Origin of the sequence: Flavobacterium plantiphilum (genome assembly GCF_046000495.1) — a bacterium.
In the GTDB taxonomy this organism is placed as follows: Bacteria; Bacteroidota; Bacteroidia; order Flavobacteriales; family Flavobacteriaceae; genus Flavobacterium; species Flavobacterium plantiphilum.
In genome coordinates, this window is record NZ_JBELQA010000002.1 from 519,041 (window position 1) to 634,383 (window position 115,343).

General features: G+C 34.8%; 86 protein-coding genes, 1 tRNA gene and 1 pseudogene (2 of these 88 running past the window's edge). 49 read left to right on the top strand and 39 right to left on the bottom strand.

Annotation, left to right across the window (positions count from 1 at the left end):
- The 5 genes from ABS764_RS04920 to ABS764_RS04940 all read right to left on the bottom strand — a co-directional run.
- A protein-coding gene (locus ABS764_RS04920) for a TonB-dependent receptor (RefSeq protein ID WP_408080566.1) crosses the window boundary here: on the bottom strand, positions 1-1,017 show its 5' portion. It extends 1,239 nt beyond the left edge of the window; only the first 1,017 of its 2,256 coding nucleotides appear in the window; the start codon lies at positions 1,015-1,017; its stop codon lies beyond the left edge, outside the window.
- Between the two features lie 180 nt (positions 1,018-1,197).
- Entirely contained in the window at positions 1,198-2,412 is a 1,215-nt protein-coding gene (locus tag ABS764_RS04925) for a hypothetical protein (protein WP_408080568.1), read from the bottom strand.
- Between the two features lie 26 nt (positions 2,413-2,438).
- Complete coding sequence (locus ABS764_RS04930) at positions 2,439-3,038, bottom strand: type 1 periplasmic binding fold superfamily protein (protein ID WP_408080570.1); 600 nt, start codon at positions 3,036-3,038, stop codon at positions 2,439-2,441.
- A gap of 30 nt (positions 3,039-3,068) precedes the next feature.
- Complete coding sequence (locus tag ABS764_RS04935; RefSeq protein WP_408080572.1) at positions 3,069-5,450, bottom strand: TonB-dependent receptor; 2,382 nt, start codon at positions 5,448-5,450, stop codon at positions 3,069-3,071.
- 62 nt (positions 5,451-5,512) lie between these two features.
- Positions 5,513-5,857 carry a hypothetical protein gene (locus ABS764_RS04940; RefSeq protein ID WP_408080574.1) on the bottom strand — a complete coding sequence of 115 codons (345 nt, stop codon included), beginning with the start codon at positions 5,855-5,857 and terminating at the stop codon, positions 5,513-5,515.
- A 146-nt stretch (positions 5,858-6,003) separates the two neighbouring features.
- Here ABS764_RS04940 and ABS764_RS04945 point away from each other — a divergent pair, with 146 nt between their 5' ends.
- Positions 6,004-6,402 carry a Fur family transcriptional regulator gene (locus ABS764_RS04945; protein WP_408080576.1) on the top strand — a complete coding sequence of 133 codons (399 nt, stop codon included), beginning with the start codon at positions 6,004-6,006 and terminating at the stop codon, positions 6,400-6,402.
- On the opposite strand, the gene ABS764_RS04950 is transcribed toward ABS764_RS04945, so the two are convergent.
- Positions 6,392-7,306, bottom strand: a complete 915-nt coding sequence (locus ABS764_RS04950) for an NAD(P)/FAD-dependent oxidoreductase (protein WP_408080578.1) — start codon at positions 7,304-7,306, stop codon at positions 6,392-6,394. The genes ABS764_RS04945 and ABS764_RS04950 overlap by 11 nt on opposite strands.
- A 170-nt stretch (positions 7,307-7,476) precedes the next feature.
- Between ABS764_RS04950 and ABS764_RS04955 the strand changes: the two genes are divergently transcribed.
- Together ABS764_RS04955 and ABS764_RS04960 are read left to right on the top strand one after the other, a co-directional pair.
- Positions 7,477-9,345 carry an Nramp family divalent metal transporter gene (locus tag ABS764_RS04955; RefSeq protein ID WP_408080580.1) on the top strand — a complete coding sequence of 623 codons (1,869 nt, stop codon included), beginning with the start codon at positions 7,477-7,479 and terminating at the stop codon, positions 9,343-9,345.
- Between the two features lie 88 nt (positions 9,346-9,433).
- On the top strand, positions 9,434-10,087 hold the full coding sequence (locus ABS764_RS04960; RefSeq protein WP_408080582.1) for a metal-dependent transcriptional regulator: 654 nt from the start codon (positions 9,434-9,436) through the stop codon (positions 10,085-10,087).
- A 240-nt stretch (positions 10,088-10,327) separates the two neighbouring features.
- On the opposite strand, the gene feoB is transcribed toward ABS764_RS04960, so the two are convergent.
- The 12 genes from feoB to ABS764_RS05020 all read right to left on the bottom strand — a co-directional run bounded on the left by feoB (position 10,328) and on the right by ABS764_RS05020 (position 22,298).
- Complete coding sequence (feoB, locus tag ABS764_RS04965) at positions 10,328-12,427, bottom strand: ferrous iron transport protein B (protein WP_408080584.1); 2,100 nt, start codon at positions 12,425-12,427, stop codon at positions 10,328-10,330.
- Positions 12,427-12,666 (bottom strand): FeoA family protein, encoded by a 240-nt coding sequence (locus ABS764_RS04970; RefSeq protein WP_408080586.1) that lies wholly within the window; start codon positions 12,664-12,666, stop codon positions 12,427-12,429. The genes feoB and ABS764_RS04970 overlap by 1 nt, the downstream gene beginning before the upstream one ends.
- 136 nt (positions 12,667-12,802) lie before the next feature.
- Entirely contained in the window at positions 12,803-13,468 is a 666-nt protein-coding gene (locus ABS764_RS04975; RefSeq protein ID WP_408080588.1) for an SCO family protein, read from the bottom strand.
- Positions 13,469-13,516: 48 nt separating this feature from the next.
- Entirely contained in the window at positions 13,517-14,461 is a 945-nt protein-coding gene (locus ABS764_RS04980) for a DMT family transporter (RefSeq protein ID WP_408080589.1), read from the bottom strand.
- Positions 14,461-15,285, bottom strand: a complete 825-nt coding sequence (locus ABS764_RS04985) for an NAD-dependent epimerase/dehydratase family protein (RefSeq protein ID WP_408080590.1) — start codon at positions 15,283-15,285, stop codon at positions 14,461-14,463. The genes ABS764_RS04980 and ABS764_RS04985 overlap by 1 nt, the downstream gene beginning before the upstream one ends.
- A 165-nt stretch (positions 15,286-15,450) precedes the next feature.
- The gene (locus ABS764_RS04990; protein ID WP_408080592.1) at positions 15,451-15,816 is read right to left on the bottom strand and encodes a hypothetical protein; all 366 of its coding nucleotides are present in this window, start codon (positions 15,814-15,816) and stop codon (positions 15,451-15,453) included.
- Positions 15,817-15,982: 166 nt separating this feature from the next.
- The gene (locus tag ABS764_RS04995; protein WP_408080594.1) at positions 15,983-16,555 is read right to left on the bottom strand and encodes a porin family protein; all 573 of its coding nucleotides are present in this window, start codon (positions 16,553-16,555) and stop codon (positions 15,983-15,985) included.
- Between the two features lie 148 nt (positions 16,556-16,703).
- Positions 16,704-17,327 carry an MCP four helix bundle domain-containing protein gene (locus tag ABS764_RS05000; RefSeq protein ID WP_408080596.1) on the bottom strand — a complete coding sequence of 208 codons (624 nt, stop codon included), beginning with the start codon at positions 17,325-17,327 and terminating at the stop codon, positions 16,704-16,706.
- Positions 17,328-17,412: 85 nt separating this feature from the next.
- On the bottom strand, positions 17,413-19,833 hold the full coding sequence (locus tag ABS764_RS05005) for a M20/M25/M40 family metallo-hydrolase (RefSeq protein WP_408080598.1): 2,421 nt from the start codon (positions 19,831-19,833) through the stop codon (positions 17,413-17,415).
- A 25-nt stretch (positions 19,834-19,858) separates the two neighbouring features.
- Entirely contained in the window at positions 19,859-20,209 is a 351-nt protein-coding gene (locus ABS764_RS05010) for a hypothetical protein (protein WP_408080600.1), read from the bottom strand.
- Between the two features lie 5 nt (positions 20,210-20,214).
- Positions 20,215-20,766 (bottom strand): YfiT family bacillithiol transferase, encoded by a 552-nt coding sequence (locus ABS764_RS05015; RefSeq protein WP_408080602.1) that lies wholly within the window; start codon positions 20,764-20,766, stop codon positions 20,215-20,217.
- A gap of 2 nt (positions 20,767-20,768) precedes the next feature.
- Positions 20,769-22,298 (bottom strand): carbon-nitrogen hydrolase family protein, encoded by a 1,530-nt coding sequence (locus ABS764_RS05020; protein ID WP_408080604.1) that lies wholly within the window; start codon positions 22,296-22,298, stop codon positions 20,769-20,771.
- Between the two features lie 210 nt (positions 22,299-22,508).
- Here ABS764_RS05020 and ABS764_RS05025 point away from each other — a divergent pair, with 210 nt between their 5' ends.
- Positions 22,509-22,841: a single-stranded DNA-binding protein gene (locus ABS764_RS05025; RefSeq protein ID WP_408080606.1), complete on the top strand. Its 333-nt coding sequence runs from the start codon at positions 22,509-22,511 to the stop codon at positions 22,839-22,841.
- Positions 22,842-22,929: 88 nt separating this feature from the next.
- Here the strand turns inward: ABS764_RS05025 and ABS764_RS05030 are convergent, their stop codons facing one another.
- The 6 genes and pseudogenes from ABS764_RS05030 to metG form a co-directional block, all read right to left on the bottom strand.
- Positions 22,930-23,115 carry a hypothetical protein gene (locus ABS764_RS05030; protein ID WP_408080608.1) on the bottom strand — a complete coding sequence of 62 codons (186 nt, stop codon included), beginning with the start codon at positions 23,113-23,115 and terminating at the stop codon, positions 22,930-22,932.
- Between the two features lie 78 nt (positions 23,116-23,193).
- The gene (locus ABS764_RS05035; RefSeq protein ID WP_408080610.1) at positions 23,194-23,712 is read right to left on the bottom strand and encodes a ferritin; all 519 of its coding nucleotides are present in this window, start codon (positions 23,710-23,712) and stop codon (positions 23,194-23,196) included.
- Positions 23,713-23,860: 148 nt separating this feature from the next.
- Positions 23,861-25,363 carry a hypothetical protein gene (locus ABS764_RS05040; RefSeq protein WP_408080612.1) on the bottom strand — a complete coding sequence of 501 codons (1,503 nt, stop codon included), beginning with the start codon at positions 25,361-25,363 and terminating at the stop codon, positions 23,861-23,863.
- Between the two features lie 33 nt (positions 25,364-25,396).
- On the bottom strand, positions 25,397-26,086 hold the full coding sequence (locus tag ABS764_RS05045) for an HAD family hydrolase (protein ID WP_408080614.1): 690 nt from the start codon (positions 26,084-26,086) through the stop codon (positions 25,397-25,399).
- A 5-nt stretch (positions 26,087-26,091) separates the two neighbouring features.
- Positions 26,092-26,968, bottom strand: a pseudogene (locus ABS764_RS05050) (DMT family transporter).
- A gap of 139 nt (positions 26,969-27,107) precedes the next feature.
- Positions 27,108-29,168, bottom strand: coding sequence for a methionine--tRNA ligase (gene metG / locus ABS764_RS05055; RefSeq protein WP_408080616.1), 2,061 nt, complete (start codon positions 29,166-29,168; stop codon positions 27,108-27,110).
- A gap of 204 nt (positions 29,169-29,372) precedes the next feature.
- On the opposite strand from metG, the gene ABS764_RS05060 reads away from it, so the two are divergent.
- The 10 genes from ABS764_RS05060 (at position 29,373) to proC (ending at position 39,192) form a co-directional block, all read left to right on the top strand.
- Positions 29,373-30,029 carry a hypothetical protein gene (locus ABS764_RS05060; RefSeq protein ID WP_408080618.1) on the top strand — a complete coding sequence of 219 codons (657 nt, stop codon included), beginning with the start codon at positions 29,373-29,375 and terminating at the stop codon, positions 30,027-30,029.
- Positions 30,030-30,119: 90 nt separating this feature from the next.
- The gene (locus tag ABS764_RS05065; RefSeq protein ID WP_408080620.1) at positions 30,120-30,290 is read left to right on the top strand and encodes a hypothetical protein; all 171 of its coding nucleotides are present in this window, start codon (positions 30,120-30,122) and stop codon (positions 30,288-30,290) included.
- A gap of 142 nt (positions 30,291-30,432) precedes the next feature.
- A complete protein-coding gene (locus ABS764_RS05070) occupies positions 30,433-30,972 on the top strand; it encodes a DMP19 family protein (RefSeq protein WP_408080622.1) in 540 nt (179 codons plus the stop codon).
- Positions 30,973-31,088: 116 nt separating this feature from the next.
- Complete coding sequence (locus ABS764_RS05075) at positions 31,089-32,477, top strand: sensor histidine kinase (RefSeq protein ID WP_408080624.1); 1,389 nt, start codon at positions 31,089-31,091, stop codon at positions 32,475-32,477.
- A gap of 184 nt (positions 32,478-32,661) precedes the next feature.
- Positions 32,662-33,933: a serine--tRNA ligase gene (gene serS, locus ABS764_RS05080; RefSeq protein ID WP_408080626.1), complete on the top strand. Its 1,272-nt coding sequence runs from the start codon at positions 32,662-32,664 to the stop codon at positions 33,931-33,933.
- A gap of 105 nt (positions 33,934-34,038) precedes the next feature.
- Complete coding sequence (locus ABS764_RS05085) at positions 34,039-35,817, top strand: tetratricopeptide repeat protein (RefSeq protein WP_408080628.1); 1,779 nt, start codon at positions 34,039-34,041, stop codon at positions 35,815-35,817.
- Positions 35,818-35,887: 70 nt separating this feature from the next.
- Complete coding sequence (locus ABS764_RS05090; protein ID WP_408080630.1) at positions 35,888-36,211, top strand: DUF4286 family protein; 324 nt, start codon at positions 35,888-35,890, stop codon at positions 36,209-36,211.
- A gap of 49 nt (positions 36,212-36,260) precedes the next feature.
- Positions 36,261-37,040: a 16S rRNA (adenine(1518)-N(6)/adenine(1519)-N(6))-dimethyltransferase RsmA gene (gene rsmA / locus ABS764_RS05095; RefSeq protein ID WP_408080632.1), complete on the top strand. Its 780-nt coding sequence runs from the start codon at positions 36,261-36,263 to the stop codon at positions 37,038-37,040.
- The gene (gene mgtE, locus ABS764_RS05100; RefSeq protein ID WP_408080634.1) at positions 37,030-38,382 is read left to right on the top strand and encodes a magnesium transporter; all 1,353 of its coding nucleotides are present in this window, start codon (positions 37,030-37,032) and stop codon (positions 38,380-38,382) included. The genes rsmA and mgtE overlap by 11 nt, the downstream gene beginning before the upstream one ends.
- Positions 38,383-38,412: 30 nt before the next feature.
- Complete coding sequence (proC, locus tag ABS764_RS05105) at positions 38,413-39,192, top strand: pyrroline-5-carboxylate reductase (protein ID WP_408080636.1); 780 nt, start codon at positions 38,413-38,415, stop codon at positions 39,190-39,192.
- A gap of 76 nt (positions 39,193-39,268) precedes the next feature.
- Here the strand turns inward: proC and ABS764_RS05110 are convergent, their stop codons facing one another.
- Positions 39,269-40,318, bottom strand: coding sequence for a glycoside hydrolase family 43 protein (locus ABS764_RS05110; RefSeq protein ID WP_408080638.1), 1,050 nt, complete (start codon positions 40,316-40,318; stop codon positions 39,269-39,271).
- Between the two features lie 522 nt (positions 40,319-40,840).
- Here ABS764_RS05110 and ABS764_RS05115 point away from each other — a divergent pair.
- From ABS764_RS05115 to ABS764_RS05125, 3 genes are all read left to right on the top strand, one after another.
- Positions 40,841-41,788 carry a 2-hydroxyacid dehydrogenase gene (locus ABS764_RS05115; protein ID WP_408080640.1) on the top strand — a complete coding sequence of 316 codons (948 nt, stop codon included), beginning with the start codon at positions 40,841-40,843 and terminating at the stop codon, positions 41,786-41,788.
- Between the two features lie 85 nt (positions 41,789-41,873).
- Positions 41,874-42,392, top strand: a complete 519-nt coding sequence (locus ABS764_RS05120) for a DUF805 domain-containing protein (RefSeq protein WP_408080642.1) — start codon at positions 41,874-41,876, stop codon at positions 42,390-42,392.
- A 130-nt stretch (positions 42,393-42,522) separates the two neighbouring features.
- Entirely contained in the window at positions 42,523-42,804 is a 282-nt protein-coding gene (locus ABS764_RS05125) for a TM2 domain-containing protein (RefSeq protein WP_408080644.1), read from the top strand.
- Between the two features lie 37 nt (positions 42,805-42,841).
- Here ABS764_RS05125 and ABS764_RS05130 read toward each other — a convergent pair whose 3' ends face one another.
- Positions 42,842-44,653, bottom strand: coding sequence for a GNAT family N-acyltransferase (locus ABS764_RS05130; protein WP_408080646.1), 1,812 nt, complete (start codon positions 44,651-44,653; stop codon positions 42,842-42,844).
- 138 nt (positions 44,654-44,791) lie between these two features.
- On the opposite strand from ABS764_RS05130, the gene ABS764_RS05135 reads away from it, so the two are divergent.
- The 3 genes from ABS764_RS05135 (at position 44,792) to ABS764_RS05145 (ending at position 47,697) form a co-directional block, all read left to right on the top strand.
- Positions 44,792-45,556: an exodeoxyribonuclease III gene (locus ABS764_RS05135; RefSeq protein ID WP_408080648.1), complete on the top strand. Its 765-nt coding sequence runs from the start codon at positions 44,792-44,794 to the stop codon at positions 45,554-45,556.
- A gap of 77 nt (positions 45,557-45,633) precedes the next feature.
- Positions 45,634-46,575: an OmpA family protein gene (locus ABS764_RS05140; RefSeq protein WP_408080650.1), complete on the top strand. Its 942-nt coding sequence runs from the start codon at positions 45,634-45,636 to the stop codon at positions 46,573-46,575.
- Positions 46,576-46,659: 84 nt separating this feature from the next.
- Entirely contained in the window at positions 46,660-47,697 is a 1,038-nt protein-coding gene (locus tag ABS764_RS05145) for an NADP(H)-dependent aldo-keto reductase (protein ID WP_408080652.1), read from the top strand.
- A 204-nt stretch (positions 47,698-47,901) separates the two neighbouring features.
- On the opposite strand, the gene ABS764_RS05150 is transcribed toward ABS764_RS05145, so the two are convergent.
- Positions 47,902-49,863, bottom strand: a complete 1,962-nt coding sequence (locus ABS764_RS05150; protein ID WP_408080654.1) for a transglycosylase domain-containing protein — start codon at positions 49,861-49,863, stop codon at positions 47,902-47,904.
- A 281-nt stretch (positions 49,864-50,144) separates the two neighbouring features.
- Between ABS764_RS05150 and ABS764_RS05155 the strand changes: the two genes are divergently transcribed.
- Positions 50,145-52,145, top strand: coding sequence for a sensor histidine kinase (locus tag ABS764_RS05155; protein ID WP_408080656.1), 2,001 nt, complete (start codon positions 50,145-50,147; stop codon positions 52,143-52,145).
- Positions 52,145-52,909, top strand: a complete 765-nt coding sequence (locus ABS764_RS05160; protein WP_408080658.1) for a LytR/AlgR family response regulator transcription factor — start codon at positions 52,145-52,147, stop codon at positions 52,907-52,909. The genes ABS764_RS05155 and ABS764_RS05160 overlap by 1 nt, the downstream gene beginning before the upstream one ends.
- 48 nt (positions 52,910-52,957) lie before the next feature.
- Here the strand turns inward: ABS764_RS05160 and radA are convergent, their stop codons facing one another.
- The 4 genes from radA to panC form a co-directional block, all read right to left on the bottom strand.
- Complete coding sequence (gene radA / locus ABS764_RS05165) at positions 52,958-54,319, bottom strand: DNA repair protein RadA (RefSeq protein WP_408080660.1); 1,362 nt, start codon at positions 54,317-54,319, stop codon at positions 52,958-52,960.
- Positions 54,319-55,458, bottom strand: a complete 1,140-nt coding sequence (locus tag ABS764_RS05170) for an alpha/beta hydrolase (protein WP_408080662.1) — start codon at positions 55,456-55,458, stop codon at positions 54,319-54,321. Before ABS764_RS05170 ends, radA begins: the two co-directional genes overlap by 1 nt.
- A 122-nt stretch (positions 55,459-55,580) precedes the next feature.
- Entirely contained in the window at positions 55,581-55,931 is a 351-nt protein-coding gene (gene panD / locus ABS764_RS05175; protein WP_408080664.1) for an aspartate 1-decarboxylase, read from the bottom strand.
- Between the two features lie 14 nt (positions 55,932-55,945).
- Entirely contained in the window at positions 55,946-56,824 is an 879-nt protein-coding gene (gene panC / locus ABS764_RS05180; RefSeq protein ID WP_408080666.1) for a pantoate--beta-alanine ligase, read from the bottom strand.
- 79 nt (positions 56,825-56,903) lie between these two features.
- Here panC and ABS764_RS05185 point away from each other — a divergent pair, with 79 nt between their 5' ends.
- The 11 genes from ABS764_RS05185 (at position 56,904) to ABS764_RS05235 (ending at position 71,329) form a co-directional block, all read left to right on the top strand.
- Positions 56,904-57,707 carry a glycogen/starch synthase gene (locus tag ABS764_RS05185; protein WP_408080668.1) on the top strand — a complete coding sequence of 268 codons (804 nt, stop codon included), beginning with the start codon at positions 56,904-56,906 and terminating at the stop codon, positions 57,705-57,707.
- 15 nt (positions 57,708-57,722) lie between these two features.
- Positions 57,723-59,375: a DUF4270 domain-containing protein gene (locus ABS764_RS05190; protein WP_408080670.1), complete on the top strand. Its 1,653-nt coding sequence runs from the start codon at positions 57,723-57,725 to the stop codon at positions 59,373-59,375.
- Between the two features lie 12 nt (positions 59,376-59,387).
- Positions 59,388-61,232, top strand: coding sequence for a glutamine--fructose-6-phosphate transaminase (isomerizing) (gene glmS, locus ABS764_RS05195; RefSeq protein WP_408080672.1), 1,845 nt, complete (start codon positions 59,388-59,390; stop codon positions 61,230-61,232).
- 239 nt (positions 61,233-61,471) lie between these two features.
- Complete coding sequence (locus tag ABS764_RS05200; protein ID WP_408080674.1) at positions 61,472-64,351, top strand: TonB-dependent receptor domain-containing protein; 2,880 nt, start codon at positions 61,472-61,474, stop codon at positions 64,349-64,351.
- Between the two features lie 203 nt (positions 64,352-64,554).
- Positions 64,555-66,066, top strand: a complete 1,512-nt coding sequence (gene atpD / locus ABS764_RS05205) for a F0F1 ATP synthase subunit beta (protein WP_408080676.1) — start codon at positions 64,555-64,557, stop codon at positions 66,064-66,066.
- A gap of 83 nt (positions 66,067-66,149) precedes the next feature.
- Positions 66,150-66,431, top strand: coding sequence for a F0F1 ATP synthase subunit epsilon (locus tag ABS764_RS05210; protein ID WP_408080678.1), 282 nt, complete (start codon positions 66,150-66,152; stop codon positions 66,429-66,431).
- A gap of 63 nt (positions 66,432-66,494) precedes the next feature.
- Positions 66,495-67,655, top strand: a complete 1,161-nt coding sequence (locus ABS764_RS05215; protein ID WP_408080680.1) for an aminotransferase class I/II-fold pyridoxal phosphate-dependent enzyme — start codon at positions 66,495-66,497, stop codon at positions 67,653-67,655.
- 41 nt (positions 67,656-67,696) lie between these two features.
- Positions 67,697-68,098, top strand: coding sequence for a GxxExxY protein (locus ABS764_RS05220; RefSeq protein WP_408080682.1), 402 nt, complete (start codon positions 67,697-67,699; stop codon positions 68,096-68,098).
- Between the two features lie 38 nt (positions 68,099-68,136).
- Positions 68,137-68,754, top strand: a complete 618-nt coding sequence (gene bioD / locus ABS764_RS05225; protein WP_408080684.1) for a dethiobiotin synthase — start codon at positions 68,137-68,139, stop codon at positions 68,752-68,754.
- Between the two features lie 98 nt (positions 68,755-68,852).
- Positions 68,853-70,124 (top strand): adenosylmethionine--8-amino-7-oxononanoate transaminase, encoded by a 1,272-nt coding sequence (gene bioA / locus ABS764_RS05230; RefSeq protein ID WP_408080686.1) that lies wholly within the window; start codon positions 68,853-68,855, stop codon positions 70,122-70,124.
- A gap of 50 nt (positions 70,125-70,174) precedes the next feature.
- A complete protein-coding gene (locus tag ABS764_RS05235) occupies positions 70,175-71,329 on the top strand; it encodes a beta-ketoacyl synthase N-terminal-like domain-containing protein (protein ID WP_408080688.1) in 1,155 nt (384 codons plus the stop codon).
- A gap of 145 nt (positions 71,330-71,474) precedes the next feature.
- Here ABS764_RS05235 and ABS764_RS05240 read toward each other — a convergent pair whose 3' ends face one another.
- A complete protein-coding gene (locus tag ABS764_RS05240; protein ID WP_408080754.1) occupies positions 71,475-71,951 on the bottom strand; it encodes a regulatory protein RecX in 477 nt (158 codons plus the stop codon).
- Positions 71,952-72,146: 195 nt separating this feature from the next.
- Here ABS764_RS05240 and ABS764_RS05245 point away from each other — a divergent pair, with 195 nt between their 5' ends.
- The 3 genes from ABS764_RS05245 to ABS764_RS05255 all read left to right on the top strand — a co-directional run bounded on the left by ABS764_RS05245 (position 72,147) and on the right by ABS764_RS05255 (position 84,042).
- Positions 72,147-75,842 carry an Ig-like domain-containing protein gene (locus ABS764_RS05245; RefSeq protein WP_408080690.1) on the top strand — a complete coding sequence of 1,232 codons (3,696 nt, stop codon included), beginning with the start codon at positions 72,147-72,149 and terminating at the stop codon, positions 75,840-75,842.
- Between the two features lie 633 nt (positions 75,843-76,475).
- Positions 76,476-80,327, top strand: a complete 3,852-nt coding sequence (locus ABS764_RS05250) for a T9SS sorting signal type C domain-containing protein (protein ID WP_408080692.1) — start codon at positions 76,476-76,478, stop codon at positions 80,325-80,327.
- 541 nt (positions 80,328-80,868) lie between these two features.
- Positions 80,869-84,042 carry a glycine-rich domain-containing protein gene (locus ABS764_RS05255; protein WP_408080694.1) on the top strand — a complete coding sequence of 1,058 codons (3,174 nt, stop codon included), beginning with the start codon at positions 80,869-80,871 and terminating at the stop codon, positions 84,040-84,042.
- A 69-nt stretch (positions 84,043-84,111) separates the two neighbouring features.
- Here ABS764_RS05255 and bioB read toward each other — a convergent pair whose 3' ends face one another.
- The 4 genes from bioB to ABS764_RS05275 all read right to left on the bottom strand — a co-directional run bounded on the left by bioB (position 84,112) and on the right by ABS764_RS05275 (position 87,265).
- The gene (bioB, locus tag ABS764_RS05260; protein WP_408080696.1) at positions 84,112-85,197 is read right to left on the bottom strand and encodes a biotin synthase BioB; all 1,086 of its coding nucleotides are present in this window, start codon (positions 85,195-85,197) and stop codon (positions 84,112-84,114) included.
- 85 nt (positions 85,198-85,282) lie between these two features.
- Entirely contained in the window at positions 85,283-85,720 is a 438-nt protein-coding gene (locus tag ABS764_RS05265; RefSeq protein ID WP_408080698.1) for a hypothetical protein, read from the bottom strand.
- 62 nt (positions 85,721-85,782) lie between these two features.
- Complete coding sequence (locus tag ABS764_RS05270) at positions 85,783-86,220, bottom strand: hypothetical protein (RefSeq protein WP_408080700.1); 438 nt, start codon at positions 86,218-86,220, stop codon at positions 85,783-85,785.
- A gap of 115 nt (positions 86,221-86,335) precedes the next feature.
- Positions 86,336-87,265: a bifunctional riboflavin kinase/FAD synthetase gene (locus tag ABS764_RS05275; protein WP_408080702.1), complete on the bottom strand. Its 930-nt coding sequence runs from the start codon at positions 87,263-87,265 to the stop codon at positions 86,336-86,338.
- 207 nt (positions 87,266-87,472) lie between these two features.
- On the opposite strand from ABS764_RS05275, the gene ABS764_RS05280 reads away from it, so the two are divergent.
- On the top strand, positions 87,473-90,139 hold the full coding sequence (locus tag ABS764_RS05280) for a reprolysin-like metallopeptidase (protein WP_408080704.1): 2,667 nt from the start codon (positions 87,473-87,475) through the stop codon (positions 90,137-90,139).
- Between the two features lie 52 nt (positions 90,140-90,191).
- Here the strand turns inward: ABS764_RS05280 and pth are convergent, their stop codons facing one another.
- From pth to ABS764_RS05295, 3 genes are all read right to left on the bottom strand, one after another.
- Positions 90,192-90,866 carry an aminoacyl-tRNA hydrolase gene (pth, locus tag ABS764_RS05285; RefSeq protein WP_408080706.1) on the bottom strand — a complete coding sequence of 225 codons (675 nt, stop codon included), beginning with the start codon at positions 90,864-90,866 and terminating at the stop codon, positions 90,192-90,194.
- 232 nt (positions 90,867-91,098) lie between these two features.
- Positions 91,099-91,710: a 50S ribosomal protein L25/general stress protein Ctc gene (locus tag ABS764_RS05290; protein ID WP_408080708.1), complete on the bottom strand. Its 612-nt coding sequence runs from the start codon at positions 91,708-91,710 to the stop codon at positions 91,099-91,101.
- Between the two features lie 96 nt (positions 91,711-91,806).
- On the bottom strand, positions 91,807-92,748 hold the full coding sequence (locus tag ABS764_RS05295) for a ribose-phosphate pyrophosphokinase (RefSeq protein ID WP_408080710.1): 942 nt from the start codon (positions 92,746-92,748) through the stop codon (positions 91,807-91,809).
- 246 nt (positions 92,749-92,994) lie between these two features.
- Between ABS764_RS05295 and ABS764_RS05300 the strand changes: the two genes are divergently transcribed.
- The 12 genes from ABS764_RS05300 to ABS764_RS05355 form a co-directional block, all read left to right on the top strand.
- Positions 92,995-93,074, top strand: a tRNA-Leu gene (locus ABS764_RS05300).
- Between the two features lie 358 nt (positions 93,075-93,432).
- Positions 93,433-96,549, top strand: a complete 3,117-nt coding sequence (locus ABS764_RS05305; protein WP_408080712.1) for a glycoside hydrolase family 2 TIM barrel-domain containing protein — start codon at positions 93,433-93,435, stop codon at positions 96,547-96,549.
- A 251-nt stretch (positions 96,550-96,800) separates the two neighbouring features.
- Positions 96,801-100,820 carry a hybrid sensor histidine kinase/response regulator transcription factor gene (locus ABS764_RS05310; protein WP_408080714.1) on the top strand — a complete coding sequence of 1,340 codons (4,020 nt, stop codon included), beginning with the start codon at positions 96,801-96,803 and terminating at the stop codon, positions 100,818-100,820.
- A 33-nt stretch (positions 100,821-100,853) separates the two neighbouring features.
- On the top strand, positions 100,854-102,095 hold the full coding sequence (locus ABS764_RS05315; RefSeq protein WP_408080716.1) for a DUF2264 domain-containing protein: 1,242 nt from the start codon (positions 100,854-100,856) through the stop codon (positions 102,093-102,095).
- 26 nt (positions 102,096-102,121) lie between these two features.
- The gene (locus ABS764_RS05320; protein ID WP_408080718.1) at positions 102,122-103,276 is read left to right on the top strand and encodes a glycoside hydrolase family 88/105 protein; all 1,155 of its coding nucleotides are present in this window, start codon (positions 102,122-102,124) and stop codon (positions 103,274-103,276) included.
- 468 nt (positions 103,277-103,744) lie between these two features.
- Positions 103,745-106,966 carry a SusC/RagA family TonB-linked outer membrane protein gene (locus ABS764_RS05325; RefSeq protein ID WP_408080720.1) on the top strand — a complete coding sequence of 1,074 codons (3,222 nt, stop codon included), beginning with the start codon at positions 103,745-103,747 and terminating at the stop codon, positions 106,964-106,966.
- A gap of 13 nt (positions 106,967-106,979) precedes the next feature.
- Positions 106,980-108,965 carry a RagB/SusD family nutrient uptake outer membrane protein gene (locus ABS764_RS05330; RefSeq protein ID WP_408080722.1) on the top strand — a complete coding sequence of 662 codons (1,986 nt, stop codon included), beginning with the start codon at positions 106,980-106,982 and terminating at the stop codon, positions 108,963-108,965.
- 160 nt (positions 108,966-109,125) lie between these two features.
- On the top strand, positions 109,126-109,992 hold the full coding sequence (locus ABS764_RS05335) for a glycoside hydrolase family 16 protein (protein ID WP_408080724.1): 867 nt from the start codon (positions 109,126-109,128) through the stop codon (positions 109,990-109,992).
- 429 nt (positions 109,993-110,421) lie between these two features.
- Positions 110,422-112,434 carry a DUF2264 domain-containing protein gene (locus ABS764_RS05340; protein WP_408080726.1) on the top strand — a complete coding sequence of 671 codons (2,013 nt, stop codon included), beginning with the start codon at positions 110,422-110,424 and terminating at the stop codon, positions 112,432-112,434.
- A gap of 139 nt (positions 112,435-112,573) precedes the next feature.
- On the top strand, positions 112,574-113,593 hold the full coding sequence (locus ABS764_RS05345) for an aldose epimerase family protein (RefSeq protein WP_408080728.1): 1,020 nt from the start codon (positions 112,574-112,576) through the stop codon (positions 113,591-113,593).
- 43 nt (positions 113,594-113,636) lie between these two features.
- Positions 113,637-114,803 carry a galactokinase gene (gene galK, locus ABS764_RS05350; protein ID WP_408080730.1) on the top strand — a complete coding sequence of 389 codons (1,167 nt, stop codon included), beginning with the start codon at positions 113,637-113,639 and terminating at the stop codon, positions 114,801-114,803.
- Between the two features lie 5 nt (positions 114,804-114,808).
- Positions 114,809-115,343, top strand: partial view of a UDP-glucose--hexose-1-phosphate uridylyltransferase gene (locus ABS764_RS05355; RefSeq protein ID WP_408080732.1) — the 5' portion only. The gene runs 515 nt beyond the window's last position; only the first 535 of its 1,050 coding nucleotides appear in the window; the start codon lies at positions 114,809-114,811; the stop codon falls past the right edge of the window.

Sequence of the window (115,343 nt, forward strand, 5' to 3'; positions counted from 1 at the left end):
TCCGTACACTTCGTCACCACCACGGTATTTTTTCTCCCATTGCATTTCTCCGCCCCAGCGGTCTTCATAAAAATAACGCCCTGCTACCGAAAGCAATTTGTTGTTTTTTCTATTGAAATTCCATTTTTGAAAAACGGAAATCCGATCCTGTAAAGTCATATCGGTAAAATTATCGTGATTGTTGTCAATCGGATTGCTGTAATTAAAATAATTAATTCCGGTTAATACTGAAGCTGTTTTACTGACGTTTCCTTTGAAACCCAAATCAAGATTAAGCTCTCCCCAACTATTGGTAAAAGCATCTGCAGAAAAAGCAGGAGCATTTTTAGGATTTTTGGTAATAATGTTGATTAATCCCCCTACAGCTTCACTTCCGTACAGAGAGGAAGCGGGTCCTTTTACAATTTCAATACGCTCCAGCAGAGAATTTGGGATTCCGGATAATCCATAAACGGTTGAAAGTCCGCTTACTATTGGCATTCCGTCAATTAAAACTAGGGTATAAGGACCTTCTAATCCGTTGATGTGAATATCCCCCGTATTACAAACATTGCAATTCAATTGCGGACGTACTCCGTTTACATTCTGCAAGGCTTCAAAGATATTTGACGTCGGATTTTTTTTAAAAAAAGCGGGTTTATAAACCTCCACCGGCACAGGACTTTCCAAACGGCTGACCGGTTTTAATGTTCCGGTAATCACGACTTCGTCTAAGGTGTTGCTTTCTTTTAGGTCAAAATTTAAAATGATTTCAGTAGTGTCTGTTACCATGATTTTTTTTGTCCGGGTTTTTAAACCGGTATATGAAACCACCATTTCATGATTTCCCGGCATTATTTTTTGAATAAAATAATTACCGTCTTCATCACTGATGGTTGCGATTTTCGAATTTTTAAGTGAAATGTTGGCATATTGTAATGGCATGCCTTCAGAGGATACTTTTCCTTTTATGGTGGTCTGAGCAAATAAAACAGTATTTGTTAATAGAATACCGATAAGTAGAATTAGATTTTTCACAATTATATTTTAGATTGACTTATTACTTAAATTTAGACAAATCTAAAAATAATATTTGATTAACAAAATAAAGTTTGAAAATAATTTAGAAAACCAATTGTTGAAGTTCTAAATGGATTCTTTATCAAAGAAAAAAAGGCATACAAAATTGCATGCCTTTTACTATAAGTTACTTTTAAATTAGTGTCCGGAACTATTCTCATGACCAAAAATGGTAATTCTGTAGGGCGTAGCTGATGTTTTTATTTTAGTTGTAGCCAAACTGGAAAGATTAACTTTTAATAATTCTCCGGTAATTGGCGAAGTGATATAAGCAAACCTTTCGGTTAATTCCAATTGCGGTTTTTGTGTCGAATCTTCAGCAGTTGCTGAAATGATATTAGCAGTTTTTTCAGCTTGTAAACTATTCAAATCAAATAATCTGAATTCTCCTGAATGCAAAAGGATTCCCAGTTTTTTATGACTGTAACTCACTTTACACTGCATGATTTTTGTGCTTTCAAAAACAGGAGTAACAGTTTCATTAACCACATCAATTAAAAAAGCACCTTTTGCAGCGGTATAACCTATGAATTTTCCAGGATAAGCAGTTTCCAGAATACTACCAAACCAAGCTGTTCCAAAACCTTCAGGGTGAGGAATTAATTTTTGATCTCCATTACTTTCTACCACAAGAATTCCACTTGCAGAACCAAAAACCGCATAAGTTCCATCGGTAGCGTTTCCGTGAATTCCCTGTGTAGCCAGTTTTGCAGCGTGAACAGTTGCTCCCGTGTTATCTATAATTTTTACTTTTTCGGGAAGTGTTCCTGCAATAGAATTGTCTTTTACAGTAATAGCATAAGTACCATTAGAGAAAGTGGCCATTGCGCCGTGATGTGCTGTAAGTCCGGCACTGATAGTTTTAAATGTTGCTCCGATGCTATGGATTTCAGATTCTTTACCAACAGATAAAGTTCCATCGCCATCATTAAATGTTAATAGCTCTCCTTTTTTACTTTTGAAATGCGTTGGTGAAAGCGATGTTCCTGTCAAAGCTCCAAATTTAGGTGTTCCTTTGGTATCCACATGATCACCGTGGAATTCAAATCCGCTGTCGAAGGTTTCAACGGTGTTATCGTCTCTGTGAATAATTGCGGCAAATCTTCCGGATTCTGTAGTGTACAATGCCGATTTTGGAAATTTAGCATTGAAAAATGATGCTGTTCCATCTACCGGATTTATAAATGAAAGTTCAGTGGTTTTTTCGTCAGAAACCAATACTCTCAGGTATTTATATTCCTGTGAAGTTTCGTCATCATGATGGTCATGATCATGATCATCATCATTGCTACAAGATACAGCAAAAGCGGATAAGGCAAATAAAAATAATAATTTTTGAAATTTGTTTTTCATGGGATATTTAGATTAATTATGATTTTTTATTGAACTGAAATAGAGAAAGAAACTTCGGCATCAGTAGAACCGGCTGCATTAGTGATGTCTCCGGCCGCAACGTTAGCACCCGATTTGTTGGGCTCATGTCTCAGAGTAATGGTTAAAGTTCCGGAAGCAGCTTCGGTTGTTACAAAAACAGATTGCAGACCAATAGGTTTTCCATTGCTGTCAAAATTACTTGAAGTTGTTGCGTACGTAAATGGATTCAAAGTTCCTGTTGTCTGATAAAAAAGTTGGTGATCTAAAGCTTCTTCCAGAATTTCAGCAGTAATATCTTCGGCAGGATTTACCAATTCATTTTTAAATGTTACCGTTCCGTTATAGGTTTTGTTTTTTGAAAAAGGACCGGAAACAGTAATTTGCGGAGGATTTGCACCTTCACCATCTAAATCTTTGTATTGTAAAGTTACCGCTGTTCCGCCACCTGCAGGAGTGTAAACAGCCGTAACTGTTGTGATTAATTCTTCCTCGTTTACTGGGGGAGCAGGATTGTCATCATCGTTGCTACAGGATGAAAAAGTTAAGGCAGTTATTACGGCAAGAGCATACAATCTAAATTGTTTTGATTTCTGAATTGTTTTCATTTTGTTTGAATTTAAATTAAGGGATATAGTTTAATAATTGAATTTGAGTTGAATTTGGAAACTTCGCCCGATTTCATCAGCGAAAAAGCGTTGGCGATTTAAATAATCTCTGTAGGAGATATTGAAGATATTCTGAACAGAAAAGGCTATAGTTGTAATGCTGTTTTTGAAAGTGTCGAATTTCATTTCCGTATAAAAATGCAACAAATGATAGGCTGGAGGCGGCGTACTGATATCGACCAAAACCGATTCGAATTCGTTGTTTTTAATGATATTGGTGTAGAAATTATTGTCAGGATAGCGGTTTTGCTTGGATACAATTTCGCTGTTTAATTCCAGAATAAGTTGATGCCATTCTTTTTTAGAAAACCGTATTTTATTGTTCAAATTCAATGGAGGCATATCAATTAAAGGTTCATCATTACTGCTATCTTTTCCGTTTACATATGCCAATGAAAAGGAATGTTGCCAATGATTTGTAATTTTCCAATGCGTTTGAATATCAATTCCCCCAAGGCGGGCATTAGTTTGCTGGTATTCCCAGACAGGGAAAGCACCACGAATAGTTGTTTCAAAACCAACAGGCTTCAGGAAGATATAATCCTGAATGTGATTGACATAAGGATTTACTTCGAAAGAAAATCCGTTGTATTTTTTTTGAATGGTTAGTGATAATTTGGTCGATTGTTCTTTGTCCAGATTCAAATCTCCCAACTCAATCACGCCAGTAGAATGATGCAATCCGTCGCTAAAAAACTCAGAAGGATTGGGATTTCTCGAAGCAAAACTTACATTGGAAAAAATATCCCAATTCCTTTCCAGTTTTTTATGAAAACCGACACTTGCCGAAATATTATGAAAAGTAAAGTGAGGTTTAGTAAGCCATTGCGTTACATAATCTCCCGCGATAAATTCAGGAAATGTTTCGTCATATCCTCTTTCTTCCCATCTGGATTTTTGGTAATATTTAGTAGCATCAATTTTTGAAAAATCATAACGCAATCCGCCATCTACAGAAAAACTATCTGAGAAATTGTAGCCTGAAATGACATAAGCGCCAAAATCAATTTTGTCATAATTAGGAATCAACGGACGAATTCCTGTTGCCGGATTCGCATAATTATTTTGTGTATTGGCACTTAATCCCGATTTTAAATTCCAGTCATGTCCGTTTTTCTTGTAATCAATATTTATCGAATGGGTTTTTAAATCCAAATCTAAAGCGGCAGTGTTTTTATAATCGCCTCTTCGGACATCATATTCTAATCTTTTGTTGAATTGGAAAGCATATTGAAACGTAACAGATGCCGATTCGTTCAAATAATAATCAAAGTTGAATTTAGCAATTTGATGTTCTACATCTTGTTTAGGATTTTTGATGTTATACGTAAACTCATTTACAATTGACGGCTGTTTGTTGTTAATAGATTGGTACAAATCATTCACATTTCCGGTATGTGAAGCACTCAAAATCCCAATTTCTGATTTGTAATGACTGTAAAAAGCAGTAGCATTGTACTTTTCGGCAGTATATTTTATATCGCCTGAAAAATTAGCTTCTCTATTTCCTGTATTCGACAATACATAATCAGCTCCCTGTTTATCTCCCAGATATTTAAAAGTTCCCAAAGCATTCCAGCTCCAGCCCAAATCATTTCCTTTATGAATGCCGGAACTTAGAGAACCGCCTTTTCCATTTGAATCCAAGTTTAAAATAGTTTTGCCAAAAAGCGTATCTTTTTTCACGTTTAGCGGTTCAATAATCACTAAACCGCCAATAGCATCACCACTGTATTGCAAACCTGAAGCACCTTTTATCACGGTAATTTTACTGGCTGCATTCACATCAAAATTAGGAGCATGTTCCGTTCCCCATTGCTGATCTTCCAATCGCACTCCGTTATTCAAAACAGGAACTCTGCTTCCATACAAGCCATTAATAATTGGTTTTACCACAGTGTTTCCAGTTTTGAGAGTGGAGACTCCGGGAATTTCTTTAAGCGCATCACCTAAGGATTTATTGCTGTATTTTTCAATCGTTTCTAATTTCAGTTGTTGTTCTGCGACTGATTTTTTGTTGCTGTTTTTTTGCTGAATAACCACTTCATGCAGTTTAGTGGTGTTTAATTTCAGTTTAAAATCAATTTTTAAATTGTTTTTCAAGTCAATAACAGTGTCAATGGATTGATATCCAATGTGTGAAATATAGATTTTTGTATTACCATCCGGTAAATTATTAACGTGATAATTTCCTGAGGCATCACTGCTGCTGATTTTTTGACCAATATGAATATGGATATCCGAAGCGCTAATTTGCCCTTGCGATGTTATTTTTCCACTTATCGTGTTTTGCGAATAAACTGTATTACAAAGCACAATAAGCCAGAAAAAAACGAGATGTTTTTTTGACATTACCTGAATTTAAAATATAGAAAAGCGGCTCATTATGTAGAATGAGTAGTTCTTTGAATATTTTAATATAGTGGCGGGGCCCGAAGTGCGAACAGACTTCCGGTAAAAAAGGAAAGATGTTTTTTAGTAAATAATGAAGTAAAGACTTTTACTGTATTGTTTTTACAAAAAGGAAATACATAAAAATCAGTGGTAGTAAACGAGCTAAAACTAAAATCACAAGTGGAACATTTTTCAAAAATGCTGTGATTCTGATTTATTTCAACCTTGTTATCCGAATGATGATAAGTAGTTTTTTCAGCAATTTCTTCCGAATAATGTCCGTAAGCATGTATTGCCTGAAACAGTATTGAGAACAATACTGCCATAGACAGAAATACATTGATTAGGATATATTTTTTTTTCATTCTTGGAAATGCGATAATTGATGGGTTTAAGAAAAGACAATTCATTTCGTATTGTCTTTTCTTGTATCTTTGCTTAATGCAATTGAGTTGCAAATATAATAATCTTATTTTTAAATGCAACAATGTTGCGTTTTATTTTCTGATAAATGAAAACAACCCGAAATACCACTGCTAAATCGGCTATTCTGGAATTGATAAAAAATTCCGAAGTAGCATTGTCTCATGCTGAAATTCAAAAAATGAATCAGGAATTGTGTGACCGGGTAACTATTTACAGAATTTTAGATCGTTTGGTCAATGAAGATGTCATTCATAAAATTGCCACTCCGGAAGGGACTATTAAATACGCTGCCTGTCATCATAGCCATGATCATCATCAACATACGCACAACCACGTGCATTTTAGTTGTGAAAAATGCCAATCGGTGACTTGTTTGGATTCCGTCGAACCTTCTTTTAAACTTCCTGATAATTATTTGGTTAAAGAAGTCAATTTTACTTTATCAGGCTTGTGTCCGTCATGTGTCAAAATAATCAGTAAATAAAATTATCCTCAATAAGCTCTTTATTGATTGCTGCACCTGCAAATGAACCCGTAGCGACAGCCATAGCCACAGATCTTGCGGGAGTTTGATTGTCACCACTTGCATAAATTCCGGAGATGTTTGTTTTTTGCATAAAATCTACTTTTAACAATCCTTGTTCGTTGTGTTCACAACCAAGGGTTTCCGGTAAAGCACAATGCTGTTCAAAAGCAGGACGATGGTAAATGGCTTTGACAGCTGTTTTTTCTCCATTTTTGAAAACAATGTGTTTGATATAACCATTTTGATGTTCGAAAGATGCAATTTCGTTTTCAATAATTTCGATGTTGTTTTTCTTCAGCGTTTTTATTTGTTCAGGTGTTAAAGTTGATTTTCCATTGGTACACAATTTTAAATCTTTAGTCCAGTTGCTGATTAGTTTTGCATATTCAAAAGCAGTTTCTCCGTTAGCAACGATAGCTGTTTTTTCATTTTTTACTTCATATCCGTGGCAATAAGGACAATGCAGTATGGAAATTCCCCAACAATTGGCAAAACCATCTGTATCCGGAAGTAAATCTCTAACTCCTGTAGCAAATAGTATTTTCTTAGAACTAAAAGTTTTTCCTGATTTGGTGGTAATTTTAAATCCATCATTGCTTTTTTGAGCTGCTGTTGCCAGATCATTATAAAACTGAACGGTTTTGTAAAAAACTACCTGTTCTTTGGCTTTCGCTAAAATTACAGCTGGTTTCTCACCATCCTGAGTGATGAAATTATGGGAATGAGGTGTTGAACTGTTACACGGATGTCCACTGTCAATCACTAAAACTTGTCGTAAAGAACGGCCTAAAGCCATAGCTGCTGAAAGTCCGCTGAAGCTGCCGCCGATAATTATAACTTCAAAATGGGTTTGTGCTGTCATATTGTTTTTTATTTATGCTGTAAAGATAATGAGTTTTTCTTAAATGCAACATTGTTGCGTTTTGTTTTGTATAAAAGCTGAAATACGGTTTGTATTTTTAGTCCAGGCTAAAAAAAATATTTGATTAATGTAATTTTTCTATATATTTGCCGGAATCAGTTATTTATACAATGGGAAAATCACTTGAAGAAGTACATCAGTCGGTTTCGACTCAAAATAAAAAATCAGTTTTCAGAAAAATAATGGCTTTTTTTGGTCCTGCTTATCTGATAAGTGTGGGATATATGGATCCCGGAAACTGGGCTACCGATATTGCCGGAGGAAGTCAGTTTGGATATTCGCTGCTCTGGGTTTTGTTAATGAGTAACATTATGGCTTTATTACTGCAAAGTTTAAGCGCCCGGTTGGGAATTGTTACCCAGCGGGATTTAGCGCAGGCTTCACGGGAAACCTATTCGCCCTTTATCAATTATATTTTGTATTTTCTGGCAGAAATAGCCATTGCAGCCTGTGATCTTGCTGAGGTATTAGGTATGGCAATCGGAATCAATCTGTTGTTTGATATTCCGTTAATTGAAGGGGTTTTAATTACGGTTTTAGATACTTTTTTACTACTCTTTTTGATCAATAAAGGTATCCGGAAGATGGAAGCATTCATTATTGCCTTAGTCACCGTAATTGGCGTTTCATTTATTTTCGAAATGATTTTTGCACAGCCGGAAGTGGATAAGGTGATGCTGGGTTTAATTCCTTCGATGCCTACTGAGGCGGCTTTGTATATTGCTATTGGTATTATTGGAGCTACGGTAATGCCACACAATTTATACCTTCATTCCTCATTGGTACAAACCCGAAAATTCGATCGTACAACTGCGGGAATTAAACAGGCTTTGAAATATAATTTTGTGGATTCTACCATTGCACTAAATCTTGCTTTTTTTGTGAATGCGGCTATATTAATTCTGGCTGCGGCCACATTTTATAAAAGCGGAATGCATGAAGTTGCCGAAATCCAGGATGCTCATAAATTTTTACAACCTCTTTTAGGGACTAAATGGGCACCTGTTTTATTTGCAGTAGCTTTAATTGCTGCCGGTCAAAGTTCTACGGTAACCGGAACATTAGCCGGACAAATTGTAATGGAAGGCTATCTTAATTTAAGAATTCAGCCTTGGGTAAGAAGAATTATCACACGATTAATTGCAATTGTTCCGGCAGTAATTGTCATTACTATTTTTGGAGAAGGCGTAACGGGAGAATTACTGATTTTTAGTCAGGTGGTTTTAAGTTTGCAATTGGGATTTGCTATTATTCCTTTAATTCATTTTGTGAGTGATAAGAGTAAAATGAAGGGTTTTCATATTAGTAAACTCACACAAATTGCTTCGTGGATTGTAGCATCGATTATCGTAATATTAAATGCAAAATTAGTTTATGATGAAATAAACGGATGGTTGGAAACTTCAGAAAATCCGATGGTTTTATGGTTTACAGTCGTACCCCTGGCTTTTGGATTTTTAATTTTGTTGCTGTATATTGTATTTAAACCTTTTATCACCAAAACAAGAATGGCGATACTAAATCATTCGCCACATAATCTAAAACTGCAGTTTTCTAAAGCGGAAAGTTATGCTAAAAAGAATATTGCAGTATCAGTAGATTTTTCTTTTGCTGATGAAATTGCTTTAAATAATGCTTTTGAACTGGGAGGGAAAGAAGCTAATTATACATTGATTCATGTCGTTGAAACTGTAGGAGCCATGGTTTATGGTGAAAAAATTGATGATCATGAAACCTTAATAGACGAGAAATTATTATTGCAATACAAAGAAATGCTTTCGCAAAAAGGATTCAATGTGAAGACCGAATTGGGTTTTGGAAAACCAACAACAATAATTCCGAAAATAGTAAATAAAGGTGGTTTTGATATTTTAGTAATGGGAACACACGGACACACAGGATTTAAAGATTTGATTTTTGGTACAACTGTAGACAAACTTCGTCATAAAATTTCGATACCTTTGTTAATTGTTAAATAAAGTGGCTGAGATACTGAGTTGTTAAGTTGCTGAGGTTTTCTCAGCAACTTAGCAACTTAGCAGTTTAGTAACATACAACCTCAAAAAAATGACTTTTTCAGAAGAAAATTATCTTAAATCTATCTATCATCTTACTGTAGTTTCCGGTTCGGGAGTAAGTACGAATGCTATTGCCGAAGTCATGGAGACAAAAGCCTCATCAGTTACTGATATGCTTAAAAAGCTGGCTGAAAAAGATTTAGTTCATTATAAAAAATACCAAGGAGTAAGTCTGACTGAAAAAGGAAAACTGGAGGCTAAAATGATTGTCAGAAAACACCGTTTGTGGGAAGTTTTTTTAGTTGAAAAGCTGGATTTTTCCTGGGATGAGGTTCATGATATTGCAGAGCAGTTAGAGCATATAAAATCGGAGAAACTGATTAATAAGCTGGATGATTTTCTAGGAAATCCAACCGAAGATCCACATGGTGATCCTATTCCTAATGCGCAGGGATTGTTGCCTAAAATTGAAAAACAATTGCTTTCTGACCTGACAGAAAACCAAAAAGGAATTTGTGTAGGTGTTAAGGATACTTCTTCGGAGTTTTTAAAATATCTGGATAAGCAGCAAATTGCTCTGGGATCTACTATTGAAATTCTGGGTAAAGAAACTTTTGATCTTTCGCTGCGTATTAAAGTGGATGATAAACCATTGAATATTTCGAATAAAATAGCTACCAATCTTTTTGTAAAGCTGAGTTAAACAAACAGAACTATAAAAAAAATTACCGCAGATTCACAAAATTATCATCTGCAAGTCTGCGGTGAAAATTACCGCTTAGGTCTTGTTTTTTTTCGGATAAAACTATTTTTAATGGCAGCCGCAGTCATCACCGCCGCAGTTTTTATCCTTTTTTTTCTTTTTTAAAAAGAATTTCTTAATAAGGTAAATAACGGCTATGCCAAGTGTTATAAAAGCTATAATTTCCTGAAACATCTTTTCTTATTTTAAAATTTGATACGCTATTAAGGCAACAAAATAGGCAAAAGCACTCATGAATATTAATTGTCCTAACGGCCATTTCCAGCTATTAGTCTCTTTTTTAGTAATGGCTATTGTACTGGCGCATTGCATTGCAAAAGCATAAAACAGCAGTAATGAAATCCCGGTAGCAAAATTAAATACCTTTAAACCCGTTTCAGGATGGATTTCAGATTGCATTTTATTTTTAATAGTAGTTTCATTATCTGATCCTCCCACACTGTAAATGGTCGCTAATGTACCCACAAATACTTCTCTGGCCGCAAATGAACTAATAATGGCAATACCTATTTTCCAATCATATCCTAAAGGAGAAATAACCGGTTCTATTGTTTTACCCATGATTCCAATATACGAATTCTCCAGTTTATAGGAAGCAATTTTGTTTTCAAGTTCAGCTTCTGAAATGGTGTTGTTTTTTTCCTGCGCAGTAATAATGCTTTCGGCATTTTGAAATTTTTCTCCGGGCCCGTAAGAAGCTAAAAACCAAAGTACAATGGATATTGCTAAAATAATCTTTCCTGCACCTAAAATAAATGCTTTTGTTTTTTCGATTACATTAATAGCAACATTTTTAAATAAGGGTAACTTATAATTAGGCATTTCGACTACAAAAAAAGTTTTTCCGCTTATTTTCATTACTTTGTTTAATACATAAGCCGAAAATATTGCCATGCCAAAGCCTAAAAGATACAATAACATTAAGGTTAATCCCTGAAGGTTCAAAAATCCTAATACGCGGTGATTAGGGATAACTAATGCAATAATTATAGCATAAACAGGCAATCGGGCAGAGCAGGTGGTGAACGGCGTTACCAGAATGGTTATTAAGCGTTCTTTCCAGTTCTCAATATTTCGTGTGGCCATGATAGCAGGGATTGCACAGGCAGTTCCTGAAATCAAGGGGACAACACTTTTTCCTGATAATCCAAAACGACGCATGATTTTATCCATAATAAAGACCACTCGGCTCATATAACCACTTTCTTCTAAGATGGATATAAAGAGAAATAAGAATGCAATTTGTGGGATAAAAATCAGGATTCCTCCAATACCGGGAATAATTCCCTGAGAAATCAAATCGGTTAAAATACCTGCCGGCAAATTCTCAGCGGCCATCGTGCTTAATGTGGCAAAGCTGCTGTCGATAAAATCCATTGGGATAGAAGACCAGTCAAATATCGATTGGAAAATAACAAAAAGGATTACAAAGAAAATGATATACCCCCAGAATTTGTGTGTTAAAACACGATCCAGTTTAGAGCGAAAATCTTTGGCTATGCTGGTATCTATACTAAGACCTTCTTTTAATACATCATTGATAAACTGATAGCGTTTAATCGTCTCTTTTTGCTGTAAGCGCTTTAATTCAGTATGTGATTTGGTAAACGAACTCTGTATTTCTTTTCGTTCTAAATTTAAAAAGTTAACATCCTGAGTAATTACTAACCAAAGTTTGTATAACAGCTGATCCGGAAAAGCATTTTGTAAATTGTTAAAATATTCTTTGTCAATAACCGAAGCATTTAAACAAGGCTCAGCCGGTATTGATTTATAAGTTACAATGAGCTCTTTTAACTCCTCAATTCCTAAAGATTTTCTGGAACTTACTAAGGCAATTTTTGTTTTTAATTGTTCTTCAAGAAAAGGGATATTGAGTGAAATTCCTTTAGTTTCCATTCGGTCAGCCATATTAATGACTAAAATGGTGGGGATCTCAAGATCTTTAATCTGAGTAAAAAGCAATAAATTTCTCTTCAGATTTTCTACATCAGTGACTACTAATGCTACATCCGGATATAATTTATCATTTTTATTTAATAATAATTCTATAACTACATTTTCATCAATAGAACTTGCATTAAGACTGTAAGTCCCCGGCAAGTCCAGAATGTTAACTTTGATATTATGGGGTAATTTGCAAAATCCAATCTTTTTTTCCACGGTGATTCCCGGGTAGTTACCTACCTGTTGATTCAGACCGGTAAGCTGATTAAAGACAGAAGTTTTACCTACGTTTGGATTTCCGATTAATGCTACGTTAATATTCTGAGGGACCATTAAAGTACAATTTTGATAAGTTCTACTTCAATTTCTTTAGCTGTTTCCAGGCGAATAGCCACGTGAGAACCATTTACATCTAAATATAACGGATCTCCAAAAGGTGCAATTTGAAGTAATTGGACTGTGTTTCCAGGTAAGCACCCCATTTCAAGTAACTTTAAAGGAATAATGTCAATATCAAAATCTTTGATGATTGCTTTTTCGTTTTTTCGTAGTGAATTTATCGTGGTACGCAAGGCTTATTTAGATTGAATTAAGATTGCAAAAATACATAATTATAATACTAAATTGACTTCTAAAAATCAGTTTTATGATTTAATTAGAATTTATTTTAAGTAAAAATATATTTCTGTGTTTTTGGGTTTTAATTTTTTAATTTTCACAAAGAAAGTTAATATCTTCGATTAATCGCTCAATATCTTCTTTTTTCGTTCCGTCATAAAAGCCGCGAACACGTTTTTTAGCGTCAACCAAAACAAAATTTTCTGTATGAACCATATCGTATAATTCACTTGGTTTTCCCAGTTTTACGGCTAAATATGATTTTCTGGCCATGGTATAAATTTCTTTTTTATCTCCTGTAACCAGATTCCACTTGCTGTCAACTACATCGTTTTTCAGCGCATAAGCTTTTAAAGCTTCTACCGTATCTACTTCGGGAAAAACGGTGTGTGATAACAACATGACTTTGGGATTATTAAGGACAGCTTTTTGAACTTCCACTAAATTTGCGGTCATTTTTGGACAAATAGAACCACAGGTAGTAAAGAAAAAATCAGCAACATAAATTTTCCCTTCATAATCTTTTTGAGTAATGGTTTTCCCGTTTTGATTGGTAAACGAAAAATCAGCTATTGTATGGTATTTGCTCACATATTGCACCGTACTGTCTACTAATTCAGGATTTACATCGGCCGGATTATAAATTGGAAGTGTTTTTTTAGGTTTTAATGCCCCATAAAATAAAAAAAGTGTGATTGCCGAAAAAACAATAAAGATACCAATGAATATGCGGTATTTGTATAAAACAGATTTCATGAATTTTTTTTGCAAAAATACAAAAACCTGCTTGGAAATCAGGAAGCTTTACTTAATTAATATATTTGTTTTTTTGCGGCTTTGTCTTAATGATTTGTTGACTAAATACAAGCCGGATAAAGTAACCAATCCGCCCAGTGCAATGGAGATACTAAGCGATTCCCCAAAAATGGCCGAACCTAAAAGTACTGCTACCACAGGATTCATATAAGCATACAGGCTGCTCACTTCGGGAGGGAGGTTTTGCAGCGAATAAATGAATACAGTAAAAGTAATTAACGAACCTACCACAACCAGATAAGCGATCGCAAGCCAGGTTTCCATCGGAATTTCACGTACACTGACCGAAATGCCCGCAGCAGCATTGTAAGCAAATAAAAGCAGACCCGAAATAAACATTTGGAATCCTAAACTAAAATACGGATTATAAGAAGCTGCTTTTTTCTTGGTATACAAAGTACCAAATGCCCAGGTAATGGTAGCTAAAACAGATAGAAAAATTCCGAATCTAAAGTCGGGAATTAAAAAATCTGCCAGATATTCATAAAAAATAATGCAGACTCCGCCAAAGCTTACAAAAACCCCGATTGCAGCTAACTGAGCAATTTTTTCACCTTTAAAAAAAGAAATAAGCACTATCCAGATAGGGAAAATGGCAGCAATAATAGCACCCAGTCCGCTACTGATGTATTTAACCCCCGCTGTACTCAGACCATTGCTTAAAGTAAAATTGAGAATAGCCAGAATAACAATTGTATTCCATTGTTTGCCTTTTGGCCAGGGTGTTTTTGTAAAAAGAAAAAAGACTATATAAATTGCACCGGCAATAAACTGCCGAATGGCAGCCATCTGAATACCGGGAATATAACGAACTCCTTCTTTTGAAGCGATCCAGGTGGTTCCCCAGAAAAAACCAACCCAAATAAGCGCCAGAACAGGTAATCCAATAGCATTTATTCTGGTTGAAACGGTGGTTTTGAATTTGGTTATCACTATAAATGAATTTGAATGAAATGATAATCTAGCAGTCTGATTACTTTATCGGATAAAATAGTTTTTCCAACTGAAGGAATTTCGTGACTAAATTGCGGAGGGACCAGATTTTCTATAATTGCTTTTTGAGTATAATACTCTTGTCGGCTGGGATGAAATGGTGCCACTGCATTAAGAGTAGTATTCCAGATGTTGGTTGTTATAATTTTCAGGATGATTCCAATACAATCATCCAAGTGAATTAAATTGATGGGTGCATCCGGATTAGGAACATTCTCTTTTCCGGCTAAGAATCGGGCAGGATTCCGGTCTTCACCAATGAGCCCGCCAAAACGCAAAACAGTAGTTTTAAAATGTGTATTAGCTAGCAATAATTGTTCAATTTCCAGTAATTGTTTGCCGCTTTCTGTAACAGGAGAGGGAGCAGTGTTTTCGTCAACAACGTCATTAGCTTCTCCGTAAACCGCAGTCGAACTAATAAACAGCACATTTTTTACTGTTGATTGCTGAATAAAAGGCAGGAGGTTTTCTATTTTTTTAACAAATGAATTGTGTGCTGCATCAGAGTAATCTTTATTTTTTCCTCTTAATTTAGGAGGGATAGCAATGATAAGCGTTTCGCTTCCGTCTAAAAATGGCGTTACGGGAGACGAGAAGTTTTCTGCTTCGAGAGCAATAGGGAAATGTTTAATTCCGGACTTTTCCAGCATTTCTTTTTTATCTGCTGTTGTAGTAGAACCTTTAATCGTAAAACCTTCTTTCAGTAATGCTTTCGCCAAAGGAAATCCCAGCCATCCACAACCTAAAATGCTTATTTGTTCCATTTTGCTTTCAATTATTTCAAGATGCAAAGGTCTATATAATTATTTGGATTTTAGGGGCAAAGATTAGAGTATTTTTTAAGACACAGATGCTATATAAAATTATCGGATATAAAAAAACCGCCTCAATTTTGAGACGGCTACCGAACAATAAACTTGTATCGTATTTTATTTTTTCATGAATGTGATTTTTACTTCTTCGCTGTCTAAAATCAGCATATCGTCGGAAATGGTACTTTCAAAAGGATACGGAGTACCTGTTTCATCTTTAATTACCAGGTTTTTACCCTTTTTAGTTAAAGCATAGGTTCCGTTGAAATCAGTTTCCAGTTTTCCGTTAACATGTCCGTCTTTAGTAAAAGTTAAAGTTCCATTAGCCAAAATATCATTTTTTACAGAATCCATATGAGGCGTTTTTCCCTCTACCGCTGTAACTTTCCAGGTATCTACCAGATCGTTTCGTTTATTATTACAAGATATTATCAATGTAGCCGATAATACAAATCCACAAATAAAAAAGTTTAATTTTTTCATAATTTTTGAGGTTTTTGGGTTAGATATGTACAAGTTACAAAAAAATATTTTTTTAAATGTTTATTTTCAGTTATTTATAGAATAAAAATTAAATTAAACGAATGATTTTTTGCATAAAAAAACCACGCAATCTGCGTGGTTTTCTATTGCTATTTTATGAAAAATATTAGAATTTGTATCCTACACCAGCCTGAATCCCAAAACGGTTATTTCCTTCCGGTCCGTAAGCTAAGTCCAGAAAGTTATAAATGTATCTTGCCTGAATAAATGCTCCTGAGGTAAAGTCATAAGCTAATCCTGAAACTGACGCCACATTGTATTTTCTCAAATTGGTGTTAGCATAAAGTCCGTTTGCTTTAGAGTCAATTATAGCACTCGCCTGAGGACCAACCTCAATTGACAAACCTTTAGTAAGGTTGAATTTGGCTAAAACAGGTATTGCAATTTCACTAATTTCTAAATCACTGCCGCTGGTATTTCCATTTCCATCAAATTTAAAGCTGGAATGAGAATACAAAGCTTCAGCCTGAAATGAAAATTCATCGCACATTTTGAATTCGGCCACTAAACCGGCATGATATCCTACTTCAGGACGTAAATCATGTACAGATGAAGCTCCTGTTGCTAACCAATTGTAATTAGCTCCGGCTTTGATTCCTAATTTTACATTTTTTGTTTCCTGAGCATTTGCAAATCCAAATGCAAAAACTGCAGCTAATGATAAAATGATTTTTTTCATGTTTATTTTTTTTTTTGACTATACAAAATTAGATAAAAGCTTTTGGACCCCCTGTGTTTTCGGGCTTTTTAACGTTTTTTACAGCATCTTGGCTCTCAGTGATTTATATAGTTTTTGTAAAAAATAAACTTTATAGGTGTCTTTTTTTTTAATTCATACCGGGTGCTTCAGGAATTTTTATTTTTACTTTCATTTTTTTTAAAACCAATAAATAGGCTGAAAGGCAGCCTAAAACAATGAACAAACCAATTTCCAACTGAGCAAAAAACTGATTTCCATTGTGCATTGTATTGGCAGTTGTAAGTGTTGTTTTTCCTTCATCAATTTGAATTTGGGCTAATATTTCTAAAGTTTGTAAACTTTGGGTACTCCATTCTGTAAGTTTTTGCCAATCTTTATTTTGATTCATTGTTTCTATTGCTGCACACTGATTCCGGAAAAAATTGAATTGTCTTTTTTCTTCGGGAGTCAGAACAGTCGCTAAGTATTTTTTATCTAAAGACCGGATGCGCTGCAAAGAGCCGCTGATAAACTTTTGTTTTTCGGAAAAAGGGGAGCTTGCAGCTGCTGATTTTATTTGATGAATAGTATTAGTATACTGAAAAATATAATGACTTACCATTAACCTGTCGTTGTAAATCGCCTGAATGCTTTCATTGGTTTTTTTAGAATTAAGTCCAATAAAATAATTACTTATCAACAGTAAAATGGTAACAAAAATCAATATGGCTGCCGCTTTTGTTTTTCGGTTTATGGTGTTTATATCTCTCATAATCAGTTGGTTTAATTTCGAAAGATAAACCTTTCTTGCTGATTTAAAAAGAGAATTAAGGAAACAACATAAAAGGAGTTTGCTGTTATGCTTTTGTAGTATCAATAACAGTTTTAAGTTCCCTGTCATGAACAGCTTTGACGGGAATTGGTTTCGCTTTGTAAACTTTGGGTTCGGCTATTGCTGATGGTGACTGAATAGCAACCGGAGACGGTTTAATTGTTTTTTGGATAGCAACTGCATCGTTTAATACAAAAGGTGTTGGCATCATCCAGTCAGCTCTTTTTTCCATAGTGAATAATGGATTGTCCATTAAATCAAAGGAACTTTCAAGTAATTGCATATCAAAAACTGCAGATGCATCCATGTTAAATTCTAAAACCAACGGATCATTATCAACTACATAGTAACTCAGTAATTTTTTACCTTCCCGTTTTAATAGTCTGTTTTTTTGTTCTAAATGAGAAACTCCATTGGTTTTAATATTATAAAACTGCATTTTTTCATGAGCAAAAATATCATAGCGATTAACTTTCCGGTTAGGTGAAATACGAATTTTGAGATACCGCTGATTTTCTGCAATGCTATCCGTAAGAAAATCAATTGTGGGTTGAGCTATGTTTTTTAAAGGAGCCGGTGCAGCAAAAGTAAATTGAGAATTGTATTTACTAAAAAGTGGAATATCATCAGAACCTTTTAATAATCCGGGATTTTCGCCTAAATATTTTTTGGTCCAGATATCTAAATTTTTATCATAGGTGAGCCATTTTGCTTTGTTTGTATCAGCATTATAAAGATAAACAAGGCTGTTTGATTTAGCTTTTCCTTTTTCATAATTGGAATCAGCATCTGCTTTAATAAAAAAGCCGACAGAAGCTATTAAAAACAGAATGGACCAGCTGCCTTTCTGGACAAAATTACCTAATGTAGGCAGGAGTAATCCAAAACATAAAGCAGTAAGAATGGCACTTCCGAAGAGAATTTTTAATCCCAGACCTATGGGGAACATTTGAATGAAAGGGGCAATGATTAATAAGGCCGGAACAGCAAAAATTAAGTTTAACAGAGGAATGTATTTTTGGGTAAGAATATAAAATCCAAACATAAAAATTCCAAAATAAACCGGAATAATTAAAAACCCGGCACCCTGTAAACCAAATGCAATTGCGATATTGATAAGCAGCCAGATAAATATGGGAGCTACAAAATCATTAGCACTAATTCTGTTTGGGTAAAAAAAGCGATAAAAGGCAAAACATATTGCGATGCTTAAGCATACAAATGCGCCAATATAACTATGTCCGTTGTAAGTAAAGCCGTTAAGTAAATCACTGTATTGCGGATAAATTTGCAGTACAATTTTCCAGCCAAAAAAGACAATTAATCCGGCTGAAATTAATGCTCCCAAAAAAGGAATGAATCCATGGAGCATTTTCTGTACGCTTAGAATTCTTTTAGCAATTCCTAAGAATATAAAAAACAGTAAAAGAGCAAAAGCAATAATTAACATGGGTATCACCCAGCTAAACGGATAGCTGATAAAACTAAATGGTATGGAGAAATATACATAATCTTCAGATGATTGGACGCTGTTTAAATTGGCATTAGAAAAATATTGCAGCAAAGGCATCAGATAAGAACCCTGATGTGCTAAAGAATTGCTGTCTAAATGCTGTAGATCATCCTGAGCTGTATGATAATTATAATGTCCGTCAATAAAAGCAAAATTGAAACCCTGAATATTTCCTTGTTCTCTGAAAACAGTTAAATCGGTATCATTAGGCAGCATTTTATAAATGCTGTACATCAGTGAGTTAGATACCGGAAAAGTAGGATTTGCTGCCGCAAAATTCTTGACCATTCCTGCATTTCCACCATTGGTTTCCATTAGCATATAAGAAGGACCAGATGTTCCCCGGGCTTCAAAATTTAAGGCTAATCCAATTTCCTTAGCCCATTGGTGTCTGCTTACAAAAAGTGAAGCGCCATTTAATCCAAGTTCTTCGGCATCGGTAAACAGAATAATAATGTCATTTTTATGTGGGGTTTTATTATGTAAAAATGCCCGCATACTTTCCAGAATGGTAGCCACACCTGTTGCATCGTCACTGGCTCCGTGGGAAGCCGAATGCGGAGCACTGTCATAATGAGAAAGTAATAAAAGTGCTTTTCCCTGTTGACTTCCTTTTATTCGGGCGATTATATTTTTTGATTTGGTTAAATTTCCCCAATCCGTTAACGTATATCCATCCTGAAAATGCGTTTCAAGCCCCAGTTTTATTAATTCATAACGTAAATAATTAGCGACTTTGTTGTGGTTTTCTGATCCAGTAAAATGTGGTTTCTGACTAATTGATTTTATATGTACTAAAGCTCTTTTAGTAGAAAACTCTGCAAGGGGTTTGTCATTATTTACAGTCCATTGCGGCATCATGCTAAGGTATACTAAAGCCAGAATAGCTATAAAAAACAGTACCGAAACAATGGAGGATAAATCTTTTTTCATTTTTAAGGTAGATTTGGGTGGGTTGCTAATTGTCTTTTTTTACAAGAATATACAAATCATTTTCTAATAACATATAGCCTTGATCGTACAGAAAATAATAGGTGTTTCCTGTTTTGGTTTTCAATATATTGGTAAAAAAATCAAAATCAAAACCTTTACTTAATAATTTAGTTTTTGTAGTTTTTGATTTTCCATCTGTATTGAGTTCTGTAAGAATACGATAATTTTTGCGTAATTTATTATTAATGTTACGCATAATGTTATTACTGTCTTTGTTTATCTTATTGTTATAAGCATTGCGACAGCCGTCGCTGCAGAACTTTTTATCTTCGCGGCCTACAATTTTTTCCCCACATTCTAAACAGTTTTTTTCCATAATTATTAAAATTGGCCTTTGTATAGTAAGGCTTGTTCGATATGTGCTAAATGATGGTTGCAATGCCAGGCATACATTCCGATTGTTTCTTCCAGTGTCGAAATTTTATTGGTAGCAGGATGAATAAATTGTCGTTTTAACTCCTTTTCGCCAAAGGATTTCAGTAAGTAAACCCATCGGGCATGTACGCCTTCAATAATTAGTACTGATGCTGATAAATCATCAGCAAGTCCGTCCTGAAGTTCAGCCCATTGATCTTCTTCGTAAGGTTTTATTATGGGCATTTCTTCTGTTAAAGCCAGTTTAAAGCGAATAAAACTATTCATGTGGCTGTCGGCACAATGATGTATTAGCTGTTTTATTTTCCATCCGTCAGGTCTGTATATCCAATTTAACTCTTTTACAGAAAGGTTTTCAGTCAGCAATTTTACTTTTGAAGGGAATTCTTCAATAATTGCTATCCAGTTTTTTAAATTATCTGTGGTTATTAAATTTGGTTTTTGAAATTCTCCGATGGGAAACTTTAATTTTTCTAAATCAAATAGTTCACTTTCCATATTTAGCTTTTTAATTTTCTGATACGATATAAATCATGTCGGCGGTCTTTTAATATTTTAACGCTTCCGTGTTCGTGGAGCTCTTTTAATAAATCCAGATCAACATCAACAATCAATGTCATTTCGGTGTTTGGGGTTGTTTCGGCTTTCACTCCATTACTTGGAAAAGCAAAGTCAGAAGGAGTAAAAACAGCTGTTTGCGCATATTGAATATCCATATTATTTACTTTAGGTAAATTCCCTACACATCCCGCAATAGCAACATAACATTCGTTTTCTATTGCCCGGGCCTGAGCGCAATGTTTGACGCGTGTATAACCGTTTTGTGTATCCGTCAAAAAGGGAACAAATAGAATATTCATGCCTTCATCGGCCATTAATCGGGAAAGTTCAGGGAATTCAACATCATAACAAATTACAATTCCTATTTTTCCACAATCAGTATCAAAGGTCTGGATAGTGTTTCCGCCTGTTATTCCCCAATGGAAAACCTCATTTGGCGTGATGTGAATTTTAGTATAAGTTTCATAGGTACCGTCCCTTTTACAAAGAAAACCGGCGTTGTACAAAGTGCCGTCTACCAGATGCGGCATGCTTCCGGTAATAATATTAATGTTGTAGGCAATGGCTAATTCCTGAAAACGTTTCCTTATAGGTACGGCGTATTTTGCTAATTCCCGGATAGCATCTGCTTCAGAAAGGTGATTGTAATCAGCCATCAGTGGGGCAATAAATAATTCAGGAAATACAGCAAAGTCACTGCCATAACCTGAAACAGCATCAATAAAAAACTCTGATTGTTCAAACAATGCTTCTAAGTCTTTTAAGGGACGCATTTGCCATTGAATTAATCCTAAACGAATGACACTTTTTGTCGTATTGATAATCTGCGGACTTTCATCATAATAAATGTTGTTCCATTCTAATAGTACCGCAAATTCTTTAGATTTTTTATCTCCTTCGAGATAATTTTTCATGATTCGCATCACGTGAAAATCATTACTCAGCTGAAAGGAAAGTACGGGGTCATGAATTTCTTTTCTTTTTACCTTGTCAATATATCCTTTAGGCGTGAGTTCTTGTGCATACTGACCGTAATTAGGAATTCTGCCTGCAAATACAATAGATTTCAGATTCAGTTGTTCACAAATTTCTTTTCGTGCGTCATACATTCTGCGGCCTAAGCGTAAACCTCGGTATTTTGGGTCCACAAAAACATCAATCCCGTAAAGCACATCTCCATTGTAAGTATGCGTCGAAAAAGTGTAATTTCCTGTGATTTTAGCATAATCATGATTTTTATCTACTAAATCTTCAGGAACAATCAGGGACAATGCTGAGCCTACCACAATATCATCTACCAGAATCACAAGTTGGCCTTCGGGAAAAATTTTAAGTAATTTTTTAACCTCAGATTCATTCCAGTAATTATCGGCCATCTCAGGATAAGATTCCATCATTGACTTTTTTAATTCCTTATAATCTTCGATTTTTAAATTTCGTAGTTCTACTTTATTGATTTCAGCTTGCATAAATGTGTTGATTTTCTGCAATGTACAAAAAATATTATCCGTTTACAAACGTTTACAATTATTTACAACCGAAAGTAATTAGATAGTAACCGAATAATTCATCACAACGGTTGCAACTTTGTCCCATCGGAATGAAACAAACCATTTTCGATACTATAAGCCAAAAAGTCTGAAACGAGTTCAGATAATAACAATTAAATGATATACGCCATGAATGCATTAAGAAACAAAGTACAGTTGATCGGACATTTAGGAAATGATCCTGAAATCAAAAATTTTGACGGAGGTAAAAAATTAGCCAATTTTACCCTGGCGACAAATGAAAGTTACAAAAATGAAAAAGGAGAAAAAGTAGAAGAAACGCAATGGCACAGAGTTGTGGCATGGGGTAAAACGGCTGAAATTATTGAAAAATATGTAACTAAAGGAAAAGAAATTGCTGTTGAAGGTAAATTAACACATCGTACCTATGATGATAAAAACGGAGAAAAGCGTTATGTTACCGAAGTAGTGGTTACCGAATTACTTTTATTGGGAAAATAGCTGAATTGAATTAAAGAACCGAATTTTTTAAAAGCAGAAAACCCATCTCGATGTAAAAAAAAAGAGATGGGTTTTTGTATATATAAAATTAGGCTACTTTTTTAATCAAATCATGCATAGGGCAACGTTTGCAACGCTTGCTTTCTGATTTTTTGAATTTTTCGCAACAAGAAGATTTACAGTTTTCCACTTTTTTGATGACAACAAGAGCTTCTTTTTTCTTTTTGTCTTTCTTTTTTTTCTTCTTATCCTTTTCTTTTTCTTTCTTGCCCACTTTCTATCCGTTTAATAACGAGACAAATATAAAACAAAAATATTATTTTTATATATTCTAAATAAACTTTAACTTTTTTTATTTTGGATTGATTGCAACAGAACTGGTTACTGTTATTTGCTGAATGTCACGGTCAAACAAGTACAAACCTCCTTTGTCATCACCAATCAGATTAATTTTATCCAAAATTGTTTTAGCGGTAGCTTCTTCTTCTATTTGTTCCGAAACATACCATTGTAAGAAATTATGCGTCGCATAATCTTTTTCAGAAAAAGTGATGTGTACCAGTTCATTAATGGAGTTTGAAACAAAAGTTTCATGTTCATACAATGTTTCAAACATTTCTTTGAAAGTAGTGTAGGATGTTTTAGGTGCTTTTAAATCAGTGATTTGCGAGTGACCGCCACGTTCATTTACATATTTGATTAATTTAAGCATGTGCGCACGCTCCTCATCTGACTGTGCATACATAAATTGTGAGATCCCTTCTAAACCGTTTACTTCTGCCCAGCAGGCCATTGATAAATAAGTTTGAGAGGATTCTGCTTCAATACGGATTTGCTTATTTAATGCTGCTTCTATATTTTTTGATAACATAACGATAAGTTTTTTTATTTAACGTGATGTAAAGGTACTTAAAAAGGCAGTGAAAAATCTTTCAGGGTATCAATTTGATTTCTATTTGGCAATAGTTTTAATCTATTCTATGTCTTCCAAAACTAAAGAAAATCGGGCTTTGCGTTTTTTAAAAATCAAAACCATCTGTAAATTTTCGCATTACATATTTTTTTGCTTTGACATCATAATAGCCTAAAACATAATAGTCTTTAAGTTTAAAGCTATTGCTTAAAACTATTTTCTTGTTTTTACTTAAAAAATAAGACAATTTATCAAGTGCAAGTGGCGATTGATTACGGGCAACAAGCTCCAGGTTTTGATTCAGAATACCCTCAAAATAAGCATATTTAAAATGATAAATTTCCGGGAAATCTATATCAGAAAACTCGTCATCAAGGAAACTGTTATGAAACCTATTAGGCTGAATAAGTTTTCCTTTATCTTCTGTCGTTGGAATTCCGCCTATAGAAATATAAGTATTTCTTTTAGTATTATAAACGGTCACTCCTATGTCTAAATCGTTCAGATGCTGTAAAAATCGTTTTGGTGTTTTAATGTCTTTCGGTTTTCGGGAATCTTTTTGAATGAAAAGGGGAATGTTGTTAAAGTCTTGATCACTTTCGTTTAAAACACTATTCTTTTTTAGAATTTGACCCGAGTTAAAATCTTTTATTTCCAAAGTGAGTTCGGATTCGCCTGCAGTAATCTGATACAGTTTTCCGAGGTGATAAAAGGAATTACTCTTTTTCTTTGCATCCTGAAGAACAGATTGTGAGAAGTTCTTTTCGGTTAAATGACCATTTTCCAAATTAAGATCAAATGCCTGCGTATTTTTAGAGTTATAATCTAAAGTCAGTACAATGTGGTTATTCTGAATATAAATTTTGCTTTTTTGAGCCGTTTTCTCCAACAGATTATAATCATTAATATCTATTTTTTCCATTGGATACGCCTTAGTAATGGTATTAAACGTTTGCATTGTACCATTTTTATCCTGAAAGGCAAAAGAGGATAAATCAAAAACTTTCTTGGCGACTTTAGGTTCCTCAAAACTGTAGACAATCAATGCCTGCATCACGCGATGCTGTGCCAGAATATGAAAAGAATTATTCATCTGGAATGTTGTTGTAACAGATTCATTAACAGGTAATTTTGTGCTGTAAAGGGTGTGCGTTTTGTTTTCTAAATTAAATTTTAAAGTTAAAATAAAAGCTAATGGAGCTTTTTTGCCAGGTAAATTAGGGGATAGATAAAGGTTTGGATTTCCATCTTTGTTAAAACTACAGCCGGTTAATTGTACGTTTTCTAAATTTTTCAGCGGAAAGACATATTCACTATTTAAAAATAAGGCCCGATTGTATTTTAGAATCGTAATTTTCCCGCTGTCCTTTATAAAAACAAATACTTCGTGGGTATTTTCATTTTCAACATGCAGAATTTGATTGTTTTTATTAGAGTAATTAGATGTGGCGGAGACAACGATTTGATCGAGAGATCTTAGGCGCTCAAAATTTAATTCTTTATCATTTCCTTTAGGATTGTTTAAGCTAATAGGATAGGAGTTGAGAACCGTTTGACAAAACAGTACTGATGAGCAAAACAGAAATAAAAAAAGGAATGATTTTTTCATGAGTTTTTACTTTCAAAAATCATTCCAGATTTTTTAATGTTCTATTTTTTTTAAAATATCAGTAATTTTTTCAATTGTACTAAAGTTTTGGTGTTTTACTTCATGGTCTATTTTTTCATGTGCCCAAGTGGTATGAAACGGTACATGAGCTGCATGTCCGCCAATAGCTAATACCGGTAAAACATCAGATTTTAGGGAATTTCCAATCATATAAAATTCAGATGGATTAATTTCAAGACGTTTAATCAAATCCAGATAATCCTGTTCCTGTTTGTCTGACATCACTTCGATATGATGAAAATATTTTCCTAATCCCGAATTGTGCAATTTGCGTCTTTGATCTAATAAATCGCCTTTGGTGGCAACCACTAATTTGTATTTACCATACAACGCTTCCAGAGTTTCTTCAACTCCGTCTAAAAGAACAATAGGTTTGTCTAATAATTCTTTTCCGTATTGAATAATTTTGGCAACAACCTCAATTGGAATCGTATTGTTCGAGATGGTCATAGCTGCTTCAATCATTGAAAGAATGTAGGCTTTAATTCCGTAACCGTATATGGCTAAATTTTTTATTTCAATTCTGAAAAGCTCTTGGGAAATACTTTTGTGTGACAGGTAATCACTCATTAAGTCACAAAATTTTTCTTCTGTTTCCAGAAAATAGGTTTCGTTAACAAATAAGGTATCGTCGGCGTCGAAAGCAATAACTTTAAAAGGCATATAATTTATTTTATTTTTTTAACCCAAAGTGGCTGATTGTAAAAAGTGATTCTTATTCCTAAAAGTAAAAAAATCCCGCCAATAATCATGTGCCAATTTATATTTTCATCTAAAAATAGCCAGGCCATAAAACTTGCTAAAACAGCCTGACCTAATAAACTGACAGAAATTCGGGTGGCTCTTAAATGTTGTGTCGCATAGCTAATGAGAAGCCAGGCGGTTAATTGACACACAGCTCCCTGAACAAATAATACAAGCCAGGCGGTAGTAGAAAAGCCGGTAAAAGTTTCCTTAGATACCCAACATATTAACCCCAGAAAGAGACTTGCAGCAATTAATACAATTGTCATAAAAGAGAGAATTTCTATTTTAGACAAAACATTTTTACTGATTAGTAAGTAATTTGCATATAGAATTCCGGATAAAACAGCGAGGAAAAATGCAGTGTCAAAATGAAATTGGCTAATGGTTTCAAACCCCATAAAAATTATCATCCCGAAAAGGGCTACAACAGTTCCAATCCAGAAATTTAGCGCAGGTTTATTTTTTAAAAATAAAAATGAAGTTATTCCGAGCCAAAGCGGCGACAAATTAGATAATAAAGTGGCTTGCGTAGCAGTTGATTCCTGAATGGCAATATTCCAGACCGCAATATCCGTTGCAAAAACAATTCCGCAAAGAACAGCGGAAATGAGGTTTTTAAGGGTTGGTAACTGAAATTTTTTGAAAATGATTACATAAGGAAGCAATAAGTGTCGCTATAAACATCCGGTAAAAAGCTGAAATCAATCCATTGGTTAAATGCAAGCGAACCAGAATAGGGAAGATAGAAATACAGACAATACCTAAAACTAAAGCTAATTGCGGTTTGTTAATTTTCATTTTGCTTACAGAAAATAGTTTTGCTTACAATTAGTATGTCATTCATCTCAAGTGCAAAAAAAAGTTTATTTTACCGCAAATTCGCAAATTATTTTTTCAAAACTTTAAAAAGAAATTTGCGAATTTGCGGTTAATCTTTTTAATTTATTGTTTCTCCATTCCCAACACCATCAGTATCCGGATTTACAAAAACCAGTTTTCCTTCGGCATTATTAGTCATCAGAATCATTCCCTGACTTTCTACACCTCGTAATGCTCTTGGAGCCAGATTGACTAAAACAGTCACTCGTTTCCCAATGATATCTTCCGGTTTAAAACTTTCAGCAATTCCAGAAACAATCGTACGAACATCAATACCGGTATCTACTTTTAATACCAATAATTTATTGGCTTTTGGCATTTTCTCTGCTTCTAAAATCGTTCCTACACGCAAATCCATTTTGGCAAAATCCTCAAACTGAATCAAGTCTTTCTGAGGTTCTGCTTTTTTGTTTTCGGCAAGGTTCGCCGTTTTAGTTGCTTCCAGTTTGTCTATTTGTTTTTGAATTTCTTCATCTTCAATTTTAGCAAAAAGCAATTCGGCAGCACCAATTTGGTGTCCGGCAGCTAATAAGTCTGAAGTTTCAGTAATAGTATTCCAACTTACTTTAGATTCTATATTTAAGATTCTGGATAATTTTGTTGCTGTAAACGGCAGGAAAGGTTCGCAAAGTGAACTTAAAGCAGCCGCAATTTGCAAAGCCACATACATCTGCGTTTGTACGCGTTCCGGATTGTCTTTAATTACTTTCCAAGGCTCTTCGTCAGCCAAATATTTATTTCCTAAACGAGCCGCATTCATCATTTCACCCAAAGCTTCTCGGAAACGGTAACGCTCAATAGAGCTTGAAATCACCGCAGGATAGGCTTTTAATTCGGCTAATGTTTGTTCGTCAACTTCCGAAAATTCGTTTGGAGCAGGAACAACACCGTTATAATATTTATTGGTTAAAACCACCACACGATTGATGAAATTCCCAAAAATCGCTACTAATTCATTATTGTTTCTAGCCTGAAAATCTTTCCAGGTAAAGTCATTGTCTTTAGTTTCCGGAGAATTTGATGTCAATGCATAGCGCAACACATCTTGCTGATTTGGAAATTCTTCCAAATATTCATGCAACCAAACGGCCCAGTTTTTAGAAGTCGATAATTTATTCCCTTCTAAGTTCAGGAACTCATTGGCAGGAACATTGTCAGGCAAAATATAATTTCCTTCCGCTTTTAACATTGCCGGGAAAATCACACAGTGAAATACAATATTGTCTTTCCCGATAAAGTGAACCAACTTGGTTTTTTCGTCTTTCCAGTATGGCGTCCAATCTTTTCCTTCTTTCGCAGCCCACTCTTTGGTTGACGAAATGTACCCAATAGGTGCATCAAACCAAACGTATAATTTTTTCCCTTCGGCACCTTCCACAGGAACATCAATTCCCCAATCTAAATCGCGAGTTACCGCACGAGGCTCTAATCCACCGTCGATCCAGGATTTTACCTGTCCGTAAACATTAGGTTTCCAGTCGTTTTTATGTCCTTCCAGAATCCATTCTCTCAGGAAAGCATCGTATCTGTCCAATGGCAAAAACCAGTGTTTTGTTGATTTCAAAATAGGTGTTTCTCCTGTAATAGTCGATTTTGGATTAATCAAATCGGTAGCATTCAAAGTCGAACCACACTTCTCACATTGGTCGCCGTAAGCTTCTTCGTTACCGCATTTTGGACAAGTTCCCATCACAAAACGGTCTGCCAGAAATTGATCCGCTTTTGCATCGTATAATTGCTCAGTTACTTCTTCAATAAAATCACCGTTATCATATAATTTCTTAAAAAATTCCTGAGCCGTATCATGATGAATCTGAGCCGAAGTTCGAGAATAATTATCAAATGCAATTCCAAAATCAGAGAACGATTTACGGATAATTCCATCGTATTTATCGATTACTTCCTGAGGTGTAATTCCTTCTTTTTTAGCTTTCATCGAAATAGCAACGCCATGTTCGTCGCTTCCGCAAACAAACAAAACATCTCTCCCCTGCAAACGCAAATAACGCGAATAAATGTCCGCAGGAACATAAACTCCCGCCAAATGCCCTATATGTATGGGTCCGTTAGTATAAGGTAAAGCCGCCGTAATGGTATATCTTTCTGGATTCTGTATCATGATTCAATTTTATTGCGTGCAAAAATAAGGAATCCAATTTTATTTGGAGCTATTTACACATAATCTTGTCTTGCGACGAAGGAGGAATCTCATCAAACCAAAATACAAAATGTGATTCCTCCTTCGTCGGAATGACAAATTCATTAATAATCAAAACTCATCTGTAAGATTATTTTTTATATTTGAAAAGCAAAAAATCACTATATGAAAGAAACATATTCTGTATTTAGAAAATACCCAACAATATTTCAAGCTAAAGAATTAGAAGATTTATTGAATCAAAATAATATTAGCACCCAACTAACAGACAATATTGCACCTGTTGATGCATCTTTTTCCGGCAATACTTTACAAAATGAATATGAAGTAAAAATTCAATTTGAGGATTTTGAAAAAGCAGAACAGATTCTTGAAAAAGAAGCTGAAAACTTAATTAGCCAAGTTGACAGTAATCACTATCTGTTTGATTTTACAAATGATGAACTGTATGAAATTCTATTAAAAGCAGATGAATGGAGTGAGTTTGACAATAAATTAGCTCAAAAAATATTAACAAAAAGAGGAAAATCCATTGACGACGATTTGCTTAAAGTGCTGAAAAAACAACGAATTGAATCGTTAGCAAAACCAGAAGAAAATCAAAAACCATGGATAATATCAGGCTATATTTTTTCTATACTTGGAGGCTTTCTAGGAATCCTAATTGGCTATTTCTTATGGACATCTAAAAAATCATTACCAAACGGTCAGATAGTGTATTCTTATTCGGAAAACGACAGAGCTCATGGGAAAATCATATTTTACATTGGTTTAATTATTCTTCCATTTTACATTCTCTTAAAAATTATAAACTTAATCTAATACACATATGCGAATTCTTCCGACTTAATTTCTCTAAATTAAACAATCTCTTTTCCATATCTTTACACCCAGATTTAAAGAAAATAAATCATGCCCAAAGGACCCGAAAAAAACACCAAAAATAAGGCTTTACACACCAAGTTATTGAACAGGAAGAAAGCGAAATTGCAAGAAGAAAAAGCAGCAAAAGCAGCACGAATGAAAGCTTTGGTTACCAAAATGAATCAGCAAAAGAAAAATAACGAATCTAATGCTGAATAAATTTTAGCTTTAAACAAGCTGTGTAATTTGCGGTTAAAAATGTTTTAGCTAATACAATTCCAAAAAAAATCCGTGCTAATCTGTGAAATCCGTGGCAAAAAAAACGAAATTTGCCTGCAAACTCCTTTAAAAAATCTCAAAAATGGAATTCGGAAGTATCATTATCTCAGAAAACGCAGCCAATAGCGAAAACCCTCAAGACGTTATCAACTCTAACATTTCGGTTATCAACCTGATGCGTGAGGAAAAAATTGACGACGAATTCATTCACGAAGATGCTTTAATGAGTTATTACCTGGATTATTATGTGGCGCAACATATCGAAGGCAACTTTGCACAATTTGTTTACAAATCGGGCTGGAATAAAGAACTGAACGAATTAATAGAAGAAGGCTTGCAGTTAATTGGTGCCGAAAAGCATTTGGAATTATTCCAACAACAAGCTAAAAAAGTCCGCTTAATGAGCAGCGTAAAGCTCAACAAATTCTTAAATGGAAAACTGGAAGGCGTAAATCCAACAAGAGATTTACTCAACACCGATACTTTCTTCGAACTGCAAGAAAACCTTATGGAACTTAATGCTGCATTTTTATTAAACCATCCCGACACTCAGGTACTTTCGGTGGATGCTATGTTTGAACTTTTAGAAGATTATTTAGGTAGAGAAATCAAGAGAATGTAATGGATTAAATTCGACGCCGTCTCCAAATATTGCAGTATTTGTTAGGATACTTTCAAAATAAGTATATTTTTGTAATACCTGTTAGTTATAAGTCCTATAGAAAAATGTAGTTGGTTATGGAGATTCTAAATCAATTTTTAAAATTATTTGTATTAGACATCCGCAATGTAATGGGATTGTTGTTTTGGGGAAATTTCGCTCTGGCAACACTTGTTTTTACTTTTCGATTCACACTCAGTAGTAAGGATACTAAAACCCATTTATTGGTATTTGGTTTTTCTAAAATTTTTCAATCTTTTGCCTGGTTAGCATTTTTTCTCAGAACGGACACCGTTACATTCAATCCTGTAAATATTATTATTCCCAATACTTTAGTTTTTGGAAGTTATTATCTGGAATCTATAGCAATGCTTATGATGGTGAATAGCTCTAAAAAAGCCTATCGGATACAAGCCGTACTTTTTGCTGTTATGTTGTCTGCTTTTTATTTGGCAGTATGGTGTGAGGCGGCAGCTAATATTCGGGTAGCACTAGCTTCGTTTGTAATTTTTATAATGCTGATAATACCTGCTTTTCGATTTTTAACCGAAACCAGAAGCAGTATGTTTAAAAAAATACTGGGTTTTAATTATTTTATTCTGTTGATTGCAGTGATTTTCAGAATCATTTATCCTTTTTTTAAAACTTCAACAAGCCTTTATTCTGTTGATCCCGCACAGCAGATTATATTTTTAATCATATTTCTGATGATGATTATAAGCGGAGTAGGATATTTGCTTTTACTACAAGAAGAAAAAGAATTGCAGGTTAAGAAATTACTCGAGGATAAAAACAGATTTTTTTCAATTATTGCACATGATTTAAAAGGTCCCTTTAATGGGATTATTGGACTTTCGGAATTGTTATTAGAAGATGAGACCCATACTAATTATAAAGAAACCAATGAATATATAAAGTTAATTCATCAGTCTTCCAAAAGTGTGTCTTCGTTACTGGATAATCTTTTAACCTGGGCACAATCTCAAACAGGAAGTCTTGGATTTAATCCTCAAAGAATAGAAATCAGTCCAGTGGTTGATAAAGCAATCCATCTGCTGGCGAATGTTGCTAAGAATAAAAACATAACCATTCATTCTGAAATTACAGCTCGGGAATATGTTTTTGCTGATAAAAATATGTTAGAAACGATCTTTAGAAACCTAATTTCCAATGCTATAAAATTTACTGAAACTAATGGAGAAGTAGTGCTTTCTATGACAAAAGAAAATAATGGGCTGGTATTTTCGGTCAGGGATAATGGTATTGGTATTGCTCCTGATAAAATGGCGGCTTTGTTTGCAGTTGATCATCTGCACACAACTGCAGGAACGAATGATGAAACCGGAACAGGATTAGGATTGATGTTGTGTAAAGATTTTATAGAAAAACATGGCGGTGTTATATGGTTGGAAAGTGAGCCAGGAAAAGGAAGTGATTTCAGGTTTAGCATCCCGGATTCCATTTAATTCTGCTAACACTTTTTAATACTCCGGTTACATACAAAATCAAGTGAGACTTGGCGAATATCAGCGAAAGGCTGGTCTGATTTTGAGAAATAGTTTTTTCGTCAAAACTTTGTCTTAGAAGTCTCAAACATTTCCTTAAATTTGCTACCATTATTAGAAATTTTATAGTTATAAAAAGCCAACTATGTTACAAATTGCATTTATTAGAGAGAATCAGGAAAAGGTAATCCAGGCTTTGGCCAAAAGAAATATGGATGCCAAGACCATTGTGGAAGAAGTCGTAGAACTTGATGAACGCCGTCGTGCTGCGCAAGTAGAATTAGACAACATCTTAGCCGAATCTAATAAATTGTCCAAAGACATCGGGGAAATGATGAAAGCAGGTGAAAAAGCCAAAGCTGCCATCTTAAAAGAAAAAACGGTTACTAATAAAGAAAAAAGCAAAAAGCTAGCAGAAACAGCTGATGCTATCGCTGCCGAACTTACTGAAAAATTATACACTTTACCTAACCTACCGGCTGATATTGTTCCCGAAGGAAAATCAGCAGATGACAACCTGAATGTTTTTGAAGCGGGCGAAGTACCTGTTTTACACGAAGGAGCACAACCGCACTGGGAATTGGTAAAAAAATACGATATTATTGATTTTGAATTAGGAAATAAAATCACAGGTGCAGGATTTCCGGTTTACAAAGGAAAAGGAGCGCGCTTGCAACGAGCCTTAATCAATTATTTTTTAGACAAAAATACTGCTGCCGGTTATAATGAAGTGCAGGTGCCTCATTTTGTAAACGAAGCTTCCGCTTACGGGACAGGACAATTGCCGGACAAAGAAGGGCAAATGTATCATGATGCTACCGATAATTTATATTTAATCCCAACGGCTGAAGTTCCGGTAACCAACTTATTCAGAGATGTAATTTTGAACGAAAGTGAATTCCCGATTCTAACAACAGCTTACACGCCTTGTTTCCGTCGTGAGGCAGGTTCGTACGGAGCACATGTACGTGGATTGAATCGTTTGCACCAATTTGATAAAGTGGAAATTGTGCGTGTGGAGCATCCGGAAAAATCATATGAGGCTTTGGAAGGAATGGTAGAGCATGTAAAAGATATTTTGAACGAATTGAAATTACCATACCGAATTTTACGTCTTTGCGGTGGTGATATGGGATTTGCATCAGCGCTGACCTATGATTTTGAAGTGTATTCTACAGCGCAAGAACGTTGGTTAGAAATCAGTTCTGTTTCTAACTTTGAAACTTTTCAGTCTAATCGTCTAAAATTGCGTTTCAAAGACAAAGACGGAAAAAACCAATTAGCGCATACCTTAAACGGAAGTTCATTGGCTTTGCCTAGAGTTTTAGCAGGAATTATAGAAAACTACCAAACTACGGAAGGAATCGTAATTCCAGAAGTATTGCGTCCGTATTGCGGATTTGATATTATAAACTAACTTTTGTTTGTTTTCATGTACCGCAAATTCGCAAATTATTTTTTAAGTTTAATAAAAATAAAATTTGCGAATTTGCGGTAAAATATTTTCGAAATAAATCGAATAATGAAAAAACTATTTCTACATATCGCCTTGTTTTTTTCATTGATTTGTTTTGCTCAAAACGAGCAGTTAGCACAGTATTATTATGACAAAGGCGATTTTGAAAAAGCAAAAATCAGTTACGAGGAATTGTTAGAAAATTTTCCTCAGAACATGCAGTATTTTCTACGCACAATAGATTGCTACCAGCAATTACAACAATTTGATATTGCAGAAAAGGCAATCCAAAACCGATTGACTAAATACAATCAAGGCAGTCTTCTGGTCGAATTAGGCTATAATTACCAATTGCAAAAAAATGATGTTAAAGCAAAAAGCTATTACGAGCAAGCTATAGAACGCATTCGAAAAAATCCCAATGAAGTTTACGGAATTGCGAATTCTTTTGAGCGAAAAGTACAACTAGAATATGCCTTAAAAGCCTATCAGACAGCCACTGAAATTCAGCCCAATTTTAATTTCAATTACCAGCAAGGGCTGATTTACGGACAACTGGGCAATTTTGATAAAATGATTGTTACATTTCTGGATGAAGCCTATGCTAATCCTCAAAATTCGATTGTGATTCAAAATCAATTGTCCCGTTTTATGACCGATGAAGCCGATGCTACTTTTAGCGATGCTTTGCGAAAAGCCTTGATTTTAAAGGTTCAAAAAAGTCAGGATTTGTTTTGGAATCATTATTTGAGTTGGTTTTATGTGCAGCAAAAAGAATTTTCGAAAGCCTTTATTCAGGAAAAAGCCATTTACAAACGCAATCCTGAGTCACTTTCAGGTATTTTAAATTTGGCAAATTTAGCCATTGAAGAAGACAATCAGGAAGTGGCTAAAGAAATCTTAGATTTTGTTATTGAAAATACTAAAGATTTACAACTGTTAATTCAGGCGCATAGTTATTTAATTGATTTAAAAATCAAAAAAGCCAGTGAAAAAGATTATGCTGTTATTAATACGGAAATTGAAGCTTTGTTGAAGGAATTTGAAATAAACCCTTTTACCTTATCTTTGCAGCTGATTCAGGCGCATTTTGTAGCATTCAATTTAAAGAAACCAGAGCTGGGAAGGGAAATCATAAAAAAAGCCTTGGAATTACAATTGAATAATTATGAAACGGCTCAGGTCAAAATGGAATTGGCAGATATTTTGCTTTTAGAAGAAAAATACAATCAGGCATTATTGTATTATTCACAAATTGAAATGGACTTAAAGAATGATGCCGTAGCACATGAAGCCAGTTTAAAAGCTGCTAAGACGAGTTATTTTAAAGGTGATTTTGCCTGGGCATTGAAACAATTTAAAGAATTGAAATCGGCAAACACACAGTTGATTGCTAATGATGCTTTAGAATATTTTTTATTAATAAATGACAACACCGTTGCTGATTCTACCCAAACAGCATTGAAGGCTTTTGCTAAAGGGGATTATCTGTTATATCAAAACAGAAATCCGGAAGCTGTTGCGCAGTTTCAATTGGTTTTAAATTCCTTTAAAGGAGGCGAAATTGAAGCGGTAACGCAATTGCGACTGGGTAAAACTTTTGAAAAAATGGGCGAATACAATTTGGCTTTAAGCCAATATCAATCTATAATGGATCATCACAGCGATGGAATTTATATTGATGAAGCACTGTTTTTTTCGGCTGAAATCTATAGTAAAAAAGTAAACGAACCTGAAAAAGCAAAACCATTGTATGAGCAGATTATCTTTAATCATCAGGACAGTATTTATTTTGTAGAAGCCAGAAAGAAATTCCGAGAATTAAGAGGAGATAAAAACTTATAATAAAGTTTAATCGGTTAAACGAATCAACGGTTAACCGATCAAACCGTTAACCGATTAAATAAAATCAACAATGATAATATATAACATTACCACTAACATACACGAAAGCGTTCACGATCAATGGATGATCTGGATGCAACACAAACATATTCCGGAAATGCTGGCTACAGGCAAATTTACCTCGGCCCGGTTGGTTCGTGTTTTAGTTGAAGAAGAAATGGGAGGCATAACTTATTCTATTCAGTATACTACAGACAGCAAAATAACTTTAGAACGATATTATAAGGAAGATCAGGCACGTTTTCAGGCAGAAGCACTGAAATTATTTGCCGATAAAATGTTGTCTTTCAGGACAGAATTAGAATTGGTTTCCGAGTTTTTTCAGAATAATTAAAACAATATTAGTCTCTTAGCAGATAAAGAGCTAATTAACTCAGCCTAAAATGGATAAAGTAAAAGCTAAAAAACACCTCGGACAGCATTTCTTAAAAGATGAAAGTATTGCAAAGAATATTGCAGATACTTTGAGTTTGGAAGGTTATGAGGATGTATTGGAAATAGGACCGGGAATGGGTGTTCTGACTAAATATATGCTGGACAAAGCGGTCAATACCTATGTGATTGAAATTGATACGGAATCAGTGACTTATCTGGAAGCCAATTATCCAAAATTACACGGAAAAATCATTTCTCAGGATTTTTTGAAATACAATATCAACGAAGTTTTTGAAAACAAGCAATTTGCTATCATTGGAAATTTTCCGTACAACATTTCGACTCAAATTGTATTTAGAGTTTTAGAATTGAGAGATCAGATTCCGGAATTTTCGGGCATGTTCCAAAAAGAAGTCGCAGAACGCATATGCGAGAAAAAAGGAAGCAAGGCTTACGGAATTTTATCTGTTTTAGCTCAGGCATTTTATGATACCGAATATTTGTTTACAGTAGATGAAAATGTTTTCAATCCGCCGCCAAAAGTAAAATCGGGTGTGATGCGTATGCGCAGAAAAGAAGATTACAGCTTGCCTTGTAGTGTGAAATTATTTTTTACAGTGGTAAAAACGGCCTTTCAGCAGCGTCGTAAAACTTTACGTAACAGTTTAAAAACACTCAGTTTATCGGATAATTTAAGAGAAGATAGTATCTTTGACCTTCGTCCGGAGCAGCTGGATGTCACACAGTTTATCGAACTTACTCAAAAAATAGAAGCCGATGGAGTTTAAAATCAGCAAGGAATTAATACAGGAAGTAAAAGAACTTATTGAGGCAAAAAACGACCATAAATTGGAAGTAATCCTCAATGATATCCACCATGCTGATATTGCTGAAATTCTGGACGAACTTGATTTTGATGATGCTACCTATATTTTTAAAGTTTTAGATAGTGATAAAACAGCAGAAATTCTTCTGGAATTAGAAGATGATTTGCGGGAAAATATATTAAGCAGGCTTTCGCCTAAAGAAATTGCAGAAGAGTTAGATGAACTGGAAACTAATGATGCTGCCGATATTATTGCTGAACTTTCGCAGGAAATTAAAGCAGAAGTAATCTCTGAATTACAAGACGTTGAACACGCTAAGGACATTGTAGACTTACTTCGTTATAAGGAAGATACTGCGGGTGGAATCATGCACAAAGAATTGGTTAAAGTCAATGAAAACTGGAACGTACTAACCTGTGTCAAAGAAATGCGTATTCAGGCCGAGAATATCTCCCGTGTACATTCCATTTATGTAGTGGATGATGAAGACCGTTTAAAAGGACGCTTGTCGTTAAAAGACTTACTGACTACTTCTACCAAAACTGCTATTAGCGACGTGTACATTCGAAAACTCAATTATGTAAATGTGGATGCAGAAGATGTTGAGGTCGCCCGTATCATGCAAAAATACGATTTAGAGGCTATTCCTGTAGTAGATGAACTGGGACGCTTAGTGGGGAGAATTACCATAGATGACATTGTGGATGTAATCAAGGACGAAGCCGATCAGGATTACCAGCTGGCAGCAGGTATTTCGCAGGACGTTGAAGCCGATGACAGCATCATGGAATTAACTAAGGCGCGTTTGCCGTGGTTAGTTTTAGCATTATTAGGGGGCTTTATAACCGTGCGAGTTTTGGGATTATTTGAAGGCGCGATGTTAGAACATGGTAATCTGTTCTTTTTTACACCACTAATTGCAGCGATGGCTGGAAATGTGGGCGTACAATCTTCAGCAATTATTGTACAGGGTCTGGCTAATGATACTTTAAGCGGTTCGTTATTCAACCGATTGGTGAAAGAAGTTTCGCTGAGTCTATTAAATGGGATTATCCTTGCCAGTATTTTATTCGTTGGGAGTCATTTTTTTCTGAACGTAGAAATGGTGATAGGTCTTATTGTGACTATTGCTTTGGTTTCAGTAATTGTAATAGCTTCCTTAATCGGGACATTTATCCCTTTGTTATTGGATAAATTCGGGATTGATCCGGCTCTTGCAACGGGACCGTTTATTACAACGAGTAACGATATCTGCGGAATCTTAATTTATTTTTCGATTGCCAGAATGATTTTAGGTTTTTAAAAAATTAGAAGATAATAAAATAAAGAATATATGAATATACATATTATAGGAGGGGGGAATTTAGGAGCTGCTATTGCCTTAGGAATGGCTAAATTCTCCACGGAACATCAGATTACTGTGACAAGAAGAAACACTGCGAGTATTCTCTATTTGGAAAAATTAGGCGTTACCGTTTCTTCGGATAATAAACATAACATACAGCAGGCCGATATTATTATTCTGACTATTAAACCATATCAGGTAGATACGGTTTTAGCTGAAATTCTTCCTGTTATTTCAAATAAAATAATTGCTTCGGGAGTAAGCGGATTATCTATTGAAGCACTTCAGAGTAAAATTAGCGAAGACCATCAGGCCATTCGCATTATGCCCAACATTGCAGCGCAATACGGCGCATCAGCAACTTGTATTTCTTTTAATGAAAAACATGCAGAGCAAGGAGAAAAATTAGTAACTATTTTCAAAGATTTAGGAACAGCTCCGGTAATTGACGAGAAATTAATGGATGCTGCTACGGTTTTAGCTGCCAGCGGAACTGCTTTTGCTTTGCGATACATCCGAGCGTCTATGCAGGCAGGAATCGAAATAGGATTTGACTGGAAAACGGCATTGGCTATTTCGGCTCAAACAGTAAAAGGAGCTGCCGAAATGGTTATGGAAGAACAAATTCATCCAGAACAATTAATCGACAGAGTGACTACACCACAGGGTTGTACCATTGCAGGATTGAGCGAAATGGAATCGCACGGATTCAGTTCGTCATTAATCCGAGGAATTAAGGCAGCAGTTAAGAAAATTAAGGGAGTTTAAATTCTTTCTTTAAAAAATACAAAAAGGGCTTCTCAGTGATTTGAGAAGCCCTTTTTTAACATAACTAAAAGTAAAATTATTTTTTCTTTTTCAAAGCCATATCATTATCATCGAGATCCTGACCAAAATCAGGCATACCGTCTTTAGTCCATTTTATTACTCTGGCACGGGTGTGACGGTTTGGGTCTGACAAGGCGTCTCCTTTAATTTTTTCATAATCACGGGCATGGTAAATCATCACATCGGTTTTTCCGTCTTCTGCTACAGTAAAACTATTGTGTCCCGGACCGTAGCGTTTGAATTTTTCATTCGTAAAGAAAACCGGTTTGTCCAGTTTGTTCCACGATTTTGGATCCAGTAAATCAGCATCTTCTTTTGCCCAAAGCAAACCTATGCAATAAGTCGCGTCAGTAGCACTAGCTGAAAAAGTTAAAAATACTTTTCCGTTTCTGATTAATACAGCCGGTCCCTCATTTACTTTGTAAGTGTGCATTTCCCAATCATAATCTGGTTGGCTGATTACCACTTGTTTTTCATCTACAGTTGTTGGACTGGTCATTTTAGCAATATACAGACTGGTATTTACCACATTTCCGGGACCTCTGTCTACCCAAATAAGGTAACGCTGCCCGTTATGCTCAAAAGTAGTAGCATCTAAAGCAAAGACATCTTTATTTGTTACAATCTGACCTTCTTCTTTCCATTCACCTTTTGTTGGGTCTTCAGAAGGATTTGACAAAGCATAGATGCGAATTTTCCATTTTTCTTCCGCTGATCCTGCTGCAAAATAAATGTACCATTTTCCATCAATCCGATGCAGTTCAGGTGCCCAAATGTGATTTCCCATAACGCCTTTATTGTGTTTACGCCACACAACAATGGGCTTTGCTTCTTTAATTCCGTTAATTGTTTTTGAACTTCTAATTTCAATGCGATCATATTCCGGTGCTGTTGCGATAAAATAGTAAGTACCGTCAGTTGTTTTAGTTACAAATGGATCTGCCCTTTGCAATGCTAATGGATTGTCAAATTGGTTCTTTTTTAGCTTTTGCGAATGTACGGTCATTCCCAGGAGGATCAGACAGCCTAACACGAAGCGACGGATGAGGTTTGTGATAATATTCATTATTTTTATAATTGGTTTTGTTAAATGTAAAAAACACATTTGTTTACAAATATATAAATATTTAAGATTTCTTATAGGTTTTATAGAATTACTTCATTGGTTATACGGTATACGATATTTGTAAATAAAATAATATAAAGGATTGATTATCATGTATTTTGTCTATGAAATTTGCTTTACGTCGAATATTAGTGCCGTTATTTTTAAATTTATAAAAATAGCTGTAATTTTATAGAAAACATACCCCGGCTATCCTGACTTTTCTTGTTAATGATTTAATTTTTAACTGTTTAAAAAATATATTATTATGAAAAAGTTATTCAACATGTTTTATGACAAGATTTCCAGATTTTTATTTGGAGATGAAAAAGTAATCAGATATTAAGAAAGTAATCCGTAAAAGAACAGCGTATGTAAAAAACTACTTTTAGGTTTGATTAATTCAACACAAGACCATTTCTAAGTTTATTTAAATTTAGAAATGGTTTTTTGTTATTTTTGAAGACTCAATTTAAAACTATTATGAGTATCAAAATTCTCCACATAGACAGTAATAATCCTATTTTAATGCAGCAATTGCAGGAATTAGGTTTTGAAAATCATGAAGATTTTATTTCGTCTAAAGAAGTTATCGAATCAAAAATTCAGGATTATCATGGGATTGTCATCCGGAGCCGGTTTAAGATAGATAAACACTTCCTTGACAAAGCTACAAAGCTGCAATTTATAGCAAGGGTAGGTGCCGGTTTAGAAAGTATTGATTGTGAATATGCTTCTGCTAAAAATATTCAGTTAATCGCCGCTCCTGAAGGAAACAGAAATGCGGTTGCCGAACATACTCTGGGAATGATTTTGTCGCTTTTTAATAATCTGAACCGGGCTGACAGAGAAATTCGTTCCGGGCATTGGAACAGAGAAAGCAATCGTGGTCATGAACTGGACGGAAAAACGGTGGGAATTATTGGTTACGGCAATATGGGCAAATGGTTTGCTAAAAAATTAAGAGGTTTTGATGTTGAGGTACTTTGTTATGATATCAAAGAAAATGTTGGTGATGCTCATGCAAAACAGGTCTCATTAGCTGAATTACAACAAAAAACCGATGTTTTGAGTTTGCATCTTCCGTGGACTCCAGAAACAGATAAAATGGTCAACTCAGACTATATTAATGCTTTTACAAAACCATTTTGGATTTTTAATACTTCGAGAGGGAAAAATATTGTAACAGCCGATTTAGTTACCGCTTTACAGTCCGGAAAAATTTTAGGCGCAGGATTAGATGTCTTAGAATATGAAAAACTTTCATTTGAAACTTTATTTCAGGATAAAACTACACCGGAAGCTTTTCAGTATTTATTAGAAGCGGATAATGTATTGTTGTCGCCTCATGTAGCGGGCTGGACCTTTGAAAGCCATGAAGGTTTAGCGCAGGTAATTGTGGATAAGATTAAAAAGTTATATTTTAAATAATCGGCAGTACTATTTTTCTGTAAAATTCATATATTAGTAGCCTAAATCCTAAAGTAGGATTAACTAACTGTAAATATTATTAATTATGATTGAATGGTACAAAAAAGTAGTTTTTGAAAATTATGCAAATTTTAGTGGCAGAGCCAGAAGAAGTGAATACTGGTATTTCATATTGGCTAATGTAATTATTGGTACAATATTAAGTGTATTAGACAATGTTTTAGGTTTTAAGTTAGGGAGTTCTAATTCTGGAGTTTTGGGTAGTTTATATAATCTGGCTGTGTTTGTACCGGGTTTAGCTGTCTCTGTAAGAAGGCTTCATGATATTGGTAAAAGCGGCAAGCTGTTATTGCTTTTTTATGGAATAATTTTCATTTCAGTTATAGTGATGGTAGTTTCCGGATTTTCGGTATTTATGTCAGGAAATTTTTCTATGAGCTCTCTTGGAGTTGCTTTTTTTGCTCCACTTTTAGTTGTATTGGCAATGTCTATATGGATGTTAGTTTTATATTGCACTGAAGGAGATCAGGGACCGAATAAATATGGATCTGATCCTAAAAATGATGCTGCTGAAATTAATGAAATAGGCACTTCTCAATTATAGTTAATTTTTTTAAAATTTTAAATAAAAAGTCTCGTCTTGATTATAAAATTCAGATTGAGGCTTTTTTTATATCTTCATTTCGATATAATTTCCTAATTTTATAGGATGATAATCAATTAAATGGATGATTATGGAAAATTCAAAATACGAACATTGGAACCATCCGCAACCCTATCCGGAAGATAATAAAAAATTAGCCGCCGGTCTGTTAGCGATACTTTTGGGTCCTTTTGGAATTCATAAATTTTTATTGGGGTATACCAAGCAAGGAATTATTTGGCTTTTTTTAAGCCTGATTACTTTTGGCACTCTGACCGGATTATTAGGGCTTATAGAAGGAATTATTTATTTGACTAAATCCGATGAAGAATTTTACAGAACCTATCAGCTGGGGCGAAAACCCTGGTTTTAAAATAACAAAAAAGTCTCTGCAATCAGAGACTTTTTTGTTATATAGGATATTCTCCTTTTTCATTAAATTTTCGTTCCAGTTCGGCCTGGAATTCTTCCATAACGGGTTTCATAGTGCTTTCGGGAATATCGGCAATTCTAATGTACATTAAACCGTCTACAGCGTTATTGAATAAAGGATCTACGTTAAAAGCTACCACTTTGGCATTTTGCTTAATATATTTTTTTATCAATACCGGCAAACGTAATATACCGGGCTCCAGTTCATCAATAATTTTGTCAAACTTATTCAAATCAGCTTCCGTTTCATTGAATATGAAATCCTTGTCGGCATCCTTTAGTTTTACTTTATATGCTTTTTTTGGATGAATGTATTGTGCGATATAAGGATCATAATAATTAGATTTCATGAATTCAATCATCAGGGATTTTGAAAAATCCGAAAACTGATTACTGATGCTCACGCCTCCTAAAAGGTATTTATGTTCCGGAAAACGCAATGTAGTATGAATGATTCCTTTCCAGAGCAGAAATAACGGCATTGGTTTTTGCTGGTATTCTTTAATGATAAACGCACGTCCCATTTCAATGGATTGGTGCATCATTTCGTGCAATTCAGGTTCAAATCGGAAAAGTTCATTCAGGTAAAAACCTTCAATACCGTTTTTAGGATAAATTTCTGAACCCAATCCCATTCTGTAGGCACCGGCAATTCTTTTAGCCTCTTCATCCCATAAGAATAAATGGTGGTAATATTGGTCAAATTTGTCCAAATCAATTGATTCATTTGTTCCTTCTCCCACTTCCCTAAAAGTAATTTCACGTAAACGTCCTATTTCATGTAGAATACTTGGAATCTTGTTTGCCCCAGCAAAGAAAACTTCATAGTTTTTGCTTTGTAACAATCGGCAATCAGTATCCCTTAATGCTTTTACTTCCGAAATGATTTTTTCCTCATTTGCAGGAGTTGCAATTTCTTTAGGATTTCTGGAAATTTTTAAATTAGAAGGTGTCAGTAACTTGCTTTCTTTTTCAAAAGGATTAGCAAGCATATAGGTTTTTTTTCTTAAAAATTCGGAGTACGATTCAATGCTTTCGTATTCATTTTGCTCAGCCACAGAAATAGGTTTACCAATTCTCACTTTAATCACGCGGTTCTTCTGGCTAAAAAGTTCCGAAGGCAATTTAGCAGTTCGTAATGTGCCGCTTATTTTAGACAGAATATAAAAAAGACGGCTGTTTTTAGCATGAAAATAAATAGGCACTACAGGAACCTGCGCTTTTCTGATAACTTTTATGGCGCCTTCTTCCCAGGGTTTGTCTACAATAAGCTGTCCGTCTTTATAACTGGAAACTTCTCCGGCAGGAAACATTCCAAGAGGTTTTCCATCACTTAAATGACGTAGGGTTTCTTTAATTCCTAAAACACTTGATTTGGCATCCTTATGATTTTCAAAAGGATTTACAGGCATAATATATTGTTTCAAAGGATTTATGCGATGCAAAAGAAAATTAGCGATAATTTTGAAATTAGGTTCTTTCTCTAACATTAATTTCAATAGCAGGATACCGTCAATTCCTCCTAATGGATGATTTGAAATAGTAATATAAGCACCGTCTTTAGGCAATCGTTTAAAGTCTTCTTCGGGAATTTCAAATTTAATTTGTAAATCATCAACAATTCCATTTAAAAAGTCAATTTCTTTTAAATGATTGTTGCGATTGTATACTTTATTGAGTGTAGAAATCTTAAGCACTTTCATTAATAACCAACCGGAAAAAGTCCCTAAGACCCCGTATTTCTCAACATTAATTGCTTTAGCAACTTCTTTGGCGGTAACTAAACCCATTTATTTTTTTATTTTTTGAGCGAAAAACAAAGATAGAAAAAAACTCCATTATCCGGCTATGGGCTTTCCCGGATTTTAAAGTTTTTATGTGAGGAGCTTTTTATTTTTAGTATTTTTGAAAACCTAAAAACAAATTAAATGAGAATTGTATCGTATAATGTGAATGGAATCCGTTCAGCAATTTCAAAAGGATTTATCAATTGGTTAGAACAGTCAAAACCTGATGTGGTTTGTCTTCAGGAAATTAAAGCTACACCGGATCAATTGCCGTTGCTGGATTTTGAATTAGCGGGTTATCCGTATCATTACTGGTTTCCGGCAACTAAAAAAGGTTATAGCGGAGTTGCTATTTTGTCCAAAATAAAACCTAACAATGTGGTTTATGGCACGGGGATTGAGCATATGGATTTCGAAGGACGAACGGTTCGTGCAGATTTTGATGATTTTTCGGTGATGAGTCTCTACCTGCCATCAGGCACTAATATTGAAAGACTGAGTCATAAATTCATGTTTATGGATGATTTTCAAAATTATATAACTAATTTAAAGAACGAGATTCCCAATCTTATTATTTGTGGGGATTATAATATTTGTCATGAAGCAATTGATATTCATGATCCTGTCAGAAATGCTAAAGTTTCAGGTTTCCTTCCCGAAGAACGTGCCTGGCTTGATGCTTTTATGAAAAACGGATTTGTTGACAGTTTTCGTCATTTGAATAAAGAACCGGGACATTATTCCTGGTGGACTGTAAGGGTAAAAACTGCAAGAGCGGATAATAAAGGCTGGAGAATTGATTATTGTTTGGTGAGCGAGCCATTAAAAGACAGAATTAAAAAAGCACTGATTTTACCCGAAGCAAAACATTCTGATCATTGTCCTATTCTTGTAGATATTGAATAAATTAATAGCAATTACAATAATTATTGCAATTGCAATGTAAAAAGAACAATAATTTGATTCAAATAAAATTAAATAAAATGATAAAAAAAATTTCCTTAGGCTTATTAGTTTTAGCACTTTCGACTTCTTGTGTTTCAAAGAAAATATATACTGATTTAGAGAATAAGTATACAGATTTGAAGAAAGAAAACAGAAGCCTGTCAGATGAAAACGAAAGTCTTTTAAAAGCTAAAAATCAATTAGAGTCTGATAAAGATGCTTTAGAAAAGAATTTGGAAAAACTAAAATCAGAGCGAGATAAACTAGCTGTTGATCAAAAAGCACTGAATGAAAAAATAGACCGTTTACAGGATTCCTATAATGCTTTAGAAAAAAACAGTAACGAGGCCTTGCAGGCTAATATGAAAAAAAATCGTGATTTATTAGCTGAATTAGAAGCAAAGGAGAAAGCATTAGCTGTAGAGCAGGAGCGACTGAATAAAAACGCGCAACGTTTAAAAGAACTGGAAGACAAGATTGCTGCTAAGGAAGCAACAATGCGAAAATTAAAAGAAACCCTGTCAAATGCTTTAAACGGATTTGAAGGTAAAGGACTGACCGTGGAGCAAAAAAACGGCAAAGTTTATGTGTCTATGGAGAACAAACTACTTTTCAATTCCGGAAGCTGGTCAGTGGGTACGGAAGGTAAAAAAGCAGTAGTGGAATTAGGAAAAGTTCTGGCTGATAATCCTGATATTGCTGTTCTTATTGAAGGACATACTGATAATGATCCTTATGGAGGTTCAGGTCCTATTGCTGATAACTGGGATTTATCGACTAAAAGGGCTACTGCAATTGTTGCTATTTTAAGCGAAAACAGAGCGATAAATAAAAAGAATCTGACTGCTGCCGGAAGAGGAGAATTTTCTCCATTAGCCACTAATGATACGGCAGAAGGAAAAGCGAAGAATCGTAGAATCGAAATTATCCTAACGCCACGATTAGACGAAATAGCCGAAATGTTAAACGAAATTGATTAAATTTTTCTCATAATCGAAAGTCGTAAAGTTATAAAGTAGTCAGCTTTATAGCTTTACGGCTTTTGGTTTATAATTTTAGACTTTATGAAATACACTGTTTTGCCCGATACGGATATAAAAGTGAGTAAAATATGCTTGGGTACCATGACTTTTGGACAACAAAATACCGAAGCTGATGGTCATGCCCAAATGGATTATGCTGTTGCAAATGGAGTAAACTTCTTTGACACTGCCGAAATGTATTCTGTTCCTGCACGGGAAGAAACCTATGGAAGTACCGAAAAAATCCTTGGAACCTGGTTTAAAAAATCAGGTAAGAGAGAAGAAATTGTTTTAGCTTCAAAAATTGCCGGACCCAATCCTAATTTTAGCTACATGCGTGAGAAAAACGATTTCTCGCCAGCGAGTTTAAATTATGCTTTGGATAAAAGCCTGCAACGCTTACAGACAGATTATATTGATTTGTACCAATTGCACTGGCCGGAACGAAAAACCAATTTTTTTGGAAAAAGAGGATTTGTTGCAGAGAATGATGCCTGGGAAGATAATATTCGTCTGGTTTTAGAAACTCTGGATGGATTTGTCAAAGAAGGGAAAATTAAACACATTGGGCTTTCTAATGAAACTCCGTGGGGAATTATGCGTTTTCTCGAAGAAAGCAAGTATCACAATTTACCTAAAATTAAAACGGTTCAAAATCCGTATTCTTTATTAAATCGTCAGTTTGAAGTAGGTTCTGCCGAAATTTGTATCAGAGAAAACATTGGTTTGTTTGCTTATTCACCAATGGCTTTTGGTACTTTGTCAGGTAAATTTTTAGCTGGTGAAAATCATCCCAATGCCCGAATTAAATTGTTTCCGCAATTTTCAAGATATAGCAGTGCCCAAAGCACGGAAGCGACAAAACAATATGTTGCAATTGCCGAAAAACATGGTTTGTCAGCAGCTCAAATGGCTTTGGCTTTTGTAAACCAACAAGCTTTTGTAACCAGTAATATTATTGGAGCAACCACTTTGGAACAGTTAAAAGAAAACATTGCTTCTATTGATTTAGTTCTTTCGGAAGAAATTATCAACGAAATCAATGCGGTGCATGCTGTTATTCCTGATCCTGCACCTTAAATTTTTTCTCTGACCACGAAGAAGACAAAGATTTACGCAAAGAGAAATTAAGTTATTATTTACCGCAGGTTCGCAGATTACAATTTATAATCTGCGAACCTGCGGTTTATTTTTTTAAAAATAATCCTAATATGATTCTTAAAAATTTGTTTCGAAAATCCTTAATAAACTTTGTGACTTCTCTGCGGACTTCAGGGTTAAATTTTAAGACTCAAATTCATCACTTACTTTCAAAGAATCAAGCACTGTAGTATCTTTTTCTTTTATACGAAGTAATGATTTTGCCGGACCGGTTAGAATAGTTTGTTCCTTTTTAAAAATGGTGTCTTCAACGGTAAGCAATCCTCGCCGAATCATCAGATTTGTTAAAAAAGAAACTTGATTTATAGCCGATTCTCTTAAATTTCCTTCGTCATTAAACTGATACATAAATTTTTTCGGACTTGGGATAATCCGTGCCAGAAAAAGACATTCGTTGAAAGTCAAATCGGCAGGGATTTTCTGGAAATAAAACTGACTGGCTTCGCCAATTCCGTAGATGTTTGGTCCCCATTCGATAATATTAAAATACACTTCCAGCATGCGTTCTTTACTCACAATTCGATTGTTTTCTAAGATGTAAACCAATAGAATTTCTTCCAGTTTTCGGGATAAAGTTTTTTCTCTCGTTAAAAAAACATTTTTAATTAGCTGCATGCTGATGGTACTGGCACCACGGGAAAATTTCTTTGTTTTGATGTTTTTTATAATCGACTGCTTGAAAGCTTCATTGATAAAACCGCGATGCGAAAAGAACGAAGGATCTTCGGTAGTTAAAACACATTTTTGTAAATAAGGAGAGATTTGCTCCAAAGGTGTAAAATAAGGATTCGCCATTCCTACAAGCACCGGACGTTGCAATATATTATTGATGATAGCGCGATACATGAATTCGCCGTTTAATTTATTCAGATTCGCTTCACCGTAACGCGTAATTTTTAAGTTTTCTTTTTTTATATCGCTGTTAAAAACTAAATCATTGGGTTTGTTTTTATTGTATTCAAAATCCAGATTATATGAAAAACTCCCTTCAGCTTCCATGCCTTCAAAATGCGTAAACAAACCGTCCGGAAGTGAACTGATAAAATCCTGGGCTTTCATCTTTGGAATATTCACTTTGAGTTTGTAAATGGTGTCTTCCTCGGTTTTGTAAGCTAAATATGGGTGAAATTTCACTTTGTTAAACTGCACGGTTGAACTGCTGTCAACAGAAACAAAATCAGAACCTAAAAGCAGGCGATAATCAAAACGTGCATTTTTAATCAACACATCTTTTCGGGCAATTTTAGCATGATTAATTTTTAAATTAGCAATCGAAGTAAAGCCGTCAATATGAAGCTCGCCTCCACTTTTATCAATATTTTCGATGTTTAATCGAATAGAATCAAAACTGGAAATAAGATTGTAGCGTTCATCAAAATAAGGAACCTTAATGGCTCCGGTATCGATGTTGAAGAAGCGGAGATCGGCTTTTTGATTTCTGGGGTCAGCAAAACCTTTTATTTTCCAGCGTTGGCCAAAAGTATTTGTTTTTACATGAATCGACGTTTCCAGTTCTTTGTTTGATAGTGCTAATTTTTTGATGTCGATGGTTGCTTTTTTTCCGTTATCGTCAAGTTTGAATTTCAAATTTTCGACTTCCATATCAGTCGGAATTAAATTCAGTACTTTTGAAATAATACGATAAGTAAAAGAAGCATAATCTTTCTTGTTTGTACTGTTTTCTTCGTTTTTATTTCTTTTTAAAAAAGTAGCAAAATTTTTGATTTTTCCTTTTTGAGTAAGTTGGATGTAGCCATTTTTGACTTCTAAAGTTCCTAATTGTACATCGCCCAGCAGCGAACGCCAGATGTTGACAGAAGTTCTCATTTTTTGAATATGGAACAAAGTGTCGGCATTTTTTGGGACTAAAATAATATCTGTAAGATTGATTCCGGAAAGTCCTTCAAAATGGGCGTTTTTGACTAAAAATTCACTGTTATAATCGCTTTTTATTTTCTTAGTTGTTTTTGCAATAGCTTGTTGCAAAAGTGTTTCTCTAAAAATGAAAATTCCAATAACTGCAATTAGAATAACAGCAATAAGTATTTTCAGAGTTAAAAATATTTTTTGTTTTTGGGTTTTCATCAATGGAAGCGCATTTTGGCGATGAGCTAAAATAATAACTTTTTTTATTCCATTGATATTCTTTATCTAAAGTTTAATAAAGTCTGAGTGAATGAAGAAGTTTGATGCCTTTAAAAGTTTATCTAGTGTTTTGTAAGAAGTTTTTTTGTTGTGTTTGAGAAATGTGTTCAGATTAGTATAAATTGCAGTTCATTATGCTTAATTGCAGTTTGTCGGAAAAATGTTTTTTCAAATGGCTTGGTTTCCTTCATTTGCTAAATAATTAAACCAAGCCACAAATTATGAAAAAACTAATCGCATTAATTCTCATTTTGTTAGTTACAAGTTCTATTCTTGTTTCTAAAAATGATACCTCTTTGAATATAAATATAGCAAACGATAAGAGTGAAAAACCCAATCAATACAATAAAAACTGGGAATATGTAAAAGATCGATTGTTTGACGGTGAAACCGAAAAAGTATATAAGCGTGAAGGGCCAATACTTATATCGCTAAAATATGCTTCAAAACAAGATAGTTTAATTGTAAATGAAATTATTCGGGAATTACGAACGGTTATTCCAAATAAAACTGTTGATTACTTTGATAATTTTACCGGTGTATCTTTTGACATTGCTTTACGTAATGGTTATAACGAAAAATACAAGGGAATCTCTTTATGGGATTTGTCAAGATCAACAACTGAGTTGGGTTTTTATAAAAGTTCAGGAGTAGACAATAGACTTGAATCTGAAAAACATATATTGTACCTTATGCTTCCTAAGGTAGATTCTGAAAGAAATATAGATTATCGATTACCGAATGAAATTGGGAAGATAACAAGAGGAATTTTTGATTCGAAATCTGAAAATTATTATTCGCCGATTTCTATTTTATTTGATATTAATAAAGAGATAACTTATAATGAAAGGAAAACATATATTCAATATGAATTATTAAGGTCGCTTTGTTATATTCAAGATGCTAATTTTATTCCTGTTACTTATGGAAAAGGGAATGTGAATAGTATTTTTAAGTCTACTCGACACAATCCGGAAAATTCAAAATTTACAGATAGTGATAAATTTTTATTGAAAAAACTATATTCGGATGATTTTATAGAGCAATTTAAAGATTATATGTATGCCAATTATCCTTGGCGTTATGCCAGTAGTTTCACCAGTAAAAAAGCACACGAATTTAAGGTTTGGGGTGTTATTATTGTTGTAGGTGTTGTTGTTGTTGTTTTAATGTTCAGCTTTTTTCAAAACAGAAAATCCAAGTATAATTATCTTAATTACTTATTTCCAATTTTCATTATATTAATGTCTTTTATAAGTTTTAGTAATTTTCATAATTTGATGACGGATTTTAAAATTGTTATTAATTGGTGGAATGCACTTTTCTCGCTATTAATGACTCCGATTTTATTTGCTCCGTTAATTTCCTTTGTATTATGGGGATTAGAAAAAATTAGTTTTAAAAATAATGAAAATTTTACCTATCAATTGTTGTTGAAAGTAATTTTCACATTTGTTTCTTTTATATCACCACTTACTTTAATTTTTTTAGAATCAGATAGAAAAGGATTTCTTGAATTTATTTTGCCTTATGTTTTTTTTTCAGCTGGATTGGCAATTGGTAGAGGACTATTGTTGTATTTAAATCATTTCTCAGTATCGTTGGTTAAGGAAAAAGATATAGAATTGAGTCGTTTGAGAGAAGCCAAGTCTGAAGCTGAGGTCAAAGTATTGCAATCGCAAATTAATCCGCATTTCTTGTATAATGCTTTAAATTCAATTGCCAGTTTAGCACATACCGATGCTGATAAAACGGAGAAAATGGCGTTATCCTTATCGGATTTATTTCGACACAGTATTAATCGAAAAGGTAAAAAAGTAAACACCTTAGGGGATGAGTTAAGTTTGGTTCAAAATTATTTAGAAATTGAACAAATCCGTTTTGGTGACCGTTTGGATTTTTCTATCGATGTCGATGCTGATTTATTGAATGTTGAGATACCGATGTTTATTTTACAGCCTTTGGTTGAAAATGCCATTAAACACGGAATTTCTAAAATTGAAGGACAAGGCCAAATTATCTTGAAAGTAAGTGAAAAAGGCGAAGGGATTTTGATTTCCATTCAGGATAACGGTCCTGATTTTCCGGAAGGATTAGTTAGTGGTCACGGATTGCAAACCGTTTATGATTTGTTACGATTTACTTATGGTGACAAAGCGGAAATGAGTTGGCACAACGAACCTCAAAAAGAAATCAACATTCAAATAAATAATATGATTTAATGAAAAATCAAGCTTATACCACCTTAATTATAGATGACGAACCGCCGGCAAGAGCCCGTTTGCAAAAATTACTGGAACATTTTCCGGAAACTTTTCGGGTATTGGATGAAGCTAAAAATGGAATAGAAGCTGTTGAAAAAATCAATCAATTACAGCCTGATGTTATCTTTCTGGATATTGAAATGCCCGGATTGAACGGTTTTGAATTATTGGAGCGTTTGGATAAAATACCCATTGTGATTTTCTGTACGGCATTCGACCAGTATTCTTTGAAAGCTTTTGAAACTAATAGCATTGATTATTTATTAAAACCGCTACGATTGGAACGTTTGCAACAAACAGTAGAAAAACTGAGTCGTTTTAAAAACAATCTTTCTTCGGCAACTATTAGGTCAGTTTTAAAGGAATTTTACAGTCAGAAAGAAGAAAAAAAGATGACTTCAATAACAGTTAAAAAAGGAGATAAGCTCCTATTTATAAAACTGGATGAGGTCACTCATTTTGAAGCCGATGAAAAATACGTGACGGTTTATACCAATAAAGAAAATCATTTGATTGAGCAATCGCTATCTCAATTAGAATTGAAATTACCACAAGAATTTATACGAGTACATCGTGCTGTGATTCTAAATAAGAATCTGGTGCTGGATGTTCAAAAGTACTTTAATAGCCGTTTTGTGATTACGTTGAATAACAATAGAAAAACGAGAATCACTTCTGGAAGAAGCTATAATTTACAGATTAAAAATTGGATGGGAATTTAATCAATCCTGACAGGTTTCAAAAACCTGTCAGGGTTTGGTAATAAAGATTTATCCAAAAAGCATACTTGCTACATCTTCAATTTTAGCGACTAATTCAATTTTAATTCCGGTATTTTTCAAGGCGATTTTATTGTATTTGGATACAAAAATAGTAGAGAAACCTAATTTTTCGGCTTCCTGAATGCGTTGGTCCACGCGGTTTACAGGACGAATTTCGCCTGAAAGACCTACTTCGCCGGCAAAACAAAAACCTTTGTCTACGGCTATATCTTCATTCGATGATAAAATAGCGGCAACAACGGCTAAATCAATCGCAGGATCATCTACCGAAATTCCGCCGGTGATGTTCAGGAAAACGTCTTTGGCGCCAAGCCTGAAACCGGCTCTTTTTTCTAAAACGGCCAAAATCATATTCAGTCTTTTAGCATTGTAACCCGTTGTGCTGCGTTGTGGTGTTCCATAAACAGCCGTACTCACTAAGGATTGAATTTCAATCATCAACGGGCGCATGCCTTCGAGAGTGGTGGCAATGGCAGTTCCGGATAATTCTTCGTCTTTATGCGAAATTAATATTTCGGACGGATTGGAAACTTCACGCAATCCGCTGCCTAACATTTCGTAAATACCAATTTCAGCGGTAGAACCAAATCGGTTTTTTAAGGAACGCAGAATTCGATACACATGATTTCGGTCACCTTCAAATTGCAATACGGTATCGACCATGTGTTCTAATATTTTGGGCCCGGCAATGTTTCCATCTTTGGTAATATGTCCAATCAGAATCACGGGGATATTGGTTTCTTTGGCAAATTTGATTAACTCAGCAGTGGTTTCTCTAATTTGAGAAATGCTTCCTGCGGTCGATTCGATATAATCTGTATGCAGCGTTTGAATCGAATCGATAATTACGATTTCGGGTTCAATGGCTTCAATTTGTTTGAAGATGTTTTGGGTTTTGGTTTCGGTCAGAATATAGCAATTATCACTACTTGGTGTAATCCTTTCGGCGCGCATTTTTATTTGCTTCTGACTTTCCTCGCCCGAAACATATAGGGTTTTGTAAGGTAATTTTAATGAAATTTGGAGTAAAAGCGTACTTTTTCCAATTCCGGGTTCACCTCCTAAAAGCGTTAAGGAACCTGGAACGATTCCGCCACCAAGGACACGATTCAATTCGGCATCTGTAGTGTTCATCCGGATTTCTTCCGTCGAATCTATTTCGGTTATTTTTAAAGGTTTGGGTGCTCTGCTATTTGGAGTTGGTTCGCTTTTCCAGGCTACTTTGTCTTGTTTCTGAATAATTTCTTCGGCAATGGTATTCCATTCTTTGCAGGCGTTGCATTGGCCTTGCCATTTAGCATAAGATGTTCCGCAGTTTTGGCAGAAAAAAGAGGTTTTAACTTTTGACATTATCTTTTAACAGTTAGGCTTTTCATATCATCGTACTTGTTGTACATCATATCTTTGGTCAAATCACCAATTTCTTCCAGTTGAGAAGCACGTTGGTATTTGCTGGCGGCTTTTTTGGCATCGCCTGTTTTTTCATACATTAATCCCAATTCGTAATCAGCAAGCATGGTTTTTGGGTAGTTTTTATTGGCTAATTGGGCTAGTTTCTCTAATTCATCATACGCTTTGTTTTTTAAAATAGCGGCTTCAATAGCTTTGAAATCATTAATCCGGATAGGGATGTTTAATCCCAGTTTTTCAGTAGTATTGTCATATTTTTTAGTCAGATAATCTACATAACCCGATGGTAATACCACTATTTTCTCTGAAAATTCAGTAGAAGAAATAGGTTTGTAGCTGTCGAAAATTTGGTACAAAGCATTTGGAATCGAATATAAAACTAAAGAATAATGGGATGCATTCCTAAAATTATCAAATTTATAATTAACTAAGGGATTTGTTATTGATTTTAAACTGTTATCTAATGATGCTACAGGTTCACGTAATTGTTTGATATCGCCATCGGCTGAGGATTGGTAGTAGAAAACAGGTTTTTTTGTATTGGTTAAACTCGTTGTTATTTGGTTTTCCATACCCGGAGCAAGTTCCGGACTTAATGAAATATAGGCATTAAAAAAGGGATTTTCTTTATACAGAAAGAAGTTTAAAAAACCCGCAGTGGTGTCATGTCCTGCTATAATTCTGAAAGGAGCAACACGGTATTTTTTTTCGATAAATGGCATCAGTTCTTCGCCGATAAAATTATAAAAAGCGGCAGATCTTTGTGTTGGCATTCCTTCGGTTTCATCAAAAGTACAATCGTCCATGCGGCTATTTTTTTGATTGATTCCTATAATTATAGTTTCCGGTAAATCATCCCAATATTCACCGTATTTTAAAGCGCCCTGAAAAGAATCGAATAAATATTGTCCGTCTAATAACAAGAGTACGGGATATCTTTTACCTGGGCTCGTTTCATAGGAAGGAGGTAAGCTAACAATGATTTCTCTGGTTGTTCCCAGCTTATCGGATTTGATTAATTCTGTTTTTTGAGCAAATAATGAAAGGGAAAATAAAAATAAAAGTAGAAGTTGTTTCATAATTTGGGCTTTTAGAATTCGATTTTAAATATACTACTTTTACTCAAAGTAAATGGATGTAAAAAAAAGAAGCGCTTCTTTTTTAGAGAAACGCTTCGGATATTTAATGTTTAGGTGTTTTTTTAGGTTAATGAATTGTCTTTTTCATTTGGGAAAATAATCCATGGCTGGAAAGTTTTGGCTTCTTCAAAGTCCAGAGTTGCGTAAGAAATAATAATGATAATATCATCTCTTTGTACCTTTCTTGCTGCAGGACCGTTAAGTGTGATTTCGCCGGAATTTCTTTTTCCTTTTATGGCATAAGTGTCAAAACGTTCTCCATTGTTGATGTTAACAATAGAAACTTTCTCTCCTTCAATAATATTTGAAGCTTCTAATAAGGTTTCATCGATGGTGATGCTGCCAATATAATTTAAATCGGCACCTGTTACTTTTACCCGATGTATTTTTGATTTTAAGACTTGAATTTGCATGGCACAAAAGTAAATTATTTTAGTGAAATGGTATCAATCAATCGAATATTATTAACAAATACGGCGATAAATGCACGATAATTTTTATCTTTTGTTTTTTCGTCGCAAGGAATAAGTGTTTCCTCATCAGCGATTTCAAAATACTCTAAGTCAAAATTTGTGTTGGTGTCAAAAACATCTTTTACCCATTGTTTCACGGATTTGCAATCCTGTGCTTTGAATTTTTCTTTAGCTTGGAGTAAAGTTTGATAGATGATTGCTGCCTGCTCTTTTTCAGAAGCGGATAAGCGTTCGTTTCGGGAACTCATGGCTAAACCATTAGCTTCTCGGTGGATTTCGCAGCCAATAATATTTACGTTTAAATGATTTTTAAGAACCATTTTTTTTACGATTTGCAATTGCTGGAAATCTTTTTTGCCAAAATAAGCATTGTTTGGAGAGACAATTTCAAACAGACGTTTTACAATAGTTCCTACTCCGTTAAAATGCCCAGGTCTGAATTTGCCTTCCATTTGGTTTTCTAAACCGTCAAAATCAAAATTTTGTGATATTACTTTTCCTTCATAAATATCATCTACGGTAGGCGCATAGACAATTATATTGGCATTTAATTGGAAAATTTTTTGAGTATCTTCTTCTAAGGTTCTGGGGTATTTTTCTAAATCTTCAGCATTGTTGAACTGGGTAGGATTAACAAAAATACTTACGACAGTATTGTTGTTTTCTGCCAGTGATTGTTGCATCAGCGAGAGATGTCCCTGGTGTAAAGCACCCATTGTAGGAACAAAACCAATAGTGGAATTTTGAGTTTTAACTGAATTTAAAAATTCGGCTAAAGCAGCTTTTCCATAGAAAATAGGCATGATGATTTTATTAAAATTGAGTGCAAACATAATATATTAGTTAATAACTGCATAAAATTTCGTAATTTTGCGTGGTTTTTATTACCAACTTAACTAACTAAATTACAATATGAAAGATAAGAGGATATTATATGTATCATCTGAAGTGGTGCCCTATCTGGCTGAAAATGAGGTTTCTTTAATGTCTTATGATGTTCCAAAGATGGTTAATGATCAAGGGGGGCAGATTAGGATTTTTATGCCAAGATATGGAAATATTAATGAAAGAAGACACCAATTGCATGAAGTAATTAGATTATCCGGAATGAATTTGGTAGTAAATGATTTAGATATGCCTTTGATTATTAAGGTAGCATCAATTCCAAAAGAGAGAATTCAGGTTTATTTTATTGATAATGATGAGTATTTTAAAAGAAAAGCCACTTTTGCTGATGAAGACGGGGTTATGTATCCTGATAATGATGAGCGCGCTATATTTTTTGCAAAAGGAGTTGTTGAAACAGTAAAAAAATTAAACTGGGTTCCTGATATTATTCATGTTCATGGCTGGATGGCAGCAATGTTGCCTGTTTATATGAAACATTTTTATAAAAATGAAGCTTTATTTTCAGATACTAAAATAGTTACTTCAGTTTATGGACAGTCGTTCGATGGTACTTTAGATGTTGAAATGATTAATAAAGTGAAACTTGACGGTGTGCCTCAGGAAGAAGTTGAGATGCTTGCAACACCTGATTATGAGAATATTATTAAGGCAACGGTAATGCATTCGGACGCTGTAATTGTGGCTTCCCCAAATGTTAGTCCAAGTTTAACAAAATTTATTGAAACTTCGGGAAAACCTTTTTTACCTTTCGTCCCTAAAGATGCTTTCGCAGAAGCGTATAGCAATTTTTATAAAGAAATGCTTTAACCTTACTTTTTTAATATGCATAATAATTCTTTTTTTAAGAAAATTCTAATAGTAATAACGGTTGTTTTTTTTGTATCCTGTGATAAAGATTTTAATTCCATCGGTGATGATTTAGTAGGAAATGATCATTTTGGTTTGGAAAGAAAGTCTTTTAATGTGCTTGCATACAATCAAAAAATTAATGCAGTACAATCCAGTAATCTACCTGTAAATGCTTTAGGTGTTTATGAAGATGCTGTTTTTGGAACTACAACAGCCAGTTTTGTAACTCAGCTTACTTTAGCTTCTGTGAATCCGGTTATTGGGAATAACGTTGAGGTTGACAGTGTGATTTTGTCTGTTCCTTATTTTAACACTCCGCTGCCTAACCCGGATTTAGAATCAGGAGAGAACCTTTATAGATTAGATTCTCTTTATGGAAACAAAGACCTGGGCAAAATTAAGCTCAGTATTTATGAAAACGGATATTTTATGAGGGATTTAGATCCTGAAACCGGTTTTTTAGAAACACAAAGATATTATACAAATCAGATATCTGATTTTGAGACACTCAAAGGATCTGTTGCATTGAATGATGCTGCCGATGTTTCTCAAAACACCGCTTTTTTCTTTAATCCTAAAGCTGTCAGAGAAACTACAACAACTAATGGTGAAGCAGCAACAACTCAATCTGTTCCGGCTATGCGACTGGCTTTAAATAAAAGCTATTTTAAAACAAAAATTATTGATGCTGCCGCTTCAGGCAAATTGGTAACTAATGATGTTTTTAAAAATTATTTCAGAGGTTTGTATTTTAAAGTAGAAAAATCAGGTTCTAATCCGGGAGTTTTGTCTATGATGAATTTTAGAGCGGGTACGGTTACTATATATTATAAAGAAGATTCTTCAACGGATAATACGGTTAAAGTTTCTAAATCAATTCTGCTTAATCTTACGGGAAATACCGTTAATTTGCTTTCTAATGATGTAACAAATGCGACTGATTATACAAATGCAGCTACTAATTCTGATACTGCAGCCGGTGATGAAAAGTTGTATGTAAAAGGAGGAGAAGGTTCAATGGCTGTATTGGATCTTTTTGATCAAACGGATAACCTCAGTTATGATGCTAATGGGAATGTACAAGGACCTAACGGAGTTTATGATGAATTAGACGAATTAAGACGTAAAGATCCGGTAACCGGAAAGAGAGTGTTGATAAATGAAGCTAATTTGGTTTTTCATATGGATCATACCGCAATGGGAGCAAATAAGATTCCGGGCAGGATTTATCTATATGATTTAACTAATAATACGACGATTGTAGACTACCTCTTTGATGGAACAACAGGAACAAATAGTAAAAACGGATTATTGATATATGGAGGTCTTTTGAATACAACTAATACTGATGATAAAACGTATAAATTCAGAATTACCAATCATATCAGAAATCTGATTCAGAACTCTGATTCTACGAATGTTAAATTGGGAGTGGTAATTACTGAGGATATTAATAATAGTGCAATGAATAAGTTGCGATTGCCATTACAGCCGGGAACCACTTTGACTAAAGTGCCTCAGGCTTCGGTAATGAGTCCTTTAGGGGTAGTGCTTCATGGAAGTAAATCTTCTGTACCGGCAGATAAAAAATTAAAATTAGAGATTTATTACACAAAACCGAATTAATATAATATATATATGTGTGGAATTGTTGGTTACATAGGCCATAGAGAAGCTTATCCTGTTGTTATCAAAGGTTTAAAACGATTAGAATATCGCGGGTATGATAGTGCAGGTGTAATGATTTATGAAGAAGGAATCAAAGTTTGCAAAACAAAAGGTAAGGTAGCGCAACTAGAAGAACTTGCTTTGAAGGAGATGTCTACCAAAGGAACCATTGGGATGGGGCATACAAGATGGGCTACTCACGGGGTTCCTAATGATGTAAATTCACATCCTCATCTTTCAAACTCTGGTGAATTAGCCATTGTTCATAATGGAATTATTGAAAATTATGCACCTTTAAAAGAAGAATTAATTAATCGTGGTTACGTTTTTCATTCAGATACTGATACAGAGGTATTGGTCAATCTGATTGAGGAGGTTCAGAAGAATGAAAAAATAAAATTAGGAAAAGCAGTTCAGTTAGCATTGAATCAGGTGGTTGGTGCTTATGCAATTGCTGTTTTTGACAAAAAAAATCCTGATGAAATTGTTGCGGCTCGTTTAGGAAGTCCGCTTGCGATTGGTGTAGGTGAAGAAGAATATTTCATTGCTTCTGATGCTTCACCTTTTATCGAATATACTTCAAATGCAGTGTATTTAGAGGATGGAGAAATGGCAAATATCAATCTTCGTAAGCCAATTAAGATTAGAAAAATAAAGGATGATAGTTTGGTTGATCCTTATATTCAGGAACTTCAAATGAATTTGGAGCAGATTGAAAAAGGAGGTTTTGATCATTTTATGTTGAAAGAAATTTTTGAACAGCCTAGTGTTATCAAAGATACTTACAGAGGAAGATTGCATTCGGATAAAGGAATTGTTCAGATGGCTGGAGTTGAAGACCATTTAGAAAAATTCTTAAATGCCGACAGAATAATTATTGTAGCCTGTGGGACCTCATGGCATGCAGGTTTAGTGGCTGAATATATTATTGAAGAATTTGCTCGCGTTTCAGTAGAAGTAGAGTATGCTTCTGAATTTAGATATAGAAATCCGATAATTAAAAGTACTGATGTGGTTATTGCTATTTCACAATCGGGTGAGACAGCGGATACTATGGCAGCTATTAAATTGGCTAAGGAACAGGGGGCTTTTGTGTTTGGAGTTTGTAATGTGGTGGGGTCATCTATCTCAAGGGAGTCACATGCAGGAGCTTATACACATGCAGGACCGGAAATTGGTGTGGCATCAACAAAAGCTTTTACTACTCAAATTACCGTACTGACTATGCTGGCTTTACGTTTGGCTAAAGCGAAAGGAACATTGTCTCATTCTGATTTTCACAGGTATTTGTTAGAATTGGAATTGATTCCTGAAAAAGTTAAAGAAGCTTTAACTACTATCGAAAAAGCGAAAGAAATTGCAGCTGCTTTCAAAGATGCTCCTAATTGTTTGTATCTGGGACGTGGTTATAATTTTCCCGTAGCTTTAGAAGGAGCTTTGAAATTAAAAGAGATATCTTATATTCACGCAGAAGGTTATCCTGCCGCAGAAATGAAACACGGACCAATTGCTTTAATTGACGAACAAATGCCGGTAGTGGTAATTGCTCCAAAGCAAGGTCATTATGATAAAATAGTAAGTAACATTCAGGAAATTAAGTCCAGAAGCGGAAAAATTATTGCTGTAGTGACTAAAGGAGATACTCAGGTTAGGGAATTGGCAGATTATGTTATTGAGATTCCGGAAACATCAGATGCTTTATCGCCATTAATTACTACAATCCCATTGCAGTTATTGTCTTATTATATTGCTGTTTACAGAGATTGTAATGTAGATCAGCCTCGTAATCTGGCTAAATCTGTGACGGTAGAATAAAAGCATATTAATTGAGTCTTCCTAAAAGGCTGACAAGTTTATAAAAAAGCAAGGCAAACGCCTTGCTTTTTTGTTTTAAAAAATCAGAGAATTAATGAAAATTGAATTTTCTGCCATATTTTTTGTTAAATAATTATTTTTTTTGCTTAAATTTAAAGTGTTGAAAATTTTGAATGTTCTTGTAATGCTGTTGTAAAGTTGATTGTTTTTGAATGCTCCAACTAATAAAACTTAATCATATGAAAGCTAATTTATTTTTTTCGGTATTGTTTTTCTGTAGTATAATATATGCTCAGGATACTGTTCAGGGAGTTGTAGTTGAAAGTAATAATCAGCCTGTTGCTGGTGCAAATGTTACAGTGATTGGCGATACCGGTGTAACTGTAACTGACAGCGACGGGAAATTTATTCTTAATTCACAAAAGAAACAGCCTTATGAAATAGAAATTAGTAGTGTGGGATTTGTATCCCAAAGGATTATGGTTGCTTCAAAACAACAGATTAATGTAGTTTTACAGGAAGAGCAAAATGTGCTCAATGAAATTGTGGTGTCTGCTTCCAGAACGCCCGAAAGAGTTTTTGAATCGCCGGTTACTATTGAAAGAATGGGAATCAGTGATGTCAAGAAATCAGCATCGCCAAGTTTTTATGATGGTTTAGAGAATTTGAAAGAAGTTCAGATGAATACCAGTAGTTTGTCTTTTAAATCCATTAATACCCGTGGTTTTGCTACTGTGGCTAATTCCCGTTTTTTACAGTTAGTGGATGGAATGGATAATGCATCTCCTTTGTTAAATTTTGTTTTAGGAAACATGATTGGTATTTCTGAGATTGATGTACAAAGTGTGGAGTTGTTACCGGGGGCATCTTCGGCGTTATACGGAGCCAATGCGTTTAATGGAATTTTATTTATGAATAGTAAAAATCCGTTTCTCTATGAAGGAATTACGGCTTATGCCAAATACGGTCAAACCAGTCAAAAAGCTGCAGGAGCAAATGATTATATCGATTATGGAATCAGAATGGCGAAAGCCTTTAGCCGGCATATAGCGGGAAAGGCCAATTTTACTTATATGCGGGGTACTGATTGGTTTGCAACCAATTATGATGATAAGACAAATATCGGCAGAAATCGTTCGCATCAAAATTATGATGGAATTAATGTCTATGGAGATGAAGTTTCAACTAATATTTATACGGTAGGGCAGACTTTGGTAGCTAATAATTTACTTCCTGCTAATTTAGCTGCATTACTGCCTAATGAAAATGTTTCCAGAACAGGTTATAATGAAACAGATTTAACCGATAACAGAGCCAGTAATACAAAGATTGATCTTTCGTTGCATATCAGGCCTTTTGGTGACGAAAAGTTAGAAGTAATTCTGCAAAGTAAATTTGGTTTTGGTAACGCGGTATATCAGGGAGCCAATAGATATTATTTGAATAATTTTTTTATGCAACAGCATAAAATAGAATTTAAAGGCAAGAATTTTTTCCTGAGAGGTTATACTACGTCAGAAAACGGTGGTGACTCTTATGATATGCAATTCACGGGAATCAATATTAACAGAATGTGGAAGTCAGACAATAATTGGTTTGGTCAATATGCGGGTGCTTATTCTCAGGCTTTTGCAGGTTTGTTTGGTCCGGCTTATGCTGGAAACGCTGATGCTTCTCATACTTTTGCACGTGCCGCTGCCGAAACGGGGAGATTAGAGCCGGGTACACCGGCATTTAAGAATGCTTTTAATCAGGTGATTGCTAATCCGGATGTGTTGTCGGGTTCAAAATTGGTTGATAATTCTAAAATATATCATTCTGATGTGAATTATAATTTTAAAGATCTGATATCATTTGCTGAAATTCAGCTAGGTGGTTCTTATAGAAAGTATCAGCTGAATTCATTTGGAAGAATTTATACTGATGCCAACGGATCGATTCATTATGATGAATATGGATTGTATACGCAGCTGCAAAAGAAATTCTTAGAAGAAAGGCTTAAGTTTACTGGGTCAATCCGTTATGATAAATCTCAAAATTTCGATGGAAGTTATTCGCCAAGGGTTTCTTTAGTATATGCTGCCGGTGAATCCAGAACACATAATTTCAGAGCTTCTTTTCAAACAGGCTTTAGAAATCCTACTACTCAGGATCAGTACATTGGTTTTAATGTAGGAAATGCTGTTTTAATAGGTTCAGCTCCGGATAATTTATTGCGTTATTCTGAGACAAGAGCTGTTGCAAATGGAACCCCTGCTGTAGGACAATTATATGCAGGCGGTGCTTCTGTAATAATGACTGGTGAAAATGCATATAATAATTCATATACCGCATCTTCGGTAAGAGCCTTTGCTGCTTTTGCAGCTGCTAATCCGGGAAATACACCGGGAGCTGCTGCTTTATTACGAAAAACAGATGTGAATTATGTAAAACCCGAAGAAGTAAAAGCATTTGAGGTAGGGTATCGTTCCAGAATTAATGATATTAATATCGATATTAACGCTTATTATAATATCTATAATAATTTTATTGGAGCTGCTAATGCAGTTGCGCCACTATACGGTACTGCATCTAATACTTTTGATTTTGCCTCAGGAGCGCCTACATATGTCTCAAATTCTGAAGTTCAGTCTTTACATGCTCTTGCTAATGGGAATTTCAGAGCATATCAATTGTATACTAACACAGATGTTGAAATCAAGTCGTTTGGTTTTGGTTTGGGACTTTCCAGAAAAATATATAAAGATTTTGAATTAGGTGCAAATTATAATTATGCTGAGTTTGGTTTTGATCAGGCTAAAGATCCCAGTTTTGAAGCTGGATTTAATACCCCTAAACACAGAGTAAAAGTCTCTTTTGGGAATGAAAAATTATTTGAAAATTTCGGATTTAATATTAGCGGAAGATGGAATAGTGATTATTTATGGCAGTCTACTATGGTGGACGGAATGATTGACGGAGCAACTGTTGTTGACGCTCAAATTAACTACAGTATTCCTTCACTTAAATCTACTTTAAAAATAGGAGGATCTAATATTGGGGGGAAAGAATATGCACAGGTTTTAGGAGCCGGTTTAATTGGGCAAATGTATTTTGTTTCCTGGACCGTAAATCCATAGAAAAATCATTTTAAAAATAGTTTTAGAGAGCGTTTTAAAAGCTGTTTTAAGGTCTGGTTTTATTTTTTTATGTTTTTTAAATAAAATTGTTGATTTTTTATTTTAAAAAATTATCTTTGCGCTCTGAAAAAACACCTAAATCATTGAATTTTGATGGTGTGTATTTCATAAACCTAAATAGCTGTTTAATAAATACATAAGTAATGTCTAAAGTAATAGGAAAAGTTGCCCAAATCATTGGCCCAGTAGTTGACGTTGTTTTCAACGGTAAGGATGTTGAACTTCCAAAAATTTATGATTCATTAGAAATCACTAAAAAAGATGGTACTAAATTAATCCTTGAGGTGCAATCTCACATTGGAGAAAATACTGTACGTACCATTTCGATGGATTCAACAGATGGTTTGAGCAGAGGATATGAAGTAGTAGGAACAGGTAATCCTATTCAAATGCCGATTGGAGCAGATGTTTACGGTCGTTTATTCAACGTGGTTGGAGATGCTATTGATGGTTTGCCAGAATTGCCAAAAACAGGTGAGAACGGAATGTCAATCCACCGTCAGGCACCAAAATTCGAAGATTTATCTACATCTTCTGAAGTTTTATTCACAGGTATTAAAGTAATCGATTTGATTGAGCCTTATGCAAAAGGAGGTAAAATTGGATTGTTTGGTGGTGCCGGAGTTGGTAAAACAGTATTGATTCAGGAGTTGATTAACAATATTGCAAAAGGTCACGGTGGACTTTCAGTATTCGCAGGAGTAGGAGAAAGAACACGTGAAGGAAATGACTTGCTTCGTGAGATGTTAGAGTCAGGAATTATTAAATACGGTGAGGAATTCATGCACTCTATGGAAAATGGAGGATGGGATTTGTCTAAAGTAGATTTGCCAGGAATGAGAGAGTCTAAAGCTACTTTCGTTTTCGGACAAATGAATGAGCCACCAGGAGCACGTGCTCGTGTTGCACTTTCCGGATTATCTATCGCTGAGTATTTCCGTGATGGAGCTGGATCAGACCAAGGTAAAGACGTATTATTCTTCGTTGATAATATCTTCCGTTTTACACAAGCAGGTTCTGAGGTATCGGCACTTTTAGGTCGTATGCCATCTGCGGTAGGTTACCAACCAACATTAGCAACTGAAATGGGAGCTATGCAAGAGCGTATTACTTCTACAAACAAAGGATCTATTACATCTGTACAAGCGGTTTACGTTCCTGCGGATGACTTAACTGACCCTGCGCCAGCAACAACGTTTGCTCACTTAGATGCTACAACAGTATTGTCTCGTAAAATTGCTGAGTTAGGTATTTATCCAGCGGTAGATCCATTAGATTCTACTTCTCGTATCTTGACTCCGCATATTTTAGGAAATGAGCACTACGACTGTGCACAAAGAGTAAAAGAGATTCTTCAAAAATACAAACAATTACAAGATATCATCGCGATCTTAGGTATGGAAGAGTTATCTGAAGAAGATAAATTAGCGGTATCCAGAGCACGTCGTGTACAACGTTTCTTGTCTCAACCGTTCCACGTAGCGGAGCAATTTACAGGTATTCCAGGTGTATTAGTTGATATTAAAGATACTATCAAAGGATTTAATATGATTATTGACGGTGAATTAGATCACTTACCAGAATCAGCATTCAACCTTAAAGGAACTATCGAAGAAGCTATCGAAGCTGGAGAAAAAATGTTAGCTGAAGCGTAATAATTTGGTTGTTAGTTGTCAGTTGTCAGTTGTTAGAAAGCAACCATCAACCATCAACCATCAACTATTAACTAAAAAAAGACATGATTTTAGAAATAGTATCACCAGAAGCAAAATTATTTTCAGCAGAAGTTACTTCGGTAACTCTACCTGGAGTTAATGGAAGCTTCCAAATATTGAACAATCACGCACCAATCGTTTCTATTTTAGGAAAAGGTCTTGTGAAAATTGATGCGCCAAGTTTCAAGTTTTCTAAAGAGGTAGCAAGTAAGTTCTCTAAAGTAAATGACCATACTTATACATTAGCTATTGAGTCAGGGACTATTGAAATGAAAGACAATAAAGTAATTGTTTTAGCAGACTAAGACAATTTGCATTAATATAAAAACGTCAAGCTTTTGCTTGGCGTTTTTTTTTATTTTTGATTTATGAAAAGTTTACCCAAAAATCTCATAGCAAAACTAGAGGTAAGAACCCAAAATAACGCTTTGCGTCAATTGCCAGAGTATAATGATTTGGTCGATTTTACTTCAAACGATTATATTGGCTTTTCTAATAGCAAGCTTATTTTTGATGCTGCTCATCAGTATCTAGTTAAGAATGCTATATTTTCTAATGGAGCCACAGGTTCGCGATTAATATCAGGAAATCATAAAGTATATCAAGAAGCAGAAAATTATATTGCCCAGTTTCATCAGGCAGCGTCGGCATTGATTTTTAATTCGGGTTATGATGCCAATGTCGGTTTTTTCAGTTCGGTTCCTCAAAAAGGCGATTTGATACTTTATGACGAATTGTGTCATGCTTCCATCAGAGACGGAATCCAACTTTCAAATGCAAAATCCTATAAGTTTAAACATAACGATTTTGAAGATTTAGAAAGATTAATTTTAAAATTCAAACCAACAACCAGCAACCAGCAACCGGCAACCATTTACATTGTTACAGAAACTGTTTTTTCCATGGATGGCGATTGCCCAAATATTGAAGAATTGCTTGCAGTTTCCGAAAAGTATGGTTGTTGTGTTGTGGTTGACGAGGCGCATGCTTTGGGTGTTTATGGCGAAAATGGTAGTGGTTTGGTTCAGGAGTATGGTGTGGGAGACAAAGTTTTCGCGCGAATTATGACTTTTGGAAAAGGTTTAGGCTGTCATGGTGCAGCCGTATTAGGAAGTCAGGAATTAAAACAATATTTGGTCAATTTTGCAAGAAGTTTTATTTATACAACAGGGCTTTCTCCGCATTCTGTTGCGACTATTTTAGTTGCTTATCAGCAATTGGAAACCAAACAAAATAATATTCATTTGTTGAGAGAAAATATCATTCACTTTAATCAGCAAAAGAATTTGTTGGGTTTAAAACCGCTTTTTGTTAGATCTAAGTCAGCGATTCAAAGTGCGATTATTCCAGGGAATGATAAGGTGAAATTGATTGCTAATAAACTTCAGGAAAAAGGATTTGATGTAAAACCGATACTTTCACCAACCGTTCCAGAAGGACAAGAGCGTTTGCGTTTTTGTTTGCATGCTTTTAATTCTAAAGAGGAAATTGCGCAAGTATTACAATTGTTGAGTACTTTTGTTTTTTAGCCACGGATAATACGGATATAACTGATTTACACAGATTAAATATGGCAGACCTTTTGCATAAATCTATAACAGATTCGATTTTAAAAGTTTATTATGAGGTTTATAATGAACTCGGTTCAGGTTTTCTCGAAAAAGTGTATCAGAATGCGATGTATTTTGAATTGATTGCAAGGGGTTACAAGGTTGAAGCACAAAAGCAAATTAAAGTTTATTTTAAACAACAGCTTGTTGGGGACTACATTGCAGATTTGTTAGTTGAAAATAAAGTTATTGTTGAACTTAAGGCTTGCGAATTACTTATGAATGTTCACGTAGCACAAACAATGAATTATTTAAAAGCTACAGAAATTGAAGTCGGCTTATTATTGAATTTTGGGGAAGAACCAGAATTTAAAAGGTTTATATATACAAATGATAGAAAAATAAATTTAAAAAATCAGTGATAATCCGTACTATCCGTATTATCCGTGGCTAAAAATACATGAAATTATTTATAACAGGAATTGGAACTGATGTAGGTAAAACAATTGCTTCGGCAATCATTACTGAGGCTCTGGAGGCAGATTATTGGAAACCTATTCAGGCAGGAGATTTAGATACCTCTGATAGTCATAAAATAAAAGCTTATTTGTCAAATAGCAAGACGGTAATTCACCCGAATAGTTATGCTTTAAATACGCCTGCGAGTCCACATTTGGCAGCAGAATTAGATCATGTCATTATTGATTTAGAAAAAATAGTAGAACCAGCTACCGAGAATCATCTTGTAATAGAAGGTGCGGGCGGAATTTTTGTGCCATTGAATGATAATGAAACAATTGTCGATTTGATTCAGCCGGATTACAAGGTAATCGTGGTTTCCCGCCATTATTTAGGAAGTATTAATCATACTTTACTAACCATTGAGGCTTTGCAAAATAGAAAAATTGCTATAGCCGGAATTGTTTTCAATGGAGAAGAGAATGTAGCCACTGAATTCATTATTTTGAAAAAAACAGGAATTGACTGCATTGGAAGAATCAGTCAAGAACCTTATTTTGACCAAAATGTAATTCGTGAATATGCCGATCTGTTTCGTGAAAAATTAATTAATTTATAAGAGGAAAGAAGCAAGAAAAAAGAAGAAAGAGAACTTTTGTTTGAAATCAAGTATTAATCTTTCTTCTTGTATCTTTACTCTTTTATCTAAAAAAACAAATGACTTTAACAGAAAAAGACAGCCAATACCTTTGGCATCCTTATACCCAACATAAAACGGCTCAAACTCCGATTGCTATAACCAAAGGCGAAGGCGCTTTGCTTTGGGACGAAAATAACAAAGAATATATCGACGCAATTGCTTCCTGGTGGGTGAATCCTTATGGGCATTCGAATCGATTTATAGCCAATAGAATATACAAACAGCTTACCACTTTAGAGCATGTGCTTTTTGGCGGTTTTACCCATGAACCCGCTATTCAGGTTGCCGAGCAACTGATGAAACTATTGCCAAAAAATCAGCAAAAAATATTCTTTTCGGATAATGGTTCTACTTCGGTAGAAGTAGCCATAAAAGTGGCTTTGCAGTTCTTTTATAATAAAGGTGAAAAAAGAACGACTATAATTGCATTTGAAGATGCTTTTCATGGCGATACTTTTGCGGCAATGGCTGCCAGCGGAATTTCCTTTTACACTCAAGCTTTTCAAGGGATGTTTATTGATGTAGTGCGTATTCCGGTTCCTGTGAAAGGACAGGAACAAATCAGTTTTGATGCTTTGAAAGAAGTGATTCAGGAACATAATTGTGCGGCTTTTATTTTTGAACCTTTGGTACAAGGAGCCGCAGGAATGGTGATGTATGAAGCGGAAGCTTTGGACGAGTTAATTAAAATCTGCAAGGAAAATAAGGTGTTAACTATTGCCGATGAAGTGATGACGGGTTTTGGAAAAACAGGAAAAACTTTTGCCATGGATTATGCGCAGCAAAAACCGGATATGATGTGCTTGTCTAAAGCTTTGACCGGGGGAACCATCCCGATGGCGATTACCACTTTTACACAAGAAATATTTGATGCTTTTTATGATGAGGATATCAACAAGGCCTTATTTCACGGACATACTTTTACAGCTAATCCAACTGGTTGTGCGGCGGCATTAGCTAGTTTTGAATTGTTGCAAACTCCCGAAATGCAAGCGAATCTAGTTCGGGTAAATGCCAATCATTTGGCTTTTCAAAAACACATTGAAAAACATCCAAAAGTGACTAACACCCGGATTTTAGGGACTATTTTTGCATTGGAAATAAAGAAAGAAGGAGAGGAATCCTATTATGGAACTATGCGAACTAAATTGTATAATTTCTTTATTGAAAATGGAATTATTCTGCGTCCTGTAGGGAATATTGTTTACATTTTGCCTCCTTATATCATCACGGATGAGCAATTGCAAAAAGTGTATGAAGTAGTCGAAAAAGCTATTGATATGGTTTAAGTAGCTGATGTTTTTAAAAACTTTACGACATTTGCAGAAAATTAAATATTTTGTCACAAACAATCTCTATAACAGCCCTAGCATCCATTTCTCCATTAGGAAATGACTCCAAAACCATTTGGAAAAATTATCTTTCTGATGCGCCTTTTTTTTCAAAAAGGCATTTGGATAATCAGGAAACCTGGGTGGCTCCTTTGGATGCTACTTCGGAACAAATGGTAGCTGAATTGCAGGAATCAGATATCAAATACAAATCCTTGGATAAATCCGTTTTATATGCTATGGTGGCATCGCGTCAGGCTTTCGCTAATGCGGGATGGGATTCAGATTCCGTTTTCGGAATCAATATTGGTTCTTCGCGAGGTGCGACGGAATTGTTTGAAAAACATTACAAAGAATATTTAGACAACGGAAAATGCCAAACATTGGCTTCGCCAACTACTACATTAGGAAATATTTCTTCCTGGGTAGGACACGATTTGCAATGTACAGGACCGGAAATCTCGCATTCTATTACCTGTTCTACGGCTTTACATGCGTTATTAAATGGTGTTGCCTGGTTGCGTGCCGGTATGGTTGATAAATTTCTAATTGGTGGAAGCGAAGCGCCTTTAACTGATTTTACGATTGCTCAGATGCGAGCTTTGAAAATCTATTCGCATAGTGAAGAAGTCTATCCTAATCAAGCATTAAATTTAGAAAAAAGATTAAATTCGATGATTCTGGGTGAAGGTGCAGCAGTTTGTTGTCTCGAAATTGGGAAAAAAGATAATGCTTTGGCTTTTATTGAAGGAATAGGTTATGCTACGGAGATTTTAGAACATAATATTTCCATTTCGGCAGAAGCCACTTGTTTCCAAAAGTCAATGAAAATGGCTTTGGAAAATACCAATTTAGAAGATGTTGATGCCATTGTGATGCATGCTCCGGGAACAAAAGCAGGTGATTTGACCGAGTATAAAGCCATTCAGAAAATCTTTGGAGAAAATCTCCCTTTGTTAACTACAAACAAGTGGAAAATCGGACATACTTTCGGTGCTTCGGGAATGTTGAGTGTGGAGTTGGCTATTCTAATGATGCAACACAATCAATTCATTGGAGTCCCATTTGCGAAAGCGCAACAACAAATTAAACCCATTAAAAAAGTATTGGTAAATGCAGTAGGTTTTGGTGGAAATGCAGTGAGCGTATTATTGAGTGTTTAACCACAGAGCTCACAAAGAAGAAGGCACTAAGTCCACACTTTTTTACAGACTCAAAGATTATTTGTGGTGTTTCTTAACGTAAATGTTCTTAAGCCTTATGGTTAAAAAAGTTTCTTTTAAAATTTTTAGGACTACTGAATACTGATCACTGATCACTGTTTTCCAAATCCCGAACTTTTTCATAAACTAGGTTGCTCTCAAATCCTCGTCGGAGCATATAATCACAAAATTTCTTTCTTTTTTTTAGCGAATTGGTTTCGCGAATGGATTCCCAATTTCTGTTTGCTAAAGTTTCAAAAGTTTCAAAATATTCTTCTGGGCTAATTTCTTTTAAAGCAATATTAATCAATGTTTGGTTGATATTCCTGAATTTCAACTCATTGGTTATTCTGATTTTCCCCCAATGTTTGATGCGGTGTTTTCCTCTGGCAAAACTACAGGCAAAACGTTCTTCGTTTAGAAAATTGTCATTGATAAGATGGGTTATAATCTGGTCAATTTCTTCCGAATCCATTTTCATGTTTCGCAATTTTTGTACTACTTCCTCATGACAACGGTCTTGGTAGGCACAATAATGCTCTATTTTTTGTATGGCTTCTTTTAGGGAAAAAACTTCTTTCATCTTATCCTGATGGATTATAAATAAGGAGCAATAAAGGTACATAATTCTGGGAATAACTGCTGTCATTTGAAAAAAAAGCGGATTGGCGATGATTAATGTAGCTTAACGACTTTGTTTTACTATCTGACTTATAATGAGTTACTTTAATATGTTTCTTGCGAATGTTTAGGATTGTTAAATTTTATACTTGAGATTATGAGACTATTTTTACTTCAACTCATCTTGTTGTTTTTTGTCCTTACAAATTGTAATGCGCAATATACTATTACCGGAAATGTAAATTCAAGTTCGTACTCCTGCGCCAGTTTTTCAGGTAATTCCACTATTTATATAGGAAACGGAACAACAAGTACTAATTTGTCTATGAATCAGACTTTAGACCTTTATAATTCCTGCTCTTTAGGACCGATACAATTTGTAGTTAGAAATAATGCTTCTGTTGATTTTTCTCCTGGTAATGAGCGTTTGGTTTTACCCGCCGGATCTTCTATTATAATTGAATCAGGGGGTAGTTTAATAGGAGGAAGTTGTAATGCTTCGGAAAGAATATATATAGGTACAGACTTAATTGCCAGTTGTAATGGTGGTGCAGGAGCAGATTATGCTTTTAATCAGTTAGTTATTAATGGAGGATATAATTTTGTAAAGACAACAGTTTCACCTATCTGTGGTTCTGGTACAGCATCTGTAGCAGTTTCAGTAATTCCAACTCCTGCTGCTTCTACAACCTACAGATTATATACTGTACCAAGTGGGGGAAGTGTTGTTTCAAGTGTTACGGCTTCAACTAGTCCTTATTCTGCAACATTAACTACACCTTCGATATCAGCTACAACAACTTATTATGTGGCGGCTACTACAGGTTCAAATACGACTCCAAGAAAGGAGTTTGTTGTTACTGTAAATTCAATTCCAACTATAACAGCTACAGCCCCATCTTCTATTTGTGGTTCCGGTGTAGTAACATTAGGTGCTACTGCTTCATCCGGAACTATTAATTGGTATACAACAGCGACCGGCGGAAGTCCTGTTGCCACAGGAGTAACCTATAATACACCATCATTAACAAATACAACCACTTATTATGTTGATGCCACTAATGGTGGTTGTACGACTGCTACGAGAACGGCTGTTGTAGCAACAGTCAATAATGTACCAAATAATATAAGCAATGGTTTTTCAGCGACTACTATTTGTGCAGGAGGAAGCCCTCAACTGACTTTTGATGCTGAAGATGCTACTTTTGTATTGCCTTACAGTATCACTTATAAAAACGATGATACTTCAATCCAGTATACAGTTTCAATTCCATCAGCAGCGCCTTATAGTTTTACACCGGCAGATAACCCTACAGTTAATACAGGATATACTTTGGTATCTATATCTAATGGTACATGTACCCGAACAAGTGGTTTTGTGGATCCAGGATCTAATTTGATTGTTCGCCCTGCACCTGTTGTTACGATTAGTGGAACAACAAGCGTATGTGTTGGAAATTCATCTCCCAATATCACATTCACAAATCCTCAAACGGTAGCTGTTACAGTTACTTATACCGTAAACGGAGGAGCTAATCAACAGATCAATATTCCTGCTGGTAATACGGCAGCCGTAGCTGTTCCTACATCTACTGCGACTACATATAATTATAATTTAGTTAGTGTAGTTTATCAAACTATGCCAGGTTGTTCCAACATGATTTCTGGTAGTGCAACAATAACTGTAAATCCAATTTTGCCTGCAAATGTCACGGTGTCTGCCTCACCTTCAGGAGCAATTTGTTCAGGGACTTCAGTAACATTTACAGCTATTCCAACAAATGGTGGTACAATGCCAGTTTATCAATGGAAATTAAACGGTGGAAATGTAGGTTTAAATTCAGCCACTTACACAAATACAGCATTGACTGATGGAGATGTTGTTGCGTGTGTAATGACTTCCAATGCGACACCATGTTTGACAGCAAGTCCGGCAACGTCTAATGCTGTTACGATGACAGTTAATTTATTGCCGTCAGCTCCGGTAGTGGGAACAGTTACCCAGCCCACGTGTATGCAGCCCACAGGAAGTGTTGTATTAACTAATTTACCTGCTTCCGGTACATGGACAATAAACCCGGGTAGTTATTTGGGAACGGGGACAGCAACTACGATTTCTGGTTTGGCTGTAGGGACTCATACTTTTACAGTTTCTTATGGTAGTTGTACCTCAGTTTCATCTGTACCTGTGGTCATAAGTTCCCCTTTAATTACAACTTATAATGGTAGTAGCTGGAGTTCTACACCTGATAATACTAAAGTAGGAGTAATATCCGGATCAGGAACTATTGGAGTGGATACTGAATTATGTTCCTGTATTGTAAATACGGGAGTTGCTGCTATTGTAGCAACGGGAGTTACACTTAAACTTCAGGATAATCTTGTTGTAAACGGTTCGTTAACTTTTGAAAATAATGCCAGTCTGGTTCAGGTAAATAATGGAGCAATTAATTCTGGAAATATTCATTACAAGCGCCATACAGCAGCTGTAAGACGTTATGATTTTACGTATTGGTCCTCACCGGTTGCAGGGCAAACCATGAAAGCTTTGTCTCCTAATACACTTTTTGATAAATATTATAGTTATAACCCAAATACGGGATGGAAAATAGAATACAATGGGGTGCTTACCATGCAGCCAGGGAATGGCTATATCATTAGAGCACCACAAACATTTAGTATCACTACTGCTACGGTTGATACCAATCCTGTGTTTATAGGTGTTCCTAACAATGGAATGGTGAATATGACTTTGATGGCAAATAAAACCTATTTATTAGGAAATCCGTACCCATCGGCTATTGATGCAGATACTTTTTTAGATGTAAATGCCGGCGTTTTGGAAGGAACCCTTTATTTCTGGACACACAATACGCCACCAAATATTAACATTGCAGGAGATGCTATTTACAACTATACTTCTGATGATTATGCTACTTATAACAGAACCGGAGGAGTGAGTACAAGTATTTCTGCAATTTCGGGAGGTGCTGTACCAACAGGGAAAATTGCAGCTGGTCAGGGATTTTTTGCACCTGCAAGCGCTTCTGGAGGAAATTTAGTTTTTAACAATGCTATGCGTATTTCCGGTGGTTTGTCAGGTGTAAATAATTCTCAGTTTTTTAAATTAAATCCTGCAGCTAAAAGTGCTGCAACAACTGTCACAGCTGATAAACATCGTATCTGGCTGAATTTAACTAACAATCAGGGGGCTTTTAAACAAACTTTGATTGGTTACCTAACCGGAGCAACCAATAATTATGATCCAGGCTACGATGGAGTGACTTATAATGGAAATCAGTTTATTGATTTTTATAGTATAAATCAAGGAATAAATTTAGTAATTCAGGGAAGAGCATTGCCATTTGAAGAAAAAGACACCTTAATTCTGGGTTATAAATCGACTATCAGAGGAGATTTTAAAATCAGCATTGACCACACGGATGGAATAATAGATATGCAACAGGTTTTTCTTGAAGACCAGGATTTGCAGCTATTACATGACCTTAAAAAAGAGCCTTATACTTTTACTACCGAAAAAGGAACTTTCAATAATCGTTTTGTCTTGCGTTATCAAACTAAAAGTAATACTGATAAAACAGTAAAAAAAATAGCTTTAGTAGACCATGCTGCTTCCGTTACAGTGTTTGATAAGGAAATAAGACTCAGTTCATCCGAAAGTTTTATTTCTAAAGTCAGTATTTATGACGTTTCCGGAAGTCTTATTTATCAAAACGAGGCAGTGAAAGCAAATGATTTTATCATCCGGAATTTAAATGTAGCCCATCAGGTATTGCTAATCAATATGGTTTTGGCTAACGGGGAAAATAGTGTAACAAAGATTGTCTACTAAGATTATTTTTTTGAGATTCTTTCGCTCACAAAAGACTGACAGAAACCGATTTATTACCAGAAATCCGGATAAAAAAATGTTGATTAAATTCTTTCGGCAGAATAATAATTACATTCCTTAAACCAAACCCTAATAATTGTGAAAACCAGACGGTCTCAAAATCAGTCTGGTTTTTTTTAGGAATATCGCGCCATACTAAGACTATAGCAAACCTTACTGTTTTTTTAGATGTTATCTTTTGAGTAAATAGGCGGGTCTGGCTTTTTTGTAGATGGTGCTTAAAAAAGCCGGGTGTGTCATTATTTTTATAGCCATTCGTTGCTTTTTAGTATGTCATGCCTATTGTTTCAGTAGGCTGGCTTATTGCTTTTAAGCCCTGCCTCGGGTTTAAAAACTATTAGGCTTTTTTTTAAACTAAAATCCAGATAAAGGTGTATGTTAAAAAAAAAGTACTAAAGCATTGTTATTCAGTATTCTGATAAAGCTGCTTTAAATACCTGTGTTAGTGCTGAAAAACGGTAGCTTAACGACTATAAATGCAGATAAACGACTTTGTTTTACAGTGCTGTTTTCTATCATTTATTTTGACCCAAATTTAAGATTAGCCCCTTTTTTGATTTTATAAATACTACTATGAAGAAAATTTTACTTATTATAATTTTATTCCCTTTTTTAGCCTTTACACAGATAACTGGTGATTATCGTTCTGCTGGTAATGGAAACTGGACAGTACTAACAAGTTGGGAACGCTATAACGGTACAACATGGGGGACACCCACTTCAGGACAGGGATATCCCGGACAGAATTCTGGGACAGGTACTGTAACAGTTCGCGATTCCAATGTTATTACAGTAAATACTAATATCGCTAATAGTTTTGTTTCTTTGGTTATTGGTACAGGAACAGGGGGGAAATTAATTGTTGATGGAACTGTAACAGTCAATACTATGAGTGTTAGGGTTAATTCTGCTGGTCTTATGTCTTTTGTGGGTAATAGTCAAATAAATTTTCCAACTAATACTTCATTTGTTATTAATGGTTCTGGTAAATTAGTGTCTCAAAGTAATCCATGCAGTAACCAAACAGCTCTTTATATAGGAAGTACTAAGGTGTCTGCTTGTACTGGAGGTGGAGGAGCTCTCTCTAATTTTGATAGTTTTAGTAGTGGTGGTGGGACTGGTAGTGCAACTTCAAATTCTCCCGCATGTGCAGGGAACTCTTTAATTCTTACAGCTATTCCGCCTACAGCAACATCTGGTTCTTATACATATACTTACAGATGGTCGGGTAATGGGATCTATTATAATCCTGATTTTAGTACTACAGCTACGTATACCATAGAGGGTGTTAATATTTATAATCATGGGGGAGTTTATACTGTTGAAATTAAAAGGAATGATGGTTTTATTTCGACAGTGTCAACAAATGTTGTGGTAAATAATTCAATAGCAGCTCCTACCAATACAAGGGTAGATAACGTTAATTGGTGTACAGCTACAATAAGGTGGGATGGAGACGCTACAAATTTTAATTTAGATGTGGCAACAACTAATACATTTTCTGCGGGGACTATTCTTCCTGCCTATAATAATTTGAGTGTAGGAAATGTGAGAGATTTAATTCTATCGGGATTATCATCAAACACTACTTACTATTTTAGAGTTAAATCATCTGGAAATTGTGCGTCAACTAGTTATTCTCCATTTGCTAGTTTTACGACTACGACTATAGCGGCACCTGTAGCCAATTCGGGATATGGAAGTTGCAATGATTGGGTAGCACAATGGAACGGGGTTTACAATGTAAGTGGTCAGGAAGTTGATGGATACTTTTTAGATGTAGCAATTGATAATACTTTTACAAATTATGTTAACGGTTATCAAAATTTATATGTTGATAAGTCCAGTAACCGTAACTATACTATAACAGGTTTGGCCCTTGGAGGGGTTTATTATTATAGATTAAGAGCAAAAACAAGTTGCGGGGTAAGTGGTAACTCAAATGTAGTTACTTTTACTGAAAAAGGTAATGATTCTTCAACTCCTGGTACTATCAGTGGTGGGTCAACATCTATTTGTGTGGGTAGCACTGCTACATTTATAAAAGATCCAAATTTTTGGTCTTCTACAGGAACAGGTACTTGGTCAATTTTTAATCAAACGGGAAGTGCTACTATAACACAGGCAGGAGTTGTTACAGGTGTTAGTGTAGGGACTGTTAAGGTTATTTTTACTACTTATAATGGTGGTTGTGGAACGTCAACTTCTACAGATTTAATAGTTACATCAGGCAGTGTTGTAGGTACAGCTTCTGCAAGTCCAATATTATGTGCTAATACTGCAATGTCTAATATTACACATACTACAACTGGAGCAACAGGAATAGGTACTCCGTTAAATTTACCTGCAGGAGTAACAGCTTCTTGGTCTTCTAATGTTATTACAATCAGTGGTACACCTACACAATCTGGTACTTTTAATTATAGTATACCTTTAACTGGTGGTTGTGGAAGTGTTAGTGCTACAGGAACTATTGTTGTTAATACTATTCCGTCTACTCCTACGGTGGGTACACCGACAAATCCAACTTGTACAAGACCAACAGGTAGTGTTACTTTAAGTGGGCTGCCTTCATCTGGAACTATTCTTCAAACAGGAGAACGTCCGGATAATATCTCAATTACAACCGGTGGGTCGCAAACAATAACAGGACTTTTACCAGGTACTTATTATTTTGCAGTTGATAATGGAAGTTGTATTTCTGCTGTTTCTACTGTTGTAGAAATTATTGCTCCAGAAACAAACACATGGTCATCTGGATCTTGGAGTAAAGGAACACCAACTATTAATCAAAGATTAGTTTTTGCTTCAGATTATACAAATGCTAATGATGTTGATTTAGTAGGTTGTTCTTGTCAGGTTACAGGTTCAGTGGCTGTTACCATAAAATCTGGTCGTACTTTAAAAATTGAAAATGGGGTGGAGGTTCAGCCAAACGCAACATTGACTTTCGAAAACAATGCGAGTTTAGTTCAGGAGAATGAAGATCCTAATATTAATTCAGGAAATATTAGTTATAAACGTTTATCCAAAAATTTAAATCGTTATGATTTTACCTATTGGTCGTCGCCGGTTGCAGGGCAAACTTTAAAAGCTTTGTCGCCTAATACGCTTTTTGACAAATATTACAGCTATAATAATGGTTGGATAGTTTCGTATAATGGAGTGGATACAATGAAAAACGGACATGGTTACATTATTAGAGCACCGCAAACGTTTTTCATTGAAGGAAAAGGACCAGCAGAAGATTACTTAGCCACTTTTACAGGAGTGCCTCATAATGGTGTAGTTACTTTATCAGGATTAGCAGCAAATCAGGCTCATTTATTAGGAAATCCATATCCATCCGCTATTGATGGAGATAAATTTTTAGAGAAAAATGAGGATGTGTTAGAAGGAACGCTGTATTTCTGGACACATAATACGGAAATTCAATTAGCTACCAATATCACTAACGGAACTGCCGGTTCAGGAACTTATGCTTATACTTCTGATGATTATGCAACTTACAACAGGTCAGGGGGAATTGCAACCCGTCCCGCAATTAGTGGGGGAGCTCCACCAACAGGTAAGATTGCAGCAGGTCAGGGGTTCTTTGCACCAGTAAAAGCAACAGGAAATGTAGAGTTTAATAATACCATGCGAATTTCTGGAGGGGCTTCAGGAACAAATAATTCACAGTTTTTTAAATTAACTAGTGGTAAAGCTGCAACAACTACGGTAGCTAAAACAGAGAAAAACCGTATTTGGCTAAATTTAACTAATACACAAGGTGCTTTCAAACAAACATTAGTGGGATATATTACAGGAGCAACTAATAATTATGAAGGTGGTTTTGACGGTATTACTTATGACGGGAATTCATTTGTTGATTTTTATAGTATAAATCAAGATGTAAATTTAGCTATTCAGGGACGTGCTTTGCCTTTTACTAAAAAAGATTCTGTGGCATTAGGATATAAATCAGCAATTAAAGGAGAGTTCCAAATCAGTATTGACCATACTGACGGTGCACTGTCTTCACAAAATGTATTTATTGAAGATAAGGATTTAAAAGTGCTTCATGATCTTAAAAAAGGGGCATATACTTTTAGTACCGAAAAAGGTTTTTTCAATAACCGTTTTGTGTTGCGTTATGTAGATAAAAATGCTGTTGAAGAAGTTATAGAGCCGCAATTACCTGAAGAAGTATTAAATAAAGAAATTACGGTTGCGGTTAAAAATAAGTCGATTATCGTGGATTCTCCGCTGGTATTAATTGATAAGGTGGTGGTATATGATGTAGCTGGAAGAAAGTTATATCAAAAAGAAAAAACAGATGCCAATGCGTTAGTTATCGATTCTTTAATTTCCGGTCATCAGGTATTAATAGTTGATATTGTATTGATAGATGGTACAAAACTCAGCAGAAAGATTGTTTATTAGTTTTAAAATTGATTTTAAAAAGTCCCGATTACGCTATGTAGTCGGGATTTTTTTTGTGCTGTATCCACAAAGATTGCCTGCATTCGTGACTAAAAGAATAGCCCACAGATTGTACTGATTTTACAGATAAATACTGATCTTATCTAAAAGATTTAAAAAATATAATTTGCGAATTTGTGGTATAGTCTAAAGTTTTTTACAGATTAATTCGTGTATTCGTGGCTAAAAAAGGTCTACTATAATATCCATTCTTTTAATTCCTTGAGATTTCTATCAAATTAGTTTTTCAATTAAGTGTTTTATTAACGCTTTTTCTTATGATTTAATCTGTTGTAAATTAATGGAGTTACTTAAATTAAGGATTTCTTTGCTGTAGCTTTTGACTTTATTTTATTGTTAAAAGCTGTATTTTAACAGTGTAAAACTTCCGTTAAACGATTTTTTTAGTAATTTTATGTCAGATTTTTAGACCCCCTAAAAAATTGTGTTCACCTGATACATTTGGTATCGGGCGGGCTATATAATTTTTTAATATAGGGTTATGAATAAAAATTACTTTACCTCCTTTGTACCAATAAACTCGCTTAAAACCTGCTGTTTTTTATTGGTAATTTGTTTTTTACTTTCCGTTTCGATTGCTGCTCAAACAACAAAAACCTTAATGAGTTCCGGTACTCTTGAAATTCCTGCCGGTGTCACCAGTTTGTCCGTTCAGGCCTGGGGTGCCGGTGGAGGAGGAGGAGGTGCAGACAAACTAGTAGGTTTAGTTAGTCTTCTTGCTGCTGGTGGTGGTGGTGGTGGTGGTGCTTTTAATACAGGAAATGTGAATGTTGGTACAAGTCCTAATAATGTAAGAGTTAATTATGTTGTTGGTATTGGTGGTGCAGGAGAAATTTCACCTACAAATCGTAATGGCGCTCCTGGAGGGGCAAGTACTTTTCCATCATCTACTGTTCCTGCTTTTTTATATACATCAGTTGTTGCTAATGGTGGAACCGGAGGTAATAAAGGAGGAGTAAATTTGACAACATTAGTAGGTGATGGTGGTGCTGGCGGTGTAGGATTATATTCAGGTGGAAAGGGTAATTCGGCAAGTCTTCTGAACCTTGGTCTTACGTTAGTTAGTGGTGGTGGTGGTGGTGGTGCAGGATCTAATGGTAATGGATTAAATAGTACGAATGGAGTATTATCCAGAGCAGGTGGAGCAGGTGGAGCAGGAACTTCAGTTGATGAAATGGGAGGTTCAGGTGCTGATGGTTTAGTGGGACAAATTAATGTATTAGGAGCTATAACACTTGGTGGTACTAGTAATGGTGAAGATGGTTTTGCCCCTGGTGGTGGTGGTGGTGGTGGTGCTATATTGTTGAATGTTCTAGGTTCTGGGATTAGAGGTGGAAAAGGTGGTGACGGTCAAATAAAAGTAACTTATACTTGTCCAACTTATAGCATTACAAGTTTAAGTGCTGATGCTGATTGCGAACAAAGCCGAACTATTACATTGCATTCCACGCCTGAAGGATTACCCATAGGGACATATACCGTAACTTATACCATTGATGGAGGGGTCGTGCCCCCACCTCCGGCTACAATGGTTGTTGGAACAGCCGGAACAGGAACTATTGAAGTTCAGGAGTTACGTACTGTAGGTGTAACTACAGTTACTATAACCCACCTTAGCTCTGTTGATTGTTCTACAGCAGTGAATGCTTCAATAATTTTTGACCGCCCTGCTGTACCTGTTCAAGGAACAATAACTCATCCAACATGTGCTGAGCCAACGGGAAGTGTGGAATTGAGCGGCTTGCCAGACGGTTCTTGGACTATTAATCCGGGAGAATATGCCGGAACAGGCTCTACAGCGACCATTTCAGGATTAGCTTCAGGAACACAAAGTTTTGTTGTTTCTAAGGGAGATTGTAGTTCTCAAACAGTTTCTGTTCCGTTTACGGTGGTTATTAATGATCCACCTCCTGTAAGAACCTGGGAAGATGGTGAATGGGATGAGGTTCCTACTCTGGAAAACAAAGTGATTTTTGCGAGTAATTATGATGAGGATGCCGATGTTCAGGCTTGTTCCTGTAAAGTGAATACAGGAGCATATGTGGTGTTTAAAACAGGTCGTTATTTGCAAATTAGGAATGAATTAGTGGTGGATGATGGAGGTTCATTGACATTTGAAAATAATGCAAGTTTAGTCCAGATGAATGATGCTGCTGTAAATTTGGATTCGGGAAATATTATTTATAAGCGTCATACCATGCCAGTAAAACGTTATGATTTTACTTATTGGTCATCACCGGTTGCGGGACAAATGATGAAAGCTTTATCTCCTCATACACTTTTTGATAAATATTACAGTTATGATCCTGTTATGGGGTGGGAAATAGAGTATAACGGAGGAGTACTTCCAATGGTGGCTGGGAATGGTTATATTATCAGAGCACCCCAAACCTTCAGCATTACAGATGCAGCTATTGATGCTAGTCCGGTTTTTGAAGGGAAACCAAATAATGGTGAATTTACAAAAAATATAGCCGGAAATCGCGTTCATTTGTTAGGGAATCCTTATCCTTCGGCTCTTGATGCTGATGCTTTTTTAACTGCTAATATGGATATTGATCCAGTGACTGGAGATAATAATGGTCCTCTGGATGGGACGCTGTATTTCTGGACTCATAACTCACCGCCAAGTGATAATGCTGATCCTTTTCTCGGAAATGATAACGCTCCTGCAAATGATCCTGCAATCTACAATTATACGACCAGTGATTATGCAGGTTATAATCTAACAGGCGGTGTAGGAACTGCGGCTACAGTTGATAGCGATGCTAATGATCCCAATGACAATAATAATTTAAGTGTTCCAACGGGGTTAATTGCAGCTGCACAGGGATTTTTTGCTCCGGCAAGTGCAACGGGGGGTGATATCGTATTTAATAACAGTATGCGCTTTACCATTAACGAAGAGGAGGAAGAAGAGGTAATGGATAATTCGCAGTTTTTTAAATTAGGAAAGTCAGGTAAATCAACTGTGAAAATCGAGAAGAATAGATTGTGGCTGAATTTGACAAATGCAGAAGGAGCTTTTAAGCAAACATTAATTGGTTACATTACTGGAGCGACTAATGATTATGAGGGAAGATTTGATGGGGTGAGTTATGATGGCAATCAATTTGTGGATTTTTATAGTGTAAACCAAGATGTGAATTTGGCTATTCAGGGGCGTGCGTTACCATTTCAGGAACAAGATTCGGTAGCATTGGGTTATAAATCAACTATTAAAGGCGATTTTAAAATCAGTATTGATCATAGTGATGGTGTTTTGGCTTCGCAAAAAGTATTCTTAGAAGACAAATTGTTAGCAGTGCTGCACGATTTAAAAGAGCCTTACTCGTTTACTACCGAAAAAGGAATTTTTAACAATCGTTTTATATTGCGTTATCAGGATAAAGATGCTTTGACAGAAGATGTTAGCGATATGGCTGTTGAAGGAGTTGTTATTTCGAATCAGAACAAAGTAATCACTATTAATACTTCAGATGAAATCATTAAAACTATTTACGTTTATGATTTTTCGGGAAGCTTGATCTATTCGGATACGGAAGTTAATTTAGAAACTGTAACTATTAGTAATATATCAGGAGTACATCAGGTTTTGATTGTAAAAGCAGTATTAGAAAATGGTAAAACAGCAGTGAAGAAAATAATCTATTAATGATTTTACATGCATAAAAAAATCCATTAGCATTAGACTAATGGATTTTTTTTGTATTCAAAAAGGTATTTATTTGCCTTTAATGGATGCTTCCACATTACGTTCAATAGTGTGTCCCGGACGAGACCATTTTGGTTTTTCGCCAAGAGGCGCAAATTGAGAATCGGCAGCTTCAACAGTTTGTGGCTGTGAAACTTTAGTAAATGGTTTTTGTGGATTTAAACCTAACATTTCAAACATTTTCATGTCTTCGTTTACATCAGGATTTGGTGTTGTTAGAAGTTTATCTCCCGCAAAAATAGAATTAGCGCCTGCAAAAAAGCACATTGCTTGTCCTTCACGACTCATATTTGTTCTTCCGGCTGAAAGGCGAACCTGAGTTTCCGGCATGACAATACGGGTAGTGGCTACCATTCGAATCATTTCCCATATTTCAACCGGTTTTTCTTCTTCCATTGGTGTTCCTTCCACAGCAACTAAAGCATTAATAGGTACTGATTCAGGTTGTGGGTTTAAAGTAGAAAGAGCTACCAGCATTCCGGCGCGGTCTTCGATACTTTCCCCCATTCCGATAATTCCTCCGCTGCATACCGTAACATTTGTTTTACGAACATTTTCTATCGTTTCCAGACGGTCTTCAAAACCTCTGGTGGAAATAACATCTTTATAATATTCTTCAGAAGTATCTAAGTTGTGATTGTAAGCATATAAACCTGCTTCAGCTAATCGTTGTGCCTGATTTTCGGTAATCATACCGAGTGTACAACACACTTCCATATCAAGTTTATTGATAGTGCGTACCATTTCAAGAACCTGATCAAATTCGGGTCCGTCTTTCACGTTTCTCCAGGCTGCTCCCATACATACGCGGGAAGAACCTGTAGATTTTGCACGCAAAGCTTGTGCTTTAACCTGGCTCACACTCATTAAGTCATTTCCTTCAACACCTGTATTATAGCGTGCTGCCTGAGGACAATAACCACAATCTTCAGGACATCCGCCTGTTTTAATGGATAATAATGTAGATACCTGAACCACATTTGGGTCGTGGTGTTCTCTATGAATAGAAGCTGCTTCAAAAAGCAAATCCATCATAGGTTTGTTATATATAGCAATAATTTCTTCTTTAGTCCAGTCGTGTTTTGTAATACTCATTGTATTGTATTTTTTGATGCGTCAAAAGTAGTCAAATTGTTCAAAATAGCAATGCAATAGCTTTAAAAAGGGATGGAGTAGTACATCAGTCTGTTGAAAATTTATTGTTCCAATACAGCATTAGCAGGAGAGTTACAATTACTGACGAAGCGACTCCTTCAAATAACAATGAAATCGAGTAAGCATCGATAGAAGGATTTCCGCCAAAGAGAAACGTTTCTGACAGCGATTGTACAAAAGCATCACCACCTTGTAGATAACTGTAAATGACTAATGCAACAATGCTTAAGATGACACCAATTACAGCAGTAAACATGGCAGAAATGGCATTGGAAACAAACTGTTTGTTTCCTTCATTCAAATTTTGTTTAATGGTTCTGTTGACACCATAAAAAACAAATACTATGTTTAAAAACCTCAGGTAAAAATGATGAGACAGACCTAATAGTTCCATTAACAAAAAGTAAATACTTATAGCAATGAAAATAATAAGTCCGTTGATAATTTCTTTATTCAGTTTCATTTTATTTGAATTCAAATTGAAAATAAAAGAACCGAAAACTTAAATTTAAAGGATTTAAGTTTCTAGTCAGATGGGTATTTTCTTTTCCAGAATAATAATAATGAAAAGCTAACAATCATTACCGAAACAATGGCTTCAATAAGTAAGGAAAAAACATAAGTCATTACAGTAGCTTCTCCCGGATAAAGTAAAGTATAAGATAAACTTTCAATGAATTCATCACCTCCTTTGGAATAAATATAAGCTGTTAAACCAATAAGACTTAAAAAGACACCAATAAAACCTGTCACAAATGCTGAAACAGCATTTTTTCCAAAATTATTTTTTCCGTGTTTATAGTTAGACTCTAAGGTTTTATTGACTCCGTAATAAACAAACAGGATGTTTAATAATCTTAAATAAAATACATCAGTGAGTTGGAGTACTTCTATTAATGCAAAATAAAGAGCAATACCTATAAAAATAATTACTCCATTGTATAATTCTTTGGGCATTTTCATACGTTTAATTTTTAAAGTTAAAAAATTATTTGATAGTAATCTGGGCGTTGTCTATCAAATTTACGTAAAAAAGCAGGAATTATTTAATAAAATGAAAGGTTTTTTTACTTAAAATTTAAAGCCTTGCTATGTAGGAAAGTGTTTGTGTTTTGTCTTTCTCAATTTGTTCTTTTAATAAAGTAAGCGAATCAAATTTTTCCTCATTCCGAATCCTTTGGTGTATGGCTACTGTAATTTTTTGGTCATATAGATTACCCTCAAAATTTAAATAATGAATTTCCACAGACAATTGTTCTTCACCAACAGTAGGGTTAACACCAATGTTCATCATACCATAAACCGTTTGATTGTTAATCTCACTGGATACAATATAAACCCCTTTTGACGGAATAAGCTTGTAGTCTTCTTCGATTTCCAGATTAGCTGTTGGAAAACCAATTGTTCGTCCCAGTTGTTTGCCTTTACAAACTGTTCCGGTTAAGAAATACTGGTATCCCAAATATTTATTGGCTAAAACCATTTCGCCTTGCTGAATAGCGTTTCTGATTTTTGTAGAACTTACTGAAATAGCATTGATTTCCTGTGCAGATATTTGTTCTACTTCAAAGTTGTATTTTTCGCCAAATTCAATGAGGTTGTTGATGTCTGCGGTTCTGTTTCTTCCAAAACGATGATCGTAACCGATGATTATTTTGTGAATTTTAAATTGTTCTAGAAGGACAGTTCTTACAAAATCTTCAGCTGTTAATCTCGAAAAAATTTCGTCAAAAGGATGTATAACAAGGTTTTGTATGCCTAGTTGTTCCAGAAGAATTATTTTCTCAGACATAGTATTCAGCAGTTTTATTTCTGAACGTTCCTGCAAAATCATTCTGGGATGCGGAAAAAATGTAAGTACCAGACTTTCATACTTGTCATCCCGGGTGTTCTGAATTACTTTTTCCAGTATTTTTTTATGCCCGATGTGTACTCCGTCAAAGGTGCCTAAAGTAAGGATTGTTTTTTTGGGAGAACTGAAATCTTTTATAGAATGAAAAATCTTCAAAGTAAATATTTTATAATAGTGCAAATTTATACTATCTAATTTAAATTTGATACTATGCTTATTCTATTTTTAAGGATTTATGCTCTTTGTCACAAAAAATGAAATTTAATTTAATTATTACGTTTGTTTTGTGTGTTAATTAAAATTAGAAGTTGAATATTTTCTGATTTAAATGCTTTATTTTTGAAACTTAAATTTAAGCTAATCATGAAGATAAATTATCTGTTCCTCTTTTTTTTATTGTGGTTTTCCGTTACTCAGGCTCAGGAAAAGGAAACGTGGACAAGAGTTAATTTGTCGGCTACAGAAAAATTACGCGGAAAATCAGATTCTAAACCTGCTGTTTTATTCCGATTAAATGAAGAAATTTTAAAAAGAAAACTGAAAACGGTACAGGATACAAAGTTTTCAAATGCTTCGACCGAAGTTACGATTCCGAATTCTAATGGTGAGTTGGAAAAATTTGTTATTCATGAAAATTCTAATTTCGAACCGGAACTTCAGGCAAAATATCCGGACATCAGGTCTTATTCGGGTGCAGGAATCACGGATGTTTCGGCCGTTTTAAACTTTAGTATGTCGCCATCAGGAATTCAAACGATGATTACCAGAAAAGGGAATCAGGTAGAGTTTATAGAAAAAGATACAACAAATAAAGATGTATATGTAGTTTTTAATTCTGAAAACAAAGATCAGGAAAAGCTGCCGTTTCGTTGTGCCACTGCTGATGAGTCCGGTTCAACTAAGAAAAATGCTCAGAATGCTAAGCTGGTTTCCAGTGATAAAAAATTTCGTACTCTGCGATTAGCGTTGTCTTGTACGGGAGAATATGCTGTTTATCATGGCGGTACCGTAAACGGAGCATTGGCAGCAATGAATGCCACTATGACAAGAGTAAATGCTGTTTTTACAAGGGATTTAGCGGTAAAATTACTTCTTATAGCTAATAATAATGCTGTGATTTATACAAATGCAGCGACTGATCCGTATTCTGCCGCAGAGGCAGGTGTTGGTAATGGAGATGCCGCCGGAGTCTGGAGTGGAGAGTTACAGAATAATTTAAATTCGGTTATTGGTAGTGCTAATTATGACATAGGACATTTGTTCGGGGCTACTGGTGGTGGTGGAAATGCAGGTTGTATTGGCTGTGTTTGCGAAGCAGCTAAAGGAAGCGCTTATACTTCTCCATCTAATGGCCGACCGGAAGGAGATAGTTTTGATATCGATTTTGTAGCTCACGAAATGGGTCATCAGTTGGGAGCTAATCATGTTTTTTCTTATGAAATAGAAGGTACGGGAGTGAGTGTCGAGCCTGGTAGTGGATCAACAATTATGGGATATGCCGGAATTACTACTGATTATGATGTAGAACAACGTTCGGATGATTATTTTTCGTTTGCAAGTATCAGCCAGATTCAAACTAATTTAACCTCTAAAACATGTCCTGTAATCACGACTATTAATGGAAATACATTAACAGTAAATGCTGGAGCCGATTATACAATTCCAAAAGAGACTGCATTTATCTTAAAAGGCACTGGTAATTCTGCGGCAGGTGTTACTTATGCCTGGGAACAAAATGATTCGGCTACTTCTGCAGATGGTGATTTGAGTGTGGCTTCGGCTACTAAAACTAACGGATCGCTTTTTAGGTCTTATCCGCCGGTCAGCACTCCCATACGCTATATGCCTGTTTTTGAAAATGTCCTGGCAGGAAGATTAACCAGCAGATGGGAATCTGTGCCTGCAGTGGCTAGAACGCTTCATTTTGTTTTAACGGCCAGAGACAACGCTCCAGAGGGTTTTGCACAAACGCTTTCAGATGAGATGGTAGTAAATGTTAATGCAGCAACTGGCCCTTTTGAAGTTACGTCTCAAAATACAGATAATCTCAGTTGGTTTCAGAATACTGAAAAAATAATTGAATGGAATGTTAATGGAACCAATGCTTTGCCGGGTTCGTCAAAGGTTAATATAAAACTTTCAATTGATAACGGAGTTACTTTTCCTATTACGCTGGCTTCGGCTGTTACTAACGATGGTTCTGAGACTATTACAGTTCCGGATGTTTCTTCTCAGTTTTGCAGAATTTTGATTGAGCCAACGGAGAATATTTACTATGCTGTTAATAAAAAAACGTTTACTATAGGGTATACTATTGAATCTGATTGTGAAACTTTTGCTGTTCCCGCAACTCCTTTTGCAATTCCGGAATCGGGTAGTTTTGCTACTAAGGTTATTACAGTGCCTGCGACGGATTCTTTTGTAACTGCTGTAACTGTAGATATAGATATTTCTCATAACTATTTTTCAGATGTTCAGTTCGAATTAATGAGTCCAAAAGGCACTATAGTCAAATTATTTTATAATGGCTGCAGCAGTACTAACGGGCGTTTGTTATTGCATTATGATGACGCTGGTTCAGATTTATCTTGTGGAAATGCGAGTTTACAAACGGTAGCTCCTTTAGGAGTTTTGGGAAATTTTAAGGGTGAAAATCCCACAGGAAACTGGACGCTGCGCTACAGGGACATTTTTACTAATGATACCGGAACGATAAATGCAGCATCCATTGCTGTTTGTACGCAACGATATACCCTGATTCCTTTTGACGAAATTAATAAGGATTTAATAGTGAGTTCTAAGAATAATGATGGCAATTTTAATGTAAAGTATATTAGTACTTCTTCCTCTGCTGAAATCAGGATTTTAGTCTTTGATACTACTGGGAAAAGATTATTTGATGATAAATATCCTAATAATGGTGATTTTAGTCAGGATATCCAACTGGATACCAAGCCAAAGGCAGGAGTTTATTTTGTACACATGATAGATGGAGGTGTGAAAAAAACAACTAAAATTATTATTAAGTAGTTTGTAATCAATTATAAAAAAGCAGGAAAACAGATTTTGTTTTCCTGCTTTTTTATTTTCCGTTGAAAGCTGACATGGTGTTTTCTAAGCCTGCAGTTCCAAAAGATTTAATGATTTCGGCAGCTGTTTCCAATCGTTCAGGAAGCGTTTCATTTTCGGCAGTACTCCATTCTCCTAAAACGTAATCTACTTGTTTTCCTTTTTTGAATTCGTCGCTGATTCCAAAACGAAAACGAGCGTATTCGGTTGTGTTTAGTACGGCCTGAATGTTTTTCAAACCATTGTGTCCGCCATCGCTGCCTTTTTTTCTAATGCGGATAGTTCCGAAAGCAATGTTTAAGTCATCCGTAATTACTAATATATTCTCTAATGGAATTTTTTCTTTTTCCATCCAATATTGAACCGCTTTTCCACTTAAATTCATGTAGGTGTTGGGTTTTAAAAGTAAAAAAGTTTTTCCTTTGAATTTGTATTCGGCAAGAGATCCTAATTTTACGGTTTGAAAGTCAAGACTTTCTTTTTTGGCTAAAAAATCTAATACTTTAAAGCCGATATTGTGTCGTGTGTTTACATATTCGGCGCCAATATTGCCTAATCCTACAATTAAATATTTTTTACTCACGCTTTCTATATTGTTTTCTGGGTGTTCGTGAACCTCCGGTTTCATGTTGTTGCTGTAATCTTCTTTTGCTGCTGTGGGAAACAGCCTCTTTATCCATTGTAACATGCTGCAAAAATAGAGTAAAAAGAGAAAAGAATAAAGTGTGAGGACGAATTGTTTTTAATGTATAATATTCTTTTTTAGCCCCGATGGGAGGGAAAATCCTTTTATTTTTTTCTTTAAAAAATAAAAGATTGGAAGGACAGCGGGACGGCTGTTGTTGTGTTACGGAATAGTTTGCTCCAAAAAAAAAGCACCAACCTTTCGATTGATGCTTTTAAGTATGATTGAAAAAAGATTATTTTTTCTTTCCTTTTGCTGGTGCTTTTGCAGCTTTTGCAGCTTCCTGAGCCGCTTTCATAGCAGCACGAGACATCTTCACCTGACAAATAACAGTGTTGTCCGGGTGCATGATTTTGAAATTTGGAGTAGGAACTTTAGTTACATATAACTTGTTACCCATGTCTAATGGAGTAATATCAGCTTCAACAAAATCAGGAAGATTTTTAGGTAAAGCTTTAACTTTTAATTTACGGTTGTTGATACGTAAATCTCCACCAGCCATAACTCCTTTAGAGTTACCAGTGATTTTTACAGGAACTTCAATAGTGATTTCTTTGTTATCATATAACTGGAAGAAGTCAATGTGTAAGATTCTGTCAGAAACTGGGTGAACCTGGATATCTTGTAAGATAGCGTTGAATGATTTTCCGTTACCCAATTCGATCACAACTGTGTGAGCGTTTGGAGTGTAAACCAAGTTTTTGAATGCTTTTTCTTCTGCTGAAAAATGAACTGGTTGATCTCCTCCGTATAACACGCAAGGAACCGCTCCAGCATTACGTAAGGCTTTAGTAGCTACTTTGCCCACGCTTTCTCTTTCTGATCCTTTAATTGTAATCGATTTCATTTTAAATATTTATATAGTTATTAATTAAACTCTTATTCAGTGACTAGTGACTAGTAACTAGTTATTAGCTACTATTTGACACTAATCAGGTGTTTTTTACATGATAAACTTTCCGCTGATGGAATTGTTGTTTTGTACCATGTGCATTACTTCAGCAAAAAGAGGCGCACAACTTACTACTCTGATTTTGTTTGAAGCTTTCTTTAATGGAATAGAATCTGTTACGATTAATTCGCTCAATTTAGATTCTTCTATTCTTTCGTATGCTTTACCAGATAAAATAGGATGTGTACAGATTGCTCTAACACTTAAGGCTCCTCTTTCTATCATTAGGTCAGCTGCTTTTGCTAATGTACCTCCGGTATCAATCATATCGTCAACCAGGATAACATTGCGTCCTTTTACATCACCAATTAATTCCATGGTGTCAATAACGTTAGCTTGTTTTCTTTGTTTGTAACAAATTACCACATCAGATTCTAAGAATTTAGAATAAGCATAAGCTCTTTTTGAGCCTCCCATGTCTGGAGAAGCAATTGTTAGGTTATCTAACTTAAGGCTTTCTACGTATGGTAAAAATATAGTAGAAGCAAAAAGATGATCTACTGGTTTTTCAAAGAATCCCTGGATTTGGTCAGCGTGTAAATCCATAGTCATAATTCTTGTTGCTCCTGCTGTTTCCAGCATTTTAGCTATTAACTTAGCTCCAATTGGGACTCTGGGTTTGTCTTTTCTGTCTTGTCTTGCCCAACCAAAATAAGGCATAACAGCAGTTATATGTCTTGCTGAAGCGCGTTTAGCAGCATCAATCATCAATAATAACTCCATTAAATTATCCGTATTAGGGAAAGTAGAGCAAACAATAAAAACACGTAATCCTCTGATTGACTCTTCGTAAGACGGTTGAAATTCTCCATCACTATAATGTGACATAGATACTTTACCTAATGGAATTCCGTATGCTTCGGAAATTTTTTCAGCTAGATAGACACTTTGTGAACAAGCAAAAATTTTAGCTTCTGGTTCTTTTTGTGACATTTAATTTGTTGTTTTTATTCCGCTACACTCAATTACAATTTTGTTTTGTCTTTTTTTAAAAGACAGAATGTGTTTAAATGCCTCGGATGGAGTTAGTTAGTATATGCTGTTTTAACGAGCTGCAAATTTAGAAAATTAATTTGACTGTGAAAGTAAAAAATTAAGATTTTTTCTTAGAATGTTTAAGAATATTTTTTACATTTGCACCGTGTTAAAGAAAAGATATTTTTTCTTTCCTTTTTAAAAGCCCAGGTGGCGGAATTGGTAGACGCGCTGGTCTCAAACACCAGTTCTTAGGAGTACCGGTTCGATCCCGGTCCTGGGTACAAAAGCCCCTTCGAAAGAAGGGGCTTTTTTTATGCTTATTATTTTCTTTTTTATAGAAACTATGATTTAGTTTTTCTACCGTTATTTTTTATTCATATTGCTATTGAATAATAAAAACCCTTAAAAAATATTGGGTTTACAAGCGTTTATGTCAAAATACCCCCGCTAATGTATTGTAATACCCCTCTTGTCTTTTGTGTTGTTGTCTAAATTTGTAAACTAGATTTTTATTTCTTATTTGACTTTTTGTTTTGTTTTGAATTCTATGTATTTCCCAATGATACCTATAAAGTTTTTTAGAATATAATTTCTAAAAGTTGTCCAATTTTAAAATACGAGTTTATTAAAGAAGATTAAATGAGAAATATTGTAGTAGCATTTGCTTTGTTTTTGAGTCTGCAAAATAGTTTTGCACAAACTAACGAATGGGAAAACCCACAAATTTTAGATAGAGGGAAAGAAGCAGGAAGAGGTTCTTTTCTTTTGTTTAGTAATGAATCAGAATTGAAAGATAATGAACCTCAAAAATCAGCATTGTATCAAAGTCTGAATGGGAATTGGAAATTTAACATGGTTAAAAATCCACTGCAACGTCCTGTAGATTTTTATTCTACTGCTTTAGATGACTCTAATTGGAAAACTATTAAGGTACCTTCAAACTGGGAAATTCAAGGTTTTGATATTCCTATTTATACTAATATAACTTATCCATTTCCTAAAAATCCACCGTTTATAGGTGGTGATTATAATCCAGTAGGAAGTTATAGACGTACTTTTTCTGTTTCTGATTCATGGAATGATAAAGAAATTATCCTTCATTTTGCTTCTATTTCGGGTTATGCACGAGTTTTCTTGAACGGAAAAGAAGTAGGGATGACTAAAGCTTCTAAAACGCCGGCTGAATTTAATATTACTTCTTTCTTGAAAAAAGGCGAAAACTTATTAGCGGTTCAAGTGTTTCGCTGGCATGATGGAAGTTATTTAGAAGACCAGGATTTCTGGAGATTAAGTGGTATTGAGCGCGATGTGTATTTACAAGCTATGCCTAAAACTACTATTTGGGATTATTTTGTAAAAAGTGATTTAGATAATCAATATAAAAACGGAATTTTCAATTTGGAAGTTAGTTTGAAGAGTTTCCAAAACACTAAAATCAAGAATCCTTCAGTAAAAGTAGAATTGTTTGATCATCAAGGGAAAAGTGTTTTTTCTGAGAACAAAAAAGTAGATGTAAAAACTCAAAAAGTAAGTTTTAGCAAAACACTTGAAAATATAAAACAATGGAGTGCCGAAACGCCAAATTTATATCGCTATACTATTACATTAGTTGATGTTAAAGGGAATACTTTGGAAATAATTTCTAAAAAAACAGGTTTCAGAAAAGTAGAAATTAAAGATGCGCAGTTATTGGTTAATGGAAAAGCCATTTTGGTAAAAGGGGTTAATATTCATGAACACAGTGATACAAAAGGTCATACTCCTGATACTGAATTGATGCTGAAAGACCTCCAGTTAATGAAGGAAAATAATATTAATGCAATTAGAATGAGTCATTATCCTCATGATACACATTTTTATGAATTATGTGATGAGTACGGATTTTATGTGGTAGACGAAGCTAATATAGAAACGCATGCTATGGGAGCTGAATGGCAAGGTTCATTTGATAAATCAAAACATCCCGCTTATATGCCGGAATGGGCAGCAGCACATTTGGATAGAATTAAAAGGATGTTTGCTGTAGATAAAAATCATCCTTCGATTATTATTTGGTCTATGGGTAATGAGTGTGGAAATGGCCCTGTTTTTTATGAAGCTTATGATTGGTTGAAAAAAATCGACACAACGCGTCCAGTTCAGTTTGAGCAAGCGGGAGAAAATCCTGACACAGATATTGTGTGTCCAATGTATCCCGGAATTAAAAGTATGAAAGCCTATGCTAGTGCAGATAAAAAGCGTCCTTATATTATGTGTGAATATTCACATGCAATGGGGAATAGTAACGGGAATTTTCAAGAATATTGGGATATTATCAACAGTAGTAAACACATGCAGGGTGGGTTTATCTGGGATTGGGTAGACCAAGGTTTGAAAACTAAAAATGAAAAAGGAGTCACATTTTGGGCTTACGGAGGTGATTTAGGAGGGAAAGATCTTCAAAATGATGAGAATTTCTGTGCTAACGGATTAGTTTCGGCTAATAGAATTCCGCATCCAGGTTTATTTGAAGTGAAAAAGAGTTATCAAAACATTCAGTTTCAGTTAAAAAATGATAAGGATTTAGTAGTGACTAATAATTATAATTTTACCAATCTTTCTAAATATAATTTCAAATGGGGGTTAGTAAAAAATGGAAAGATTGATAAATCAGGCGAATTTAATGTTGAAGGAAATCCGGAAGAAAGTAAATCTATTGTTTTAGACTTAGGAAATATAGGTATTAATTCAGAATATTTCTTGAATGTTTACGCCGTTTCAAAATATGATGAGCCTTTGGTTGCTAAAGGACATGAATTTGCGAGAGCACAATTTGCAATTGGAAAAGGAAGTTATTTTGATAATAATACGGTTGATAAAACGACTAAAAAATTAAAATATAAAGTAAAAAATGAGTTGCTTTCTTTTGAAACGGAAAGTGTAGCAGGAGTATTTGATTTGAAAAAAGGCGAAATTGTAAAATATGCATTGAAAAACACTGTCGATACTATGATTACAAATTTCCCAACTCCTTATTTTTGGCGTGCACCAACCGATAATGATTTTGGCAATGGAATGCAAAATAAAGCAGAGGTTTGGAAAGAGGCTTCTCAAAATCCAACAGTAATCAGTGTTGATTTGGATAAAAAATCTTCTGAAGGTTTGTTAATTAAAGTGATTTATCAATTAGCAGAAGTAAAAGTTCCTTATACTGTAAATTATTTGATTCAAAATAATGGAGCGATTCAAGTAACTGCTGCCATTGATATGGAAGGTAAAGATTTGCCTGAGTTACCTCGTTTTGGAATGCGATTGAAATTGAATGGATCTTATGATAATTTGAATTATTACGGAAGAGGACCATGGGAAAATTATTCTGATAGAAAATCAGCATCTTTCATTGGAGAATATTCAGATAAAGTAATCAATCAATTTACCCGAACATACATTCGTCCGCAAGAATCGGGTTATAAAACAGATGTTCGCTGGTTGACTTTGAAAAATGATAAAGGGCAAGGTTTGAAAATTGAAGGAAAGCAAAGTCTTGGTTTTAGTGCGTTGAATGTTTCAACAGAAGATTTAGATCCAGGAAAACATAAAAATCAACGCCATCCTTCCGATTTGGATTTAGATTCTAAAGAAGCAGTGTATTTGCATTTGGATTACAAACAAAGAGGACTTGGTGGAGATGATAGCTGGGGTGCTTTGCCGCATGAGGCTTATCGTTTGTTGGATAAAAGATACAGTTATTCTTACTTAATCTCATTGGTTAATTAATTTAGTGGTTTTTTTGTGTTATTAGGAGAAAACCTATGATGTTTATTCATAGGTTTTTCTAATTTTAAAGATTTCAGTTCTTTTTTTAATTGTTTTTTGATTTTTAATGGTATTTGATAAATGAATTATATTTGATTGAAGTAGTTTTTAGCTAACCAAAAATACATTGTATTTTGAGAAATATATCTTTTTTGTTTTTTATGTTTCTAATCTGTTTTACGACTAATCCACAAGTTGTAAAAGGATTGCTTGTGCCAAATTCTAATCAAGAAAAATATACAATAGGTTATATAGGAATTGAAAACGGATTAGCAAATAATGCTGTTACTTCAGTTTATAAAGATAAGCGAGGTTTAATGTGGTTTGGTACTTATGATGGAATTAGTAGGTACGATGGATATAATTTTTCCAATTATAGAAATCAGCCTAATGATGCAAATTCATTAATTAATAATAGAGTTGTAACTATTTGTGGAACTCAAAATGAAATTTGGATTGGTACAAAATCAGGAATAAGCGTTTATAGTTATTTGACAAATCAGTTTAGTACCAGGAATTATGTAAATCCTATAACGTCTAAAAAAGAGTTGATTGCTTATGCGATTAATGATTTAAAAGAGGAAAAAAAAGGGATATATATTGCTACGGCAGGTACGGGATTGCTATATGGTTCCAATAAAGGAGGTGATATTACTGAGATACCTCTTTATGTAAACGGAAAATTGCAATGGGATTATCATATGCAGGGAATCGATTTTGACAAATCGGGCAGATTATGGGGTTTTGTTCAGGGGGTTGGAATTGTGAGTATGGATACCAAAACCAATAAACTATCGGTAGTTTTGTCAGATATTTTGACTGGAACGAGTGTCTTTTATGACGGATTTTCAAATGTTTGGGTAGCTACCGAATTAGGCTTGTTAAAATACAATATTGTAGATAAATCGTATCGTGTTTATAATAATCAGCAAATTCAATATCCCATTGCTGATTTAATTTATAAGCCGGATACAAAAGAAATTTGGATTGCTACAAATGGGAATGGAGTTGTGAAGTACAATTTTACTTCAGATTCATTTTCTTTATTAAGTAATTATCTAGGGGAAGAAAAACTCAATAGCAATGCTATTTCCTCTTTATGCTTAGATAGTGATAATAGAGTTTGGATTGGAACCTTAAGAGGAGGTGTTAATAAAGTGGAAAATAGGAAAAGCCCTTTTACCACCATTTCTAGAAATGAAAAAATTAGTAACACCTTACCAAGTGATTTTATTCTTTCCTTATGTGAGCAAGATGCTAATCATCTTTGGATTGGTACCGATGGAGGAGGAGCCAGTTTGTGGGACAGAAAAAATAATCAGTTTACGAATTATTCCTATAATGCTACTAATCCTAATTCCTTGTCAAATAATTTTGTTACATCAATTATAAAGGACAGTCACGGAACTTGGTTTGGGTCTTATGGAGGCGGAGTTTGTGTTTTTAATCAACAAACAAATAGTTTTAAGAGGTATCGACTTTTTAATCTTACTTATAATATTGTTCAAAAAAATATCTGGGTACTTTTTAAGAGTAAAGAAGGGATTTTATGGGCTGCGTCTCCTGACGAAGAGGGCTTGTATCGTTACAATGAAGCGCTTGATCAATTTGACTTTGTGGATGCTAAAATTAGTGGGATTATTTCTATGGCCGAAGATGCTCAGGGCAATATTTGGTTAGGAACTTTTACTAAGTTAATTAAACTTAACCCAAAGACATTACAAAGTCAAAGTATTGAAGTTAAATATCCGGTACGTTCCATTGTCGCTATTTCGGGTTCTAAAATGCTTGTTGGGACAGAAGGATCTGGCTTGATGGTTTTTAATCCTCAAACACTACAAATGCGGTTTTTGACTCAAGCAAACGGACTTTCTAATAATTCGGTTCTGAATATTGTTAGAGATAATCAAGGGCTTTATTGGTGTAGTACTTACAATGGTATTTTTGTGTACAATCAAACTAGTGAAAAAATCACCACTTATTATGATGCCGATGGGCTTCAGAGTAATCAATTTAATTACAATGCCGGACTCAAACTTTCTACAGGAGAAATAGTATTTGGTGGGATTAAGGGTTTTAATATTATTGATACTAAAATAAACAATGCCGTTCATGCTTTTCCTAAACTGATTATTAGTAATATTAAAGTTAATAATAAGGTGTACAGTGAATCGGGTTTAACTAGTTTTGGTATAGAGAAATTAAAATTACCCTATGAAGAATCAATGTTAAATATTGAATTTGCTGCTTTAGAGTATAGTTTGCCTGAAAAAATATCCTATGCTTATTTTTTAGAAGGCTGGGATTCGCAATGGCATTATGTTGATCATATAAGAACGGCTAATTATTCCAGATTGACAGAAGGGAATTATGTTTTAAAAATTAAATCTACTAATGCAGAAGGTGTCTGGAATTCAAAAACTATTTCGTTACCTATTACAATTTTACCTCCTTGGTATCGAAGTGGATTTGCTTATTTTATTTATGTTTTAGCCATTGCTTTTGGAATTTTTATTGTTGATAAATACCAACGTAAGCAAGCACAACTTAAATATGAAATACAGCTTTCGCAAGATTTAGCCAAACAGGAAAAAGAGCTGAATGAGAAAAAATTAACTTTTTTTACTAATATTTCTCATGAGTTTAGATCGCCTTTAACGATGATTATTAATCCTCTCAAGGATATTATTTATGGTGATAAGCAACAAATAGAACCAAGTGCTATAGAAATGGTATATAGTAATTCCAGAAGATTGTTAAGCTTAGTAGACCAATTGTTACTTTTTAGAAAGACAGAGACAGAAACAGGTAAATTAAAAATTGCACACATTGATATTGTTGAATTAGCTAAAGAGGTTTTTAGCTGTTTTGTTCATCATGCCAAAACTAAAAAGATAGATTACACTTTTAGTATTTCCGAAGAAAAATTATTGGTTTATGTTGATCGTGAAAAGATTGAAATGGCTTTGTTTAATTTGATTTCAAATGCTTTAAAATTTACCGAAAAAGAAAATGGAACTGTAGCTGTCAACCTGCGTTGTATAGGTGATGAAGTAATTATTAATGTGGTTGATAATGGTGAAGGTGTTTCAAATGCCGATAAAGAAAAAATATTCAACTTGTTTTATCAATCCAATAAGAATATTAAAAACAACCGAAAAGGATTTGGAATTGGTTTGTATTTGGTAAAACAATTTGTCAATCAACATCATGGCGAAGTATATTGTTATGATAATGAAAATGGAGGTGCAACTTTTGAAATTAAATTGCCTTTAGGAAAAGAACACTTTGGTGATATAGAAATAAGAGAAGATTTAAGTGATAGAACCTTGTTTTTAGAAGAAGCTTTAGAAGATAAATTAATACAGGAAAATGTATTAGAAGCCATAGAAGAAAATAATATTGATGCGGATTTAGTTAAAGACGCTAAAAGTATTTTGGTTGTAGATGATAATCCTCAAATAAGAAATTATTTGAAGCGTATATTTGCATTAAAATATAAAGTAACTACTGCTGAAAGTGCTGAAAATGCATTGGCAATAATTAGAAAACTACAACCCGATTTAATTATTTCGGATGTGGTAATGGGTGATATGAATGGAGTTGCTTTTTGTAAGCAAATCAAATCAGATGATGAGTTAAAACATATTCCTGTAATATTGCTCACAGGAGGTACTTCGGAAGATGTAAAGCTTAAAGGTGCTGAAGTTGGCGCCGATGATTACATAACCAAACCATTTGATAACGACTATTTGTTAGCGCGAATTAATGGAATTCTTACCCGACGCGATAGTGTCCAGAATTACTTGCTGAATTCCGTTACTAAAAATGTAGCAAGTCCTAAATTGTCTGATGAGGACAAAAAACTAATTGATAAAATAGTAGAAATAATTGACGCTAATCTGGATGTCGAAAGTTTTAATGTCAAAGATTTGGCAATTGAATTAGGAATGAGTCATTCCTTAGTTTATAAAAAAATTAAAAAAATCACGGGTAAATCGGTTTCTGAATTTACCAGAAATGTGCGTTTGCGAAAAGTGGCAACTTTGTTAATAACAACCGATTTGCAAATTAGTCAGGCTGCTTCGATGGCCGGTTTTGGTGATATTAAGTATTTTAGAAAACAGTTTCAGCAATTCTATGAAATGAATCCTTCTGATTTTAAAAAGAAATATCAAAACGTAAAAGACAATAAATATATTTTGAACGAGAGTTTTTGGAAATCAACTTAATTGTGTTTTTCAAACTTTAAAAATTAAAAAACTATGAATTTTAATACCAGAAAAACAGTTCTATTGCTGTTGTTGCTTTTAGGAGTTAATGTGGTACAAGCGCAGCACAAAAAATTGGAGAAAGATTCGCCAGAAAAAGTTCGTGAATTCTTTGTGTCCTCATTAATTACTATTGGCGATCCTGTTTTAGAGGCGCTGAGTAAAAATGAATTAAAAAAGAACATGCCTGTAGAACGATCACCTGGCGCTTGGGATGATAGAAAACATGTAACTTATTTAGAGGCATTTGGTCGATTGTTATCAGGAATGGCACCTTGGTTAGAATTAGGTCCTGATACAACAGCTGAAGGGAAATTAAGAGCTAAGTATATTGATTTAGCGCAAAAATCCATTCACAATGCAACTGATCCTGCTTCTCCGGACTTCATGAATTTTGTAGTAGACAGGCAGCCATTGGTAGATGCTGCTTTTTTGGCGCAAGCCTTACTTAGGGCGCCAAAACAATTGTGGGAGCCACTGGATGTTACCACTAAAGAAAATGTGATAAAAGCTTTTAAGTCGTCTAGAAAAATAGAGCCGTATCATAGTAATTGGCTTCTTTTTGCCAGTATGGTAGAAGCTGCAATACTTAAGTTTGATAAAGACGAAGACCAAAAACGATTAATGTATGCCTTAGATGAACATAAAAAATGGTATTTAGGAGATGGAATGTATGGTGATGGTCCCGATTTTCATTGGGATTATTACAATAGTTTTGTAATTCATCCCATGCAATTGGATATATTAAAAACACTCAACGAAAAAGAGGCTAATTTTAAAGCCGATTTTAAAACTGAATTGGATAGAGCCAGGCGTTATGCGGCTATTCAGGAACGATTAATATCTCCTGATGGTACTTATCCTCCTATAGGTAGGTCGTTAGCGTATCGTTTTGGAGCTTTTCAGTTGTTGTCCCAAGTGGCACTTTGGAAAGAATTACCCAAAGAAGTCGAACCTGCTCAGGTACGTTCGGCCTTATATGCTATGATTTATAATCAATTGAAAGCGCCGGGAACTTTTGATAAAAACGGTTGGCTTCAGATTGGATTGTATGGTCATCAACCTAACATTGGTGAAGGTTATATTTCAACGGGAAGTTTATACTTGTGTTCAGAAGCCTTTTTAGTACTTGGTTTACCGGCTACAGATGCATTTTGGAGTGACAAATACGAACCTTGGACCCAAAAGAAAATTTGGTCAGGACAGGTTATTCCAATTGACCATGCTTCAAAATAAATAAAAACTAAATCAACTTTATAATTATGAATTTTAAAAACTCATTTTTTATCCTAATGACATCTTTTTCGTTGATGATTGTTAGTTGTAAAAGCAGCGCTGTTAAGAAAGAAAATGCTATAAAAGAATCTAAAAAAGAAGTTCTTGCTATTATTGATAAAGTAAACAGCCGTTGGCAAGATACACATCCTGAATTGGGTAATGCTTTTTGGAATGTTGCGGCTTATCATACGGGGAATATGGAAGCGTATAAGGTTACTAAAAACAAAAAGTACTTGGATTATTCTTTGGCTTGGGCTGAAAAAAATCAGTGGATGGGAGCCAAATCAACTAATAAATCGGAATGGAAATACAATTATGGGGAAAATGACAAGCATGTGTTGTTCGGTGATTGGCAAATATGTTTTCAGACCTATATTGACTTGTATAATTTTACAGGGAAAAAAGATCCTCAAATGATTGCCAGAGCTCGTGAAGTTATGGAATACCAAATGAGTACAGCTGCTAATGATTATTGGTGGTGGGTAGATGGCTTATATATGGTTATGCCTGTTATGACTAAGTTGTATAAAGTTACGGGAAATGAATTGTATCTGGAAAAATTGCATGAATATTTAACTTATGCAAACTCTATTATGTATGACGATGAAGAGAAATTGTATTTTAGAGATGCAAAATATATTTATCCAAAACACAAAAGTGCCAACGGTAAAAAAGATTTCTGGGCAAGAGGAGATGGATGGATTTTTGCCGGTTATGCTAAGATTATTCAGGACTTACCAAAGAATACAAAACACAAACAAGAGTACATTAATCGTTTTAAAGATATGGCTAAGTCATTAGCTGCAGCGCAACAAAAAGAAGGCTATTGGACCAGAAGTATTTTAGATCCGGAACATGCTCCGGGACCGGAAACCAGTGGGACAGCCTTTTTTACCTATGGTTTTTTATGGGGAATCAATAATGGCATTTTAGATAAAGAAACCTACTTGCCAGTAGTGGAGAAATCTTGGAATTACTTGACTCATTTTGCACTTCAAGCTGATGGTACTGTAGGTTATGTTCAACCTATCGGTGAAAAAGCTATTCCAGGGCAAGTAGTAGATAAAAATTCCACCGCTGATTTTGGAGTAGGAGCATTTTTATTAGCAGCTTCTGAGATGTATCGTTTTGTGAAATGATTTGAATAATAGATTTTATAAAGTCATAAAAAGCTAGTGTTTTTTAAAAAAAAGCACTAGCTTTTTTTTAACTTATGTTTAAGATACAGAGAATGTTCAGGATTTTTTGGTATTTTACAATTATTGATTAATTGTATACTATATATAATTAATCTTATTTTTTTTAATAAGATGTAAAAATACAAGCTTTTATTTGATGTAAATGTGATTTTGTCCCTTTATAAATACTATAATACCCCCTATAGAATAATTTGGTTTGGTTAGATTTGTAATGTGAAATATATGTTAAAGTTTTGAGTGTTAGCTTAACATTTTTATAATGTTTCGCAACTAACAAAAAAATAAACCAAAAAAATTAAACTACACATGACAAAATTTATTAGGATCAAGAGCTGTCCAGATAGTATGTCCGGATTTGATTTGAAAAAGAGATTTACGCTATTCTGTTTTCTGTTTTCTTTATTTCAAATGCAGGCTAATATTATTAATACTACTTCTGTAGTAGAGTTAGTAAAAGTGGCGCAGCAGAGAACAATTACAGGAATAGTTAGTGATGAAAGCGGTATGCCTTTACCAGGAGCTTCTGTTTTAATCAAAGGTACCCAAATAGGAGCAGTAACTGATTTTGATGGGAAATTTACTTTAAAAGTAGATTCTAATTCAATATTGATTGTTTCCTATATTGGTTTTACCACTTTAAACATTGCAGTGGATGGAAAGGATACTATTAATATAAAGTTGAAAAGTGATGCTGCTGCATTAAATGAGGTTGTGGTAGTTGGATATGGTAAGATGAAAAAATCGGATTTAACAGGAGCAGTTGTACAGGTTAAACCTGAGACTTTAGCGAATCAAAATCCACAAACAGTGCAAGATGTATTGCGTGGTGTTCCAGGCTTGCAAGTGGGGTATTCATCCGATGCAAAAGGAGGCGGTTCTTTGCAGGTACGTGGACAAACTTCTGTATATACCGGAGGAGGACATAATTCTCCACTTATTATTTTAGACGGAATGCAGTTTTATGGTGAGCTTTCAGAGATTAACCCCGGAGATATTGGTCAGATTGATATTTTGAAAGATGCATCAGCGACAGCTGTATATGGTTCTAAAGCAGCAGCTGGGGTGATTATTATTACAACTAAAAAAGGAAAAACAGGAAAACCTGTTATTAGTGTTACTTCAAATATGACTGTTAATACTAAAAGTGCTTATCGTGATGTCTATTCTCCAGAAGGCTATTTAAAATATCGTGAAGATTGGGAAACAGCTAAAACCTATGGTACTAACACTGCAACAGGAGAATATGAATCTTTTGTTGCAAATCAGGTCGGACAGGTCGGTTATTTTTCAAATCCTGAAAATTTAGAGCAGTATGGAATTACACAGGATCAATGGTTAGCATATCAACCTAGTTCCCAGACACAGGGGAAAAGTTTAACAGAAGTTTGGGGACTTCGTCTGGGAATACAAAATGGACTTCTTTTAGATAATTTTATTGCTGGGAAAACTCACGACTGGTACGATAGTACTTTTAGAACAGGATTGAATCAAGATCATAATGTTAATATTTCGGGAGCAGGTGATAAAGTCAATTACTATTTGTCTTTAGGTTATTTAAATTCAGAGGGAGCTATCCAAGGAAATGACTACTCAGCTGTGCGTGCAAATATGAAATTGAATGGACATGTTACTGACTGGTTGGAGTTTGGTGCAAATGTCAATTTTCAAGATCGTACAGATGGAGACATTAGAGTAGGAACTGGAACTAATTACTGGGAAGCTAACATGTTAAGGAATAGTCCGTTTTCTAATTTCAGAGATGTAAATGGAGATTATGAGAGACAACCGATGGGACCAACTATTGGAGGTTATAATTATTACTATGATCGTCAATTTCAGGAATTAGAAAAAGGATATACTGTGTTAAATACCATTTTTAATGCAAAAGTAACTCTTCCTCTTGGAATTACTTATTCTTTTAATATTTCACCTAGATATGAATTTTTTTATAACCGTTATTTTCAATCAGCAGGTAATGTTGGGTTAAATCCCGCAAATATAGGTGTAGACAGAGATCATGGAAAGAATTTCGATTGGAATATGAATAATACTTTAGCTTGGGATTATACTTTTAATGAAAAGCATCATGTTATAGCAACTTTTGTTCAGGAAGTAGAGGAACGCAGATCGTGGTTTGATGAAATTAATGCACGTAATATTTTGCCTTCAGATGCCTTAGGCTTTCATAATACATCAAATGCTACATTAGCAAACAGCTCTTTTTCAACAAATGATACACATCAGACAGCTGACGGACTAATGGCAAGACTTTTTTATTCCTTTGATAATCGTTATCTGATTACAGGAACTATTAGACGGGACGGATATTCAGCATTTGGTGCTTCAAATCCTTATGCGACTTTTCCCTCTGTTGCTGTAGGATGGAATTTTACAAATGAAAAATGGTTTAATTGGAATGCTATGAGTTCAGGTAAACTACGCCTTTCCTGGGGTAAAAATGGTAATAGATCACTTGCTGATCCTTATATTTCTTTAGCTAATTTAGGTTCAGGAACAGGAGCCACAATGGGTTATATTGATTCTTCTGGGAATATTGTTGATGTAAAGTATCTGGCAATAGACCGTCTGGCAAATCCGAATTTGCAATGGGAAAAAACCGAATCGGCAAATATTGGTTTAGATTTTGGGTTCTTAAATGAGCGTATTTCTGGTACTGTGGATGTATATAGATCAAAAACCCATGATATGATTATGAGTCAACGCTTGCCAGGTTTCTCTGGATTTGGATCTATTGCAACTAATCTAGGAGAAGTTGAAAACAGAGGCTTTGAATTGAGTGTTAGTTCAGTTAATATGAGACAGCCTAACTTTGAATGGCGTACCAGTGTTTCTTTCTCATATAATAAGAATATGATAAATAAACTATATGGAAATATGGAGAATATTTTGGATTCCGATGGGAACATTATTGGACAGAAAGAATCTGATGATACAAGTAACCGATGGTTTATAGGTAAATCTATTTCAGAAATATGGGATTATAGGGTAACCGGTATCTGGCAAAAGGAAGAGGCCACAGAAGCTGCAATTTATGGTCAACGTCCTGGAGATCCTAAGATTGCAAATAATTATACTGCAGATGATGTAAATGGTAAACCTGTTTATAATGATAAGGATAAAGAGTTTTTAGGGCAAACTGCTCCTCCAATTAACTGGTCATTGCGTAATGAATTTACACTTTTTAAGAATTGGGATTTAGCGATTAATATGTATTCCTATATGGGACATAAGTCACTTGATAATAATTACATGAATCTATATAACGATGGTAGTTTGTATACAAATAATTATAATCCATTCGTTAATCCTTATTGGACAATTGATAATCCGACAAATGATTGGGCTCGTCTTGATGCCAGAGGACCTGCGGGTGCCGGAACTGCAAAATTGTATAATCGTAGTTTTATTCGTTTAGATAATATTTCGTTAGCTTATAAATTTCCAAAAGAGTTTACTCAGCGGTTATACATGAATAATATAAAAGTTTATGCTTCAGTTCGTAATGTAGCAACGTGGTCAGCAGAAAAAAATTGGAAATATTTTGGAGATCCGGAAACAGGTGGTCTGGCTACCAGGATGTTTAGTTTAGGTTTTAATCTTACACTTTAAAAATTATACAAAAATGAAAAGATATATAAAAAATAATATTTCCAAACTGGCGCCCTTAGTAGTAGTGGCTGCTTTGTTTTCTTCTTGTTCTAAAGATTTTTTAGAACCTGATCCGCTTTCTTTTTACGAACCCGGAACTACATTTTCTACTGAGTCAGGTTTACAGGCAACTTTGGCTATTGCTGATAGAGCATTACGAGGAAATTATATTCATTATAATTTTGCTTCTAATAGTGTACCTATTGGTACTGAATATGTTTTTTCAGATATGGCAAAATACGGAAAAACAGATGCTAGTACTACCGCTGCTGATTATGCTAATATTATTATTCCTACCGGGAGTTTTACAACCTCAACAAATGATGGTATTTATCTTGGATATTATTGGGATGAAGGTTATAATGGTATTAAATACGCAAATACAGTTTTGACTTATATAGATCAAGTTCAAAATTTATCAGAAGAGGTTAAAAATAAATATATAGGTCAGGCTTATTTTCATAGAGCCTATCGCTATCTTAATTTAGTGTATCAGTTTGGAGATGTGCCATTAATTACTAAAATTTTATCGGTTCCAAAGCAAAATTATTATTCTACTAAGAAAGACGCTATTATTGAGATGATTACGGCGGATATGGAAAAAGCCGTAGAATGGGTGCCTGAACAATCAAAATTAAATTATTTGGGTTTGGTCAATAAAGGAGCTTGTCGTCAGTTACTAATAAAATGTTATTTGGCATCGGGTAGATTTAAGGATGCAGAGGATCAGGCGGATATCCTTATCAATCAATCGGGATATTCTTTGATGCAAAATAATTTTGGCACCTTTGATCCGGGAGGGAATCCTACAACATGGCCAATTACAAGAAATGTTATTTGGGATTTGCATAGACCTCAAAATAAAGCTATTACAGCCAATAAAGAAGCAATAATGATAATGCCTAACGCGGGAGCACAATCATTTTTAGGTTTTGCCTCGATGCGTATTTTTGGTCCTTTTTGGAATTCAGGAAATATTACTACACCTGATGGTAAAAAGGGAGCAGAGCGATATGCTTTGAATAACTCTAACTATAATGCTAAATATGATTATACAAGAGCATTTGGACGTGGTATTGCCACTATTAGTGCGTCGTATTATTCGCAAGTTCCTATGTGGGTTGTTAATGGAGTTGAGGACAAGCAGGATCTAAGACATAATAGTACAGTTGGTAATTGGGTTAATATGGAAGATATAAAATATAGTGCTCCTTCATCTACTTTTTTTGATCAAAATTTTAGAATGAAAGAGGGGAATACATTATTAGTAAAAGATTCTATTCGTGATTATTTTGATTTTCCATTGTATAAAATTTACTTGCATGATGTTGTAAATGAAGCGAATCCTAATGCAACTGATTTTCAGGGAGCGAGTACCGGAAGTGTTGCTCATATGTATCTATATCGTTTAGCTGAAACTTATCTATTGCGTGCTGAAGCTCGCTTCTATCAGGGGAATGTTTCTGGAGCTACTCAGGATGTAAATTTCATTAGAGCAAGAGCTGGCGCTTCACAAATGTATTCTGCCGTTACCATTGGCGATATTTGTGCAGAGAGAGGAAGAGAGCTTTATCTTGAAGAATGGAGAAATGTAGAGTTGACTCGTATTTCGCACTGTTTAGCTATGAGCGGTAAGCCAGATGAATGGGGAAATACGTATAGCTTAAGCAATTGGGATAAACAAGCCGGAACTGATAACGCCGGGGGGAGTTATTGGTATCAACGGATTGTGCATTATACTTTATATAATAAATATCCTAATGGAATCGTAGTCCCAAATGGTACTAAAAAATATACGATGGATAAACGTAATGTTTATTGGCCTATACCTAATAGTGCTATAACAGCTAATATAAAAGGACAATTAAGTCAAAATTTTGGCTACGACGGCTATGATGCTAATGTTAAAGTTTGGGATAAATGGCAAGATGCTGTTGCGGATGAAGACAAAATTGAATGATACTATTTTAGTTATTTAATTAGTTAGATTATGAATCGGGTGTGAATTAATTTCATACCCTTTTTAAATTATGATGAGTTGTTATTAAAGTATTTTCTATTAATAATTTTGAATTTCTAATACTATTTTATAAAAGAGAATTTAACCAAAGTTTATATTAATGAAATTAATTCTATTTAAGTTTTTGTTTTTAAGATTCATATTAAATGTTCTTTTTACTTTCATTACTGACAAGGATGCATCGGTTAATAATTATAAAAGTTATCAATTGGTTTGGAGTGATGAGTTTACTTTAGATGGTCTTCCAGATGACAAAAACTGGAATTATGAAACTGGTTTTATTCGGAATCAGGAAGACCAATGGTATCAAAAAGAAAATGCCTATTGCAAAGACGGTTTTCTTATTATAGAAGCCAAGAAAGAAAGCAAAGTCAATCCAAATTTTGTTTCCAAAAACCATCGGGATTGGGCTAAAAGAAGAGATTCTATAAAGGTAACGTCTTCTTGTTTAATTACCAGAGGAAAGCATTCCTGGCAATACGGTCGATTTGAAATGCGAGCTAAAATTCCAATCGAAAAAGGAATGTGGCCAGCTTTTTGGACTTTAGGTATTGAAGGGAATTGGCCAGCTAATGGTGAAATTGATATTATGGAGTATTATACTGGAAAAATATTAGCTAATACTGCTTGGGCGTCAAACAATACTAATATAGTTTGGGATAGTCAAACAGTTATGTTAAATCATTTTAAAGATGATTCCTGGGCAGATAAATTTCATGTATGGAGAATGGATTGGGATGCTCAGTCTATTAAATTGTATGTTGATAATGAATTGCTTAATGAAACAGATTTGAAAGAAACAGTATATTCTGTTAGTCAAAAGATTCTTCCATTTCAGCAGCCTCATTATTTATTAGTTAATCTGGCTGTAGGGGGCACTAATGGAGGTAATTATACTAGTACAAGTTTACCTTCAAAATACATAATAGATTATATCAGGGTTTATCAGAAAAAACAATCCAAGTAATACATTTAGTAGTTTCAAATTTAGAATTATTCTTTTATTCTGAATCAGAAGCGTTCTTGTTTATAGTAATAATATACTGATAAGTTGAGGTGAATACGGATAATGGTTGTTTAGCCAGAGTGTTTGGATGTAATAATAAAAGGAATAAATTCAAATTCATTCATGTTTTGTTTTTATACGGCCGTTTTTATTCTAAAAAACTGGTAGGGGCTGGTATTGAAAACTAGATTAATTACATAGATTTGAATTTTCATGATTAGAAAAAAACAAAATTACAAATTGTACAGTGATGAAAAACATACCATTTGTAACGGTCTTATTTTTGCTTGGCTTGTTAACTGTGAATTGTGTTTCGGCTCAGACGAAAGTGAAGAATACATGGAAAGGATTCTGTCAACTGATAAAAATATATAAAAAAACCATTTGAAGATGAATAAATCAAGTCTTTTACTTTTAGCTATTTTTTTAAGTCCTTTTTTGTTTGCACAAAAGAAGGAAAGCAATAGAGAGGTATTTCAAATTACAAATCCGGATTATAAATTGAGTCCTTATACCGGAATGACTAAACAACACTGGAGAGATGCTGCCTTATATTTACTGGAAGGTGCATTTACATATATTCATACACTGGATGACCCAATGAAATTTCCTAAACAGCAAGGAAAAAGTTATCCAATAAATGAAAGTCAGATTCCGACAGAAAAATTAGAAGGACTTTGCAGAACCTTATTCATTGCTGCTCCCTTATTAAAAGAAAATCCGGATTTAGTTATCAACAACATACAAGTAGCCGATTATTACAGACATCAGATAGGGGAATTGACAAATCCCTCAAGCCCTTCTTATATTGAATCACGACCTAAAAATGGAGGCCCAAATCAAAAATTAGTTGAATTTGGAGCATTAGCAGTTTCGATGATGATTAATCCAGAGGTTTTATGGAAACCTATGCCTCAAAATCAAAAAGATGCATTAGCCAAAATAATGCTCAGTTACGGAGATGGACCTACGGTAGATTCGAACTGGAAATTCTTTAATGTTTTTGTGCTGAGTTTTTTTAAAGAACAAGGTTATGAGGTTAACGAAAAGCTGCTGGTTGAATATCTGGAAAAATCACTGAAACATTATAGAGGAAACGGCTGGTATAATGACAGCCCTGCTTATGATTACTACAGCATGTGGGCTTTTCAGATGTATGGAATGATTTGGTCGGAGTATTTTGGTAAAAAAAATTATCCTGAAATAGCAGCTCAATTTGTGCAAAATTTTAGCGATTTAAAAGGTAATTATCCTAATCTTTTCAGTAAAAACGGAGAAATGATTATGTGGGGACGAAGCATTAGTTATAGAACCGGTTCGATTATTCCTTTTCCGTTAATGGGATTTCAAAATGACCCGAATACTAATTTTGGCTGGATGCGTCGTATCGCATCAGGAGTGATTAAACAATTTTTTACGCATCCCGATTTTATGAAAGATAGAGTTCCTACTTTGGGTTTTTATGGAGCTTTCGAACCTGCCGTTCAAATTTACAGTTGCCGTGGTAGTGTTTATTGGATGGGAAAAGCCTTTTTAGGCTTACTGGTTCCGGATAATAATCCGTTTTGGAATGCTAAAGAAAATAATGGTAATTGGGATACCCAATTTAAAAAAGACAAAGTTTACAACCAATATCAGGGAGATTCTCAAATTCTTATTACCGATTACCCGAATATAGGCGCTTCTGAAGTGAGAGCCTGGTGCCATGAAAAGGTAAAAAACGATTGGCAAAAATTCCGTTCTACTGAAAATTACAACCGATTATCTTATAACAGTGCATTTCCCTGGCAAGCCGATGGTGAAAATGGTGAAGTGGCTATGAATTATGTTGTTAAAAATAAAGTGAATAAATGGGAAGCCTTTCGATTATTCACTTTTAAAAATTTTGAAAACGGAATTTACTATCGCGAGGTGGTTTTAGAAACTGATGAAAATATTAAGTTTAGTTTGGCTGATATTCCTCTTGCCAATGGGATTTTGAGAGTCGATAAAAACAATTCGGATAAAGCCATTTCAATGCGTTTAGGGCATTATGCTTTGCCTGAACTTGATAAAGAGATTATGGTTACTAAAAAGAAAATAAAAAATTACGAAGTAACTATTATTGATAATGGTAAATATCAATTAGCGATGATTCCAATCTTAGGATGGGAAAAATCAGAAGTTGTAAATGCTCAGGGATTGCACCCTGAAAGTAACAAGAGTGCCGTAATTGATGTAATAGCGCATACTAATCCGGAAAAAGAAGGCTCAGGTATTTATGCAACTCTAATGCTGTGGAAAAAATCAGGAGAAAAATGGAATTCAAAGGAACTAATTCCGGTAAAAAACATACAGCAAAGTGATAAAAGCATCACTATTGATTTTTACAAAGGAAATGCAAAACATATCAGTTTTGATTAATTCTTTGGGATAAGATAATGTCAGTTCATTTTTTCAATCTAGTGGCTTTATTTGAAAAACTGGTAGGTACTGGTATATACAATTGAGGTTTATTTCTATTTTTGCTCAACCAACTTAAATAAAAATAAAACCAATTCCTATGTCTGCTTCTGATAATAATTTAAATTATTCCAATACTACTGTTAATACTTTTTATGTGTTAACCAATAAAAATGGAGCGCAACTTACCGTAATGCCTTTTGGAGCTACTGTTACTTCATTAAAAATTCCGATCACAAATGGAGAATTGATTGATGTGGTTTTAGGATTCGATAGTGTAGAAGGTTATGAGAAATCATTTCGATTAGATGGTTCACCTTATATGGGAGCTACCGTTGGGCGTTATGCCGGGAGAATTAAAGATGGGAAATTCGAATTAAACGGTAAAAAATATCAACTAGCAATCAATAACGGAGCTAATTCATTACACGGAGGAATAGAAAATTTCAGTAAAAAAAACTGGGATGTTGATGCGGTAAATACGGGCAAAAATCAATCAATTACGTTGAGTTATGTCAGTGTTGCTAACGAAGAAAATTATCCGGGTGAGCTTTCAGTAAGTTTGACTTATACTTTGACTGAAGAAAACGAATTGATTTTGAATTACAAAGCCACAACTACCGAAGATACCATTATCAATTTAACACACCATAGTTATTTCAATCTGGAGGGACACCAATCGGATGTTTTGAATCAGGATTTGGTTGTTCACGCTCAAAAAGTAGTTGAAACCAGAGAAGACGGTATTCCTACAGGAACTATTCTGGAGGTGGCTAATACGGTTTTTGATTATCGAACAGCTAAAAAATGTCCTCAAAATATCGATAACACTTTTGTAGTGGAGAATAATGATGAGGTAAAAGCAACTCTTTTTAGTCCAAAAACTAATTTAAAAATGGATGTTTATACCGATCAGCCTGGAGTTCATATTTATGTGGGCGGAAATTGCGGTTCTGATTTAAAAGGGAAAGAAAATGCAGCTTACCACGCTTTAAGCGGAATTTGTTTTGAAACACAAAATTTCCCTGACGCACCAAATCACGCCAATTTTCCAAATGCTGTTTTGAAAAAAGGCGATGTTTACACTCAAAAAACTATCTATAAATTCGAATCATTATAATACACGATTTTAATAAATTTAATACTATTCCAATTTCTAACTAATGAATGATATTTTAATAAACAAAACAACCAGTTCTTTTAAGGACACTTTTGGTGCTGAACCCACTAAAATAGTAATTTCTCCGGGAAGAATAAACATCATCGGAGAGCATATCGATTACAATGACGGTTATGTTTTGCCGGCAGCCATTGATAAAGTAATTTGTTTTGCTTTTGCAAAAAACCATACGAATACTTCCAGAGTGATTGCTTTAGACCTGAATGATGAGTTTGAAATTGATGTTACGGCTGAGGTAAAATTAGACGATAATTCCTGGACAAATTATATCAGAGGAGTAATTAATCAGTTAAAAATCAACGGATTTCAATTTGAAGGTGTAAACTGTGTTTTCAGCAGTAATATTCCTGTTGGTTCTGGGTTATCTTCTTCGGCGGCCTTAGAATGTGGATTTTTATTTGGAATAAACGATTTATTCAATTTGAATATCAAACCTATTGATATTGCTTTGTTAGGACAAAAAGCAGAGCATTGGGTGGGAATTAAATGCGGAATTATGGATCAGTTCTCAAGTGTAATGGGATTGGAAGACAAAGTGATCAAGATTGATTGCCGTACTTTAGAGTATACCTATCACGATGCTGATTTTAGCGATTATTCATTGATTTTATTTGATTCAAATGTAAAACACTCGTTAATGACTTCGGCTTATAATGAAAGAAGACAGCAATGTGAGGAAGGAATTGCTATTGTAAAAGCGAATTTTCCTGAAATCAAAAGTTTTAGAGATTGTACAGAGCAAACCATTATTGACTTGAAGGACAAAATGAGTCATGACGTTTTTAGACGTTCTCTTTTTGTGGTAAGGGAAATCAACCGTGTAATTCAGGCTTGTGAGGCTTTAGACAATGGGAAAATTGAATTGTTAGGCGAATTGATGTTTGCTACTCACGAAGGATTGTCTAAAGATTACGAAGTAAGCTGTGAAGAGTTGGATTTATTAGTAGATTTGGCTAAAGAAGAAACAGCAGTTATTGGTTCAAGATTAATGGGCGGCGGTTTTGGAGGCTGTACAATTAATCTGGTGAAGAAAGGACAAGAGCAACAAATTAAAGATAAATTCTCAAAATTATATAACGATGCTTTCGGAATCGAATTGAAAATTTACGACGTGAAAGTAAGTAACGGAACATCACTATATACTAAATAATGACTATGAGACAGTTTGATATTAATGAAGATCCGCATAGAAGATTTAATCCTTTAATAAACGAATGGGTTTTAGTTTCTCCACACCGTGCTAAGAGACCTTGGCAAGGACAAAAAGAAGCGGTAAATACTATTGCGTTACCAAAATACGACCCGGAATGTTATTTATGTGCTGGAAATGTTCGTGCTAATGGTGAAGTAAATCCAGCTTATGAAAGCAGTTTTGTTTTTGAAAATGACTTTGCAGCCTTAAAACAGGAGGAGATTGCTTTTGATGGAAATGAAAAAAGAAGTTTTTTTAAAGCGCAACCGGAAAGAGGAATTTCAAGAGTAGTATGTTTTTCACCAAGACATGATTTGACTTTGCCGGAAATGGAAGTGGACGGAATTGTAAATATTATCCATACCTGGCAAAAAGAATACACTACTTTAGGAAGTGTAGATTACATTAATCACGTACAGATTTTTGAGAATAAAGGAAGTGTAATGGGATGTAGTAATCCGCATCCACACGGACAAATCTGGGCGCAATCTTCATTGC

Excerpts from the sequence above, each read along its gene's own strand:
- ABS764_RS04925 (WP_408080568.1), bottom strand. The coding sequence starts at position 2,412 with ATGAAAAACAAATTTCAAAAATTATTATTTTTATTTGCCTTATCCGCT.
- ABS764_RS04930 (WP_408080570.1), bottom strand. The coding sequence starts at position 3,038 with ATGAAAACAATTCAGAAATCAAAACAATTTAGATTGTATGCTCTTGCC.
- ABS764_RS04935 (WP_408080572.1), bottom strand. The coding sequence starts at position 5,450 with ATGTCAAAAAAACATCTCGTTTTTTTCTGGCTTATTGTGCTTTGTAAT.
- ABS764_RS04940 (WP_408080574.1), bottom strand. The coding sequence starts at position 5,857 with ATGAAAAAAAAATATATCCTAATCAATGTATTTCTGTCTATGGCAGTA.
- ABS764_RS04945 (WP_408080576.1), top strand. The coding sequence starts at position 6,004 with ATGAAAACAACCCGAAATACCACTGCTAAATCGGCTATTCTGGAATTG.
- ABS764_RS04950 (WP_408080578.1), bottom strand. The coding sequence starts at position 7,306 with ATGACAGCACAAACCCATTTTGAAGTTATAATTATCGGCGGCAGCTTC.
- ABS764_RS04955 (WP_408080580.1), top strand. The coding sequence starts at position 7,477 with ATGGGAAAATCACTTGAAGAAGTACATCAGTCGGTTTCGACTCAAAAT.
- ABS764_RS04960 (WP_408080582.1), top strand. The coding sequence starts at position 9,434 with ATGACTTTTTCAGAAGAAAATTATCTTAAATCTATCTATCATCTTACT.
- feoB (WP_408080584.1), bottom strand. The coding sequence starts at position 12,427 with ATGGTCCCTCAGAATATTAACGTAGCATTAATCGGAAATCCAAACGTA.
- ABS764_RS04975 (WP_408080588.1), bottom strand. The coding sequence starts at position 13,468 with ATGAAATCTGTTTTATACAAATACCGCATATTCATTGGTATCTTTATT.
- ABS764_RS04985 (WP_408080590.1), bottom strand. The coding sequence starts at position 15,285 with ATGGAACAAATAAGCATTTTAGGTTGTGGATGGCTGGGATTTCCTTTG.
- ABS764_RS04990 (WP_408080592.1), bottom strand. The coding sequence starts at position 15,816 with ATGAAAAAATTAAACTTTTTTATTTGTGGATTTGTATTATCGGCTACA.
- ABS764_RS04995 (WP_408080594.1), bottom strand. The coding sequence starts at position 16,555 with ATGAAAAAAATCATTTTATCATTAGCTGCAGTTTTTGCATTTGGATTT.
- ABS764_RS05000 (WP_408080596.1), bottom strand. The coding sequence starts at position 17,327 with ATGAGAGATATAAACACCATAAACCGAAAAACAAAAGCGGCAGCCATA.
- ABS764_RS05005 (WP_408080598.1), bottom strand. The coding sequence starts at position 19,833 with ATGAAAAAAGATTTATCCTCCATTGTTTCGGTACTGTTTTTTATAGCT.
- ABS764_RS05010 (WP_408080600.1), bottom strand. The coding sequence starts at position 20,209 with ATGGAAAAAAACTGTTTAGAATGTGGGGAAAAAATTGTAGGCCGCGAA.
- ABS764_RS05015 (WP_408080602.1), bottom strand. The coding sequence starts at position 20,766 with ATGGAAAGTGAACTATTTGATTTAGAAAAATTAAAGTTTCCCATCGGA.
- ABS764_RS05020 (WP_408080604.1), bottom strand. The coding sequence starts at position 22,298 with ATGCAAGCTGAAATCAATAAAGTAGAACTACGAAATTTAAAAATCGAA.
- ABS764_RS05025 (WP_408080606.1), top strand. The coding sequence starts at position 22,509 with ATGAATGCATTAAGAAACAAAGTACAGTTGATCGGACATTTAGGAAAT.
- ABS764_RS05035 (WP_408080610.1), bottom strand. The coding sequence starts at position 23,712 with ATGTTATCAAAAAATATAGAAGCAGCATTAAATAAGCAAATCCGTATT.
- ABS764_RS05040 (WP_408080612.1), bottom strand. The coding sequence starts at position 25,363 with ATGAAAAAATCATTCCTTTTTTTATTTCTGTTTTGCTCATCAGTACTG.
- ABS764_RS05045 (WP_408080614.1), bottom strand. The coding sequence starts at position 26,086 with ATGCCTTTTAAAGTTATTGCTTTCGACGCCGACGATACCTTATTTGTT.
- metG (WP_408080616.1), bottom strand. The coding sequence starts at position 29,168 with ATGATACAGAATCCAGAAAGATATACCATTACGGCGGCTTTACCTTAT.
- ABS764_RS05060 (WP_408080618.1), top strand. The coding sequence starts at position 29,373 with ATGAAAGAAACATATTCTGTATTTAGAAAATACCCAACAATATTTCAA.
- ABS764_RS05065 (WP_408080620.1), top strand. The coding sequence starts at position 30,120 with ATGCCCAAAGGACCCGAAAAAAACACCAAAAATAAGGCTTTACACACC.
- ABS764_RS05070 (WP_408080622.1), top strand. The coding sequence starts at position 30,433 with ATGGAATTCGGAAGTATCATTATCTCAGAAAACGCAGCCAATAGCGAA.
- ABS764_RS05075 (WP_408080624.1), top strand. The coding sequence starts at position 31,089 with ATGGAGATTCTAAATCAATTTTTAAAATTATTTGTATTAGACATCCGC.
- serS (WP_408080626.1), top strand. The coding sequence starts at position 32,662 with ATGTTACAAATTGCATTTATTAGAGAGAATCAGGAAAAGGTAATCCAG.
- ABS764_RS05085 (WP_408080628.1), top strand. The coding sequence starts at position 34,039 with ATGAAAAAACTATTTCTACATATCGCCTTGTTTTTTTCATTGATTTGT.
- ABS764_RS05090 (WP_408080630.1), top strand. The coding sequence starts at position 35,888 with ATGATAATATATAACATTACCACTAACATACACGAAAGCGTTCACGAT.
- rsmA (WP_408080632.1), top strand. The coding sequence starts at position 36,261 with ATGGATAAAGTAAAAGCTAAAAAACACCTCGGACAGCATTTCTTAAAA.
- mgtE (WP_408080634.1), top strand. The coding sequence starts at position 37,030 with ATGGAGTTTAAAATCAGCAAGGAATTAATACAGGAAGTAAAAGAACTT.
- proC (WP_408080636.1), top strand. The coding sequence starts at position 38,413 with ATGAATATACATATTATAGGAGGGGGGAATTTAGGAGCTGCTATTGCC.
- ABS764_RS05110 (WP_408080638.1), bottom strand. The coding sequence starts at position 40,318 with ATGAATATTATCACAAACCTCATCCGTCGCTTCGTGTTAGGCTGTCTG.
- ABS764_RS05115 (WP_408080640.1), top strand. The coding sequence starts at position 40,841 with ATGAGTATCAAAATTCTCCACATAGACAGTAATAATCCTATTTTAATG.
- ABS764_RS05120 (WP_408080642.1), top strand. The coding sequence starts at position 41,874 with ATGATTGAATGGTACAAAAAAGTAGTTTTTGAAAATTATGCAAATTTT.
- ABS764_RS05125 (WP_408080644.1), top strand. The coding sequence starts at position 42,523 with ATGGAAAATTCAAAATACGAACATTGGAACCATCCGCAACCCTATCCG.
- ABS764_RS05130 (WP_408080646.1), bottom strand. The coding sequence starts at position 44,653 with ATGGGTTTAGTTACCGCCAAAGAAGTTGCTAAAGCAATTAATGTTGAG.
- ABS764_RS05135 (WP_408080648.1), top strand. The coding sequence starts at position 44,792 with ATGAGAATTGTATCGTATAATGTGAATGGAATCCGTTCAGCAATTTCA.
- ABS764_RS05140 (WP_408080650.1), top strand. The coding sequence starts at position 45,634 with ATGATAAAAAAAATTTCCTTAGGCTTATTAGTTTTAGCACTTTCGACT.
- ABS764_RS05145 (WP_408080652.1), top strand. The coding sequence starts at position 46,660 with ATGAAATACACTGTTTTGCCCGATACGGATATAAAAGTGAGTAAAATA.
- ABS764_RS05150 (WP_408080654.1), bottom strand. The coding sequence starts at position 49,863 with ATGAAAACCCAAAAACAAAAAATATTTTTAACTCTGAAAATACTTATT.
- ABS764_RS05155 (WP_408080656.1), top strand. The coding sequence starts at position 50,145 with ATGAAAAAACTAATCGCATTAATTCTCATTTTGTTAGTTACAAGTTCT.
- ABS764_RS05160 (WP_408080658.1), top strand. The coding sequence starts at position 52,145 with ATGAAAAATCAAGCTTATACCACCTTAATTATAGATGACGAACCGCCG.
- radA (WP_408080660.1), bottom strand. The coding sequence starts at position 54,319 with ATGTCAAAAGTTAAAACCTCTTTTTTCTGCCAAAACTGCGGAACATCT.
- ABS764_RS05170 (WP_408080662.1), bottom strand. The coding sequence starts at position 55,458 with ATGAAACAACTTCTACTTTTATTTTTATTTTCCCTTTCATTATTTGCT.
- panD (WP_408080664.1), bottom strand. The coding sequence starts at position 55,931 with ATGCAAATTCAAGTCTTAAAATCAAAAATACATCGGGTAAAAGTAACA.
- panC (WP_408080666.1), bottom strand. The coding sequence starts at position 56,824 with ATGTTTGCACTCAATTTTAATAAAATCATCATGCCTATTTTCTATGGA.
- ABS764_RS05185 (WP_408080668.1), top strand. The coding sequence starts at position 56,904 with ATGAAAGATAAGAGGATATTATATGTATCATCTGAAGTGGTGCCCTAT.
- ABS764_RS05190 (WP_408080670.1), top strand. The coding sequence starts at position 57,723 with ATGCATAATAATTCTTTTTTTAAGAAAATTCTAATAGTAATAACGGTT.
- glmS (WP_408080672.1), top strand. The coding sequence starts at position 59,388 with ATGTGTGGAATTGTTGGTTACATAGGCCATAGAGAAGCTTATCCTGTT.
- ABS764_RS05200 (WP_408080674.1), top strand. The coding sequence starts at position 61,472 with ATGAAAGCTAATTTATTTTTTTCGGTATTGTTTTTCTGTAGTATAATA.
- atpD (WP_408080676.1), top strand. The coding sequence starts at position 64,555 with ATGTCTAAAGTAATAGGAAAAGTTGCCCAAATCATTGGCCCAGTAGTT.
- ABS764_RS05210 (WP_408080678.1), top strand. The coding sequence starts at position 66,150 with ATGATTTTAGAAATAGTATCACCAGAAGCAAAATTATTTTCAGCAGAA.
- ABS764_RS05215 (WP_408080680.1), top strand. The coding sequence starts at position 66,495 with ATGAAAAGTTTACCCAAAAATCTCATAGCAAAACTAGAGGTAAGAACC.
- ABS764_RS05220 (WP_408080682.1), top strand. The coding sequence starts at position 67,697 with ATGGCAGACCTTTTGCATAAATCTATAACAGATTCGATTTTAAAAGTT.
- bioD (WP_408080684.1), top strand. The coding sequence starts at position 68,137 with ATGAAATTATTTATAACAGGAATTGGAACTGATGTAGGTAAAACAATT.
- bioA (WP_408080686.1), top strand. The coding sequence starts at position 68,853 with ATGACTTTAACAGAAAAAGACAGCCAATACCTTTGGCATCCTTATACC.
- ABS764_RS05240 (WP_408080754.1), bottom strand. The coding sequence starts at position 71,951 with ATGAAAGAAGTTTTTTCCCTAAAAGAAGCCATACAAAAAATAGAGCAT.
- ABS764_RS05245 (WP_408080690.1), top strand. The coding sequence starts at position 72,147 with ATGAGACTATTTTTACTTCAACTCATCTTGTTGTTTTTTGTCCTTACA.
- ABS764_RS05250 (WP_408080692.1), top strand. The coding sequence starts at position 76,476 with ATGAAGAAAATTTTACTTATTATAATTTTATTCCCTTTTTTAGCCTTT.
- ABS764_RS05255 (WP_408080694.1), top strand. The coding sequence starts at position 80,869 with ATGAATAAAAATTACTTTACCTCCTTTGTACCAATAAACTCGCTTAAA.
- bioB (WP_408080696.1), bottom strand. The coding sequence starts at position 85,197 with ATGAGTATTACAAAACACGACTGGACTAAAGAAGAAATTATTGCTATA.
- ABS764_RS05265 (WP_408080698.1), bottom strand. The coding sequence starts at position 85,720 with ATGAAACTGAATAAAGAAATTATCAACGGACTTATTATTTTCATTGCT.
- ABS764_RS05270 (WP_408080700.1), bottom strand. The coding sequence starts at position 86,220 with ATGAAAATGCCCAAAGAATTATACAATGGAGTAATTATTTTTATAGGT.
- ABS764_RS05280 (WP_408080704.1), top strand. The coding sequence starts at position 87,473 with ATGAAGATAAATTATCTGTTCCTCTTTTTTTTATTGTGGTTTTCCGTT.
- pth (WP_408080706.1), bottom strand. The coding sequence starts at position 90,866 with ATGTTACAATGGATAAAGAGGCTGTTTCCCACAGCAGCAAAAGAAGAT.
- ABS764_RS05290 (WP_408080708.1), bottom strand. The coding sequence starts at position 91,710 with ATGAAATCGATTACAATTAAAGGATCAGAAAGAGAAAGCGTGGGCAAA.
- ABS764_RS05295 (WP_408080710.1), bottom strand. The coding sequence starts at position 92,748 with ATGTCACAAAAAGAACCAGAAGCTAAAATTTTTGCTTGTTCACAAAGT.
- ABS764_RS05305 (WP_408080712.1), top strand. The coding sequence starts at position 93,433 with ATGAGAAATATTGTAGTAGCATTTGCTTTGTTTTTGAGTCTGCAAAAT.
- ABS764_RS05315 (WP_408080716.1), top strand. The coding sequence starts at position 100,854 with ATGAATTTTAATACCAGAAAAACAGTTCTATTGCTGTTGTTGCTTTTA.
- ABS764_RS05320 (WP_408080718.1), top strand. The coding sequence starts at position 102,122 with ATGAATTTTAAAAACTCATTTTTTATCCTAATGACATCTTTTTCGTTG.
- ABS764_RS05325 (WP_408080720.1), top strand. The coding sequence starts at position 103,745 with ATGCAGGCTAATATTATTAATACTACTTCTGTAGTAGAGTTAGTAAAA.
- ABS764_RS05330 (WP_408080722.1), top strand. The coding sequence starts at position 106,980 with ATGAAAAGATATATAAAAAATAATATTTCCAAACTGGCGCCCTTAGTA.
- ABS764_RS05335 (WP_408080724.1), top strand. The coding sequence starts at position 109,126 with ATGAAATTAATTCTATTTAAGTTTTTGTTTTTAAGATTCATATTAAAT.
- ABS764_RS05340 (WP_408080726.1), top strand. The coding sequence starts at position 110,422 with ATGAATAAATCAAGTCTTTTACTTTTAGCTATTTTTTTAAGTCCTTTT.
- ABS764_RS05345 (WP_408080728.1), top strand. The coding sequence starts at position 112,574 with ATGTCTGCTTCTGATAATAATTTAAATTATTCCAATACTACTGTTAAT.
- galK (WP_408080730.1), top strand. The coding sequence starts at position 113,637 with ATGAATGATATTTTAATAAACAAAACAACCAGTTCTTTTAAGGACACT.